The 115343-nt window shown below is 28.3% G+C and carries 102 protein-coding genes and 4 tRNA genes (2 of these 106 only partly in view); 41 read left to right on the forward strand and 65 right to left on the reverse strand.

Going from position 1 to position 115343, the window contains the following annotated elements:
* Positions 1-539, reverse strand: partial view of a hypothetical protein gene (locus CDSE_RS01645; RefSeq protein ID WP_235043915.1) — the 5' portion only. The gene continues 295 nt to the left of window position 1, outside the view; only the first 539 of its 834 coding nucleotides appear in the window; its start codon is at positions 537-539; the stop codon falls past the left edge of the window.
* 213 nt (positions 540-752) lie between these two features.
* Between CDSE_RS01645 and CDSE_RS01650 the strand changes: the two genes are divergently transcribed.
* From CDSE_RS01650 to purL, 4 genes are all read left to right on the forward strand, one after another.
* A complete protein-coding gene (locus tag CDSE_RS01650) occupies positions 753-2018 on the forward strand; it encodes a lipoprotein-releasing ABC transporter permease subunit (protein ID WP_041186210.1) in 1266 nt (421 codons plus the stop codon).
* Positions 2008-2694, forward strand: coding sequence for an ABC transporter ATP-binding protein (locus CDSE_RS01655; protein WP_015396274.1), 687 nt, complete (start codon positions 2008-2010; stop codon positions 2692-2694). The genes CDSE_RS01650 and CDSE_RS01655 overlap by 11 nt, the downstream gene beginning before the upstream one ends.
* A 132-nt stretch (positions 2695-2826) precedes the next feature.
* Positions 2827-3666, forward strand: a complete 840-nt coding sequence (locus tag CDSE_RS01660; RefSeq protein WP_015396275.1) for a PHP domain-containing protein — start codon at positions 2827-2829, stop codon at positions 3664-3666.
* 156 nt (positions 3667-3822) lie between these two features.
* Entirely contained in the window at positions 3823-7791 is a 3969-nt protein-coding gene (gene purL, locus CDSE_RS01665; RefSeq protein ID WP_015396276.1) for a phosphoribosylformylglycinamidine synthase, read from the forward strand.
* Positions 7792-7848: 57 nt separating this feature from the next.
* On the opposite strand, the gene CDSE_RS01670 is transcribed toward purL, so the two are convergent.
* Complete coding sequence (locus CDSE_RS01670) at positions 7849-8751, reverse strand: YicC family protein (RefSeq protein WP_015396277.1); 903 nt, start codon at positions 8749-8751, stop codon at positions 7849-7851.
* Between the two features lie 99 nt (positions 8752-8850).
* Here CDSE_RS01670 and rph point away from each other — a divergent pair, with 99 nt between their 5' ends.
* The 4 genes from rph to purF all read left to right on the forward strand — a co-directional run bounded on the left by rph (position 8851) and on the right by purF (position 13298).
* Positions 8851-9558: a ribonuclease PH gene (gene rph / locus CDSE_RS01675; protein ID WP_041186211.1), complete on the forward strand. Its 708-nt coding sequence runs from the start codon at positions 8851-8853 to the stop codon at positions 9556-9558.
* A gap of 30 nt (positions 9559-9588) precedes the next feature.
* Positions 9589-10878 carry a bifunctional tetrahydrofolate synthase/dihydrofolate synthase gene (gene folC / locus CDSE_RS01680; protein WP_015396279.1) on the forward strand — a complete coding sequence of 430 codons (1290 nt, stop codon included), beginning with the start codon at positions 9589-9591 and terminating at the stop codon, positions 10876-10878.
* A 450-nt stretch (positions 10879-11328) separates the two neighbouring features.
* The gene (locus CDSE_RS01685) at positions 11329-11820 is read left to right on the forward strand and encodes a CvpA family protein (RefSeq protein ID WP_015396280.1); all 492 of its coding nucleotides are present in this window, start codon (positions 11329-11331) and stop codon (positions 11818-11820) included.
* Positions 11821-11840: 20 nt separating this feature from the next.
* Positions 11841-13298, forward strand: coding sequence for an amidophosphoribosyltransferase (purF, locus tag CDSE_RS01690; protein WP_015396281.1), 1458 nt, complete (start codon positions 11841-11843; stop codon positions 13296-13298).
* Positions 13299-13373: 75 nt separating this feature from the next.
* Here purF and CDSE_RS01695 read toward each other — a convergent pair whose 3' ends face one another.
* The 3 genes from CDSE_RS01695 to map all read right to left on the reverse strand — a co-directional run bounded on the left by CDSE_RS01695 (position 13374) and on the right by map (position 15729).
* Positions 13374-13853 (reverse strand): disulfide bond formation protein B, encoded by a 480-nt coding sequence (locus CDSE_RS01695; protein ID WP_015396282.1) that lies wholly within the window; start codon positions 13851-13853, stop codon positions 13374-13376.
* Positions 13854-13923: 70 nt separating this feature from the next.
* Positions 13924-14592: a MarC family protein gene (locus CDSE_RS01700; RefSeq protein ID WP_015396283.1), complete on the reverse strand. Its 669-nt coding sequence runs from the start codon at positions 14590-14592 to the stop codon at positions 13924-13926.
* 333 nt (positions 14593-14925) lie between these two features.
* Complete coding sequence (gene map / locus CDSE_RS01705; RefSeq protein WP_015396284.1) at positions 14926-15729, reverse strand: type I methionyl aminopeptidase; 804 nt, start codon at positions 15727-15729, stop codon at positions 14926-14928.
* Between the two features lie 344 nt (positions 15730-16073).
* Here map and rpsB point away from each other — a divergent pair, with 344 nt between their 5' ends.
* The 13 genes from rpsB to rnhB all read left to right on the forward strand — a co-directional run bounded on the left by rpsB (position 16074) and on the right by rnhB (position 28347).
* A complete protein-coding gene (rpsB, locus tag CDSE_RS01710) occupies positions 16074-16811 on the forward strand; it encodes a 30S ribosomal protein S2 (protein WP_015396285.1) in 738 nt (245 codons plus the stop codon).
* A 38-nt stretch (positions 16812-16849) separates the two neighbouring features.
* Entirely contained in the window at positions 16850-17722 is an 873-nt protein-coding gene (gene tsf / locus CDSE_RS01715; protein WP_041186212.1) for a translation elongation factor Ts, read from the forward strand.
* 64 nt (positions 17723-17786) lie between these two features.
* Positions 17787-18503: a UMP kinase gene (pyrH, locus tag CDSE_RS01720; protein ID WP_015396287.1), complete on the forward strand. Its 717-nt coding sequence runs from the start codon at positions 17787-17789 to the stop codon at positions 18501-18503.
* A 12-nt stretch (positions 18504-18515) separates the two neighbouring features.
* Positions 18516-19076: a ribosome recycling factor gene (gene frr, locus CDSE_RS01725; protein ID WP_015396288.1), complete on the forward strand. Its 561-nt coding sequence runs from the start codon at positions 18516-18518 to the stop codon at positions 19074-19076.
* 39 nt (positions 19077-19115) lie between these two features.
* On the forward strand, positions 19116-19856 hold the full coding sequence (uppS, locus tag CDSE_RS01730; RefSeq protein WP_015396289.1) for a polyprenyl diphosphate synthase: 741 nt from the start codon (positions 19116-19118) through the stop codon (positions 19854-19856).
* Positions 19856-20698: a phosphatidate cytidylyltransferase gene (locus CDSE_RS01735; protein WP_015396290.1), complete on the forward strand. Its 843-nt coding sequence runs from the start codon at positions 19856-19858 to the stop codon at positions 20696-20698. The genes uppS and CDSE_RS01735 overlap by 1 nt, the downstream gene beginning before the upstream one ends.
* A gap of 528 nt (positions 20699-21226) precedes the next feature.
* Complete coding sequence (bamA, locus tag CDSE_RS01740; protein ID WP_015396291.1) at positions 21227-23554, forward strand: outer membrane protein assembly factor BamA; 2328 nt, start codon at positions 21227-21229, stop codon at positions 23552-23554.
* A gap of 44 nt (positions 23555-23598) precedes the next feature.
* Positions 23599-24129, forward strand: coding sequence for an OmpH/Skp family outer membrane protein (locus CDSE_RS01745; RefSeq protein ID WP_015396292.1), 531 nt, complete (start codon positions 23599-23601; stop codon positions 24127-24129).
* 10 nt (positions 24130-24139) lie between these two features.
* Positions 24140-25231, forward strand: coding sequence for a UDP-3-O-(3-hydroxymyristoyl)glucosamine N-acyltransferase (gene lpxD / locus CDSE_RS01750; protein WP_041186257.1), 1092 nt, complete (start codon positions 24140-24142; stop codon positions 25229-25231).
* A 61-nt stretch (positions 25232-25292) separates the two neighbouring features.
* Complete coding sequence (fabZ, locus tag CDSE_RS01755; RefSeq protein ID WP_015396294.1) at positions 25293-25745, forward strand: 3-hydroxyacyl-ACP dehydratase FabZ; 453 nt, start codon at positions 25293-25295, stop codon at positions 25743-25745.
* Positions 25746-26543, forward strand: a complete 798-nt coding sequence (lpxA, locus tag CDSE_RS01760) for an acyl-ACP--UDP-N-acetylglucosamine O-acyltransferase (RefSeq protein WP_015396295.1) — start codon at positions 25746-25748, stop codon at positions 26541-26543.
* Positions 26543-27733 carry a lipid-A-disaccharide synthase gene (gene lpxB, locus CDSE_RS01765; RefSeq protein ID WP_015396296.1) on the forward strand — a complete coding sequence of 397 codons (1191 nt, stop codon included), beginning with the start codon at positions 26543-26545 and terminating at the stop codon, positions 27731-27733. Before lpxA ends, lpxB begins: the two co-directional genes overlap by 1 nt.
* 32 nt (positions 27734-27765) lie before the next feature.
* Positions 27766-28347, forward strand: a complete 582-nt coding sequence (rnhB, locus tag CDSE_RS01770; RefSeq protein ID WP_015396297.1) for a ribonuclease HII — start codon at positions 27766-27768, stop codon at positions 28345-28347.
* Between the two features lie 53 nt (positions 28348-28400).
* On the opposite strand, the gene ppsR is transcribed toward rnhB, so the two are convergent.
* Positions 28401-29237, reverse strand: coding sequence for a posphoenolpyruvate synthetase regulatory kinase/phosphorylase PpsR (gene ppsR, locus CDSE_RS01775; RefSeq protein ID WP_015396298.1), 837 nt, complete (start codon positions 29235-29237; stop codon positions 28401-28403).
* Between the two features lie 166 nt (positions 29238-29403).
* On the opposite strand from ppsR, the gene ppsA reads away from it, so the two are divergent.
* A complete protein-coding gene (gene ppsA / locus CDSE_RS01780) occupies positions 29404-31767 on the forward strand; it encodes a phosphoenolpyruvate synthase (RefSeq protein WP_015396299.1) in 2364 nt (787 codons plus the stop codon).
* Positions 31768-31820: 53 nt separating this feature from the next.
* Here ppsA and smpB read toward each other — a convergent pair whose 3' ends face one another.
* Positions 31821-32279, reverse strand: coding sequence for an SsrA-binding protein SmpB (gene smpB, locus CDSE_RS01785; RefSeq protein ID WP_015396300.1), 459 nt, complete (start codon positions 32277-32279; stop codon positions 31821-31823).
* A gap of 248 nt (positions 32280-32527) precedes the next feature.
* Here smpB and CDSE_RS01790 point away from each other — a divergent pair, with 248 nt between their 5' ends.
* A complete protein-coding gene (locus CDSE_RS01790) occupies positions 32528-32824 on the forward strand; it encodes an RnfH family protein (RefSeq protein ID WP_015396301.1) in 297 nt (98 codons plus the stop codon).
* A 23-nt stretch (positions 32825-32847) separates the two neighbouring features.
* Positions 32848-33540 (forward strand): VIT1/CCC1 transporter family protein, encoded by a 693-nt coding sequence (locus CDSE_RS01795; RefSeq protein ID WP_015396302.1) that lies wholly within the window; start codon positions 32848-32850, stop codon positions 33538-33540.
* A gap of 13 nt (positions 33541-33553) precedes the next feature.
* Here the strand turns inward: CDSE_RS01795 and ygfZ are convergent, their stop codons facing one another.
* Positions 33554-34513 (reverse strand): CAF17-like 4Fe-4S cluster assembly/insertion protein YgfZ, encoded by a 960-nt coding sequence (gene ygfZ, locus CDSE_RS01800; RefSeq protein ID WP_015396303.1) that lies wholly within the window; start codon positions 34511-34513, stop codon positions 33554-33556.
* 70 nt (positions 34514-34583) lie between these two features.
* Between ygfZ and mltG the strand changes: the two genes are divergently transcribed.
* From mltG to CDSE_RS01820, 4 genes are read left to right on the forward strand one after another with little or no spacing between them, the layout of a single operon-like run.
* Entirely contained in the window at positions 34584-35579 is a 996-nt protein-coding gene (mltG, locus tag CDSE_RS01805) for an endolytic transglycosylase MltG (RefSeq protein WP_041186258.1), read from the forward strand.
* A complete protein-coding gene (gene tmk / locus CDSE_RS01810) occupies positions 35576-36205 on the forward strand; it encodes a dTMP kinase (protein ID WP_041186213.1) in 630 nt (209 codons plus the stop codon). Before mltG ends, tmk begins: the two co-directional genes overlap by 4 nt.
* Positions 36202-37218, forward strand: coding sequence for a DNA polymerase III subunit delta' (locus tag CDSE_RS01815; RefSeq protein WP_015396306.1), 1017 nt, complete (start codon positions 36202-36204; stop codon positions 37216-37218). Before tmk ends, CDSE_RS01815 begins: the two co-directional genes overlap by 4 nt.
* 11 nt (positions 37219-37229) lie before the next feature.
* The gene (locus CDSE_RS01820) at positions 37230-38018 is read left to right on the forward strand and encodes a TatD family hydrolase (protein ID WP_041186259.1); all 789 of its coding nucleotides are present in this window, start codon (positions 37230-37232) and stop codon (positions 38016-38018) included.
* Here the strand turns inward: CDSE_RS01820 and CDSE_RS01825 are convergent.
* The 6 genes from CDSE_RS01825 to CDSE_RS01850 all read right to left on the reverse strand — a co-directional run bounded on the left by CDSE_RS01825 (position 38015) and on the right by CDSE_RS01850 (position 44686).
* A complete protein-coding gene (locus tag CDSE_RS01825) occupies positions 38015-38794 on the reverse strand; it encodes a lipoate--protein ligase family protein (RefSeq protein WP_015396308.1) in 780 nt (259 codons plus the stop codon). The two genes, CDSE_RS01820 and CDSE_RS01825, sit on opposite strands and share 4 nt — an antisense overlap.
* A 2-nt stretch (positions 38795-38796) precedes the next feature.
* Complete coding sequence (gene lplB / locus CDSE_RS01830) at positions 38797-39075, reverse strand: lipoate-protein ligase small subunit (RefSeq protein ID WP_015396309.1); 279 nt, start codon at positions 39073-39075, stop codon at positions 38797-38799.
* 93 nt (positions 39076-39168) lie between these two features.
* Positions 39169-40758 carry a glutamine-hydrolyzing GMP synthase gene (gene guaA / locus CDSE_RS01835; protein ID WP_015396310.1) on the reverse strand — a complete coding sequence of 530 codons (1590 nt, stop codon included), beginning with the start codon at positions 40756-40758 and terminating at the stop codon, positions 39169-39171.
* 18 nt (positions 40759-40776) lie between these two features.
* The gene (gene guaB, locus CDSE_RS01840) at positions 40777-42237 is read right to left on the reverse strand and encodes an IMP dehydrogenase (protein ID WP_041186260.1); all 1461 of its coding nucleotides are present in this window, start codon (positions 42235-42237) and stop codon (positions 40777-40779) included.
* 150 nt (positions 42238-42387) lie between these two features.
* Entirely contained in the window at positions 42388-42600 is a 213-nt protein-coding gene (locus tag CDSE_RS01845) for a YbdD/YjiX family protein (protein WP_015396312.1), read from the reverse strand.
* Between the two features lie 22 nt (positions 42601-42622).
* A complete protein-coding gene (locus CDSE_RS01850; RefSeq protein WP_015396313.1) occupies positions 42623-44686 on the reverse strand; it encodes a carbon starvation CstA family protein in 2064 nt (687 codons plus the stop codon).
* A 514-nt stretch (positions 44687-45200) separates the two neighbouring features.
* Here CDSE_RS01850 and asd point away from each other — a divergent pair.
* Complete coding sequence (asd, locus tag CDSE_RS01855) at positions 45201-46076, forward strand: archaetidylserine decarboxylase (protein ID WP_015396314.1); 876 nt, start codon at positions 45201-45203, stop codon at positions 46074-46076.
* 26 nt (positions 46077-46102) lie between these two features.
* Positions 46103-47167, forward strand: coding sequence for an alcohol dehydrogenase (locus CDSE_RS01860; RefSeq protein ID WP_015396315.1), 1065 nt, complete (start codon positions 46103-46105; stop codon positions 47165-47167).
* Positions 47168-47179: 12 nt separating this feature from the next.
* Here CDSE_RS01860 and recG read toward each other — a convergent pair whose 3' ends face one another.
* The 5 genes from recG to rdgB form a co-directional block, all read right to left on the reverse strand.
* Positions 47180-49231: an ATP-dependent DNA helicase RecG gene (gene recG, locus CDSE_RS01865; RefSeq protein WP_015396316.1), complete on the reverse strand. Its 2052-nt coding sequence runs from the start codon at positions 49229-49231 to the stop codon at positions 47180-47182.
* An 87-nt stretch (positions 49232-49318) separates the two neighbouring features.
* The gene (locus tag CDSE_RS01870; protein ID WP_015396317.1) at positions 49319-49705 is read right to left on the reverse strand and encodes a Rid family detoxifying hydrolase; all 387 of its coding nucleotides are present in this window, start codon (positions 49703-49705) and stop codon (positions 49319-49321) included.
* A gap of 34 nt (positions 49706-49739) precedes the next feature.
* The gene (locus CDSE_RS01875) at positions 49740-50516 is read right to left on the reverse strand and encodes a ferredoxin--NADP reductase (RefSeq protein WP_015396318.1); all 777 of its coding nucleotides are present in this window, start codon (positions 50514-50516) and stop codon (positions 49740-49742) included.
* 39 nt (positions 50517-50555) lie between these two features.
* Positions 50556-51776: a radical SAM family heme chaperone HemW gene (gene hemW, locus CDSE_RS01880; protein ID WP_015396319.1), complete on the reverse strand. Its 1221-nt coding sequence runs from the start codon at positions 51774-51776 to the stop codon at positions 50556-50558.
* An 8-nt stretch (positions 51777-51784) separates the two neighbouring features.
* Entirely contained in the window at positions 51785-52408 is a 624-nt protein-coding gene (rdgB, locus tag CDSE_RS01885; protein ID WP_015396320.1) for an RdgB/HAM1 family non-canonical purine NTP pyrophosphatase, read from the reverse strand.
* 224 nt (positions 52409-52632) lie between these two features.
* Here rdgB and argF point away from each other — a divergent pair, with 224 nt between their 5' ends.
* Positions 52633-53568: an ornithine carbamoyltransferase gene (gene argF, locus CDSE_RS01890; protein WP_015396321.1), complete on the forward strand. Its 936-nt coding sequence runs from the start codon at positions 52633-52635 to the stop codon at positions 53566-53568.
* 72 nt (positions 53569-53640) lie between these two features.
* Here argF and CDSE_RS01895 read toward each other — a convergent pair.
* The 4 genes from CDSE_RS01895 to rnr form a co-directional block, all read right to left on the reverse strand.
* Positions 53641-53716 (reverse strand) — tRNA-Val (locus CDSE_RS01895).
* A 92-nt stretch (positions 53717-53808) separates the two neighbouring features.
* Positions 53809-54081: an HU family DNA-binding protein gene (locus CDSE_RS01900; RefSeq protein WP_015396322.1), complete on the reverse strand. Its 273-nt coding sequence runs from the start codon at positions 54079-54081 to the stop codon at positions 53809-53811.
* Between the two features lie 184 nt (positions 54082-54265).
* Complete coding sequence (gene rlmB / locus CDSE_RS01905) at positions 54266-55012, reverse strand: 23S rRNA (guanosine(2251)-2'-O)-methyltransferase RlmB (RefSeq protein WP_015396323.1); 747 nt, start codon at positions 55010-55012, stop codon at positions 54266-54268.
* 102 nt (positions 55013-55114) lie between these two features.
* A complete protein-coding gene (gene rnr / locus CDSE_RS01910) occupies positions 55115-57301 on the reverse strand; it encodes a ribonuclease R (protein ID WP_015396324.1) in 2187 nt (728 codons plus the stop codon).
* A gap of 99 nt (positions 57302-57400) precedes the next feature.
* Between rnr and CDSE_RS01915 the strand changes: the two genes are divergently transcribed.
* Both CDSE_RS01915 and CDSE_RS01920 read left to right on the forward strand, forming a co-directional pair.
* A tRNA-Leu gene (locus CDSE_RS01915) sits at positions 57401-57487 on the forward strand.
* Positions 57488-57616: 129 nt separating this feature from the next.
* Positions 57617-57693: transfer RNA gene (locus CDSE_RS01920), tRNA-Met, on the forward strand.
* A gap of 30 nt (positions 57694-57723) precedes the next feature.
* Here the strand turns inward: CDSE_RS01920 and purB are convergent.
* The 4 genes from purB to tldD form a co-directional block, all read right to left on the reverse strand.
* Positions 57724-59100 carry an adenylosuccinate lyase gene (gene purB / locus CDSE_RS01925; protein ID WP_015396325.1) on the reverse strand — a complete coding sequence of 459 codons (1377 nt, stop codon included), beginning with the start codon at positions 59098-59100 and terminating at the stop codon, positions 57724-57726.
* Between the two features lie 66 nt (positions 59101-59166).
* Positions 59167-60261, reverse strand: coding sequence for a tRNA 2-thiouridine(34) synthase MnmA (mnmA, locus tag CDSE_RS01930; protein WP_015396326.1), 1095 nt, complete (start codon positions 60259-60261; stop codon positions 59167-59169).
* A gap of 101 nt (positions 60262-60362) precedes the next feature.
* Positions 60363-61436, reverse strand: a complete 1074-nt coding sequence (locus tag CDSE_RS01935; RefSeq protein WP_015396327.1) for a 3-deoxy-7-phosphoheptulonate synthase — start codon at positions 61434-61436, stop codon at positions 60363-60365.
* A gap of 139 nt (positions 61437-61575) precedes the next feature.
* Positions 61576-63036, reverse strand: a complete 1461-nt coding sequence (gene tldD, locus CDSE_RS01940; RefSeq protein WP_015396328.1) for a metalloprotease TldD — start codon at positions 63034-63036, stop codon at positions 61576-61578.
* Positions 63037-63300: 264 nt separating this feature from the next.
* On the opposite strand from tldD, the gene pepN reads away from it, so the two are divergent.
* Together pepN and CDSE_RS01950 are read left to right on the forward strand one after the other, a co-directional pair.
* Positions 63301-66063: an aminopeptidase N gene (pepN, locus tag CDSE_RS01945; protein WP_015396329.1), complete on the forward strand. Its 2763-nt coding sequence runs from the start codon at positions 63301-63303 to the stop codon at positions 66061-66063.
* A 10-nt stretch (positions 66064-66073) separates the two neighbouring features.
* Positions 66074-67081, forward strand: coding sequence for a class 1 fructose-bisphosphatase (locus tag CDSE_RS01950; RefSeq protein ID WP_015396330.1), 1008 nt, complete (start codon positions 66074-66076; stop codon positions 67079-67081).
* 43 nt (positions 67082-67124) lie between these two features.
* Here CDSE_RS01950 and CDSE_RS01955 read toward each other — a convergent pair whose 3' ends face one another.
* Entirely contained in the window at positions 67125-68435 is a 1311-nt protein-coding gene (locus CDSE_RS01955; protein WP_015396331.1) for a homoserine dehydrogenase, read from the reverse strand.
* A 204-nt stretch (positions 68436-68639) separates the two neighbouring features.
* Between CDSE_RS01955 and CDSE_RS01960 the strand changes: the two genes are divergently transcribed.
* Genes CDSE_RS01960 through pdxA form a run of 3 tightly spaced genes read left to right on the forward strand, consistent with a single transcriptional unit; the run spans position 68640 to position 70539 of the window.
* Positions 68640-69038 carry an Mth938-like domain-containing protein gene (locus CDSE_RS01960; protein WP_015396332.1) on the forward strand — a complete coding sequence of 133 codons (399 nt, stop codon included), beginning with the start codon at positions 68640-68642 and terminating at the stop codon, positions 69036-69038.
* A gap of 14 nt (positions 69039-69052) precedes the next feature.
* Positions 69053-69526: a peroxiredoxin gene (locus tag CDSE_RS01965; RefSeq protein ID WP_015396333.1), complete on the forward strand. Its 474-nt coding sequence runs from the start codon at positions 69053-69055 to the stop codon at positions 69524-69526.
* Between the two features lie 5 nt (positions 69527-69531).
* On the forward strand, positions 69532-70539 hold the full coding sequence (gene pdxA / locus CDSE_RS01970; protein WP_015396334.1) for a 4-hydroxythreonine-4-phosphate dehydrogenase PdxA: 1008 nt from the start codon (positions 69532-69534) through the stop codon (positions 70537-70539).
* A gap of 2 nt (positions 70540-70541) precedes the next feature.
* Here the strand turns inward: pdxA and CDSE_RS01975 are convergent, their stop codons facing one another.
* From CDSE_RS01975 to ndk, 24 genes are all read right to left on the reverse strand, one after another.
* A complete protein-coding gene (locus CDSE_RS01975) occupies positions 70542-71912 on the reverse strand; it encodes a replicative DNA helicase (protein ID WP_015396335.1) in 1371 nt (456 codons plus the stop codon).
* Positions 71913-72119: 207 nt separating this feature from the next.
* Positions 72120-72572, reverse strand: a complete 453-nt coding sequence (rplI, locus tag CDSE_RS01980; RefSeq protein WP_015396336.1) for a 50S ribosomal protein L9 — start codon at positions 72570-72572, stop codon at positions 72120-72122.
* 14 nt (positions 72573-72586) lie between these two features.
* Positions 72587-72859 (reverse strand): 30S ribosomal protein S18, encoded by a 273-nt coding sequence (gene rpsR, locus CDSE_RS01985; protein WP_015396337.1) that lies wholly within the window; start codon positions 72857-72859, stop codon positions 72587-72589.
* Positions 72860-72928: 69 nt separating this feature from the next.
* Positions 72929-73225 (reverse strand): primosomal replication protein N, encoded by a 297-nt coding sequence (locus CDSE_RS01990; protein WP_015396338.1) that lies wholly within the window; start codon positions 73223-73225, stop codon positions 72929-72931.
* A 19-nt stretch (positions 73226-73244) separates the two neighbouring features.
* Positions 73245-73616: a 30S ribosomal protein S6 gene (rpsF, locus tag CDSE_RS01995; RefSeq protein WP_015396339.1), complete on the reverse strand. Its 372-nt coding sequence runs from the start codon at positions 73614-73616 to the stop codon at positions 73245-73247.
* Between the two features lie 150 nt (positions 73617-73766).
* Complete coding sequence (folE2, locus tag CDSE_RS02000; RefSeq protein ID WP_015396340.1) at positions 73767-74585, reverse strand: GTP cyclohydrolase FolE2; 819 nt, start codon at positions 74583-74585, stop codon at positions 73767-73769.
* Positions 74586-74652: 67 nt separating this feature from the next.
* A complete protein-coding gene (gene dxs / locus CDSE_RS02005) occupies positions 74653-76518 on the reverse strand; it encodes a 1-deoxy-D-xylulose-5-phosphate synthase (protein WP_015396341.1) in 1866 nt (621 codons plus the stop codon).
* 61 nt (positions 76519-76579) lie between these two features.
* A complete protein-coding gene (xseB, locus tag CDSE_RS02010; RefSeq protein WP_015396342.1) occupies positions 76580-76795 on the reverse strand; it encodes an exodeoxyribonuclease VII small subunit in 216 nt (71 codons plus the stop codon).
* A gap of 301 nt (positions 76796-77096) precedes the next feature.
* Positions 77097-77175 (reverse strand) — tRNA-Ile (locus CDSE_RS02015).
* 45 nt (positions 77176-77220) lie between these two features.
* Complete coding sequence (rpoD, locus tag CDSE_RS02020; RefSeq protein ID WP_015396343.1) at positions 77221-79467, reverse strand: RNA polymerase sigma factor RpoD; 2247 nt, start codon at positions 79465-79467, stop codon at positions 77221-77223.
* Positions 79468-79607: 140 nt separating this feature from the next.
* Complete coding sequence (gene dnaG, locus CDSE_RS02025; protein WP_015396344.1) at positions 79608-81434, reverse strand: DNA primase; 1827 nt, start codon at positions 81432-81434, stop codon at positions 79608-79610.
* Between the two features lie 12 nt (positions 81435-81446).
* On the reverse strand, positions 81447-81659 hold the full coding sequence (gene rpsU / locus CDSE_RS02030) for a 30S ribosomal protein S21 (RefSeq protein WP_015396345.1): 213 nt from the start codon (positions 81657-81659) through the stop codon (positions 81447-81449).
* 277 nt (positions 81660-81936) lie between these two features.
* Entirely contained in the window at positions 81937-83232 is a 1296-nt protein-coding gene (locus CDSE_RS02035; protein WP_015396346.1) for an adenylosuccinate synthase, read from the reverse strand.
* A gap of 78 nt (positions 83233-83310) precedes the next feature.
* On the reverse strand, positions 83311-84474 hold the full coding sequence (locus tag CDSE_RS02040; protein WP_015396347.1) for an ATP phosphoribosyltransferase regulatory subunit: 1164 nt from the start codon (positions 84472-84474) through the stop codon (positions 83311-83313).
* 44 nt (positions 84475-84518) lie between these two features.
* The gene (gene hflC, locus CDSE_RS02045) at positions 84519-85391 is read right to left on the reverse strand and encodes a protease modulator HflC (RefSeq protein WP_015396348.1); all 873 of its coding nucleotides are present in this window, start codon (positions 85389-85391) and stop codon (positions 84519-84521) included.
* Between the two features lie 17 nt (positions 85392-85408).
* Positions 85409-86683: an FtsH protease activity modulator HflK gene (gene hflK / locus CDSE_RS02050; protein WP_015396349.1), complete on the reverse strand. Its 1275-nt coding sequence runs from the start codon at positions 86681-86683 to the stop codon at positions 85409-85411.
* Positions 86661-87770 carry a GTPase HflX gene (hflX, locus tag CDSE_RS02055; RefSeq protein WP_015396350.1) on the reverse strand — a complete coding sequence of 370 codons (1110 nt, stop codon included), beginning with the start codon at positions 87768-87770 and terminating at the stop codon, positions 86661-86663. The genes hflK and hflX overlap by 23 nt, the downstream gene beginning before the upstream one ends.
* A gap of 82 nt (positions 87771-87852) precedes the next feature.
* Positions 87853-88089 carry an RNA chaperone Hfq gene (hfq, locus tag CDSE_RS02060; protein WP_015396351.1) on the reverse strand — a complete coding sequence of 79 codons (237 nt, stop codon included), beginning with the start codon at positions 88087-88089 and terminating at the stop codon, positions 87853-87855.
* 311 nt (positions 88090-88400) lie between these two features.
* Positions 88401-89735, reverse strand: a complete 1335-nt coding sequence (gene der / locus CDSE_RS02065; protein WP_015396352.1) for a ribosome biogenesis GTPase Der — start codon at positions 89733-89735, stop codon at positions 88401-88403.
* Positions 89736-89762: 27 nt separating this feature from the next.
* Positions 89763-90902, reverse strand: a complete 1140-nt coding sequence (locus CDSE_RS02070; RefSeq protein WP_015396353.1) for an outer membrane protein assembly factor BamB family protein — start codon at positions 90900-90902, stop codon at positions 89763-89765.
* A gap of 53 nt (positions 90903-90955) precedes the next feature.
* Entirely contained in the window at positions 90956-91501 is a 546-nt protein-coding gene (locus CDSE_RS02075) for a YfgM family protein (RefSeq protein ID WP_015396354.1), read from the reverse strand.
* Between the two features lie 15 nt (positions 91502-91516).
* Positions 91517-92815: a histidine--tRNA ligase gene (gene hisS, locus CDSE_RS02080; protein WP_015396355.1), complete on the reverse strand. Its 1299-nt coding sequence runs from the start codon at positions 92813-92815 to the stop codon at positions 91517-91519.
* A gap of 471 nt (positions 92816-93286) precedes the next feature.
* Positions 93287-94402, reverse strand: a complete 1116-nt coding sequence (gene rlmN, locus CDSE_RS02085) for a dual-specificity RNA methyltransferase RlmN (RefSeq protein ID WP_015396356.1) — start codon at positions 94400-94402, stop codon at positions 93287-93289.
* A gap of 24 nt (positions 94403-94426) precedes the next feature.
* Entirely contained in the window at positions 94427-94855 is a 429-nt protein-coding gene (gene ndk / locus CDSE_RS02090) for a nucleoside-diphosphate kinase (protein ID WP_015396357.1), read from the reverse strand.
* 269 nt (positions 94856-95124) lie between these two features.
* Here ndk and CDSE_RS02095 point away from each other — a divergent pair, with 269 nt between their 5' ends.
* Positions 95125-98010, forward strand: coding sequence for a valine--tRNA ligase (locus CDSE_RS02095; RefSeq protein ID WP_015396358.1), 2886 nt, complete (start codon positions 95125-95127; stop codon positions 98008-98010).
* Positions 98011-98051: 41 nt separating this feature from the next.
* Here the strand turns inward: CDSE_RS02095 and trmD are convergent, their stop codons facing one another.
* From trmD to CDSE_RS02130, 7 genes are all read right to left on the reverse strand, one after another.
* Positions 98052-98822, reverse strand: coding sequence for a tRNA (guanosine(37)-N1)-methyltransferase TrmD (gene trmD / locus CDSE_RS02100; RefSeq protein ID WP_015396359.1), 771 nt, complete (start codon positions 98820-98822; stop codon positions 98052-98054).
* On the reverse strand, positions 98822-99439 hold the full coding sequence (rimM, locus tag CDSE_RS02105) for a ribosome maturation factor RimM (RefSeq protein WP_015396360.1): 618 nt from the start codon (positions 99437-99439) through the stop codon (positions 98822-98824). The genes trmD and rimM overlap by 1 nt, the downstream gene beginning before the upstream one ends.
* Complete coding sequence (gene rpsP / locus CDSE_RS02110) at positions 99429-99686, reverse strand: 30S ribosomal protein S16 (RefSeq protein ID WP_015396361.1); 258 nt, start codon at positions 99684-99686, stop codon at positions 99429-99431. Before rpsP ends, rimM begins: the two co-directional genes overlap by 11 nt.
* Before the next feature lie 86 nt (positions 99687-99772).
* Entirely contained in the window at positions 99773-100033 is a 261-nt protein-coding gene (locus CDSE_RS02115; protein ID WP_015396362.1) for a sulfurtransferase TusA family protein, read from the reverse strand.
* Between the two features lie 8 nt (positions 100034-100041).
* Positions 100042-102672, reverse strand: a complete 2631-nt coding sequence (alaS, locus tag CDSE_RS02120; protein ID WP_015396363.1) for an alanine--tRNA ligase — start codon at positions 102670-102672, stop codon at positions 100042-100044.
* A 69-nt stretch (positions 102673-102741) separates the two neighbouring features.
* On the reverse strand, positions 102742-104004 hold the full coding sequence (locus CDSE_RS02125) for a D-amino acid dehydrogenase (protein ID WP_015396364.1): 1263 nt from the start codon (positions 104002-104004) through the stop codon (positions 102742-102744).
* A 65-nt stretch (positions 104005-104069) separates the two neighbouring features.
* Positions 104070-105095 carry a 2Fe-2S iron-sulfur cluster-binding protein gene (locus tag CDSE_RS02130; RefSeq protein WP_015396365.1) on the reverse strand — a complete coding sequence of 342 codons (1026 nt, stop codon included), beginning with the start codon at positions 105093-105095 and terminating at the stop codon, positions 104070-104072.
* A 646-nt stretch (positions 105096-105741) separates the two neighbouring features.
* On the opposite strand from CDSE_RS02130, the gene rho reads away from it, so the two are divergent.
* A complete protein-coding gene (gene rho / locus CDSE_RS02135; protein WP_015396366.1) occupies positions 105742-106998 on the forward strand; it encodes a transcription termination factor Rho in 1257 nt (418 codons plus the stop codon).
* A 43-nt stretch (positions 106999-107041) separates the two neighbouring features.
* Positions 107042-107746 carry an epoxyqueuosine reductase QueH gene (locus CDSE_RS02140; RefSeq protein ID WP_015396367.1) on the forward strand — a complete coding sequence of 235 codons (705 nt, stop codon included), beginning with the start codon at positions 107042-107044 and terminating at the stop codon, positions 107744-107746.
* Here CDSE_RS02140 and CDSE_RS02145 read toward each other — a convergent pair.
* The 6 genes in view from CDSE_RS02145 to infB are tightly spaced (at most 44 nt apart) and all read right to left on the reverse strand, a layout consistent with a single transcriptional unit that may run on beyond the window.
* Entirely contained in the window at positions 107694-108512 is an 819-nt protein-coding gene (locus tag CDSE_RS02145) for a ZIP family metal transporter (RefSeq protein WP_015396368.1), read from the reverse strand. The two genes, CDSE_RS02140 and CDSE_RS02145, sit on opposite strands and share 53 nt — an antisense overlap.
* Before the next feature lie 20 nt (positions 108513-108532).
* Positions 108533-111229, reverse strand: coding sequence for a DNA polymerase I (gene polA / locus CDSE_RS02150; RefSeq protein ID WP_041186215.1), 2697 nt, complete (start codon positions 111227-111229; stop codon positions 108533-108535).
* Positions 111230-111273: 44 nt separating this feature from the next.
* Entirely contained in the window at positions 111274-113088 is a 1815-nt protein-coding gene (gene typA, locus CDSE_RS02155) for a translational GTPase TypA (protein WP_015396370.1), read from the reverse strand.
* Positions 113085-113819: a tRNA pseudouridine(55) synthase TruB gene (truB, locus tag CDSE_RS02160; RefSeq protein WP_015396371.1), complete on the reverse strand. Its 735-nt coding sequence runs from the start codon at positions 113817-113819 to the stop codon at positions 113085-113087. Before truB ends, typA begins: the two co-directional genes overlap by 4 nt.
* Positions 113820-113857: 38 nt before the next feature.
* A complete protein-coding gene (rbfA, locus tag CDSE_RS02165) occupies positions 113858-114223 on the reverse strand; it encodes a 30S ribosome-binding factor RbfA (RefSeq protein ID WP_015396372.1) in 366 nt (121 codons plus the stop codon).
* Positions 114224-114241: 18 nt separating this feature from the next.
* Positions 114242-115343, reverse strand: the 3' end of a protein-coding gene (gene infB / locus CDSE_RS02170) for a translation initiation factor IF-2 (RefSeq protein ID WP_015396373.1). It continues 1745 nt past the right edge of the window; 1102 of the gene's 2847 nt are visible here — the last part of the coding sequence; the start codon falls outside the window, past its right edge — the gene reads right to left on this strand; its stop codon occupies positions 114242-114244.

A 115343-nucleotide genomic window follows, 5' to 3' on the forward strand; every position in this document is an offset into this window, starting at 1 on the left:
CATAAAAAATTTATAGGTGGCAAACCTTTAGTAATTCTATCTGTATTAATATTATGATTATTTAAAGTGATTCCTATTTCATTAAATAAATTCCTTATTTTCCTAGTTTCTAAGTCATATTTTAAGAAATTGTTTAATCCTTTTTCAAAAACAATAGAAGGACTGTAAGATTCAAATGATATATTTCTAGGTAAAAAAAGGCGCCATTTTTTAGGAGATATGAAATCAATATTAAGATTATAATTATTTATTGTTGGTTTTATACTGTTTAGTAGTAATAAACTTTCTTCTTTTTCTATATAAAAATTTTCTGGGTTTGTTAATTGCAAACCAGTTGAGTTAACTTCTACATTTAATAGTTCTAGTATCCATACTGGTTCCGAATCTTTATTCTTAGAATTTGAGCATAAAGGTCCTAAGGCTGCACTTAATAATTGATTATTTTGAGGTAAGAAACCACTATTTCTTATTTGCCAGGCTTCAAAAGGAGTGCAGCCGTATTCTAAAGATTTCTTATCAATAAAATTCACATGTGCCATTTGCAACCATTTATGGATGTAGCTAGTTTGTTTAATTATTAGTTCATGTATGTTGATTTTAAATTCTTTTGGTGGGATAAAGTTTGGAATAACAATAAACATTTTATTTGTATCAATATGTATTATACTAAATGAAATATTGTACAATTTTATATCTATTTAGGAAATTATTCATTTATATTATTGGTTGTCATCGTAAAAAGCGTATTAATGATGTTTTATGAATTTTGGTTGGCTATTAAATATAGTGGAATATTAAGTTTTAGAAATAGGAAGCGTGATAAGTTTCTTTCTTTTATTACTATAACTTCTGTCCTTGGAATTGCAATTGGAGTTGCATCTTTGATAGTTGTTCTCTCAGTTATGAATGGTTTCCAGAAAGAAGTTAGAAATAGAATGCTTGCAGTAGTTCCACATATCGAATTGTCGATTCCAGGTCTAGATTATAGTGATTTCCATAATGAATATCAAAAGTTTAGCGATTTTATATTACATGATGATAATATAAAAAGCTCAGTTCCATTCTTGAATTCCCAGGCTATGATTTTAAAAGAATCAAGATTAATAGGAGTACAGGTACAAGGTATTAATAGTAATTTTATTGATGCTTATTGTTTAGATAAGAGTTTATTATCTGGTGATTTTCATAACCTAAAAGATGGATGTTTTAATACTATTATAGGATCTGAATTATCAAAAATGATGGATATAAATGTTGGAGATACAATTTTTCTTGTAGTTCCTTGTTTCTCTAGTAATTTATCTGGATTTACTCCTCGTTTAAAAAAATTTAAAATAGAAGGAATATTTTCATCTGGATATTATGAATATGATTCTAATGTTGTATATATAAGTATTAATGATGCAAGTAAGTTATTTATAGATAATGCAAAAAATGGTATTCGTATTAGTTTGTATGATGTTAGTTTAGCTCCTATTACATCATCTTATCTAAAAAACAATTTGCCTTATTATTTTAATATAGAAGATTGGTCCAGTACTAATAAATTTTGGTTTGATGCAGTTCAAACAGAAAAACGAATGATGTTCTTGATCTTGAGTATTATTATAGCTGTTGCAACATTTAATTTATTTTCTTCTTTGGTCATGTTGGTTACTGAGAAAAAATATGAAATATCTATATTGAGGACATTTGGTGCTAGATCTATTAATATTTTAATGATTTTTCTATTGAATGGATTATTTATAGGTTTTATTGGAACTGTTGTTGGGGTATTGTTTGGGGTTGTTGTTTCAAACAATGTTGATCAAATAGTTTCTTTTATTGAGAATATATTCCAAATAAATTTATTACCTAGAGATGCTTACTTTATAGATAAATTACCACATGATATCAATTACACAGAAGTTTTAAAAATTTCTGTTATGTCTATATGTATGTCTTTAATTTCTACTATATATCCTACTATTAGAGCATTGAAATTTTCACCAGCACAAGTTTTAAATCATGTTAGATAATATAGTATTAAAAGCTGATAATATTTGTAAAACTTATATAGATGATAATAATAATTCTATTAATATTCTTAACGGGGTTAATCTTTGTATTAATAAATCTGAAATAGTAGTTGTTGTTGGTTCATCTGGTTCTGGTAAGAGTACTTTATTACATATATTAGGGTTATTAGATGTTCCGTCATCAGGATCTGTAATTATTCAAGGATTAAATACAGTAAATTTATCAGAAAAACAAAAAAGTATTTTACGTAATGTTAACCTAGGTTTTATATATCAGTTTCATCATTTATTGCCAGATTTGTCAGTATTAGATAATGTTTCTATGCCATTAATTATAAGAAGAAATTCATTTATACAGGCGCGTTATGAGGCTAAAATAATATTGGATTTAGTAGGGTTGTCAGATAAAGAAAATAGGATGCCTTATACTCTATCTGGAGGAGAGCGCCAAAGAGTAGCTATAGCACGTTCAATGGTAACTAAACCTGATTGTGTGTTGGCTGATGAACCTACAGGTAGTTTAGACAAGGTAAATGCATATAAAATGTTTGATTTATTTACACAATTAAGAAGCAATTTTGGTTCTAGTTTTCTTATAGCAACACATGATTCTGATCTAATTTCTATAGCAGATAGAAAGTTAATTTTAGAACATGGTACTTTGTTAGAATATTAAATTTTATAAAAGTAAATATAATTATTTTTTATTTAGATTGGTGATTGAGCAAGTAAAGAAAAGAAAAAATTAAATCGATAAAATAATCTTTTGTTTTTATTATTTATTTTTATAAATTTCCCGGTTAATGAATTGAGTTACTCCAACATTTTAATAGATTTACATTGTCATTCTAATATTTCTGATGGACTTTTGTCTCCTGAGGAATTAGCACATGAGGTATTTGAACGTCGAATAAAAATCTGGTCATTAACTGATCACGATACTACTGAAGGATTATTAAGGGCGGAGTCTGAGTCTAAAAATCTAAATTTATTTTTTATCAATGGTGTGGAAATTTCATCCACATGGAATGATAAAGTTATACATATACTAGGTTTAAATATTGATTATAAAAATACATTATTGCTTAATCTTTTGGAAAAAAATAGAAATTTAAGAGAAGAGAGAGCTTTTTTAATTAGTAAATATTTAGACAGTTTAGGTTTTGTTGGTTCAGTTGATTTTATTTTATCTCATTTAAAGGTATGTAATTTTATTGGAAGGATGAATTTTGCTAGATTTTTAGTTTTTAAGGGTTATTGTAAAAATATCAAACAAGCTTTTTCTAAATATTTATCTGATAAAAAAGTTGGAAATATAAATACTAAATATCCTTCTATAGATCAAGTGATATTTTCAATTAAATCTTCAGGTGGTAAGGCATTTATAGCCCATCCATTTAAGTATATGTTTACTAACAATGATCTTTATACATTGATGAATCAATTTTCTAAGTTGGGTGGGGACGGTATAGAATTTCCTTTGATGGCTAATAAACACAATTATAAATTAACTATGGATCTAATTACTAGATATAATTTTTTGATTTCGTATGGTTCAGATTTTCACTCACATAAAGATGATTTAATGACTTTAGAAAAATATTCTAGTATTCCCAATAATCTTAAAAAAGCATGGTGGGATAGCTGATGTTTTTTTGTAACTATTTCATTGTATGATTAAAAATATTTCTTAATTTTTATAAATCATGTTTATTAATTACGTGTTAGAATAAAAGAAATATTTATTGGTTTAATTACATTAAATAATATTATTTAATTTTATTTCCAAGGTAAGATTTATATCGTGCTAATAGTTCAAAATTTATCAGGTTCATCAGCCATTTCTGATTTTCGTCGTCAAAACTTATTATCTAAATTAAATCTTTTAGGAGTTGAAGTATCAAATATAAATGCTCACTATGAGCATTTTATTCTGACAAATGAACATTTGTCAGAAAGCAATAATAATTTATTATCAAAATTATTAGAGTATGGTTCTAAATATTCTATAGAAAGTTTAGATGGTTATAAATTAGAATTATTAGTTTTACCACGTTTAGGAACAGTTTCACCATGGTCTAGTAAAGCAACTGATATTGCTCATAATTGTGGTTTAAATTCTGTAAGGCGTATAGAAAGAGGAATTCGTTATATCTTCTCATTTAAAAATGATTTGTCTAGTATTTCTGATGAGGATTTAAAAATATTATTGGATTGTGTGCATGATAGAATGACAGAAACTGTTGTCGATTCTGATTTTAATTTTGAAGAATTGTTTTCCTATAGTATTAGGAATGCTATGAGTACAGTACCTCTTATGAAAGAGGGTCGTGTTTCTTTAGATAAAGCAAATAAAGACCTTGGATTGGCTTTGTCTGAAGATGAAATTGATTATTTGGAAAAATCATTTTGTGATTTAAAAAGAGATCCAACGGATGTTGAGCTTATAATGTTTGCTCAAGCTAATAGTGAGCATTGCAGACATAAGATTTTTAATGCAAAGTGGTCCATAGACAATAAAGAACAAGAAAAGACCTTGTTTGAAATGATTAAAGACACTCATAATAATCAACCAAAAGGGACTATTGTTGCTTATTCTGATAATTCTGCAATTATGGAAGGTAGAAATTTAAATAATTTTAGATCATCTTATTCATCTGCAGAAAACAAGTTTGTATATAGCAAGTCTCAAACTATGTTGCACAATATTATGAAGGTTGAAACTCATAATCATCCAACAGCTATTTCTCCATTTCAAGGATCTTCTACTGGAGCCGGTGGTGAAATAAGAGATGAAGGAGCAACTGGACGAGGATCTAAGCCTAAAGCTGGTCTTACTGGTTTTACTGTTTCTCATTTGAGATTTAATGATTTGATACAGCCATGGGAAGAAGATTTTTATAAAATTCCGAGTCGTATATCTAGCCCATTGTCTATAATGATAGATGCTCCTTTAGGAGGAGCATCTTTTAATAACGAATTTGGACGACCAAATATTCTTGGTTATTTTAGATCATTTGAGCAGACTATAGGCAATGTGCATTGGGGGTATCATAAACCAATTATGTTAGCAGGTGGATTGGGGATAATAGATGCAAATTTAACCCATAAGAAAAGCATTCCTGAAGGAGCTCTATTGTTGCAATTGGGAGGTCCTGGTTTTCGTATTGGTATGGGTGGTGGTGCAGCATCTAGTATTTCTATAGGTGCTAATATTGAGAAATTGGATTTTAATTCTGTTCAAAGAGCTAATCCTGAAATTGAGAGAAGAGCTCAGGAAGTTATTGATCGTTGTTGGCAACAAGGGGAAAATAATCCAATATTGTCAATTCATGATGTTGGTGCAGGGGGGTTGTCAAATGCTTTTCCAGAACTAATTAATGATTCTAGAATGGGTGGTGTATTTGATTTAAATAGAATACCAGTAGAAGAGAATGGTATGTCTCCTGCTGAAATTTGGACTAATGAGTCTCAAGAGAGGTACGTGTTAGCTATTCTGCCTGAAAATTTAGAAAAATTTGGCATTATAGCTGCTAGAGAACGTTGCCCTTATAGTATAATAGGGGTTGCGATTAATGATCGACATTTGTATTTATTAGAAGGAAATAGTCATTCTAGTATTGATAGTCTTTTAAATATAAAGAAAGATATTAAGCAAAATAATCCAATTGATTTGCCTTTGAATATTATTCTTGGTAAACCACCTCGTCTAATAAAAAATGTTAAACATTCCTTGTATAAAAGTGATTCTTTAAATATTCAGAATGTTGTTTTGGATGATGCTATATCTAGAGTATTGAGTCATCCTACTGTGGCTAATAAATCATTCTTGATTAATATAGGGGATCGTTCTGTTGGTGGATTAGTAGCTAGAGATCAAATGATTGGTCCTTGGCAAATTCCTGTTTCTGATTGTGCAGTTACATTGGGAAGCTATGATTGTTTTTCTGGTGAGGCAATTGCTATAGGGGAGCGTTCTCCTATAGCAATTGTTAATTCTTCTGCTTCTGTGCGTTTATCTATTTCTGAGTCATTAACTAATTTAGTTGCTGCTGATGTTAAAAATATAGATGATATAAAATTATCTGCAAATTGGATGGCTTCTTGTGGTGATGATGGACAAGATGCCAGTTTATATGATGCTGTATCATCCGCTAGTAATTTTTGTAAAAAAATAGGACTTTCCATACCTGTTGGTAAAGATTCTTTATCTATGAAAACTATAACTGATGATAATTTGCATGTTGTTTCACCAGTTTCATTAATTGTTTCTGCTTTTTCTCCTGTTACTGATGTTAGGAAAACTCTAACTCCTCAATTAAAGAAAGATTTTAATACTAAATTAATATATATAGATCTGGGTTTTGCTAAAAATCGTTTAGGTGGTTCTATTTTAGCTCAAGTTTATAATCAATTTGGTAATGAAGTTCCTGATATAGATGATCCTTTAAAGTTAAAAGACTTTTTTTATGCTATAAGATCTCTTGCTGATAAGAATATGATTCTAGCATATCATGATAGATCAGATGGAGGTTTGTTTACTACTATTGCTGAGATGTCTTTTGCTGGACATATTGGTGTTTCTATTAATCTAGATGATTTGATTACTTCTAACAGTGATGAAAGTATTCTTAGATTATTATTTTCTGAAGAATTAGGGGCTGTTATTCAGATTCCTAGTGACTTATATAATGATGTAATGAATTGTCTTTCAGATTTTAATATATCTTCTAATTCTTATTTGTTAGGTTCTATAAATAAAGATGATAGTTTTGATATAAATTACAAGAATAAGATTATATGGAAAAAAGATCGTTCAGATTTAGGTTTAAAATGGAGTGATGTCGGTTATAGAATTTCTTCTTTGAGAGATAATCCTGAGTGTTCTAAGGAAGAATTAGATTTATGGAATGACAAAGAAGATCCTGGATTAAATCCGTTTCTATCTTTTGATTTTATGAAAGATAGTGATGTTGTTGCACCATATATTAATAAAAAGATACGTCCTAAAGTAGCTATATTGAGAGAACAAGGATGTAATAGTCATGTTGAAATGGCTTGGGCTTTTGATCAGGTTGGATTTACAGCGATAGATGTTCATATGACTGATTTGCTAAATAAAAAAGTAGATCTTTCTGATATGAATGGGTTAGTTGCTGTTGGTGGTTTTAGTTATGGCGATGTTTTAGGGGCAGGTGAAGGTTGGGCTCGTAGTATTCTTTTTAATAATTTATTACGTGATCAATTTTCTTCTTTCTTTTCTAATAAAAATACTTTCTCTCTTGGGGTATGTAATGGATGTCAAATGATGACTGCTTTATCTTCTATTATTCCTGGAGCAGATCATTGGCCTAGATTTACTCGTAACAAATCAGAAAAATATGAATCTCGTTTGTCAATGGTAGAAATTTCTCCTTCGCCTTCTATTTTTTTTCAAGGAATGACTGGATCAAGAATTCCTATAGTAGTTGCTCATGGTGAAGGTTATGCTGATTTTTCTCAATTTGGAAATATAGATCTTGTTTGTACTGCAGCTCGTTTTGTAGATAATAGAGGTAATATTACAGAATCATATCCAATGAATCCTAATGGTAGTCCTTCTGGTATAACAGCTGTTACTACAGATGATGGTAGAGTTACAGTTATGATGCCTCATCCTGAAAGAGTATCGCGTAATATTATGTTTTCATGGGCTCCTTCTAGCTGGCTTGATCATAGTGATCATAGTCCTTGGATGTATTTTTTTAAAAATGCTAGAACTTGGCTTTCTTAATCAAATTATTAAATACTGATAGTATCAGACATAAAAATATTTCTGATACATCAGTATTTATTCTATGTTTTGGGATTGTTCTCTTATTTTTTCTATAATCAATTTTATATCTATAGCATAGTGTGATATTTTTATATTTGTTGATTTAGAACCTAATGTGTTTATTTCTCTACCCATCTCTTGGGTTAAGTATTCTATTTTTTTACCAATAATTGTTTCATTTTTTAAATGAGTAATATTGAGAATTTCTTGTAAATGTATTCTTAATCTATCTAATTCTTCTGAAATATCAGTTTTTAATGCATTTACAGAAGATTCTTTAAATATTCTTTCTTTTATTTCTATGCTACTTATAGTGGTTAATCCGTTAGGAAATAACTCATTAATATTATTTTCTATTTTTTTAGAAAGCTTTTCTTGGTATTTTGATACATCTTCATCAATATATAATTCTATTTTTTTTATTATGGTGCTTATATCCTCAACATATTTTTTTATGATTTTAGAAAGATGTGATCCTTCTCTGATTCTATCTTTTTGCAAGTTATTTATTGCTTCAATTATTGCTGAGTTTATGATGTTTTCATTTATTTCCATATTTTCATATAATAATTGATCTTTATTTTTATAAAAAATATTGATAATCTCTGAAGAGTTTGGTGGTGAGGTATTGGGTATATTTTGTTTGATGTAATTTAGATGATTATTAATTTTTTTTATGAATTTTTCAAAATCATTATCTAATTTATTTCTTTTGTGGCCTATTTTTACTTCTATTTTTCCTCTTAAAATATTTTCTGTAATAGAGCTTCTAATTTGTTTCTCAATATGGCTATATGTTTCTGGAATGTTTATTTTGATATCTAGAAATCTGCTATTTAAACTACGTATTTCTATGAATAATGTTTCGTTCTCATTAATTTTTATTTGTGAGCTCCCAAAACCTGTCATACTATGCATATCTGTAATCACTTTATATTATGTTTTTTAAAATATTTTAGTCTATTATAATTTTTTATTAGACTATATGGTGACTTTATTTATAGGATGGGTTTATATATGAGTATTGTTCGTCCTTGTGGAAGATCATTTGATGAGATTCGCCCTGTTAAGATAGATAGACATTTTACTAATAATTCACAAGGATCTGTTCTAATAAGTATAGGAAATACTATTGTTCTTTGTACTGCTAATATTGTAGAAGGAGTTCCTGATTTTATAAAAGGTCAAAGAAAAGGATGGTTAACAGCTGAATATAGTATGTTGCCTGGATCAACTAATTCTAGAGTTAGTAGAGAGTCAGTAGTAGGCAAACAGAATGCTAGAACTCAAGAGATACAAAGATTTATTGGTCGTAGTTTAAGATCAGCATTTGATTTGAGTTTTTTGGGAGATAATACTATTAGAATAGATTGTGATGTTTTGCAAGCTGATGGTGGAACAAGATGTATTAGTATAACTGGTGCTTATATTGCTGTTATTGAAGCAATTTCATGGTTTAATAAAAAATATACAATTATAAATAATCCTATTGTTGAAAATATAGCAGCTATTTCTGTTGGTATTGTTGATAATAATATTTTATTAGACATGAACTATGAAGAAGATTCAAATTGTGAAGTAGACATGAATATTGTTATGAGTAACAGTGGTAATTTTATTGAAATACAATCTTCCAGTGAGAAGAAAACATTTGATAAAAGAAAATTGGATTTAATGTTATCTCTTGCAGAGAAAGGTATCTTAGAATTAATCTCTTATTATTAAGATAAAATCAATTATTTATTGAGGTGTTTTGTGAAGCCTAATATTGTTTCTTCATTAGACTCTTGGTTAAGTTATTTAGAATCAATACATCCTAAGAGTATTGACTTGAGTTTAGATCGCATAAAAATTGTTGCTGATGCTATGAATATTAGTATCAAAGCTATTAAGTTTATTATAGGTGGCACTAATGGTAAAGGATCGACATGTGCATTCTTAGAGTCTTTTTTATTGGAATCTGGTTATGCTGTTGGTCTATATACTTCACCTCATATAGTTTTGTTTAATGAACGTATTCGAGTTAATGGTAATTCTGTTGAAGATGAAGAAATTGTAGAAAACTTGTCTTATGTAGATAAATGCCGTGGAAAAATATCATTGACATATTTTGAGTTTACAACGTTGGCTGCTTTAAATATTTTTTCTAAAAATAATTTAGATGTTCTAATACTAGAAATAGGTTTAGGAGGAAGATTAGATGCTGTAAATATAATTGATGCAGATTGTTCTATTGTCACTAATATTGGGATTGATCATATTGAATGGCTAGGTGATACAAGAGATTTTATTGCAAAAGAAAAAGCTTTTATATATAGAAGTAATAAGCCTGCTATATGTGGAGATTTCTCTCCACCAGATTCTTTGTTAAATCATGCTTCTGAAATAAATACTAATTTATATTTAATAAATAAAGACTTTCAATATGAAATTGATATAGCAAACAGGGAATGGTCATATTTTGGTATTAATTATATATTTAAAAAACTACCTTTTCCAAAGATTTTTGGAGATAATCAAATTATAAATGCTTCTGTTGCTTTGGCTGCTTTAGATTTGTTAAATTATTACTTACCTGTTCAATATAAAAATATTTGCAGTGGAATTGAAAAAACATTTGTTCCTGGTCGTTTCCAGATAATATCAACTAACCCATCAATAATTATTGATGTTGCTCATAATTCTCATGCAGCAAGCATTCTTTCAAAAAATTTGCAGGCTATGGGTAGTTTTTCTAAAACATATGCTGTTATAGGAATGCTTAAAGATAAAGATTTAATAGACGTAATTAAAAAAACATCAATAAATATAGATTATTGGTATTGTGCTAGCACATATGGTTCAAGAGGATTAAAAGCTTCAGATCTATCACATGTTATAAATAAAACTATTGATTCTAATGATGTAATTACATATGATTTTAGTAGTCCATATCAAGCCTTATGTGCTGTTTTAAGTAAAGCTAGTGAGCAAGATAGAATAATAGTATTTGGTTCATTCACAACTGTTGCTGATATTTATAATAATATTCATCATATTTTATGAGCAATGTGTTATTGTTAATAATTACATAATATGGTTTGTATAGTGTTTTTATAATAATTTTGAAACAAATGATTATATCAATATTATTATTTGTTTTTTTGTGTATAGCAAATGTGTTGTTATAAATGAAAATATTTTTATTTTTAAAACAATAAATTATATAAAACAATAAATAAGGTATGTCTTTTATTCTAGAGATGCTGTTTTTTTAGATATTAACAATCTGAATTGTTAGTAGAAAAGAAGGTTTTAAAAAGTGAAATAGTATATTTTATTAAAACAAATTAGTCGTTATTGAATATAGTTATAAATAGCATGTGATAAAGAAAATAAAAAAATGAAGATTATATTTAAATTATTTTTTACATATTCTTTAAATTCTTAAAAGAATGCAGATAAAACTAGTAACTATATATTTAATTTTTCTATAAAACTATTTAGTGTAAAACTGTGAATTTTCTTGATTATATTTTTTTGATTATATTATTTCTTTCTTCCTTAATAGGGTTTTTTCGTGGTTTTATAAAAGAGTTTTTGTCTTTATCTGCTTATTTGGTTTCATTTGTAGTTGCAGTTTTATTTGCTCCTATTTTTAGTTGTTATTTAAATAATCATATAGAATCTTTATTTATAAAAGATTCTATATCTTATATAAGCACCTTTATAGTTTCTTTAATTCTTTGTTCTTTAGTTAGTAGCATGTTATCTTATTTTATATGCCAAATTGGCATTGCTAATGTAGATAGATTTCTTGGAATGATATTTGGCTTATTACGAGGAATGTTTTTAATTGTATTAATAGTTTTGTTTTGTTGTTGTATTAATTTGTCTCAAGAAAATTGGTGGAATAATGGTATTTTTATAGATCCTATAATGATGTTCATTGAGGATATTAAATTATATATACCATATTCTTACAAATTAAAAGATTGGCTTCCTTAATTTATTCAGGAAAAATAATTATGTGTGGAATTGTTGGTGTTATTGGACGTAGTCAGGTTAATCAGCTTTTATATGATGGTCTTTTACTTTTACAACATAGAGGTCAAGATGCTGCAGGTATTGCAACAGCAAACAATGGTTTGTTTAACCTTCATAAATCACATGGTCTTGTAAGGGATGTTTTTAAAACTCAAAACATGCTTTCTTTGCCTGGATTCCAAGGAATAGGTCAAGTTCGTTATCCTACAGCTGGTTCTAATAATAGCGAACATGAAGCACAACCATTTTATGTTAATGCTCCATTTGGAATTATGTTTGCTCACAATGGTAATTTAACAAACTGGAAAGAATTGAGAGAAGCTTTATATAAAAAAGATCAGCGACATATAAATACAAATTCCGATTCAGAGGTGTTATTAAATGTATTTGCTCACGAATTACATTCTGTATCGAATGGTATTTCTTTAGATGAAAATGCAATTTTTAAAGCTGTGGCTAATTTACATAAACAAGTTCGTGGTGCATATGCTGTTGTATCATTAATAGCTGGTTATGGTTTGGTCGCTTTTCGTGATATATATGGAATCAGACCTTTATGTATAGGTCGTCAGGATACAGATAAAGGTGTGGAATGGATGATTGCATCTGAGTCTGTAGCATTAGAAGGTAATGGTTTCAAGTTTGTAAGAGATGTAGCTCCTGGTGAAGCTGTATTCATAGATTTAGATGGAAATTTTTTTAGTAAAGTTTGTTCTAATGAGAGTGTTTTAACTCCTTGTATATTTGAATATATTTATTTTGCTAGACCTGATTCTTTTATAGATGGAGTATCTGTATATGATACACGTTTACGTATGGGAGAATATTTGGCTAAGAAAATTTCTAAGGAAATTAGTTCTGGTGATATTGATGTGGTTATACCTATACCTGATTCTTCCAGACCGGCTGCTATGCAATTAGCAGATTCTTTAAATTTAAACTATAAAGAAGGTTTGATTAAGAATCGTTATGTTGGTAGAACATTTATCATGCCAGGACAAGCAGTGCGCAGAAAATCTGTAAGGCAAAAATTAAATGCTATTGGGTCGGAATTTAAAAATAAAAATGTATTACTGGTAGATGATTCTATTGTTAGAGGAACAACAAGTAAAGAAATTGTAGAAATGGCAAGATCTGTTGGGGCCAAGAAGGTTTATTTTGCATCTGCAGCTTCTCAAATTAGATATCAAAATGTATATGGTATAGACATGCCAACTCAAAATGAATTGGTAGCTTCTAATAGAAGTGATGAAGAGGTAAGAAGATTTATAGGAGCAGATCATTTAATTTATCAAGATATAGATGACATGAAACAAGCTGTTAGAGATATAAAACCATCATTATCTAATTTTGAAGCTTCTTGTTTTGACGGGATTTATATAACGGGAGATGTTAATCCTGAATATTTATCTAAATTAAGTAATAGTAGAGTTTCTTAAAAAATCTATATATAATAATATAACAAAATAACACAATCGATGATTGTTAAGTTATTTTGTTATATTAATTCTAATTTAGTTCTTTCTTAGAGCAATTGAAAATGAGATTATAGTTAAAACTACAAACAAAGATAAACTCCAAATAAAATACTCTATTCCAAGTAGAATAACTGGATCATCTGCGCAAGAGGAGTATATATTAAATAACCAAGGCATTGCTGAATCAAATCCTGTGTTACTAATGATCTTATCTGCAGGAGTAATAACACATGATAAATTTTCAGAATGGAGTGCATTCTGAAGTAATGCTGCTATGATTCCCATGATACTAAGGATTCCTACTATAACTGCTACTATTTTGGATATCATAGTGTTTTTTATAAAGTAAGCAAAGAATGAAATTATTCCTATAAAGAAGAATAGCAGTCTTTGTACAACGCACCATGCACATGGTTGCATATCAAAAATATGTTGGGATATTAAAGCTGCCCCTAAAGATATTATACATAGAGTTGATATGAAAAGAAAAAGTTTGTCACCTAAATACTGTTTCATAGTAGTCTTTGTTTAGTACATAGAGATATTGATTTCTTTATCTCTATGTAGTTTGTATTATTATAATCTTTTATAAGAATGTGTTTACCAATCCTTGCACGCCTGCCCAGCAAACTTGAACTCCTAGGCAAAGCATAATAAATGCAGACAATCTCATAAATACTGCTGTACCACTTTCACCTAATTTATTTAGCATTTGTGAAGCAAACTTCATACAAATATAAAGAGTAAACGTGGCTAATAATATAGCAGGAACAGCACCTGAAAATTTTAGTAATGCATTAGAAAAATTTTCATCTAAGATGGATACTCCAACAGTGATTGCTCCAGCAATTGCACCAGGACCAAAAGTTACTGGAAAGGTAAGAGGATAAAAAGATTTAGAATTCGCTTTTTCTAAAGACATTGAGTTGTCCTGTGATGAATCATTTGATTTTTCATCAGATGCTGTGACAAGATTCCAGGCGCTATACATAATCAAAACTCCACCACCTATTCTCACTATAGGTAGAGAGATTCCGAATAATGCTAATATAGCGTTTCCTATTATCATAGTTGATATTAACATTATAGAAACATTAATGGCTACTTTTTTTGCTAGCATAACTCTTATTTCTTGAGAAGCTCCTTCGGTCATAGATAGAAATATTGGCGCAATGGCAGGAGGGTTTAAAAATGGCAATAGTGTTGCCAATGTAAATAAAAAACTTTTTATTAATGGAAATGAGGTATCTAACATAATAATATTATAGAAAAATTAAAATAATTTGTTTTGTTTTATGTAATTAAATATACATAGTATAGATTAATTGCCTGTTTTATTTGGCTATATTTATATAATTTGAATAAGTATTCATAGATAATTAATCCCTGACTAAGCAGAGTATCGTTATCTTTTATATCATATAGATACTCCTAATGTTATGTGCACTATCACTATGTGAATAATGCAATTGTTATTCATATAACCTAAGAAATTCTACTCATATTATCGTTTTGATAATATATTCAACTATTTTAGTAAAGATAACACAATTAGAGTATTCAGGAAATTATTAAAAAAAACTTATTGTTAAATATTTTTTATAAAATTTGGAGTTGATTTCATTTTTGGTGATATTGTTAGAATTTCATAGCCTTCATTTGTTACACATATAGTATGTTCCCATTGAGCTGAGATGCTATGATCTTTTGTTACAACTGTCCATCCATCTCCAAGATGCTTAATTTCTTTTCTACCAGCATTTATCATAGGTTCTATAGTAATAAGCATTCCTGTTTTTAAGAAATCACCCGTATTAGGTTTTCCATAATGTAAGACTTGAGGATCCTCATGAAAATTTCTTCCTATTCCATGTCCACAGTATTCACGTACTACTGAAAATCCATTAGATTCAGCATGAGTTTGTATCGCATAACCTATATCACCTAATCTTGCCCCATTACGAACTTTTTGAATGCCTTTCCACATACATTCATAAGTGACTTCAGATAATCTAAAGGCTAATATGTTAGGTTCTCCTACATGATACATTCTACTTGTGTCACCATACCAACCATCTTTAACTATGGTTACATCTATATTAAGAGAATCTCCATTTTTTAGAATTTTATCATTAGGGATGCCATGACATACTTGATGATTTACTGAAGTACATATTGATCCTGTGAATGGCGGGTATCCTGGAGGAGCATATCCTATAGTAGCTGATTGTACTTTTAATTCTTCTGTTAAATAATCAAAACAAAGTTCATCTAGTTTCTTAGTAGTGATGCCTGGTACAATGTGAGGCTCTATGAAATCAAGAATTTTTGCTGCATCTTGACATGCTGCTCTCATTTTGTCTAAATCAATTGGATTAGTTACTATTCCCATGTGTAATTTTAATATTTTTCTTAGGTTTAAAGGATAAATTTTTATATGTAAAAATCTGTAAGATTAATTAATATACTGAAATATAATTGTTAATCTTACAGTATTATTAATATTTTTTAAAAATTAGCTTATAATTTTAAAGTTAAATTAATTATTAATTAAAACTATTTTTATTAAATTTAATATTTTTATTTAAATAATTATTAATTATGACGATTATCTACTCAATTTTTACTAATTTTTGTATATAATATTATCTTTGTAATAGCACAACATATTATCCAGGGTGTCATTTTTATGTGATGCTTATATGTTGTAAGAAACTAACCCTAGGAGATTTTTACATGTCTATCATGCGTGAAATGTTAGAAGCAGGTGTTCATTTTGGCCATCAAACTCGTTATTGGAATCCTAAGATGGCTTCTTATATCTTTGGTCGTCGTAATAAAATCCATATTATTAATTTAGAAAAAACGGTAGAAAAATATCTAGAAGCTGTGGATTTTATTAAGAATGCTTCCTCTTCTAATAAAAACATCTTGTTTGTAGGAACTAAAAGAGCTGCTCGTGAATTCATTGCTGATGCAGCGGTAAAATGTAATATGCCTTATGTAAATCATAGGTGGCTTGGTGGCATGTTAACTAACTTTAAAACTGTTAAAGCTTCTATAAAACGATTAAAAGACATGGAAAATCAGGTTGAGAGTGGTAACACTGATAAGATGACTAAAAAAGAGTCTCTTTTGTTTCATCGTGAGCTTGATAAACTAAATAGATCTATTGGTGGGATTAAAAATATTTCTGGATTGCCTGATATTTTATTTGTTGTCGATGTTGGTTACCATAAAATAGCAATATCTGAAGCTAAAGCTTTAGGAATAAAAGTTGTTGCTGTTGTTGATACTAATCACTCTCCTGATGGAGTTGATTATGTTATTCCTGGTAACGATGATTCAGCTAAAGCTATATCCTTTTACACAAATGGAATTGCCAATGCAGTACTAGAAGGTCGTCAAAAAAATTTAGATAATATTGTTAATGCTATAAAAAATGAACCTGAAGAGTTTGTAGAAGAAGCATAGGAATATATTTTTTTATTTAATTTGGAATGGAATATTTTATGTCTAATATTAGTGCTGCTTTAGTTAAGGAACTGAGGTTAAAAACAGATGCTCCTATGATGGAATGTAAGAAAGCTCTTCTTGAGTCAGAAGGTGATATTGTTAGGGCTGAGGAAATTTTAAGAGTACGTTTAGGTAGTAAAGCAAGCAAAGTATCTTCTCGTATTGCTGCAGATGGTTTGATTGGTTTGTATATTAATGATGATTCAAATGTAGGATCGTTAATAGAAGTTAATTGTGAGACAGATTTTGTAGCAAAAAATATTGATTTTATTGATTTTGTAAATAATTTAGCTAAGATTGTTGCTGTTAATAATCCTAAAGATATAGATTCTTTGTTGTCACTTCCTTATGATGATAAAACTGTTGAGTTATATAGAGCATTTTTAGTTGGTAAAATTGGAGAGAATATTTCAATACGTAGATTTAATAGAATCTCTTCGAATAATAAAGTAGCTGGTTATAACCATAATGGTAAGATTGGGGTTTTGGTAAATTTTGATGGAGATCTATCAGTAGGAAAAGATATAGCTATGCATATTACAGCCACAAGACCTAAGGCTATTAATGTGGAAGGTATTAATAAGAGTGATTTAGAATCAGAAAAACTAGTTGCATCTGAAAAGGCCGCTAATTCTGGAAAATCTAAAGAAATAATTGAAAAAATGGTAGAGGGCTCAATCAATAAATTTATAAAAGAGGTTACTTTATTATCTCAACCATTTATAAAGAATGATAAACAAACAGTTCAACAGATGTTGGAAGGAACAAAGTCATCTATTTACGATTTTATCTGCTATTCTGTAGGAGAAGGAATAGAGAAAAAGAATGTTGATTTTGCTGCAGAGGTAGCATCTATGAGAGCCAATTAATTTTAATTTGCTTTTATGGTATTAGGTTTATTGTTTTAACTTAGCAATTTGGAAATACACACATATGAACAATAAACCATACAAGAGAGTGTTGTTAAAGCTTTCTGGTGAGGCTTTAATGGGCAGTGATAATTTTGGTATTAATAGGACAACTTTATCTTATATAACTACGGAAATTGTTAAAGTATTTAATTTGGGTATTGAAATAGCTATAGTTATAGGTGGTGGTAATATATTTCGTGGTGTTGCTCCTGGGGCTCAGGGTATGGATAGAGCAACAGCTGATTATATGGGCATGATGGCTACTATCATGAATGCTCTTGCTTTACAAGATGCTTTAAAATGTATAGGTATTAATGCCAGAGTTCAATCTGCTTTGAATATAGACCAAGTTGTTGAGCCTTATATTAGACCAAAAGCTTTGCGTTACCTTGAAGAAGGAAAAATTGTCATATTTGCTGCTGGTACTGGTAATCCTTTTTTTACTACTGATACTGCTGCTGCTTTACGAGGCGCTGAAATGGGAGTTGAAATTGTATTGAAAGCAACTAAAGTAGATGGAATATATAATTCAGATCCCAAAAAAGACCCCTTAGCAGTTTTGTATTCTAGTATTTCTTTTGATGAAGTTATGCTTCGTAGAATTGAGGTTATGGATGCTACAGCTTTTGCATTATGTAGAGATCAAAAATTACCTATAAAAGTATTTTCCATATACAAAACTGATGCTTTTAGAAGAGTTGTAAATGGCGAAAATGAAGGAACTTTAGTACATATTTAAAAGGTGCCGTTTATGGTTATAGATAATATATATAATTCAGCTGAATTAAAAATGAGCAAGTCTGTCGAAGTATTAAAATTAAACTTAGCTAAGATTCGTACTGGACGTGCTCATACAGGAATACTTGATCATATAAAGATTGATTATTATGGAACTCCTTCTTTGATTAGTCAGGTTGCTAATGTTAGTTTAATAGATGCAAGAACTATTAGCGTAACTCCTTATGAAAAAAATATGTTGGGCCATATAGAAAAATCTATTAGAGAGTCAGACCTTGGTTTGAATCCTATACCTATGGGAGATACTATAAGAGTTCCTATGCCTGTTTTAACAGAAGAAAGACGCCGAGATCTTGTAAAGATTTCAAAAAGTGAAGGTGAGGAAACTAAAATAGCCGTACGTAATATACGTCGTGAATGTAATGATTTAGTCAAAAGGATGTTAAAAGAAAAAGAAATATCAGAAAATGAAGAAAGAAAGATACAAGATTCTATTCAAAAAGTTACTGATTCTAAAATCTCAGAAATAGATAAAATGATTTCTCATAAAGAGTCGGAAATAATGATTATATAAATATTGTTTCTGATTTAAACAATCAATTTAATGTGAATTATGTCAATTAACTTAGAACTGCCAAAACATATTGCTATTGTTATGGATGGTAATGGTCGTTGGGCTAGTAGTAAATTTTTACCAAGAAGTTCTGGTCATTTAAAAGGTCTTCGATCACTTATTAGTATAGTAAATAAGTGTAAAGATATTGGTGTTAGTTATTTGACATTATTTGCTTTTAGTTCTGAAAATTGGAAGAGACCAGCAGAAGAAGTTTCTAGTTTAATGAATTTGTTTGTTAATGTTTTAGAAAAAGAAATTAATTATTTAGTCACAGAAGGTATTTGTTTACATGTGATAGGTGATATAACAGCCTTTGATTCTTATCTTCAGAGCCTAATAAAGATAGCAGTGTCTAAAACATCTGCCAATAATAAATTACATCTTACTATTGCAGCTAATTATGGTGGTCGTTGGGATATATTACAAGCTGTTAGATCTATTTTAGATCAAAATAATTCTTCTATATTATCTAATTGTGATAATGATTATGATTTATTTGTTAGTTATCTCTCTATGTCATGGGCTCCTGATCCAGATCTTTTTATAAGAACTGGAGGAGAGAGTCGTCTATCTAATTTTTTGATATGGCAACTTGCATATTCTGAATTGTATTTTACTGATGTGTATTGGCCTGATTTTAACACAATAGAATTAGAGAAAGCAATTAAATGGTATAAAAGTAGAGAAAGAAGATTTGGTAAAACTAGTGAACAATTATTAGATGGGTGTAAAGGTTAATGTTTGAATTATTAAAACAGAGATTTATAACTGCCTTATTGCTATTACTTATATTATCTTTCTCTTTACTATCTGATAATAAAGGTAATTTTATTTTATTAATTACATTTCTTGTATCCATGGTTTTTTTAGAATGGACCAGAATGTCAATTTTTATGTTTGTTAATAATTTTATTTTGTATTTTATATCATTTATATTATTTTCTTGTTTGTTTATTTTTTCTAATAAAATACTTATGTATAGTGATGTATTTTATATATTGTTATTTACAGTTTGTGCTATATGGTTGTTAGTGGCTACTATTTCTATAATATATGCTCGTAGGTTTTGCTATATTGAAAAGATATTCTGGTCATTGTTTTCTATACCTGCATGTCTTTCTGTTTGGTTTTCTGTTGTGTTATTTTATGTTTTTTATGGAAGTTGGTTTTTATTATCTTTATTGATACCAGTATGGATTATAGATATATTGGGTTATTTTTCAGGTAAATTAATAGGTAAAGTTAAATTAGCTCCATTAGTTAGTCCAGGTAAAACCATAGAAGGATCTTTATTTGGATTATTTTTTGCATTCTTATGGTTTATATTAAGTGCTTATTTACCTGGAAGTTTTGCTTGTTTTATTTTAGAAAAATATTCTTTATTTGTGTCTTCGGTTCTGTTTTTTGTATTATGTTTCTCTTCTATAGTTGGAGATCTTTTTGAATCTTTATTAAAGCGCAATTATAGTTTAAAAGATTCTAGTAATTTTCTTCCTGGTCATGGTGGTTTTTTTGATAGATTAGATTCTATTATTCCTTTTTTACCTATTGCTATAATGATTTCTGGTGTAATAGGGTGAAAATATAAAATATTTCTATTTAGAAAAGTTCTTTTTATGATAAAAAAGATTGAATATAGATTTTTATATTATTGTTTATTTATAATTATTTATTAATCTTTCTTAATAAATATAGAATTTACTGGTTTTTAATTTGTTTTTTATAACATTCATTTTTATGATCTTTTGAAAATACTCTAATAATTATCTAACTCTTATTTATAAGATAATTATTTATATGTCATTCTTAAAATACATTTTTAATTATTATGTGAGTTATATTAAGACTATACTTATAGTATAGTTGTACTTATTAGTTTATTTTTGGGGTAATTTTTTATTAAGATTCTTAAGAACATATTTATATTAGATTTATGAAAATATTTCTTAGATTGATTTTATATCTGAAAATATAATGATTGTTATATTTTTCTTAAAAACAATTTTATGTATATATATGATATATCTATTTATATTTAATATTAATCTATTGTCCATAGTTTTATTTATATATGAGATGATTTCTTTTACTTAAAGAGTTTATTTGGAATGCTTTTTTATATAATTAATTTATTTAGAAAATTAAGAAGAATATTTTTTTTGTTTCTAATTAGTCTTTCAAGCTATAGTTATTCCTTCGAACCATTTGTATTAAAGAATATTATTATTAATGGAAATTTTTATACCCATCAAGATTATATAATTAAATTATTGCCAATTAAATTTGGTGATGTTTTTTATGAAAATAATATTAAAGAATCAATAAATAAGTTATACGAAACAGGTTGTTTTGCAGATATAAAGATTCTTGTAAGTAATGATGTAGTTAATATTAATCTCAAAGAAAATCCTATTATTAATTCTTTAGATATCATAGGAGTAAAATCATTTGACAGTAATTATTTCTTTAATTTATTTGATGAATATTCTTTGCTAACTGGAGAGTTTTTAAATAAATCAACTTTAGATAGAGTTGTTAGAGAAATCAAAAAACATTATTCAACAAAAGGTTTAAATAATGTTTATGTTGATTATCATATTAAAAATATATCTGATAATCTTGTTAAGATAGATTTTTTTGTAAAAGAACCTAAATGTTCTAAGATAAAATCTATAGAAATTATAGGAAATCAAAATTTTTCCAAAAAAGAAATACTTAATTTATTTCAATCTACATCATCTGGACCATTAACATGGTACACAAAAACTGATAATTTTATTCATGATAAGATTGATAATGATATTGATAACTTAAAAACATTTTATATGAATTTGGGTTATATGGATTTTTCTGTCTTGAGTAAGCAAATTAATTTTTCTAAAGATAATAGTTCTATATATGTATATATATTTATAAAAGAAGGTCAGAAGTATAAAGTTAATGATATTCAACTAATTGGCAATTTGAATGGTTTAGATAAAGAAATAAGAAATCTAATTAATATTAAAACTGGAGATACATTCTCATTAGATAAGTTAAATTCAATTTCTAGAAATATTAAAGAATTATTAGGAAATTATGGATATGCTTTTGCAGATGTTTCAATTCTTACAAAAAAAGAAAAGTTAGATTGTCTAACTAATATTATTTTTAAAGTAGATCTTGGAGTAAAAACTTATATAAACAAAGTTAGAATTATTGGTAATTCTCGAACTAGGGATATAGTTATAAGACGTGAGATGAAGCAATTAGAATCTTCTCTATATAATTATAAAGATATAAAATTATCCAAAGATCGTATAGAAAAATTAGGTTTTTTTGGTAATGTCGATTTTAAATTACAGCAATTTAGTAACTCGGAAGATTTAATAGATATAGATGTATCTATTATAGAAAAGCCAACAGGTATAGCAAATTTAAGTTTTGGTTATGGTTCTTCTGAAAAATCTATATTATCAGCAAGTATTAGTGAAGATAATATTTTTGGTAGTGGAACGGATTTATCATTGCAGTTGAATAAAAGTAAAGCTGGTAATAATATTGTCATTTCATATCATGATCCTTATTTTACTAAAAATGCTATTAGTAATGTATTATCTTCTTATTATAAATCTAATAATCCTGTAGATAACAATGGTAATTATAAATTAAGATCAATGGGTATAGGGGCTAATTTTGGTCTTCCTATTTCTGATATTAATAAGGTTTTCTTAGGTTCTTCATTTGAGAATAATAAAATAATTCTTTATAAAAAATCATCATCAATTTATCATAGATTTGTTAATGATTATGGTAATAGAACTAATGCTATAATATTTAATTCTGGATGGTCTCAAGATACTCGTGATTCTATATTGACACCAAGTTGTGGTATGTATACTAAGTTGTTATTTGATTTATCAACTTATAATTTGAGATATCTTAACTTTAGCGCTCAACATCAACATTATTTTAAAATTGATAATATTGTTTTGGCCTTAAATGGCATGTTTGACTATGGTTTTAGCTATAGCAATAAAAAATATCCAGCAATAAAGAATATTTATGCAGGAGGAATAGGAACAATTAGAGGTTATTATCCATCTTCTGTTGGTCCTAAAGATTTAAAAACTGGAGAGTATTTAGGTGGTTCTGTAAGAATGGTTGCTAATGCACAAATTTATTTTCCTTTTCCAGGCGGTAGTAGAGATAAATCTTTAAGATGTTTTATATTTAGTGATTTAGGAAAAGTTTTTTCTGATAAAAAAACAATAAAACATCATAATAAATCTTATAATAATTATGTTTATAATTGTGGGTGGCGTTCTTCAGTTGGTATTGGATTATCTTGGCAGTCACCTCTTGGTCTTATGAATATTTCTTACGGTATTCCCATAAATAACTCTAAGGAAGATAATATCCAAAAATTACAGTTTCAAATTGGGACTGGTTTTTAGCTAAATAACTATTTATTTTTTATTATTAACAGTATATATATATTATGTTCTACAATTTATTTTATTTAAAAGTTGCACAAATTAGATTTTATTTTTCTTGTTTTTTTGCAATCTTTTTATTATTTGCTCCTTTTAATGTTTACTCAAACATAAAAATTGGTTTTGTAAATACTGAGAGTATTTTAAAAGATTCTAATCCAGGTAAAAATGCTCAACTAAAAATTGAATTAGAATTCAAGAAACGTGAAGAAGAATTACGTTCTTTAGAATCAGAATTACGTTTAGGAATTAATCAACTTGAAAAAGATTCTTTAGTTTTATCAGAAAAAGATAAGATGAATAAACAAAGAGATTTAAGTAAGATAGATATTGATCTTCAACGTAAACGTCAGGCTTTTCAAGAGGATTTTAATAGACGAAGGAATGAAGAATTTTCTGCAGTTGTTTTATTGGCTAACGAATGTATAAAAAGAATAGCAGAACAAGATAATTACGATATTATTTTTGAAGATGCAGTAGCTGTTAGTCCTCGTATTGATATAACAGAAGAAATTATTAATATTTTGAATGGGTAAAACAGTTTTTATGCCTATTATTTTAGATGAACAAAACGCTGTATCTATTACTGAATTATTAAATTCTATTAAATCTGATGGTATCAATTGGTCTTTAAAGACTAATTGTAAACTGGATAATATTTTAATTAGAGGTATATCTAGCTTATCTTCAGCTTCTTTTTATGATGTTAGTTTTTTTATAAATAACAAGTATAGAAAGGATCTATTATCTAGTAATGCTGGTGTTGTTATAGTCCATGAGAATCTTTATACAGAACAAATAAACAGAGATTTAAAAAAAATTAAATGTTTTATTGTGTCTGACAATCCATATCTTTTGTATTCAAAAATTGCTACTTGGTTTGATAAAATTAAATCATCTGGTAATGATAATTTATCATATATAGATTCATCTTCACATATATCTCCTACTGCTGATATTGCAGAGGGAGTTAGAATAGGGCCTTTTTGTGTAATAGGTTCTAATGTAAAGATAGGTGAAGGTAGTATAATAGAAGCTTCTTCTATTATAAGTTCTGGATCTATTATAGGAAAGAATTGTAAATTATTTCCTAGAGTTACATTATATAAAGATGTTCTAATTGGTGATAATAATATTTTACATACAGGTGTTGTATTGGGTGCTGATGGGTTTGGATATGCCATAGACAAACGAAATAGTAATGTTTCATGGAGTAAAATTCCGCAATTAGGTAGTGTAATTATAGGAAATAATGTAGAGATAGGAGCTAATACTACAGTTGATAGAGGATCATTGGATAATACTCTTATAGAGAATGGTGTAAAAATAGATAATCAAGTGATGATAGGTCATAATGTTTCAATTGGTGAACATACAGCAATTGCAGCGTGTGTAGGTATAGCTGGTTCTACTTTTATTGGTAAAAGGTGCACTATAGGAGGTGCAGCTATGATATCTGGTCATTTACATATATCTGATGATGTGCATATATCTGGTGGTACAACTATTATATCTAATATTATTAAATCTGGTAAATATACTGGTATTTATCCTTTTTCTAGACATATAGAGTGGCAACGTAACGCTCCTGTTATATCTCATTTAGCTAATTTAAGAAGAAAAATAAAATTTTCATAATCCACTAAATAGTTATTATGTGTTTAGTGGATTGTGTTGTAATTTATAGGAGTTTTTATAGATGAATTTAAATATTAGAGAAATAATGAAACGTTTGCCTCATCGTTATCCTATCTTATTAGTTGATCGTGTTTTAGAAATGATACCAGGTAAGTCCATAGTGGCTATTAAAAATGTTTCTGTAAATGAACCTTTTTTTGAGGGTCACTTCCCTCATTTTCCTGTAATGCCAGGTGTTCTTATTATAGAGGCATTGGCTCAGGCTGCGGCAATTTTTTCTTTTGCTTTAAAGAATGATGATGTTGGTATTGATAATAATACTGCTTATTATTTAATTGGAGTAGATAATACTCGTTTTAGGAAACCTGTGATACCTGGAGATCAATTGCGGCTTGAGGTTTCTATCGATCGTTTAGGTAATTCAGTTTGCAAATATAAGGCTAAGGCTTTAGTTGACAATCAAATTGCAGCAGAGACAAATTTGATGTGTGCTATACGCAGTTTGGAAAACTAAATGCAAAAGAATATAAATATACATCCAACAGCTGTTGTTGATTTATCTGCACAAATTGATAGTTCAGTAATTATTGGTCCGTATAGTATAATAGGAAGTAATGTATCTATAGATTCTGGAACAGTAGTTGGTCCTCATTGTTGTATTGATGGCAATACTAAAATAGGTAAGGATAATGTGTTTTATAGATTTTGTTCTATCGGGTCTTTGCCTCAGGATAAGAAATATAATGGAGAAAAGACAGAATTAATTATAGGTTCTCGTAATACTATTAGAGAGTTTACAACATTTAATATAGGGACTATTCAAGGAGAATCCAAAACAATATTAGGTAATGATAATTGGATTATGGCCTATGTTCATATTGCTCATGATTGTAAAGTAGGTGATAACGTTATTTTAGCAAATGCTGTTCAGTTAGGAGGGCATGTTAAAGTTGGTGATTGGGCTATAATAGGTGGTCTCAGTGGGGTTCATCAATTTTCAAAAATAGGTAATCATACAATGATTGGTGGTAATAGTGCTATTAAACAAGATGTTCCGCCTTTTGTGTTATGTTCAGGTAATCCTTCTCGTCCAATAGGAATTAATATTGAAGGGTTAAAGCGTAGAGGGTTTTCAGCGAAAATAATTTCTGAAATTAAAACAGCATATAAAATTATTTATCGTAGAGGTTTATCTTTAAATGAGGCTCGTTCATATTTAATTTCTTATGAAAAAAAATCTAAAGAGAGTTCTGAGTGTATACAGTTGATTGTAGATTTTTTAGAAAACTCTGATCGTAGTATAGTAAGGTAATGACATTGCGTATTGGTATTGTTACAGGAGAACCATCTGGTGATTTACTAGCCAAACAAATAGTTTCAGGTTTAAATAACTATTTTGAAAATGCTATTTATGAAGGTATAGGAGGGATAGAACTAGCTAGTGTAGAATTTAATTCTTTATATCCTATGGATAGTTTGTCTGTTTTTGGTTATGTAGATGCTATTTTGGATTTTCCTAAAATATTTGGTATATATAGAAATATTCGAAAAAGATGGCTTATAGATAAACCTTCTATATTTTTAGGTATAGATTTGCCTGATTTTAATTTACGTTTAGAACGTGATCTTAAAAAAAATAATATACCTACAATTCATTTTGTAAGTCCATCTATATGGGCATGGAGATATGATAGATTAAGAATGATAAGGGAAGCTGTCTCTCATATGTTAGTTGTTTTTCCTTTTGAAAAAAAAATATATATGAGAGAAGGTATTCCAGCTACTTATGTTGGTCACCCATTAGCACAATCTATACCATTGAAATCTTCAAAAAAATTGGCTCGTGAATTTTTAGATATTGATCAAAATATACAATTAATTTCTATATTACCTGGAAGTAGATCATCTGAAATAAGAAACCTTGCACCTTTATTTCTACAAACTGCCCAGATTCTAAATAAAATTCACCCACAAATGTATTTTATAGTACCAATGGCAAATGAGTTAAGGCGTAAAGAGTTTGAAGAGATATTATCATATTATCCTGTGTCTAATCTTAAGTGTTTTAGTAGAAGAGATTTTCTTAATTATAAGAATCTTCAAAAACCTATTTCTTGGTATGCAATGGAAGCTAGTGATGCAGTTTTACTAGCTAGTGGAACAGCTACTTTAGAAGCTGCATTATTTAAGAAACCTATGGTGATTTCTTATGTTGTTTCTCCTTTAGTGAGGCACATTATGTCATGGCATTCAGGTCAAAAAGAGCCATATTTACCTTGGATAGGTCTTCCTAATATTTTATCTGGTTGTTTTGTGGTTCCTGAATTTCTTCAAGAAAAAGCAACTCCAAAATCACTAGCTGAGGCTTTATTAAATGTTTTAATAGATGAAGGTTATAAAGAATATATAGTTAAAACTTTTACAAAAATGCATTTAGAGTTAATGTTGGATACTCCGAAATTAGTTGCTGAAACTATTATAGATATTTTAGATAACGGTTAACAATTTTTAATTAATATATTATTTATAGTTTTATGAAAATAGTTTTAGATTATAATATTTGCACAGCTGGAGTTGATGAAGCAGGTAGGGGCTCATTGGCTGGTCCAGTTTATGCTGCAGCAGTAATATTAGATCATGAGAATCCAATTTATGGATTAGCTGATTCAAAAACACTAAGCAAAAAGAAAAGAGAGTCTTTGGCTCTCATTATTAAGGAGAAATCTCTTTCTTGGTCTGTAGCGAGTGCTAGCATCGAAGAAATAGATAATTTAAATATATTACAAGCTACTCTTTTGGCGATGCAAAGAGCAGTGACTGGTTTGAGAATTCAACCTGAAATGGCTTTAATAGATGGTAATATATCACCTTTATTAAGGTGTAAAACACAAACTATAATTAAAGGTGATAAATTCGTACCATCTATTTCTGCCGCATCTATTTTAGCTAAAACAGAAAGAGATAAAAAAATGGTGCAGTTAAGTACCGAATATCCACAATATTTATTTGATAAGAACAATGGATATTGTACTTCTGAACATTTAAAATTAATCGAACTTAATGGTCCATGTTTAGCACATAGAAGAAGTTTTGCTCCTATAAAATATATACTATGAATCATTCTCTTATTGCTAAATACTTCTAAGTAATCCTAAATATTTTTTATATTTTATGCTAATGTTCTAGATAAACCTATTTCCTGCAATACTGTGGTCGATATTTCTTCTATTGATTTAGTTGTAGTAGATAGCCATGATATACCTTCTCTTCTCATCATTTTTTCAGATGCCATAACTTCATAGCGACATTGTTCAATTGTTGCGTATTTACTATTAGGTCTTCTTTCATTTCTTACTTCTGATAGTCTTTCTGGATGTATTGATAATCCGAATAATTTATCTTTGTATGGTACTATAGTAGAAGGCAACATATTTCTTTCAAAATCATCTGGGGTTAATGGAAAATTAGCTGCTTTTATAGCATATTGCATGGCTAAATATAGACTAGTTGGTGTTTTACCACAACGAGAAATCCCAATTAATATTACATCAGCTTTATCTAATTGATTAACAAATTGACCATCATCATGAGCCAAACAAAAATTAATTGCATCTATACGGTTTCTATATTTTTCAGAGTCTGAAACCATATGAGACCTACCAATAGAGTTGTTAGATTTTTGTCCTATAGCTTTTTCAATATGATTTACAAATGTTCCAAATAAATCTAAAAATATACAGTTTGAGTTTTTTAGTAAAGTCATTATTTCTTGATTTACTAAGGTGCTAAATATTATAGGAGGATAACCTGTTTCAAGGGCATTTTTATTAATTATAATTACAGATTTTTGAGCCTTTTCTATAGAGTCTATGAAAGGTAAATGTATTTGTTGAAAATAAGCTTTATCAAATTGTGACAAGACAGCATTGCTAAATGTTTCAACTGTGATACCTGTGCCATCTGACACTAGATAAACTGTTCTTTCTATTTTGCTTGTATCATTCATTTATCTTCCTTTGTAGTAAAGTATTTAATTTTGTTTATTAATAATAAACTGTATAATCTTAAAAATATATTATTTAAATTTTTTGAGTAATTTGATGAATACATTAAGTGAATATGTATTGATCAAATTATTTTTTATTTTTATTTTTATTTTTGGGGTGATTATAATGCCTTACGTTGTACCTTTTGAAAAACTTCGTATGTCTGATGTTGACTCTGTTGGTGGTAAAAATTCTTCTCTTGGAGAAATGATTAGTCAGTTGTCAGATGCAGGAGTTAGAGTTCCAAGTGGTTTTGCTACAACAGCACAAGCATTTAAAGATTTTTTAAGTGAATCATTTCTTGATGAAAGAATTGCTAAAAGATTATCTACATTAGATGCAGATGATGTGCAAGAATTATCTACAGTAGGAGCAGAAATTCGTCAGTGGATTATGGATGCTTCTTTTTCTGAGAAATTTGAAAAAGAAATACGCAATGCATTTTCAGTTTTAGATAAAGATGGTAATGGATCATTTGCTGTTAGATCCTCAGCCACAGCAGAGGATTTACCTGATGCTTCTTTTGCTGGTCAACAAGAAACATTTTTGAATGTTACAGGTATCGATAATATTTTAAGCAAGATAAAATATGTTTTTGCTTCATTATATAACGATAGAGCTATATCTTACAGAGTTCATAAAGGTTATCATAATACAGAAGTTGCTTTATCTGCAGGTATTCAAAGAATGGTTAGATCAGATAAAGGTAGTGCTGGTGTTATGTTTACAATAGATACAGAATCTGGATTTCCTGATGTTGTTTTTATTACCTCATCTTATGGGTTAGGAGAAACAGTAGTTCAAGGAGCTGTTAATCCTGATGAATTCTATGTTTTCAAACCTACTCTTTCTAAAGGTTATGATGCAATTATAAGTCGTCGTATTGGTTCTAAACTTATAAAAATGGAATTTAATACAGAATTTAATTCTGATGAGTATGTTCGTACGGTTGATGTTCCACTTTCTGAACGTAATAAGTATTCATTAACTGATTCAGAAATTCTTGAATTGGCAAAATATGCTGTAATTATTGAGAAACATTATGCTCGTCCTATGGATATAGAATGGGGTAAAGATGGGGTTGATGGAAAAATTTACATATTGCAGGCTCGTCCTGAAACTGTTAAATCACAACAAAACACTAAAGACATTCAACAAAAATATAAATTAAAAGCAACTGGTAAAGTTCTTATAACAGGTAGATCTATAGGACAAAAGATTGGATCTGGACCAGTCAAAATTGTTTCCGATACATCTGAAATAGATAAAGTTCAAGCTGGTGATGTTTTAGTAACAGATATGACTGATCCTAATTGGGAACCTGTTATGAAAAAAGCTTCTGCTATTGTAACCAATAGAGGTGGACGTACTTGTCATGCTGCTATTATTGCTCGTGAATTAGGAATTCCTGCTGTTGTCGGTTGTGGAGAGGCTACTGAAATTCTTGTTGAAGGAAAGTATGTAACAGTTTCTTGCTCAGAAGGTGATGAAGGTAAAATTTATGATGGAGTTATAGAAACTGAAGTTGAAAATGTTCATAGCGGGGAAATGCCTAAAATAGATCTTAAAATAATGATGAATGTTGGTAATCCTCAACTTGCTTTTGATTTTTCGCAATTACCTAATTCAGGTGTTGGTTTAGCTCGTTTGGAATTTATCATCAATAATAATATTGGTGTACATCCTAAAGCAGTATTAGATTACCCTAATGTTGATTATAATTTAAAAAAGGCTGTTGAATCTGCTGCTCGTGGATATGCTAGTCCTCGTGCATTCTTTGTTGAAAAAATGTCAGAAGGTATATCTACTATAGCATCTGCTTTTTGGCCTAAACCAGTTATAGTTCGTTTGTCTGATTTTAAATCTAATGAATATAGAAAACTTATTGGTGGATCTAGATATGAACCTGAAGAAGAAAATCCAATGTTAGGTTTTAGAGGTGCTTCTAGGTATATATCTGATGATTTCAGAGAGTGTTTTAGAATGGAGTGTGAGGCATTCAAAAAAGCTCGTAATGAAATGGGTTTAACAAATATAGAAATAATGGTGCCATTTGTTAGAACTATTAATCAAGCTAGCAAGGTAATTGATTTGTTGGCTGAAAATGGATTAAAAAGAGGCGAGAACGGCCTTAGAATAATAATGATGTGTGAGGTTCCAAGTAATGCTATCCTAGCTAAGGAATTTTTGAAATATTTTGATGGTTTTTCTATTGGATCAAATGATATGACCCAACTTACGTTAGGTCTTGACAGAGATTCTGGCATGGAACTTTTAACTGCAGATTTTGATGAAAGAGATTTGGCTGTTAAATTTATGCTACAAAGAGCTATTAAGGCTTGTTTAGAAGAAGGTAAATATATTGGAATATGTGGTCAAGGACCTAGTGATCATCCTGATTTTGCAAAGTGGTTACATAAAGAAGGAATAGTATCTATTTCTTTAAATCCTGATACAGTAATAGATACCTGGCAGCGTTTAGCAAGTTAGTCTTATTTATATAGCATGCCAAATAATTGATATTATCGATTATTTTTGGCATGCTAATGTTTTTGTAGTTTATTGTCTTTTAAGTATCTTTCTTGTTCTTTTTTGTATTCTTTTTCTTTAGAATCATTACGTTTATCATATAATTTTTTTCCTTTTCCTAAAGCTATATCTATTTTTATTCGATTATTCTTAAAATGTAGATTAAGTGGTATAAGCGTATATCCTCTTTGTTCAACTTTACCTATAAGTTTTTTTATTTCATTATTATTAAGTAATAATTTTCTTGTTCTATAAACGTCAGGATTAACATGATTAGAAACTGTATTTAAAGGGCTTATATGCATTCCAATTATATAAACTTCTCCATTTTTTATAATAATATAACCTTCTTTTATATTAACTCTTTTATCTCTTATTGATTTAACTTCCCATCCTTGAAGAACAATACCAGCTTCGAATTTATCTTCTATAAAATAATCATGATAAGACTTCTTGTTTTCTATAATTTTCATACTATATTTTAATTTGTTAAGTGATGATAATATTATTATATATTGAATAAGTAGGTATTATCATATATATAATAAACCAATAACGTTTATTTTAAATCAACTTCTATTTAATTATGTTATTATAGTCAGTTGTTCGATTTAAAGATTAATGTTTGTTTGATTGATTGTTGATGAATTTTTAGATAATTTTATATAACTTAAATTATTTATTAAATAATAATATATTTTATAAGTATTTTAGAAATAGTATGAATCATATAATAGTTTCCATATGTTATGTTGATGAGTTTGGTCATTCATATAATGAATCTCTTAATATGTTAGAAAATGCAACTATATTAGATGCTCTAAATAAATCAACATTTATATTGAAGATAAAAAATTTTGAATATTTATCAAATAATATTGGTATTTTTGGAAAACTTAGTAGTTTTAATACTAAGTTACATAACCATGATAGGATTGAAGTATATCGAGAGTTATTACAAGATCCTAAACAATCTAGAATAAAAAGAATTACAAAGAAAAATAAAATTTATTTATAATTTATTATCAAGTGTTTTATATTATGCCAACAAAAGAACATCATAGAATTTTTAGATCTGGATGGTTGAGAGCTTCTGTATTAGGAGCTAATGATGGCATTATTTCTACAGCAAGTTTAATCACTGGCATAGCTTCAACACATTGTGATTATTACACTATTATTAGCACTGCTTTAGCTGGATTAATCGCTGGTTCTTTATCAATGGCTGTTGGAGAGTATGTTTCTGTGCAATCTCAAGTTGATATAGAGAATGCTGATTTGCAAATGGAGCAGTATTCTCTTAAGAAAAATCATGAAGAAGAATTAGAAGAATTAATACAGATCTATGTTGATCGTGGTTTATCTTATGATCTTGCTGCAAGTGTAGCTGAGCAATTAACTCTACATAATGCTCTAGATGCTCATGCTAGGGATGAATTGGGAATATCAATTCATAATCGCGCTCGTCCTTTTCAAGCTGCTGTTGCTTCTTCTATTTCTTTCTCTATTGGTTCTATTTTACCTATATTAATTTCTATTACAGCTCCAGAAGATATTCTAATTCCTTCTGTAATAATAGGTTCAGTTTGTTCTTTAGCTTCTTTAGGTGCTATTTCAGCATTAACTGGTGGAGCTAAAGTATGGCCTGCCATAAGAAGAATTGCTATTCTTGGAGGTATATCTATGGTATTTGCATCTATTACTGGAACATTTCTTGATATTTTTACTAAGTAAAATTGTTTGTTTATCAAGCAATTAAATTGATTTTAATATTATTTATATATATATCTTTATGGATTGTGTCATAATTTGTCTTTATTTCTAATAATAGAAATAATTTATTATTTATATATAGGTAATCTATCACTCTACCACATGGATTTTCTATATTAATATAAAATATATCTTTTCCTATGATTTCATTTGTAGATAAGTTATTTTTATCTATTAAATTTAAAGAACCTAATTTCATACGATATTTGATGGTTTTTCTATAATGCATTCTAGCAATGATTTCTTGTCCTGGGTAGCATCCTTTATTAAAACTTATTGCTCCAATCAAATCTAGATTCAAACTATGTGCTAAAAAAAGGTTGCTGTTTTGAATTCCTATAAAAGGAATTTGATTAATAAAATCAAAGTATTTCCAGATATCTCTAAATGAAAATTCGTTTGATTTAAAAATGTTCTTGTTGTTTTTAATGAACTCTAAATAGAAATATTCTTTTGGTATTAACCACCATCTTTTGTTTATAGACGAAGGAGCAACAATCCAAGTTCCTAATTTATTATTTGAAATTTGTAATCTTTCTTTAGGTAACTCTAGAGAATATTTTTTTTCTATATATGTTATATTTTCTTCTGATATGGTAATCCCTATTGGTTCTTTAGGATCAATATGAATTTTTACTTTTGATTTTAATTTAAATAGTTCTAATCTTTTTATGAATAGTTGAGCTATATCTTTTTTTATTAAACAATTTATATTTATTAGATTTTGTTTGTCGTTAAATTCTTTCCACAAAATATTTGTTGTTATGACTTTTCCATTATGCTGGCAATATCCTGATATGGTTGCGCTATCATTTGATAATGAAAATATATCTTGTGTAAATTGTCGATGTAAAAAAGACTCTGCGTCTATTCCTGATATATTTATTATTATAAATTCATCCAATTCTGTATAAAATGTAAGGTGTTGTTTCATATTTTATGATTTCTTATGTTTAAATATTATGGTTAAATTTTATCAAATAAAAAGAATGAATTTATTAGTTATGCAATTAATAAACATTCTAACAGTCATTTGGTATATTTTATTTATGTCATTTATAATTTGGACTAGAATACCAATTTCATTATTAGAAAATAAAAAAATTCAAATAGTTGTAGAATCTGGGAATTCAGTTAAATTTATAGTTAATTCAATAAATCAAAATGATTTTCATTTTAATGAAAGAAATTTCATTTGGATGACTTATTTATATAATAATGATCAGAAATTTAAAGCTGGTGATTATGAAATAAGTACTAATGATACTCCTTATTCATTAATGAATAAATTTATAAAAGGTGATTGTAATCATAGAAATCGTATTTTATTTATAGAAGGGTGGAATTTTATTCAATTTCGTCAGGCTTTAAAAAAAAACATTCATATTAAACAAACAATAGATAATGTAAGTGATTACGAATTGATGAGAATGTTAGATTCTGTCATATTAACTCCGGAAGGACTTTTTTATCCTGATACTTATTATATATCTCATGGTATTACAGATTTTGAGGTTTTAAAAATAGCTCATAATAAATTTAATGAGATTCTCTCAGAAGCATGGAATAATAGAAGTAAAGATATTGCAATAAAAACTCCATATGAGGCAATGATTGTAGCTTCTATAATAGAAAAAGAATCAAGTAACGAAGAAGATAGATTTACTATTAGTGGAGTTATAAATAATAGATTAAAAATTGGCATGCGTTTACAATCAGATCCAACAATTATATATGGCATGGGTAAATTATTTAAAGGTAAAATTAAGAATAGTGATTTAAAAAAAGATAATCCATGGAATACATACACAAGGAGTGGTTTACCTGCTACTCCTATTTGTTCTTTTAGTAAATCTTCTTTATATGCAGCATTGAATCCATATAAACATGATTATATTTATTATGTTGCTAGAGGGGATGGAAGTACTAGTTTTTCTAAGACATTAGAATCGCATAATAATAAGGTTAAAGAATTTTCATTGAAGAAAGGTAAAATGTGAAAAAATTGGGAAAGTTTATAACTCTAGAAGGAATAGATGGATCAGGTAAAAGTAGTAATGCATGCTGGTTAAGTAATATGCTAAATACTAAAGGAATTGACTCAGTAGTAACTAGAGAACCAGGAGGAACATTTTTAGGGGAGCAATTAAGAGAGCTAATAGTAAACATTAATATGGAAGTAGAAACAGAAACATTATTAATTTTTGCTGCTAGGTATGAACATTTTAAAGCAGTTATAGAACCATCCTTATTATCAGGTAAATGGGTGATATCAGATAGATTTATTGATGCTACTTATGCATATCAGGGATTTGGTAAAGGTTTAGATTTTAATAGAATTCAAGACTTACAGTTTTGGATTGATTTGAGGTTTAATCCAGATATTACATTTTTATTTGATATATCATTTGAAACAATGTTAAAAAGATTTTCTAAGGATAGAAAATTAGATAAATTTGAAAAAATGGTAAATTATTTTGATAAAATTAGGAATGGTTATTTAGAAATAGCTGATAAATCTAAAGATAGAATAAAGATTATAGAATCTGAAAATTCTATTGATATTGTACAAATGCAGATATTAGAACATATTAATAATTTATTAAATCAAACTTATGTATTATGATTAGTTGCTCATTTTTCCCATGGCAGTTTGATTTAGCTGCTCAATGGTTAAAGAACATTGATAGAATTCACCATGCATGGTTGATAAATGGTTTGAATGGAATAGGCAAATTTGAATTTTCAACATCATTTGCAGCTACTATTTTATGTGAAAATTTAACAAATAATTTTGCTTGTTGTCATTGTGTATCATGTAATTTAATAAAAAACAATAATCATCCTGATATAAAATTTTTATTGCCTGATGCATTATCTGGTTTGATTACAGAGGATTGCAATGATAATTCTATCCAATTATCAAACGAGATTCGTATCGATCAGATTAGAGATATAATTCCTTGGATAAATATTACTCCTTATCGTAACAATAAAAAGATTATTATTATATATAAAACTAATAATTTAAATATAGTTTCTTCTAATGCTTTATTAAAAATAATAGAAGAACCTCCACCTAATGTAATTATTATTATAGTGGCAGATTATTTAGAAGGTATTCTGCCTACAATTATATCTCGTTGTCAAAGAATTTATCTACCTATACCAAATAATAATATTTCTTTAGACTGGTTAAATAAGAATAATGTTAACAATTCAAAAGAATGGTTATCTTTTACTGGTGGAGCGCCAATAAATGCTTTTTATTATAGTAAAAAACGTGATAATCCCTGTCATATATGGATTAAGAATTTATTAGATATGCTATCAAATGATATAAAAGTTCCTATTTATTCAATATTAGAAGACAATTATGACACAATAATTATTCCTGAGCTTATAGAAATATTTCAAAAAATATTTTTTGATCTAATTATGATAATTTATGGCTTTTCTCCTAAATATTTTATAAATTTAGAAAATATTTTTAAAAAGTTAAGTTGTAGGACTAATAAAGAAATTTGTATAAATATTTTTATTTGGTTAAATAATAAAAGTTTATTGTCCAATTACAAATTAAATAAAAAAGTATTTGCAAATAATATTTTGCAAAAAACAATAGAATCTTTTAAATAAAAGGTATGGAAATGTTCATAGATTCACATTGTCATTTAAATTTACCAGAATTATCGGATAAAATTGAATCTATTCTGGAAAAAATGATTAATTCAAAAGTTTATTCTGCTCTTATTGCAGGTGTTAATAAAAAAGATTTTTCTGACTTGTTAAAACTAGTTTCTCAATATGATAACCTTTGGGGTTCTGTAGGCATGCATCCTGAATGCATAGATGAAGAAGAATATTCTATAGAAGATTTATGTTCATTAGCCAAGCATACTAAAATAGTAGCTATAGGTGAGACTGGTTTGGATTATTATAGATCTGCAACTCAAGATTTAGTAGATTTACAAAAAGAACGTTTTAGAAAACATATTATAGCTGCTAAATTATCTAAGGTTCCTTTGATAATACATACTCGTTCATCTGCATTAGAAACATTAAAAATCCTAAAAGAAGAAAGGGCTAATGAGGTAGGTGGGGTTATACACTGTTTTTCAGAAAATTGGAATATTGCTAAATTAGCAATGGATTTAAATTTTTTTATTTCTATGTCTGGTGTTGTTACTTTTAAAAATGCAAAAAATATTCAAGAGGTAGCTAAAAAAATACCATTAGATAAGTTATTGATAGAAACAGATTCTCCATACTTATCTCCTGAACCTTATAGAGGTAAAATTAATGACCCATCTAATGTAATTTATATTGCTAAAAAGATTGCTGAATTACGTGATATATCCGAAACAGAAGTAGCCGAATCATCAAGTAAAAATTTTTATTCTCTTTTTACAAAAGCCAATAAAAGAATGGTCAGTTAAGGGACTATATTAATCCAAGAATTTTGTTTGAATTTATCTTCAGATAGTTTTTTTGCTGCTTTGATAGTCTTACTATCTAACTCAACTCTTTCTAGAGAGCACATTTGAGAAAATTTTTCTATCATATTCTTTATAAAGTGCTCTCTGGAAAATCCAGTAGATATAAGGGCAGAATCATCTACTCTTTTATTGGCACTTTCTATTCCTTTATCAGAAATTTTTTCTTTTCCAATGCGCAATAATTCAAGCATTTTATTTTGATTTATAGAATAGGCAATTGTTACATGATGTAGTATTGAATTTGAAAATCTTGCCTGAGCAGCGCCTCCTATTTTTTTACCGTTTTCTGATTCGATATCATTTATTGGTTTATATCTAGCAGGAACTCCTAAGTCTATAAGAGCTTTAATAACCCAATCATCTAAAAACTTATAAGATTCTTGAAAACTCATATCATTTACTAAATTTATAGGAGCGCTAATAGAATAAGTTATAGTGTTTCCTGGCTCTATAAACATAGCTCCACCTCCAGTAATTCTTCTTACTATTTCTATATTATATTCTTTAGATTTTTCTTGATTTACTTCATTTTTTATTGATTGAAAACGACCTAATACTATAGCAGGTGATGCCCATTCCCATATTCTTAATGTGGGATGTCTCAAACCATCATTAACTTCTTTTGTGATTAACGCATCTAATGCCATATGTATATTAGGTGCTTGTGAGTAAGTATGAATTAATTGCCAATTATAATCTTTCCAAGTTTTTTTCATAATTATTCCAAAGCTTTTTTTATAGCTATAGCAATTGCCTCGCAAGAAAAACCTAAAAGTTTAGTATTTTTTGGTAAATTGCTTTCTATTTTTTCTTTAATGACTAATTCAGTAGATTTTATTGAAATACCTTCTAAAGAACTATTTATTATGTCTATAGTTTCTGGGGGTTCAAGAAAAAAGTCGCCGCTAATATATATATTATAAATCTGATTTTCAGAATTAATCTCAAAATCAGCTGCAACTAATTTACCTCCTGGTACTTTATATTCACCATGCATTTAGTATTTACCTATATATTAATTATGGGATGTTTATAAAGTATAATATATATTACTTTACATAATATATATTATACGCATAGAAAATTATACTTATTCCCACTCTATTGTAGCTGGAGGTTTATTTGATATATCATATACAACTCTATTAACACCAGGAATTTCATTTATAATTCTGGATGAAATTTTTGATAATAAATCATCTGGAATTTTTGACCAATTTGCTGTCATGAAATCTAAAGTATTTACAGCTCTTAAGACTATAACATATTCATAAGTGCGGTGATCTCCCATAACACCTACAGATTTTATAGGTAAAAATACAGCAAAAGCTTGAGAAACTGAATCATACCAACTTTTACCAGTTAATTGATTAAGATTGTTTCTTAATTCTTGTATGAAAATATTATCAGCACCTTGTAATATTTTTACAAATTCAGGTTTTACTTCACCTATTATTCTTACAGCTAATCCAGGACCAGGAAATGGATGTCGGAATATCATTTCAGGTGAAATTCCTAATTCTAAGCCAATTTTTCTAACTTCATCTTTAAATAAATATTTTAATGGCTCTAATAGCTTAAGATTCATTTTTTCTGGAAGTCCACCAACATTATGATGAGATTTTATAACCTTAGAAGATCCATTTTTAGCATTTGATGATTCTATAACATCTGGATATATCGTACCCTGAGCTAGCCATTTTATGTTACCAAGTTTATTTGCTTCTGATTGAAAAACGTTAATAAATTCAGCACCTATTATCTTCCTTTTTTCTTCAGGATCAATTATACCTGACAATTTTTGAAAGAATAAATCAGATGCATCTTTGTATATAATATTAATATGGTAAGAAGAAAACATTTTTTCTACTTGTTTTTTTTCGTTTAATCTCATACATCCATGATCAACAAAAACACATGTAAGTTTTTCTCCTATAGCTTTATGAATTAGAATGGCAGCTACAGAAGAATCAACTCCACCTGACAATCCAAGTATTACTTTATCATCTCCAACTTCAGATTTTATTCTTGATATTGTATTTTCTATATAATTTGGCATACTCCAGTTTGATTCACATTGGCAAATATTTTTTACAAACCTTTTGAGTATTTTGTTTCCTAATATTGTATGTGTTACTTCTGGATGAAATTGTAAACCATAAAGATTACGGTTGCTATCTTCCATTCCTGCAATTGGACAAGAATTTGTATAGGCTATTTTTTTAAAACCATCAGGTAATTTTGTAACAGTATCTCCATGACTCATCAATACTTTTAGAATATTTACATCATCGTTATTTTTAATAACTTGTATTCCATCTAATAGTTTACTAGGGCTTGAGATTATAAGTTCTACTTCTCCATATTCACGATTTGTTGATAAGCTAACTTGACCACCTAATTGATTTGCCATTAATTGCATTCCATAACAAATGCCTAAAACAGGAATACCAATTTCTAATATAAATTTCTTAAGTGTATCATGATCATTATTGTCTATTGACTCATGACTGCCAGAAAGAATTATACCTTTCAATCCAACATCAATCTTATTGTTAATAAATTCTTTATCAATATTATTGTGGATTACTTCTGCATAAACTCCTAATTCTCTTATTCTACGTGCAATAAGTTGAGTAAATTGAGACCCATAGTCGATAATTAAAATATGTTGGTTCATAAAATATGTTATAAAATATTAATCTGATCTGTAATTAGGTGCTTCTTTGGTGATATGTATATCATGAACATGAGACTCACGAACTCCTGCTGATGTAATTTCCACAAATTCAGATTTAGTTCGTAAATCATTTATAGTTTGGCAACCACAATAACCCATTGAAGAGCGTAATCCACCTATTAATTGATAGATAATAAAAATAGCACTTCCTTTATATGGAACTCTACCCTCTACTCCTTCTGGAACTAATTTATCTGCTGATGATTTGTTGTGACCTTGGAAATATCTATCAGCAGATCCTTTTTCCATGGCTGCTATACTTCCCATTCCTCTATAAGACTTATAAGTTCTGCCTTGAAATAAAATTTCTTCTCCTGGAGCCTCTGATGTTCCAGCAAACATACTACCCATCATACAAACATGGGCTCCAGCAGCTATGGCTTTTGCTACATCCCCTGAATAACGAATTCCACCATCTGCAATTAAAGACACATCAGTATCTTTTAAAGCTTTAGCGACATCTAATATAGCTGTTATTTGTGGAATTCCAACTCCAGCAATTATTCTAGTTGTACATATAGATCCAGGACCTATTCCTACTTTTACAGCATCAGCACCATATTTTACTAAATCTTTTGCAGCTGATGCTGTAGCTATATTTCCACCTATAACATCTATGCTATAGTTAGACTTAATCCATTTAATTCTTTCTAAAACACCTAGTGAATGTCCATGTGCTGTATCTACAACTATTACATCGGCTCCAGCATTTACAAGTTTTTCAACACGTTCCTCTGTGTCATGACTTATACCTACTGCAGCTCCAACACGAAGCTGTCCACGGGAATCTTTATTGGCAATAGGATGTTCGGTATTTTTTACTATATCTTTAACTGTAGCTAAACCACATAATTCAAAATTAGAATTAACTATTAGAACTCTTTCTAGTCGGTGTTTATGCATTAATTTTTGAGCTTCTACTAAAGTAGCACCTTCTTTCATTACAACAAGCCGATCTTTTGGAGTCATAATATTTTTTAAAGGTTGATCTAGATTTACCTCAAAACGAAGATCTCGATTTGTTACAATACCAACTACTTTATTGTTTTCTACAACAGGTAAACCAGATATACCAAATTTACGTTGTAAATTTATAGCTTCTAATACCTTCATATTTGGAGTTACTGTTATAGGATCTATAACTATACCAAACTCATGTCTTTTTACACGAGAAACTTCATTAGCTTGAGCATCTGGACTTAAATTTTTATGAATAAAACCTATTCCACCTTCTTGAGCTAGAGCTATAGCTAAACTAGACTCTGTAACAGTATCCATTGCTGCTGAGGCAATAGGTATATTTAGTTTAATGTTTCTTGTGAGTTTTGTTGTGAGAGACACGTTTTTAGGAAGAACTTCTGAATAAGAAGGTACTAATAGCACATCGTCAAATGTTAGAGCTTTTTTTAAAGTATGCATTATTGACATTTAGATAATTATATAAATTCTTGATTGTACGCCATTTACATGTTAATGGAAGATGATATTATCAGATAAGCAACAATTGAATAATATTTAAAAAAAAATAGCGCGATATATTACCGCGCTATTAGTTTTATGCGTGATTAATTAACAACACTTAATATTGCCATTAACTCCATATTTAGAATTTTGACATTCCTTAAAAAATTCCTCATAAGTAAGTGGAGTTTTATTTGGATGATTAGTATTCATATGTTTAACATATTGATCATAATCTTGTATTCCAACCATTAATCTAAGTGTTTGGCCTAAATACTTGCCAGCAATAGAAGTTTTTTTAGCTATCAAATTAAATAACATTTTGTTTTCTCATGCAAATTGGTTAAATAGTATTTAAATCTGATTCTATACAAGTTGGTTTTTCGCTTTTTCTTGCTAAGAAAATGGAACGTACTCCAAATATCGCTATGCCTATAACAACTGACATAAATAAAACACATAGACTTGCATTTATATAATCATTTTTTATAACCATTTGCATTTCATTTATAGATCCTGCTGGTGATAGAATTATTCCATTCTCAATAGAATCTTTATATTTGTGAGCATGTGCTATAAATCCAATATTAGGATTAGAATCAAATAATTTATGAATAGAAGCTGCAAATGTACATATTAATAACCAAATAGTAGGTATTATTGTTACCCATGCATATTTGTCTCTCTTCATTTTAAATAAAACTACTGTACTTAATATAAGAGCTATAGCAGCTAACATTTGGTTTGCCATACCAAATAATGGCCACAATGTATTTATACCACCTAATGGATCGACTACTCCTTGGTATAAAAAATATCCCCATGCAGCAACACACATACTAGTAGCTATGATGCTTGCTAATATAGAGTCTGTGCGTTTAAATGATGGTATAAATGCTCCTAATAAATCTTGCAACATAAATCTACCAGCTCTAGTTCCAGCATCTACAGCTGTTAAAATAAATAAGGCTTCAAATAGTATAGCAAAATGGTACCAAAATCCCATCATTGATGGTCCACCAATAACTTGATGGAAAATATAAGCCATACAAACAGCAAGTGTAGGTGCTCCTCCTACTCGAGAAATAATACTACTCTCTCCTACATCTTTTGCTACTTGTATTAAATCATCAGGAGTAATGGCGAATCCCCAACTTGAAACGACGCTAGCAACTTCTTCTGGTGTTGTTCCAATTATAGCAGCAGGACTATTCATTGCATAATATATGCCAGGATCTATTATACTTGCAGCTATTAATGCCATGATAGCCACAAAAGATTCCATTAACATACTACCGTAGCCGATATATCTAGTTTGAAGTTCATTTTCTATTAATTTTGGAGTTGTTCCAGAAGCAATAAGAGCATGAAAACCTGATACAGCACCACAAGCGATAGTGATAAACAAGAACGGAAATAGTTTACCAGACCATACTGGTCCAGTTCCGTCTGTAAATTGGAAAACCATTGAAGGCATTTTCATAACAGGAGCTACTATTACTATACCTATAGCCAAACCTATTATTGTTCCTATTTTTAAAAATGTTGATAGGTAATCTCGAGGTGCTAATAAAAGCCAGACAGGTAGTACTGAAGCTATAAAGCCATAACCTATTAAAATCCAGGTTAATTGTTTCCCATCTAAATCAAATAAATACATTAACAGCTCATTATTAACAGCTTCTTTGCCAAAAACTATGGCAGCCATTAGTAATATGAATCCTATAATGGAAATTTCACCAATTCTTCCTGGTCTAATATATCTTAAATATACTCCCATAAAAAGCGCTATTGGCACTGTTGATGCTACTGTAAATGTTCCCCAAGGAGAATGGGTTAATGCCTTAACTACAATGAGAGCAAGAACTGCCAATATAATTACCATTATAATGAAAGTTCCAAACAATGCTAATAAACCAGGGGCTGTTCCTAATTCTGATTTTATTATATCTCCTAAGGATCTTCCATCTCTTCTTGTTGAAATAAATAGAACAACAAAATCTTGTACTGCTCCAACGAAAACAACACCTGCTAAGATCCAAAGCATACCAGGCAAGTAACCAATTTGCGCTGCTAATACTGGACCAACTAGAGGCCCTGCTCCAGCTATAGCTGCAAAATGATGTCCAAATAAAACATGTTTGTTCGTTGGAACGTAATCTATTCCATCATTATATTTCCAAGCTGGAGTAATACGTTCAGAGTTTAATTGAAAAACTTTATTAGCGATAAATCTACTGTAATAACGATATGCTATAAGATATACACAAACAGAAGCTACTAAAATCCATAAAGCATTTATGCTTTCTCCACGATTTAGAGCAATAAACCCAAGAGCAAAAGCTCCTATAATTGATAGAATTATCCATATTAGGTGCTGATGACAGCTCCTAGTACCACTTTGCATAATAATTGACTCCTGTCGCATGATATGATTCTTACGAGGCCAGACTCTGAGAATAATAATTTTTCTCAGGTGGGTGTTTTTTAGAATTTAGAAAAAAGCAAATTTCCAAGCTTTTAGCCATATTTGCTGAATTTAGTTATATATTTCACATGTCAATTTATGATTGATTACTTTTAATAACTATAATTTTATTACATGATATTAGTTTTATTTTACAAGATTTTAATATTTAACGCACCTCTCCTCCTAAAACTTATAGTAAATAACCAGCAATTATATGGTACTGTAGTTTCGATTGCACGAATTTTTTAAGATTTAATTCTTATCATGAACTTTAAAAAAATCTGATATCTTTTTAAGGGTATTATCAAGATACTTACAGTGGATAAGTAGAGTTTCAATTATCTAAAACTTATTAATTAGATATATTTTAATTGTGGTTTTTTTGTAATTTTAATATATCTAATATATTATCAAAATAATATCAAAATCGATAATATTTGAAATATATATCATGAATAGTATTAAAAATAAATTATTATTAGTAGCGCAGTATCTATTGCCTCATCATTTCATTTCTAAAATATTTTGGTGCTTTGCAAATTGTCGTATTTTATGGTTTAAGAATTTTTTAATACGTTATTTTATAAAAAAATACAACATAGACTTAAAGGAATATAAATTCCAGAACTATTATGAGTATATTAGTTTTAATGACTTTTTTACTCGACCTTTAAGTAATGTTCACTATAGATTAAATGAACAACAATATAAAGAAAATATATTAATATCTCCTGCTGATGGATTAATTAATGAGTATGGTTATATAAGTAATGGCACTCTAATTCAAGCCAAAAGCCATATTTATAGTGTTTATAATCTTTTAGGTAATAATTTAGAAGATTCTAATAAATTCAATAAAGGTAGTTTTATTAATATATATTTATCTCCTAGAAATTATCATCGTGTTCATATGCCATTAGATGGTTTGTTAGAAAAAATCATACATATACCTGGTAAATTATTTTCTGTTAATCCATTTATAGCAAAGAAAATTCCAAATTTATATGCTCGTAACGAGAGAGTAGTTTGTTTATTTGAAACTATCAGTGGATCAATGGCTGTAATTTTAGTTGGATCAATGATTGTTTCTTCTATTGAAACTGTTTGGACTGGCATGATAAATTCTAATGTTCCTATTTCCAATATTCATACTTTTAATATCAATACGATAAAGCATCCTCTTTTTTTAAAGAAAGGGGAAGAATTAGGTAAATTTAGGATAGGATCTACAGTAATAGTTTTATTTTCTAATAATAAAATAGATTGGGATAATGTTCTTGACTCAAGAAAAGATGTCTTTTTTGGGCAAAAAATTGCTATGTTTTAAAAACAAAGATTGTGAGCTTTTATTTTATGAAATGTTATTGTCTTAATAAATTTTTAACTCCTCTTAAAAAACAGGAAATAGATACTCCTACTCCTTCTGGTGAAGAAGTATTATTAAAAATCAAGGCTTCAGGAATATGTCATAGTGATATTCATTTCTGGGAAGGATATTATGATATTGGAGAAGATAAGAAACTTGAACTAAAAGATAGGGGGATAAAACTGCCTATGATACTTGGGCATGAAATTGTTGGAACAATTGTTTTAAAAGGATCAGATGTTATAGATTTGGAAATAGGAGATAATTGTATAGTATATCCATGGATAGGTTGTGGAAACTGTGAGAGTTGTAATATTTCTCAAGAAAATTACTGTGTTAATCCAAGATATTTAGGTATTCAAAGATCTGGTGGATTTGCTGAGTATGTGTTAGTTCCTAGTTATAAATATTTAATAGATATTAAAAATAATAATCCTGTTACAACAGCTCAATATGCTTGTTCTGGTTTAACAACATATTCTGCGATCAAAAAAATTGATCAATCTATTTATACTAAGAAACCAATTGTTATTTTTGGAGCTGGTGGACTTGGATTAACAGCTATATCTATTCTTAAAGCTTTGAATTCTTTTGGAGTGTTAGTTGTAGAAAAAGATGAAAGTAAAAGGAAAGCAGCTTTAAAAGCAGGAGCTTTAGATGTGTTTGATTTATTTGATGAAAATTTAGAAAGTAAATTATTAGAATATAATAATGGTAATAAATATAAAGCAGTTATAGATCTTATTGGGAACAATTTAACTAGCAGAATTTCTTTTAATGTTCTTGATAAGTTCTCTACGTTAGTAATAGTTGGTATGTTTGGAGGATTATCAAGTTGGCCTATAGCCTTGATTCCTATGAAAGCTATAAAAATTATTGGAAGTTATGTAGGTAATTTAAATGAATTTTATGAATTAATGGATTTGGTAATTAAGAATAAAATAACGCCAACACCTGTTCAAGCATATCATTTTGATAGAATAAATGAAGCCATGGATGATTTAAGAACAGGAAATGTTATTGGTAGAGCAGTTTTAGTTCATGATTCTTAAAGAGGCATCTAATTAAATATCTAACATTACACTACTTATTCTTTTCCATCTTTTGATATGTGTGTCTATATACTCAGGGTTATCTTTTTTTATCATATAGGCTGCTTCTTTTGCTTGTTCATATATATCTTTATCTTGTTCAATATCTGAGAATCTTAATATATTTACTCCTGATTGTTTAGTCCCTAAAAAATCTCCAGGACCTCTAATTTGTAGATCATATTTAGCAATTTTAAAACCATCTAATGTCTCAAACATTGCCTTTAATCTTTTTTTAGCTATATAAGATAATGGATTTTGATAAAGTAGAACACATATAGATTGAATATCACCTCTTCCTACTCTACCTCTTAATTGGTGTAATTGAGCTAAACCAAATCTTTCTGAATGTTCAATAATAATCATAGAAGCTTTTGGAACATCTACTCCTACTTCTATTACAGTAGTAGATACTAATAAATCTATAATTCCATTTCTAAAATCTTTCATTATTTCAATTTTGATACTATTAGATAAATTACTATGTATTAGTCCAATATTTAAATCTGGAAACTTTCCTTTAATGTAGTCAAATGTATTAACAGCATTTTGCAAATCAATTTTCTTGCTTTCATCTATTAAAGGACAAACCCAATATGCTTGTGAGCCATTTCTAACAGAATTTGCTATATACATTAAAAGTTCTTCTCTTCTATCATAAGATATTAGTTTTGTTATTATTGGTTTTCTATTGTTAGGCATTTGATTTATTATGGAGATATCCATATCAGCTAAATATGTCATAGCAAGTGTTCTTGGTATAGGGGTAGCGCTCATAGATAATAAATGAGGATATATTTCCTTTCCATCATCAATTAATATTCCTTTATTATATAAAGCAAATCTTTGCTCTACTCCAAACCTATGTTGTTCATCTATTATTGATAATCCTAAATTTTTAAAATGTATATGATCTTGTATTAGAGATTGTGTTCCTATTATGAATTGTATATTGCCATTTAAAACATTATCTTTAATAATTCTTTTTTCTTTTACTGATTTAGCACTTGTTATAACTTCCAGTCTAATATCTAAATTTTTAAACCATTTTTTTATGTTACTGAAATGTTGTTCAGATAAAATTTCCGTTGGTGTCATAAGTGCAACTTGTTTATTACAGGATATTGTTTGAATAGCAGCTATAACGGCTACTATTGTTTTACCACTCCCAACATCTCCTTGTAATAATCTGTTCATAGGAAAATCTTGAGACAAGTCTTTTGATATTTCATTTGATGTCTTTTTTTGAGCTTCTGTTAATTGAAAACCTAAAGATTTTAAGAAAACATCAATTCTTCTTGAATAATTAGTATTCTTATGTAATGGATGAGCTTTTTTTTCTATTCTATTTTGACGGATTAGTTCTATAGATAATTGATGAGCTAATAATTCATCAAATTTTATTCTAATCCACGCAGGATGTTTTTTTTCAATTAACAAATCTAGAGAAGAATTTGGCGGGGGATTATGTAGAAATCTAATAGATTCATCAAATTTCATTAGGGAATACTTTCTTGTTATATAGTTTGGGACTGTTTCTTCAATTTCCTCTAGTAGTATGTTAGATATTAATTTTCTAATTTTTGTTTGACTTAAACCCTTTACAGAAGAATATATAGGGGTTAAATTTTTAGGCAGATTAATTTTACAATTATATATTTTGGGATGTATCATCTCCAAATTTAATTTCCATTTTCCTACTTCTCCACCTACTCTTATTTTACTGCCTATAGATAATTCTTTCATTAGAGAATAAAAAAAATTAATCCATCTAAGCTCTAAAAATCCAGTGTTATCATTAATTGTAACAACAAGATATTTCTTGTTGAATTTTGAATCTAATACTTTTACATCAGTAACTAAACCTTCAACAACAATATATTTAGATAATTGTATGTTTGCTATTTTTGTTATGAAAGTTTCATTATTATATCTTAATGGTATATGAAGAAGAAAATCATCCTTTTCATTTAATCCCAATTTTAATAAATTATTATTAAAAGATTTCTCAGATTTTTTTTCCATATATAATTAAAAACCTAATTAGTATTTTTTGAAAACATATTAAAATTTATATGAGATTATTTTCTGAGAAATCATTTTATTTAGCATTTACAATGAAAGTATTGCCTCTGCTTCAAATTCAGCACCTTTAGGAAGATTAAGAACTCCAACTGTTGATCTTGCAGGAAATGGTTCTGGAAATATTTCAGACATTATTTGATTAACTATATCAAATTTACTTAAATCTGTCAGATACAGGTTAAGTTTCACTACATTCTCCAAGGAAGCATTTGATTCTTTTATCACGGCTTTCATGTTGTTAAATGCTTGACGTACTTGTAATTCAAAATTGTTTTGTACTAAAACACCAGTTTTGGGATCCAGTCCTATTTGACCTGATAGAAAAACAGTTCTTTTAGATTCACATGAGACTGCTTGAGAATATGGTCCTACAGCTTTGGGTGCGTCATTAGTATGAATTATTTTCTTACTCATTTTGAGTCTCTTAATTTAGTTAGGGTTAGAATTATTAATTTTCTACAAAAGCTTTTTCTATAACATAATCACCAGGTTTATTAATTCCATTAGATATTTTAAAACCAATTTTATTAAGAATATTGCTTATATCTATTAAAGCTTGAGAGTTGCCACAAATCATAACACGATCATTATCAGGATTTAACTTTGGCATTCTAATTTTAAGAAAAAAATTATCAAACATCAATAAATCAGTAATTCTTTTATTATTTTCAAAAAGCTCTTGAGTAACAGTAGGATAATATATTAATTTTTCTGCAATCAAACTGTCTAATATTTCATGTTGGTTAAAATGATTTTCTATATCGTCTTTATAAGCCAGATCACTCTTATTACGTACGCTATGTACTAAGATGACTTTCTCGAATCTTTCATATGTAGATAAATCTTTTATTATGCTTATAAAAGGTGCTAATCCAGTACCAGTAGCAAGTAAATATAAATTTTTTCCATGTTTAAGATTATTAATAGTGAGAGTTCCTACAGATTTATTACTAACTAATATTTCATCACCTACTTTTAGATTTTTTAAATGTGATGTTAATTTACCATTTGGTATTTTAATACTAAAGAATTCTAAATAATCATCATAATTAGCACTTACTATACTATAAGCTCTCATAATTATATTGTTTTTTATATTAAGTCCTATCATAACAAAATGACCATTTTCAAATCTAAAAGATTTATTTCTTGTTGTTTGAAATGAAAATAATTTATCATTCCAGTGATGGATTTTTATAACTATTTCTTTATTCAAGTTCACCATAATTTTTTTATATTCCTAATTTGCAATATAACTTATTTTTTATAAAAAAATTTCTTGTAAATCATTTAAGAATCTCCACCCTAGTGGAGTAGCTCTGAAATAATTTTCGTCAACTTCTAGTAATTTTTTTTCATAGGCAATTTGAACTTTTTTGTTGATACTATTGATAGGCATTCCTGTTCGTTGTTCAAAAAAAGATTTCTTAATTCCTTTCTTTAGTCTTAATGCATTTAACATAAATTCAAATGCTATATCTTTAGCTTGAACAAATTCCGACCCATCTATATCTTTTTTGTTTTCTATGGTGTTCTTAATCCATAAATCAGGGTTGTATATTCTTTTTTTTCTTAATATATAATTTTTAAATGATAATTTACTATGTGCTCCAGGGCCTATTCCTAAATAATCACCAAAATTCCAATAATTTAAATTATGAATTGATTGAAAATTATTTTTAGCATAAGCTGATACTTCGTATCGAAGAATATTTTTTATTTTCAACTCCTCTTCTATAAGATCTTGCATTTGTGCACTTAGATCTTCGTCAGGTAGATCATTAGGAGTATGTTTATCAAAGAAAGTATTTTTTTCTATTGTAAGATTATATAATGATAAATGATTTATATTTAGATTTATACTTTTTCTTACATCGTTTAAACAATCATCAATATTTTGCCCAGGTAATGCAAACATTATATCTATATTAATATTGTTTATTAAAGATTGAGTTATATCAATAGTTCTAAAGGTTTCATAGCTATTGTGTATTCTTCCTAATCTTTTTAATTTATTATCATCAAAACTTTGTGCTCCTATAGATATTCTATTAATTCCACTTGCAATATAATCCTTTATCTTATAAGAATCTAATGTACCAGGATTTATTTCAATAGTTATTTCCACTAAAGGATTTAAGTTCAAGTGTGTTCTAAGCATCTCAATAATCTTATCTATAGATTCTGACTTTAAAATACTAGGAGTTCCTCCACCTATATATACGGAAATAATTGTTCTTCCCCATATCAAATGTAAAGATTTCTTTAGCTCAATGCTTAAAGCTTTTATATACTCTTCTTCAGGAAAATTGTTGTTTCTTATAGCGTGGGAGTTGAAATCACAATAAGGACATTTTTTTACACACCAAGGAACATGTATATATAAAGATAATGGTGGTGGTTCTTTTATATTAATATTGCTTGAAATAGGTATTATATTTTTATCAATATTCTTTTCTAAAAAGATAGGTATTATTTTATTCATTTAAAAAGCTAATTATTTATTAAGTTCAACTCTTGAATCAATTTCTTGCTTGCTATAGATCTATGACTAATATTATTTTTCTCATTTATAGAAATAGATGCCATAGTTTTACCTATTGAAGGTAAGAAAAAATGAGGATCATACCCAAATCCATTGGTTCCGAATGGCTCATCTACAATAGTCCCTTTGCAAATTCCATAAGTCATTATAGGAACATAATCATTGGGATTTCTTATTAAAACAATATTACTTATATAATAAGCATTTCTATTTTTAATACCTTCTAAATTTTTTATTAATAATTTATTATTATCTATATCATTACTTGATCTATTATTAGATGCATATCTAGCTGAAAAAATACCAGGTTTATTCTGTAGTGATTCAACACATAATCCAGAATCTTCTGCTAAAGCTGGTAAACCTGTTAATCTACTAACGTGACGAGCTTTATTTAGAGCATTTTCAAAAAATGTATTATTATTTTCTTCATTATAATTTATACCAAACTCACTCTGAAGATATAATACTATATTTAATTCTTTAAATAATTCAGAGAACTCTTTTAATTTGTTTCTATTAGTAGAGGCTATAACTATTTCTTTTATTTGTTTATAAGAGTAATTTTTCATTAGTATATCTTGTTAAAAAATTTGTTAAGTTATTAATTTGAGTTATATCATTATGTTTTAATAAGTTTTTAATATATTAGGCTTTCTTTATTAAAATTTTTTTGTTAAGTATAATGGATCTGTATCTATTATTTAGCAACATTGGTAAATAAAATAAAAGATATTTATCTTAAGTAATTTAACATTGTTTTTTATATTAAGTTAATTAAAGGAGAAGTATAAAGATGGTTAACTCTTCTAAAAATAAAAAAATACGTCATTTCCTAGAGATTAAAGATTTTAATAAAGATGAAATTCTTTATATTTTTGAACGATCTAAATTTATTAAAGAAAAGTTTAAGAAATATGAAGCTCATATGCCTTTACATGATCGTACTCTAGCTATGATTTTTGAAAAAGCAAGTACTAGAACTAGGGTGTCTTTTGAAGCAGGGATATATCAAATGGGGGGATATGCAATTAACTTAACCTCTAATGATTCTCAATTAGGAAGATCTGAGCCAATAGAAGATACAGCGAGGGTTATATCAAGAATGGTTGATATAGTCATGATAAGAACTTTTGAACAAGAAAGAGTCAGAAAATTTGCAGAGTATTCAAGAGTTCCTGTTATTAATGGATTAACCAATGAATTCCATCCATGTCAGATATTAGCAGATATTTTTACTTTTATAGAACATAGAGGATCTATAGAAAATAAAAAAGTTGCTTGGATAGGTGATGCTAATAACATGTCTTATACTTGGTTACAAGCTGCAGAAATTTTAGGGTTTACTCTACATATTTCAGCTCCAAATGGTTACAAATTGGATGAAAAACTTATAAAGAATTCTTCTTCAGATATATTAAAACAATTTGATGATCCTAATGAAGCGTGTAAGAATGTTGATCTTGTAACAACAGATGTATGGACTAGCATGGGTTATGAGGCTGAGAATTCTAAAAGGAAAGCAGCTTTTGAAAACTGGTGTGTTGATGCAAAAATGATGTCATCTGCAAATGACGATGCTTTATTTATGCATTGTTTACCAGCTCATCGTGGGGAAGAAGTTACAAATGAAGTAATAGAAGGACCCAAAAGTGTAGTATGGGATGAGGCTGAGAATAGATTGCACGTTCAGAAGGCTTTAATGGAATTTTTATTATTAGGCAAACTGTAAAATTTAGTTTTAATGACAATAAAAAATCGGCTTATTACCTATCTTTAGATAATAAGCCGATTTCATTTGTATTGGTGGGTGCTACAGGGTTCGAACCTGTGACCTACGCCTTGTAAGGGCGCCGCTCTACCAACTGAGCTAAGCACCCTCTATATTATAGAGAGCAGATATAAACAAAAATTTATTTACTATATACTACACTTTTATTTTAGAAAATCAAATTAAAATGTTTAAATGTTGTTAATTAACTGCTTCTTTTAAATTTTTCCCTGGTCTAAACTTAGGAACTCTAGTTTTTTTGATTTTTATAACCTCTCCAGTACGAGGATTTCTTCCATTACGAGCTGCTCTAGTAGATACCATAAATGATCCAAATCCTACTAATGTCACAGATTCACCTTTTTTCATAGTTTCTGTTATTGCATTTACTAAGGCATCAATAGCACGATTTGCTGCTGCTTTGGAAATATCAGCATTGCTAGCAATATGCTCAATAAGTTCAGTTTTATTCATTTAAATAACCTCTAAAAATTTTTTCTTAAGACACCTACTTATAGGATGACAAAATATACACTCAAAAATATTTTTTGCAAAAAACAATAAATTTAGTAATGTATATTATGGCATTGTTATTACAAATGATGTCAATTTTTATAAAAATAAAAATGTTGTTTTAAATAAAATTTATATAATTATATTATTTGCCACTAGTTCTCTGACGTACACTTTCGTATAAACAAATAGCACTTGCTACTCCAACATTTAAACTTTCTACTACACCTAACATGGGGATATGTACAAGATAATCACAAGATTCTCTAGTAAGTCTACGCATTCCATCTCCTTCAGATCCCATTACCCACCCTGTTGATTTAGTAGAGTCTACGCTATAAATACTATTATCAACTTTTTCATCTGTACCTATTAAACATACCCCCATATCTTTTAAGTTCCTTAAAGTTCTAGCAAGATTAGTTACCATAACATAAGGAGTTATATCAGCAGCTCCGCATGATACTTTATAAACAACATCGTTAATACTAGCAGATCTATTGCGAGGTGCAATTACAGCATGAACTCCTGCTGCATTTGCAGTTCTTAAACAAGCCCCTAGATTATGGGGGTCTGTTACACCATCTAATATTAATAATAAGTATGGTTCATTAGCAGAATCTAATATTTCTTCTAAGTCATTAGATAATTTAATTTCATCGCATATAGCAACAACACCTTGATGTCGTATATTACCAGTTAAACTATTTAATCTATCAATCCCAACAGGATAAACTTTAGCTATACCAGAACTATTAATTTTTTCCAATAAATAGTTAATCCTTTTATCCTTACGTTTGGAATCAATATATACTGTTCTAACTGATTCAGGATACTTATTTAATCTAATTAAAATAGAATGAAATCCTGCTATAACCTTTGTAGAAGACATTATAAATATTCTCTATTAATTATCAAATGGATATAATAAAGTCACCTTATAACAAAAGCAAACCAAATTTTAATTTTTTATCGAAATAAATAAATAAGTTATCTATAAATTGTTTAGACCCAAAACTACTTGTCCTTTTTCTGGGTATATATTTTTTATAAAAACTTCAATTTTATTGCCAATATTGTACGAAATATTATAATCCTTATTATAAAAATAATTTTTATTCTTATAGTATTTAAAGTTTATTTTTTCTAATTCTGATATATGAATCATACCGTCTATATGTACATTGTCTAGTGTTACAAAAATTCCAAAATTTAAAATATTTGTTATTACACCATGAAAAGATTTACCTACATATTTTTTTAAAAAACTATGTAGTAGCCAATTATTGCCATATCTTGATACTTCGTCTGCTCTACGTTCATACTCAGACATTTTTGCTCCAAGTTTTATATAGCATTTACTATCTACATTTTCTATATCTGTATTCTTATTTAGAATCGATTTTATTATCCTATGATTTAATAAATCTGGATATCTTCTAATTGGAGAAGTAAAATGAGTGTATGATTCATAAGACAAACCAAAGTGACCTATGTTATCAGGGTTATATGACGCAGTTTGCATAGCTTGTAAGCAACCTATTTGTATAACATTGAAATTTTCATGATCTTTTATATTGTTTAAAAAATTATTAATATCTTTAGATATAGAGAAATTATACTGATTTATTTGTAAATTTTGAGACTTTAAAAAACTTTCTAGATTTTTTAAGCTTTTATCAGAAGGTTTTGGATGTATTCTATATAAAAAACAGCCTTTGTTTTTACTTATAAATTTAGCAGCACAGTTATTAGCTGCCAACATAAATTCTTCTACAATTTTATGAGAGTAACTTCTTTCTTTTTTTATGATTTCTTTAATAGAGTTATTTTCGTTACATATAATTTTAGTTTCTGGAAATTCAAATTCTATAGCTCCTCTTTTTTTTCTAGACTCCAATAGAATTTTACAAGCTTCATTTAAATTCCTTATATTTTCTTTTACTTGAATGGGTAAATTTACATCATAATTAAGTAATGTATTATTCACTTCTTCATAGGTGGTCCTAGCCTTTGATCTAATTATTGCTTTATAAAATTTATAATTCTCAATATTTGTTTCTTTTTTTTCTAAATTCGTTTTAGTTACTAATAGTTCACAAACTATAACTAATCTTTTTTTATTTGGTAATAAAGAACAGATATTGTTTGAAATATTTTCTGGTAACATGGGTATAACATGATTAGCAAAATATATACTAGTACCTCTTTTAACAGCTTCTTTATCTAGTTCACTATTGGGTTTAATATAATGTGATACATCTGCTATAGCCACAAATATTTTCCATGTTTCATTATTGTGGGAATTATTATCTGAGGTACAGTATAAGGCATCATCAAAATCACGAGCATCTTCATCATCTATCGTAATAAAAGGCATATCGCATAAATCTACCCTTTCATTATTATCATAATTACTTATAGTTTCTGTGAATTGATTAGATTCTTTTAAAACTTCCTTTGAAAAATGATCTTGGATATTATATTTTTTTGTAGCAATTTTAAAACCCATTTGGGGGTCATTAATATCACCTAACACTTCTTCAATAATACCCTCAGGTAATGAATATTTTGTTGGTTGTTTATTGATACTAACAATTACTATTTGTCCTTCTTCTAAACAATTGTCATTTATAATGATATTACTAATATATTTGGGTTCAATAGGCATCAAGAAATTTTTATTATCTATTTTCGTTATTTTGCCTATTATTTTCTCAGATTTGTGCTTTATAATTTCTACTATTTTACCTTCTATATATTGCTCTTTTTCTTTCTTTATGTTTCTAATTTTTTTAACAAAAACAACATCTCCATTAAACACTTTTCTCATTTCTTTTTTATTAAGAAAAATATTTAAATTATCTTCATTCGCTAAAAAACCACTTCCATCTTTTTTATAATTTACTATGCCTTTTATAAAATTATTATTCTCAGATAAGAGAATATTATGATTATTATCGAAATATATTTGTCCATCTTTATACATCATAAAAAGTCGTTTCTTTAGTTTTTCTATAGAAGTATCTTTTTTTATAGATAATGCATTTATTAAATCTACTTCTTTTAATTTTTCTTTATTGCTTCTTAACAAAGAAAGAATTTCTTCTCTTGAAGGAATATTTTTATCAAACCAATCTGGAATTAGATTGTTATTATTGTTTTTTTTTGATTTTGCCAATGTGATTTTTTCCGTATATAATTTTACAGTTGTATATTTATGAACAATTGTTCATGTTTATATAATACAATCATATGATGTAAATATTCAACATATTAAGCCCAGGTGGCGGAATTGGTAGACGCGCATGGTTCAGGTCCATGTGCCTTTATAGGTTTGGAGGTTCAAATCCTCTTCTGGGCACCATTATATAAAATTATTATTTTGTTTTAATAAATAAAAAAGTTTATTCATATAGTAAAAATAGATATTGCTTTTAAATATGTTTTTGTTATAGACTATACGAAGTATAGTTGTTTTTTTTATTATTTCAAAGGCGCATTAGCTCAGTCGGTTAGAGCGACGGAATCATAATCCGCAGGTCCCCTGTTCGAGTCAGGGATGCGCCACCATTTATTTCAATGGCGGCTTGTCTGATTTTTTTATTTGGTTGATATATCTAGATTTTTAGCTAATAATTTTGAAATTCCCAAATAATTTCTTGGTTCTAATAACAAAAGAGAATTTTTAACTTCTTGAGGTAAATCTAAAGTTTTTATAAATTCTCTAAGAGTTTCTTTGGTAATTCCTTTTCCTCTAGTAAGAGATTTAAGTTGCTCATATGGTTTTGGTAATCCATAACGTCTCATTATAGTTTGGATAGGTTCAGCTAATATTTCCCAACAATTGTCTATATCATAATTTACTGTGGTAGTATTAACCTCCAATTTGTTTAAACCTCGTATACATGACTTCCATGCTACTAAACAATAACCTAACGCAATTCCAATGTTTCTTAGAACAGTAGAATCAGTTAAATCCCTTTGCCATCTAGATATTGGTAATTTATCAGACATATGTCTTAACAAAGAATTAGCTACTCCAAGGTTACCTTCTGAGTTTTCGAAATCAATTGGATTGACTTTATGAGGCATTGTTGAAGAGCCAACCTCACCTTCTTTTAAAGTTTGTTTAAAATAGCCTAAAGAAATGTATCCCCATATATCTCTATCTAAGTCAATAAGAATATTATTTACTCTACAAATAGAATCAAATAATTGAGATATCCAATCATGAGGTTCTATTTGAGTAGTATGTGTATTTTGCACTAAACCTAATTTATTTAAAACATTCCTACTTAAATCTTGCCAATCTATGTTAGGGTATGATGCTATATGAGCATTATAGTTGCCAGTAGCACCATTTAATTTAGCTAATGGCAAAACTGAAGCAATTTGCTCAATACCTCTTTTAAGTCTAATAACTACATTAGCAAACTCTTTGCCAATTGTAGTAGGACTGGCTGGTTGACCATGAGTGCGAGCCAACATGGGATAATCAGAATATAATTGTGCTAAATTTTCTAGTTTATTTGTTAATGTATGTAATAGAGGTAATAATATATCTTTTCTTGTTCTTGAAAGCATTAATGCATGTGATGTATTATTGATATCCTCAGAAGTGCAAGCAAAATGAATAAATTCAGATATTTTTTCTTTTTCTGTAAGAAATGATATTTTTTCTTTAAGCCAATATTCTACAGCTTTGACATCATGGTTAGTAATCTTTTCAATTTCTTTGATTTGTTTTGCATCTTCTAATGAAAAGTTTTTTACTAAATCATATAGTTTCTTACGTTCCATATCTGAGAATGGTTGTATTTCAGATATGCTAGAATCAGTAAGGGCAATTAACCATGATACTTCTACTTCTACTCTATGAGCCATAAAGGCTGACTCAGAAAGATAAAATCTCAACTCATCCACAGATGATGAATATCTTCCATCTAGTGGAGATAATGCATTTAATTGATCTAACATTTTTATTAATCCACAAGAATTTTACTGTACAAATAGTTTATAAAAAAGAATATTAATTAATTCTATTTAACAAATAATCCCACCTCCTAAGCACACATCATTATCATATATTACTACAGACTGTCCTTCTGTTATAGCCCATTGATTTTCTAAGAATGAAACAATTAGTTTATTTTGATTGGTTTTTATAGTACAACTTGAATCTTGTTGTCTATATCTTGATTTTGCTGAAAATAAGTAATTATCTAATTTTTGAGGTTCACATCCTTCTATCCAATGTATATCTTCAGCTTCTAATAATTTTGACTGTAAAAGAGAACTATCTCGACCTTGTGATACATAAATAATATTATTATATAAATCTTTTTTTACAACATACCAGGCGTTATCGGAAACAGATAGGTTTTTTACTCCTCCTATTCCCAAACCTTTTCTTTGTCCTATTGTATAAAATGATATTCCATTATGCTCACCTATTTGTTTGCCATCTAGTGTTAAAATAGGACCTCTTTTAAATGGTATATATTTATTTAAAAAAGTTGTAAAAGATTTTTCTCCTATAAAACATATACCTGTTGAATCTTTCTTATAAGCATTAGGTAATCCTATTTTTTTTGCTAAAGCTCTTACATCTTTTTTATGTAGATTGCCTATTGGAAAAAGAGAACGAGAAAGTTGTTCTTGATTTAATCTATATAAAAAATAACTTTGATCCTTATTAAGATCAATAGCCTTTAATAATTGATATTTGTTTTCATTCTTCTTAATTCTTGCATAATGACCAGTTGCTATTTTTTTCGCACCTATTTTCAAAGAGTGATCCAGAAATGCTTTAAATTTTATTTCCGAATTACATAAAATATCAGGGTTGGGGGTTCTTCCTAAAGAATATTCTTTAAGGAAAATAGAAAATACTTTTTCTTTATAATCTTCTGAGAAGTTTACATACTCAAAATCTATGCCAATTAAATCAGCAACACTAGTTGCATCCAGCAAATCATTTTTTATAGAGCAAGAACTAGATTCATCATTTTCCCAATTTTGCATAAATAAACCAACTACCTTATAACCTTCTTCTTTTAATATCCAGGCAGCTACAGAAGAATCAACTCCTCCTGACATTCCAATAACAACCAACTCTTTAGATAATTTTTTAATCATTGTTCATCATTTTTTATATTTACTTAAAATAATAAAGACATTCTAGCAAATCGTTAGAATGTCTTTTAAATATAATTTAATAGTTAAATAGTTAATAAAATCTAATCATGTGTATGTGATAGAATTTGACGACGCACACGAACAGCTTCTGCTAAATTATTAAGAACTTTAACAGTAGTATTCCAATCTATACAACCATCAGTAATGCTTTTACCATACACTAAATCTTTACCAGGAATAAAATCTTGTCGTCCATATTCTAAATTGCTTTCTATCATTACTCCAAATATTCTTGACTCACCTTCTTTAAGTTGATTGCAAATATTATCTACAACTAAAGGTTGATTTTCTGGTTTTTTGTCACTATTAGAATGACTAGCATCTATCATTAATTTGGGTGATAAAGCAGCCTTGCCCATTTCTTCACTGGCATTCTGTACACTTAATTTATCATAATTAGGTTTTTTACCACCTCTTAAAATCATATGGCAATTCTCATTTCCTTCTGTGGAAACTATTGCAGAATGACCGCCCTTTGTTACAGATAAGAAATGATGTGGTTGAGAAGCTGTTTTGATTGCATCAATGGCTATCTTAACATTACCATCTGTTCCATTTTTAAATCCTACTGGGCATGACAATCCTGAAGCTAATTCACGATGAACTTGACTTTCTGTAGTTCTCGCTCCTATAGCTCCCCATGAAACTAAATCAGCAATATATTGGGGAGTAATCATATCAAGAAATTCACATCCAGCTGGTAACCCATGAGAATTTATGTTCAACAACAATTCTCTTGCAATTCTTATACCTTTATTTATATTAAAACTAGCATCTAAGTCAGGATCATTTATAAGACCTTTCCATCCTACAGTTGTGCGAGGTTTTTCAAAATAAACTCTCATAACTATTTCAAGATCATTTTTAAGTTCTTCTCTTAATCCATTTAAAAGTTTAGCATATTCTTTAGCGGCTTTTACATCATGAATAGAACATGGACCTACAACTATTACTAATCTATCATCAATACCGTATAGTATTTTATGAATAGCATTTCGTGCATTATGCACTACTGTTGAAATTTCACGAGTGCATTCCAGTTCTCTCATAACATGAGCAGGTGGATTTAATTCCTTAATTTCTCGTATGCGAAGATCATCTGTATTGTATGACACTGTACGACCTCATAGAATGATTATCTAATTTTGATAATTAGATATATTGTGCTTGATTATAAAAAAACAATTGTTTGAAAAGAGCATGTTTCATGCAAGATAATAAGCAAAATCAATGCTTTTTGCAAATTAAATAATTCTAATTAGTAGTTCCACCTACTGTAAGTTTATCTATTTTTATAGTTGGCATACCAACTCCTACAGGTACACTTTGTCCATCTTTACCACACATACCAACACCAGAATCAAGTTTAGAGTCATTTCCAATCATAGAAACTTGTTTCATAACCTCAGGGCCGTTACCTATTAATGTAGCACCCTTTATTGGAGTGGTAATTTTACCTTTTTCTATTAAATAGGCTTCAGAAGTAGAAAAAACAAATTTTCCACTGGTTATATCTACTTGACCACCAGCAAAATTAACAGCATATATCCCATTACTTACAGAGGAAACTATTTCTTCAGGAGTTGAAGATCCTGATACCATATATGTGTTTGTCATCCTAGGTAAAGGTATATGAGCAAATGATTCACGTCTACCATTACCAGTTATGTTAGAATTCATCAATTTTGCATTCATGATATCTTGCATATATCCACATAAAATACCATCTTCAATAAGAATATTGCTCTTTGTTTCATTACCTTCATCATCTATATTTAATGAACCTCTTTTATAAGGAATAGAGCCGTTATCTATAACTGTAACTCCCTTATTAGCAACCCTTTCTCCTATCTTTCCAGAAAAAACACTGGACCCTTTACGATTAAAATCACCTTCTAAACCATGACCAACAGCTTCATGCAATAGAATTCCAGGCCAACCATTTCCTAAAACTACGATCATTTCCCCTGCTGGGGCAGGTATTGCTTCTAAATTATTGATTGATTCTTTAACTGCATGATCAACATATGACGAAAGTATTTCATCAGAAAAAAAAGAAAAATCTGTTCTGCCACCACCCCCAGAATGTCCAATTTCCCTACGACCATTTTTTTCAGATATTACAGTTATAGAGATTCTTACCAATGGTCTTATATCAGCAACTATTTTACCATCACTTGCTGCTACGATAATTACTTCATATTCTGCTGCCAAACTTGCCATTACTTGTGAAACTAATGGATTACAACCTTTGGCCATTTTTTCTATTTTTTCTAATAAATTAACCTTATCGTTAGCAGATAAAGAATTTATAAAATTTGAATTGTTATATAAATTATTATTAATGACTGACGGTACGTATACTTTTTTATAACTAGAAGAATTTGAGTTCCCAATACTACGAACTATTTGTGATGATTTTAAAATAGAATCTAAAGATATTGAATCAGAATATGAAAAAGCAGTTTTTTCTCCACTAATAGATCTTATTCCTACCCCATGATTTATAGAAAAATTACCTGTTTTTACAATACCTTCTTCTAAACTCCAACTTTCTCTAAGTGCATATTGAAAGTATAAGTCAGCATAATCAATTTTATTGGAAAATATAATTCCTATGGCTTTATTTATGGTATTTTCATCAATACCAAAAGGATCTAAAAGAATATTTTTAGCAATGTGAAAATTATTATTTTTAGAGTTATTTATATTCATATATATGTAGATTAATGGACTGGATAAATATTTTTTATTATTTAATAATATCTAAAGTAATTAAATTCATTTTAAATGTTTATACTAACATTATTAGAATTAATAATTCTTATTAAATATAGAATAAAATAATTTGTAATCATTTTAAATGATTCAATCAAAATTCTCATAATAAATATTTTAAACTATTTTTAATAAAGACTTTTAATAAAATATGTATTAGAAATAGATTTTGAGCAATTTGTTTAACCAAAAAAGTAAATCATGCTAGAAATAGAAAACATAAAACATCCTAAAACTATATACCGTAGTGATTATAAAGAATATCCATTTAATATAAAAAAAATAGATTTGCAAATAGATCTTGATATAGATTGCACTGTAGTAACAAATATAATGCAAATTGAACGTAAAAATTCATTCAAAAAAGAAAGAAATATAATTTTTAATATTGACTCAAAAGAAGTTGATTTAGTTCAAATAGAGATAGATGGTAAAAAATTATGCGAGGAAGATTATATATTAAATAATAATTTATTGTTAATGAAAAACATACCTGATGTTTTTAATCTACAAATTACAACGAAATGCTTTCCTTCTAAAAATTCTAGCATGATGGGTTTATATATATCAAATAATAATTTTTTTACTCAGTGTGAACCTGAAGGATTTAGAAAAATAACATGCTTCCCAGATAGACCAGATGTGATGTCTAAATACACTGTAACATTAAGATCTGATAAAAAATATTCCACTCTCTTATCTAATGGCAATTTAATTAAAAAAAATATTTTAGATGATGGAAGACACGAATTTATTTGGGATGATCCCTTTCCTAAACCAAGCTATTTGTTTGCGTTAGTTGGAGGTAATTTTTCATGTAGAGAAAAAAATATTAAAACTAATAAAGGAAGAGATGTAAAACTACAAATATACTGTGATCATGAATTTGATTCTAAAACAGAATGGGCAATGTATTCTTTAATAAAAGCAATAGAATGGGATGAAAAAAAATATAATTTAGAGTTAGATTTAGATAGATTTATGATAGTGGCAGTTAAAGATTTTAATATGGGCGCTATGGAAAATAAAGGTTTAAATATTTTTAACATAGCTTATGTTATCGCTGATCAATATAGTTCTACTGATTCAGATTATGAAAATGTAATGGCAGTTATAGGACATGAATATTTTCATAATTGGACAGGTAATAGAGTTACATGTAGAGATTGGTTCCAATTAAGTTTAAAAGAAGGATTAACTGTTTTTCGAGAACAAGAATTCTGTAGTGATATTATTTCTGAATTAGCATCAACAAATAAAATAAAAACAAGTGTAAAAGCACTTAAACGTATAGATGATGTAATAGCATTAAGAACATACCAATTTCCTGAAGACTCTAGTTCTAATGCTCATCCTATTCGACCAAATAGTTATCAAGAAATAAGTAATTTTTATACGACAACTATTTATGAGAAAGGAGCTGAGATAATTAGAATGCAGCATACTTTACTTGGAGAAAAAAACTTTCTTGCAGGAATGAGTAAATATTTTGAGCTTTATGATGGTAAAGCAGTTACTTGTGATGATTTTGTTAATGTAATGGAATCTATTTATATAGAAAAGAACATTAATAATGAATGCAAAGATTTCACTGTATTTAAGAACTGGTATGAACAAGCAGGAACACCTATTGTAAATGTTACTTTAGATTATGATAAGAAAAATGAATTATGTATAATAACTCTTAGTCAAAAATGTGATTTTGTTGGAATAGAAAAAAATACTAAGAATTTTTTTAAAGAAAAGAAAATATTTCATATTCCTTTTGCTATTGGTTTATTAGATGAAAATGGTGAAAGTATTGATTTAATTTGCAACGAGAAAAATATTATCAATACAAATAATTCTTCTAACACCATGATTCTAGAGCTATATAAAGAAAGTCAAAGTTGGACATTTAAGAATATAAAAAATATCCCTATTCCTTCTTTATTAAGAAATTTTTCTTCTCCTGTAAAAGTAGAGTATCAATACTCAAATAAAGAACTATATATACTGTCTAACAAAGACACAGATTATTTTGCTAGATGGGAAGCTATACAAGAATTAAGTACTCGTCAAATAATTTCAAAATTATATCCAAATAAAGAATTAAGTTCTGAAATTGAAGAAAATTTAATTACTATCTTTAAAAATATTTTGCTAGATAATGATATTGATTCATCTTATTGCGCTAAATTATTAACTATTCCTGATGAAAAAATAATATTTGGTCGTGTAGAAAAAATTGATCCAATTGAAATATATAAAGCTCGCAGATCATTGCTAACTAATATTGGCAAGAAGCTATCGCAATATTTTTATAATAAACTAGATAAACTAGAAAATCTCATATCTTCTAATTCCAAGATGTATGATCCTATAATTAGTAACAATCGTTTTTTAAAGAATTTAATTATTAAATATTTAATATCTGCTAATGCTACTGTTATTGAAGATAAAGTAGAGAAAGATTTTTATAATTCTAATAATATGACAGATAGCCTCTCTCTGCTTTCAGATTTATTAAATTTTGGAAATAATTTAAAAGCAAAAAAAGCACTTTCTTATTTTTATGACAAGTGGAAATCTAATCCTTTAGTAATAGATAAATGGTTTGCATTACAAGCCTCTTCAGAAAGAACTACCATTAATGAAATAAAAGAATTAATGAACCATCAAGATTTTACAATCATAAATCCTAATAGAGCAAGATCTTTAATTTTTCAATTTTGTTTTAGAAATTATTTAGGAATGCACAATCTTAATGGTCTAGGATATCAATTCTGGGCAGAACAAGTTATTGCTATAGATGCTATAAATCCAGAAATAGCAGCAAGATTATCAAGAGCATTAGATAATTGGAATTTATTTATTCCAGAAATAAAAGATAAAATGTATGAGGCTCTTATAAAAGTTTATAAACATCAAAATCTATCAAAAAATACCTTTGAAATAATATCAAAAAATTTAAATATTCTATAAGGAGAAATATTTGGGTAGCACTAATTTAAATAACTTTTTAAATGAGAAGTATGTTTCTTGTCAATTAGATAAAGAATTATTTTATTTAATAGAAATAGTTGCTGATTCTTGTAAAAAAATTAGTAATATTATTAGAAATGAAAAAAATAAAGATTTATTTGGAGACTCTAATAGTTTTAATATTCAAGGGGAGCAACAGAAAAAATTAGATGTAATAGCTAATGAAATTCTTATAAAAGATACTCAATCTAGTGGGTATATAGCAGGAATAGCTTCAGAAGAATTAGATGATATTTATAAAATACCAGAAATTTATAAAAAAGGGAAATATATATTATTATTTGATCCTTTAGATGGATCTTCAAATATAGATGTTAATATATCTATTGGAACAATTTTTTCTATATTGGAAATTCCAGATAAATTTACCATAAATAATATTAAAGAAATAGATTATTTACAACCTGGCATCAACCAAATAGCAGCTGGTTATGTGTTATATGGACCAAAAACTAATCTTAATATATCATTTGGACAAGGTGTATCTTCTTTTTTTTTGGATGCTTATAATTCTTGGATACTATCTGAAGAAAAAATTACTATTCCAGAAAACACTAATGAATTCTCTGTTAATATTTCAAATATGAGGTTTTGGGAATCTCCTATAAAAAAATATATATCAGATTGTTTATCTGGTTTAGATGGTCCTTTAGCTAAAAATTATAATATGCGTTGGGTTGGATCAATGGTTGCTGACGTGCATAGAATTTTAAAAAAAGGAGGTATTTTTCTATATCCCAATGATTTTCGTTTAACAGGTAAAACTGGAAAATTAAGATTAATGTACGAAGTAAATCCAATGAGTTTTTTGATAGAACAAGCTGGTGGATTATCAATAGATTGTGAAAATAACTCTATTTTAGAAATAAAACCAACAAAACTACATCAAAGAATAGGAGTAATTCTAGGCTCAAGAAAAGAAGTTAATATAGTTAAAAAATATATTAATGAACTTTAGTTAGTTACAGTGTAGATAATATTATCTACACTGTAACTAACTGTTAATTTATATTTTCTATTCTAAGTTTAGTAACTTTTGATTGAACTACAGGTAAAGATTCTATCTGTTTAATAGCTTGATTTATATTTCGTTCTATAGATTCATGTGTTATAAAAATAATATTTGCTTCATTTTTATTATCTATACATGTTTCTTGTATCATTGACCCTATAGAAATATTAGAAATAGCAAGTATTTTAGAAATATCTGCTAATACCCCTGGTTGATCTTGAACTCTTAATCTTAAATAATAAGAAGTTGATATTAACTCAATAGGCAGAATACGTGCATCTGATAAAGAATCAGCTTGAAATGCCAAATGAGGAACTCTACTTCCAGGATCAGCAGTTTGCAATCTAGTTACATCTACTAAATCAGCTATTACTGCTGAAGCAGTTGGTTCTCCTCCTGCTCCCTGTCCATAATATAAAGTTGGGCCAACTGCATCACCTCTAACAAATACAGCATTCATTACTCCCTCTACATTTGATAATAAACAACTAGATGGTATTAATGCAGGATGTACTCTTAATTCTATTCCATCTGGTCTATATTTTGTTATAGCTAATAATTTGATACGATATCCTAGTTTTTCAGCATGAACAATATCTTCTGATGATAACTGAGAAATTCCTTCTATATGGGCACTATCAAATTGAACAGGAATACCAAAAGATAAAGATGCTAATAATGTAAGCTTATGAGCAGCATCTACACCTTCCACATCAAAAGTTGGATCTGATTCAGCATATCCTAATTTTTGGGCTTGTTGTAATACTTCTTTAAATGGTAAATTAGTAGAACGCATTTCAGATAATATGAAATTAGTTGTTCCATTTATTATACCAGCTATAAATTTTATACGATTGGCTGTCAATCCTTCTCTAATCGCTTTTATAATTGGAATACCACCTGCTACAGCAGCTTCAAATGCAACCATTACTCCTTTGGATGATGCTTTTGCAAAAATTTCATTGCCATGCTTAGCTAACATAGCTTTGTTTGCTGTAACTACATGTTTACCATTTTCAATGGCTTCTTTAACCAAATCTAATGCAATAGTATCACCGCCTATTAACTCAACAATTATATCAATATTAGGATCTCTTACTAAATCAAATGCATTCTGAACTACTTCTGCTTTTCCATTTACTAAAGATCGAGCGCTATCCACATTAAGAGTTGCAATTTTAGAAATTTCTATTTTTCTACCAGCACGTCTTTCAATTTCTTTCGCATTTCTATTTAAAACAGTCCATGTACCACTACCAACAACACCCATGCCAAGTAGGCCAACTTTTATAGAATCCATTTATATCTCTACCATTATTTAAAATATACAACAATTCATAAACATAGTTTATGATAACATGCTCATATTCATATATATACTTAATCAGATCAATTTCATACATATTTTTACAAAAAATTATCTTGATATATAAATGACAGTCAATATTTTAATTATAATAATTATTAGTAAAAATACTTCGTGTATATCTTGGAGATCAATATATTGAAGCTGTATCTAGAGAACTCTAATTATATAAATACTATAGATTCATATGGCAATAGTTTTATAGAAATCAATAAAAAAATATATGAGAAACCTATATATTTCACTGTAAATAGTGAAGTAAAAGAATGGATTGTTGATGATATTACTAATATATCTACTAAAGATATATCTTTCTTAATTAAGAATAGATTATTAGATTTAGATTTGAATTATAATTTATTCCTAATAGGAACGGGAAATAAATATAAAAATATAGATATGAAAATATTCATTCCATTATTTAATAAAGGTATTGGAGTAGAAATTATGAATACTAGATCTGCAATTTATACTTATAATATGATTACTATACAAAATAGAAATATTATATTTGCTGCATCTCCTATAACAAACTGAATATCATAAATCATATGAGTAATTTTATTATAAAACAAGCTCCAATTTTTACAGCTAAAACCACACAAGGACTGATTAATATAGAAAATTATTTTTATATTAAAAATATAGTGTTATTTTTTTATCCTAAAGATAATACTCCTGGATGTACTAAAGAAAATATAGACTTTAAAAATTTATATAATGACTTTACTAATAATAATACTGAAATATTAGGAATTTCTAGAGACACTATAAAATCACATGAAAATTTTAAATGTAAATATGATTTACCTTATAATCTTATATCTGATGATGATGAAAAAATTTGTAAATTATACGATGTTCTTAAGAAAAAAAACATTTTTGGTAAAAGTTTTTATGGCATAGAAAGAAGTACCTTTTTAATAGATATGAAAGCAAATATTATTCAAGAGTGGCGACGCGTAAAAGTTGAAAATCATGCTCAAGAAGTATTAAATTTTATACATAATCTTAATAGCAAATAAAATATATGAAATTACCCATTATTGGTATAACAATGGGGGATCCTTTTGGTGTTGGCCCTGAAATTATTATAAAATCTTTTCTAAATGGATTCTCTACTCCCACCGTAATTTATGGTGATATTTATATTCTAAATAAAGCTGCTGAACTAATTAATAAAAAAATAGATATTGTTTCTATACAATCTAGTGATTTAAAAACAAATAATGATTTGTTTATTTCTAATAGAAAGTTATATGTTATAGAGAGTTATAGGATAAATCAAAAGCAATTTACTCCAAGTAAGACTAGTAGTATTGGAGGGTTTGCTTCATATCAATATATTATAAATGCGGTACAAGATGCTTTATCAAACAAAATAAATGCTATAGTAACAGCCCCTATAAACAAAGAATCTTTTAGCAAGGCAGGGATAAATTTTCCTGGTCATACAGAGTTATTAGCAAATTTAACTAATACTAGTGATTTTGGAATGATGATGTTGAATGATTCATTAAAAATAATTCTAGTTACAATTCATTTGCCATTATCAAAAGTTAGCGAATTTATTAATATTAAGAATGAATTAAAATATATCAAAATGGCTAACGATGTTTGTGTTAATCTTGGAATAAGAAATCCCATTATTGGAGTTGCAGGGTTAAATCCTCATGCTGGTGAAAATGGTAAATTTGGTAATGAAGAAATTGATAGTATAATTCCTGCAATTAACGAAGCTCGTGATAATGGAATTAATGTATCTGGTCCATGGCCTGGTGATACTATATTTATGAAGGCAAGAAATGGAGATTTTGATATAGTAGTAGCTCAATATCATGACCAAGGATTGATACCTATAAAGTATTTGGGTATAGATAATGGTGTTAATGTAACAATTGGTTTGCCGATTATAAGAACAAGTGTAGATCATGGTACAGCTTTTGATATAGCTTGGAAAAACGGCATAGCTGATAATCAATCTTTGTTATCAGCTATTAGTGTAGCTATTGATCTTTCAAAAAAACAAAAATCATAAATCTAATTAGAACTGGTAGTATTAGCAAAATTTAGAAATCTTGTTGTTGGACCTTGGAATGTTAATCTTATAGTACCTATTGGACCGTTTCTTTGTTTGCCAATTATAATTTCTGCTATTCCCTTATCTTGTGAATCTGGATTGTAAATTTCATCTCTATATATAAATAGAATTAAATCAGCATCTTGTTCTATTGCTCCAGATTCTCTTAAATCACTCATTACAGGTCTTTTATTTTGCCTTTGTTCTAAACTACGATTTAATTGCGACAATGCAATCAAAGGACAATTTAATTCTTTAGCTAAACTTTTTAAAGAACGGCTTATTTCAGAAATTTCAGTGGCTCTATTTTCTTCCCCACTACCAGACATTAATTGCATATAATCTATTATAACCAAACCAAGTTGACCACATTGGCGTGATAACCTACGAGTTTTAGCTCTTACTTCCATTACATTTAAAGCTGGAGTTTCATCAATGTATAATTGAGCATCTTGCATTACCTGTATAGCATTCGTTATCTTTGGCCAGTCTTCTTCTGTTAATTTTCCAGTACGAATTCTATGTTGGTCTATAATACCTATAGAACCTAACATTCTCATTGCCAATTGAGTTGCACTCATTTCCATAGAGAAGATGGCAACAGGCAAACCATGTTCTATAGAAACAAACTCTCCTATATTCATAGAAAATGCTGTTTTCCCCATTGATGGTCTTCCAGCTACAACGATTAAGTCTCCAGGTTGCAAGCCTGACGTCATTTTATCTAAATCTATAAATCCAGTTGGAACTCCTGTTACATCTGAATCACTATCTCGACTATAAAGTTCGTCTATTCTTTCTACTACCTGCGCTAAAAGCGGTTGTATTTCTTGAAAACCAACAAAATTAGATAATCTATCTTGAGCAATTTTAAATACTTTAGCTTCTGCCTCGTCTAATATTTGTCTAGCTTCTTTGCCTTTGGTATTGAGTGCATCTTCTGATATTTCATCTGCTATTGAAACTAATTTTCTTAATACTGAACGTTCTCGTACTATTTCTGCGTATCTACGTATATTAGCAGCAGAAGGAGTATTATGAGCTAATGCATTTAAGTATTCCAATCCTCCAACATTCTCTGATTTTCCAGAACTTACTAAAGAATCATTAACAGTAATTACATCAGCAGGACGATCTAAACTAATTAAACTCTCTATATGATTCCATATTATTTTATGTTCACTTTTATAAAAATCTTCTGCTTTTATAACATCAGATATTCTATCCCAAGTTGAATTGTCTATAAGCAAACCACCTAAAACAGACTGTTCTGCTTCCACAGAATTTGGAGGAACACGTAAGTAATCTAATTTTTTAGATTCATCTTTCATAATTATTAAACTTATTCAAATAATAACAAAATTCCAAAAATTGTATTTGTTATTTATGCAATAATAGATCAGTAGAGATTGTTAATAAAAACAAAAAAAGATTAAATAATTTATTGCAAAAATCCAATATATAGGATTTTAATAATTATATAGGATTTTAATAATTACCAGAATTGGATTGGAAACCCATTCTGGTAATTAGAGTTGCTAGGAATCCTGTTTGGAAACCACCAAAGTTATTTCAACACTAACATCTGGATGCAATCTTATATTTGCAACAAATTCACCAATAGTTTTTATATGATCTACTGATAGAATTATTTGAGATTTATTAATATCAAAGCCTAATTTCTTTAAATGTTCAGATACATCAATACTGCTAACTGAACCGAAAAGCCTACCATCAACGCTTGTTTTTTGAGGAATTAATAACTTCAAACCAGATAATTTATTGCTAATGTTGGTAGCATTATTAAATTTTTCTAATTGTATTTTTTCTAATTCAATTCTTTTATTTTCAAATTCTTGAATAGCTTTCTTAGTAGCACGACGTGCTATTTTTTTAGGAATTAGAAAATTTCTTGCATACCCATCTTTTACTCGTACTATATCACCTAGATTACCTAGTGTCGAAATTTTCTCTAATAAAATGATTTCCATATTAACTCACACAATTATTTATGATTATCTGTATAAGGCAACAAAGCTAAGAAACGTGCTCTTTTAATAGCTATTCCTAATTGACGCTGATATATTGCTTTTGTTCCTGTAAGACGAGCAGGTATTATCTTACCATTTTCTTGTATGAAATCTTTTAATGTATCTACGTCTTTGTAATCTATTTCTTCTACATTGGCAACTGTAAATCTGCAAAATTTGCGACGTTTAAACAAAGGATTTTGTTGTACAAATTTACGTTTTTCCTTAGGTTTTCCATAAAACGACATTTTTATACCTTTAAATTTGGCTATAAATTAAAAACTCAAAGTTAAATTCTTATAAGAAATACTCTTATATTAATCACTAAGATTTATTATTCTTTGTAAATGAAATCTTAACGACATAGAGTTTCTATACTTTAATGCGATGAAACCACTAACACAAAATTCTTTATCATTAGGGATTTTATTTATAACATTAGTCAAATCACCTACAACAATAGAATTAATCAATAAATTTACATCTCTCTCAATACCAGCTTCTATCACTTTAGAAAAACTCTTCAAGGTTATTTCTAATATCGGAACACCAGCATGATTATATCTTATAGTATTTCTACTTATAATCATCGCACTAAGGTTAAGAACATTCATTATTATAGTTGATTAACTATTATTCTGATTGATCAATATCTTCATCCAATAAACTATTGGCTTCTTCTTTTTTTACAGATTTCATCATAATAGAAAGATCTGTAACAGGTTTTTTCTTTTTAATCAATAAATGTCTCAAAATAGCATCATTATAACGAAATGAGTTTTCTAACTCATCAAGAATATCTTGAGAACATTCAATATTCATACAAATATAATGTGCCTTTGCTAATTTCTGAATTGGGTATGCTAATTGACGTCTACCCCAATCTTCTGTACGGTGAACTAATCCCTTACCATCTGTAACAAGAGAACTATATCTTTCTATCATAGATTGTATTTGTTCACTCTGATCAGGATGAACTATAAACACAATTTCATAATTTTTCATAACAATAAAACTCCTTGTGGTTGTTTAGAAAATACAGTTTAATGTATTCAATCAAAACAGCCAGATATAAATCTGGCAAGTATATAAAATTTAAATATTTTAATTATACTAATTAAAATATTTAGTTAAAATTTATCATTCTTACGGATATTATACACTTTTTTCAATCACTGCATAAGCAGAATGATTATGTATAGATTCAAAATTTTCAGCTTCTATTTTATATTTAGAAATATTAATTAAATTTTTATCTATGCGAGAAGCTAAATCTCGAATTAAGTCTTCTACAAATTTAGGATGATCGTAAGCATACTCTGTAACATATTTCTCATCCGGTCTTTTTAGTAAAGACCATAGTTCACAAGAAGACTCTTCTTCGGCAAATCTAATAAATTTAGAAATGCTAATATCTGAAATTTCTTTAAAAATAATAGATAATGTTATATTAGATCTTTGATTATGAGCACCATAAGTAGAAATGGCCTTAGAACAAGGACATAAGCTAGTTACTGGAATTTGCAAGATTAATTCAAACTCATCTTTTGATTCCTTGTTAACACGTACTATAAATTCTACTTGATAATTCATTAAACTTTTTACTTTAGAAACTGGTGCTGTTTTTTCCATAAAAAAAGGGAAAGATAAGGAAATATCACCACTATTAGATTGTAATAAATCTAACATTTCCAAAGCCATTTGATGTAGTAATTCCGGAGTTAAAATTTTTAAACGATATTGTTCCAATAATGTTATGAATCTAGACATATGAGTACCTTTATCCTTTTCGGATAAAGAAACGGTCATTGTCCAATTAGCTGTAGTATTTTGAGTTTTAGAATCTAAATCTGAAATAATAGCAGGCAAGCAAAGATTACGAATACCGACGCGTTTGATAGGAATATGTCTTTTATCACTTAAACTTTGTATATCAGGTATTGTAGAATCTGGATTTAAAGTATTAATAGTCATTTATTAAAATCAATCTAATTAGTTTTAGAAATAAAGTGGTATATTTTCAGAATTTATTATTATAGAATCAAACATATAAATTTTTAAAGGTAGATATTATTGACGATTCTATTCCTTCAGGATCTAATCCTATTTCATGGTTTAATTGTTTCAAATCTCCTTGATCAATAAATCTATCTGGTATACCTAATTGAAGAACAGGAATTTGGAAATTATTTTTATTTAAAACTTCTAGAACAGCAGAACCAGCACCTCCTAATATAGCATTATCCTCTAAAGTAACAATAGCATTATGATTTTTAGCTAAACTTATAATTAAATTTTCATCTAATGGTTTTACGAATCTCATATCAGCCACAGTAAAATCTTTTTTATTAGCAACAATCATGGCATTATTAACTAAAGTACCAAATCCAAGAATAACTATATTCTTACCTAACCTACGAACTATACCATAACCTATTTTTACAGTGTCAAGTTTTATAGAAACATTAACACCAATCACTTCTCCTCTAGGATATCTCACTGCAGAAGGACCTTTATATTTATAACATGTAGTTAATAATAAACGTTGCTCATTTTCGTCAGATGGAGTGGCAATAATTAGATTTGGAATACATCTCAAAAAAGAAATATCATAATTGCCAGAATGTGTAGCTCCATCAGCACCTACTAAACCAGAACGATCTATAGCAAAAGTTACATCTAAATTTTGAATAGCAACATCATGTATTAATTGGTCATAAGCTCTTTGTAAAAAAGTAGAGTAAATTGCAACTACTGGTTTTAAATCATCACAAGCCATTCCAGCTGCAAATGTAACAGCGTGTTGTTCAGAAATACCAACATCAAAATATCTATCAGGGAAAAACTCTCCAAAATCTACTAATCCACTACCTTCTCTCATAGCTGGTGTAACTCCAATTAGATTAGAGTCCTCATTAGCCATATCACATATCCAACAACCAAAAATTTGAGAAAATGTTTTTTTTAATTCTTTTTTGTTAGCACTAATAATTCCAGTTTGCAAATTAAATTTGCCAAGACCATGATAGAGAATTGGATCTTTTTCTGCCAAATCATAACCCTTGCCTTTTTTTGTAACAATATGTAAAAAATTTAAACCATAATTTGATTTTAGATTCTGGAAATAACTTACTAATAAATTTATATCATGTCCATCAATTGGACCAGAATAATTAAATCCAAATTCTTCAAAGAATGTTTTTGAAACAACAGAATTTTTAATACTAAATTCATTGTCATTATTTATTTTTATATCTTGGTTAGTATGCAAAAATTCTTTTTTAACTTTATTATCCACTGCAGCATAAAAACGACCTTGCATTAAATAAGTAAAATAACGATTAAGAGCTCCAACTGGAGGTGATATAGACATATGATTATCATTTAAAATGACTAAAAGATTAATATCATCCATAACACCTGCATTATTTAAAGCCTCAAAAGCCATTCCGGACGATATTGCACCATCACCAATAACAGCTATATGTTTTCTATCTAAATTCCCTTTTTTTCTAGCAGCGCAAGCCATTCCTAATGCAGCTGATATAGAAGTAGAAGAATGAGCAGTACCAAAAGAATCATACAATGACTCTGATCTTTTAGGAAAACCTGAAATTCCATGTCTTTGTCTAATTGTAAACATTCTATCTTTACGTCCAGTTAATATTTTATGTGGATATGATTGATGACCAACATCCCATATAAGAACATCATCAGGAGTATTAAAGACATAATGTAATGCTATTGTTAGTTCAATAACCCCCAAACTAGAAGATAAATGCCCACCAGTATTAGAAACTAGATTTAGAACCTCCATACGTAACTCATTTGCTACTTTCTTAAGAAGATCAGAAGGCAATTCTCTTAAATCTGATGGTAAATTGATATTATCTAATAATTTAGGCATAACAAATATTATTTCTCGTCTAGAAAAGAAATAGATAAATATATTAATATTTCATAACAAATTATAATTCTTCTATTTTATCGCTATCTACTGGTTTTAATAATTCTTCTTCTAAAATTTTTATAGTTTGCTCTGCTTTAGAAATATGATTCTGACAAAATTTCACTAATTCTACTCCTCTACTATAAAGTAAAAGTGATTTTTCTAAACTAGTATTATCTTCTTCCATACTTACAACTAAAGATTCTAATTCAGATAAAGCGTTCTCAAAATTCATCTTGTTTCCTATAAAACTATAAATTCATCAATAAGTTATTATTAAATAACATATACAATCAATTATATACACTATTTTGTATCTGTTTAAATAAAAAACTAATGATTAAGAATCAAAAATTAAAATGCATTTTTAACACAAGATCAAAAATAAAAAGATTAAACTATAAGATTTATTATATCTCTAAGTATAGAGATATAATATACATTCTTATTTGGCTAGCATAGTTAAATATTTTATAAAAACTCAATCAATATATTTAAACTACGAGAAGAATAAATTTAAGAAACACCAAAAATCATGGTGGGCCCCCCGAGAGTCGAACTCGGCACCAACGGATTATGAGTCCGCTGCTCTAACCAGGCATGAGCTAGAGGCCCAATTCTTTATTGTAAAAGAATTTATTTTTTTTTGCAACAAAAAAATTAATTATCTAAAAAACTTTTTAATTTATCAGCTCTACTAGGATGTCTTAATTTTCTCAAAGCCTTAGCTTCAATTTGCCTAATACGTTCTCTAGTAACATCAAATTGTCGCCCAACCTCTTCTAATGTTTGATCTGTATTCATTTCTATACCAAATCTCATTCTTAAAACTTTAGCTTCTCTTGGTGTTAAAGAATCAAGAACTTCTTTGACTATATCTCTCATTGATCCGTGTAAAGCAGAATCTGAAGGAGCCAATGTAGTTGTATCTTCTATAAAATCTCCCAAATGAGAATCATCATCATCACCTATTTGGGTTTCCATAGATATGGGCTCTTTAGCAATTTTTAATATTTTTCTAATTTTATCTTCAGGAATATCCATTTGTTTAGATAAAACTGAAGGGTCTGGTTCCATACCTGTTTCTTGTAGAATTTGACGACTAATACGATTCATCTTGTTTATAGTTTCAATCATATGAACAGGTATACGAATTGTTCTTGCTTGATCAGCAATAGACCTAGTAATTGCCTGCCTAATCCACCACGTAGCATATGTAGAAAATTTATATCCCCTACGATATTCAAATTTATCTACAGCTTTCATTAAACCTATATTCCCCTCTTGAATTAAATCAAGAAATTGCAAACCTCTATTTGTATATTTTTTTGCGATAGATATTACTAAACGTAAATTAGCTTCTGTCATTTCTTTTTTTGCTTTACGCGCTTTACTTTCTCCACTTGTCATTTGTTTGTTGATTTCTTTGAAATCTTTAATTGGCAATATAATTTTTTCCTGAATTTCTAATAATTTTTTTTGAACACTTTGTATCATTAAAGAAAAAGGTTCTAATAATTTAAAATATTTACTATTTATTACAGGATCTTCGATTAACCAATTCAAATTGCTTTCTTTACCAACAAAAAAAGAAATAAAGTCCTCTCTAGGCATACCTGCTTTTTCAACACAAATATCTAAAATATTCCTTTCTATAATTCTAATTTCTTTCATATGAGATCTAATAGAATCAGCTAATTTTTCTACCATCTTAGCATTGAATCTAACACCCATAAGTTCTTTTTGTATAGAATCTTTTGCCTCTAAATAATCTTTTGAACAATACCCGTGGTTATAATATGCAAATTTCATTTGCTCTAATAATTTACTAACCTCTGAAAACTTCTGTAAACTTTTAGTTTTTAAATTCTCTAGCTGTTTACTAGACATAACTCCTGTTGTATCTTCATCAAATTCCTCTTCTTCAATAAAACCTATACCAGCATATTCTTCACCATCATCAGGATCTATTAAACCATCTACAACTTCATCTATTTGTATTTGACCAGAACTAACACGATCTATATCTAATAAAATCTCATTTAAAGTAGTAGGACAAGCAGAAATAGAAGCAATCATTAAACTCAAACCTTCTTCTATTCTTTTTGCTATCTCTATTTCCCCTTCTCTTGTTAACAATTCTACAGTACCCATTTCTCTCATATACATACGAACAGGGTCTGTTGTTCTACCAAAATCAGAATCCACAGTAGTCAAAGCAACTTCAGTTTCATCCTCAACATCATCATCATTTGAAATTATAGGAGCAGTTTCACTCATTAATAAGGTATCTACATCTGGTGCTTGTTCATACACAGATATACCCATATCATTAAAAGTACTAACTATGGTATCTACAACTTCATCATCAAATAAATCATCTGGTAAAGTATCATTTATTTCACTAAAAGTTAAGTAACCTTTTTCTTTCCCTAATTTAATAAGATTCTTAAGATTATTACGTCGAGACTCATATTCTTCTTGTGATATAGGCCCCTTGGAAATTAAATCTTTAGCATCATTTTTACTTTTTCTACCACGCTTATTAATGGTTTTACTATAAGCTGCTACATCATTGCTATCAATATCTGATGAATCATCATCAAAAACCTCATCATTAGAACTATCTTCGATATCATTGTCTTGTATTATATTAAGGCTTTTTTTTGACAAAAGATTTGACTTTATATTGATAAATACATTTTCATCTAGTTGAGAAAATATGTTTTCAGAACTATCAGATAATGCTTTAATTTTTATATGATCTTTTTTATAATTTTTAGATTTAGATGATTCTTTATTTTGTGTTAATAACTTAGCATCTTTTTCTTGTAAATCATTAATTTTCTTTTTTTTTAAACTGGTTTTTGAAACTTCTTTGTTTTCACCAGTAATCTTAGTTACCATATCTCTTCCGTGGAATTAAAATTTATTAATAAATAATTAAAAAAGTCACAAACCTCAGTAAAAAGCTTGACAGTAAAACTGTTAATTATAAAAAGAAAAGAATTCGAATAATTTTACCAAAAAATATTGATTAACATGGATTAATTTTTAGTTAAAATGATTTTTTTAATAGAAATTATTTTCTTAGACAAATCTTTATATTTATTTATTTCTTGTTCTGAAGTTAAACCATTCTCCACAAGTAAATCAATATCTTTTTTTAAAGAATTATACTCAATTAATAACAAAGAGTCTTCCCATTCTTTTATTGGGTCAGGTAAAGAATTTTTAACATAATTATCATTAAATGAATGAATTATATTATATAATTCGGAATCTTTAGACACTATTTGTTTTAAAGAATTTAAATTTCTAGCATTACTACTTTGAACAAGTAAAATTAAATCTCTAACCAGTTTTAAATCTGGATGTTTATCTATAATTTCTAATTGCTGGTTACCTACCATGCTATCAATTGATTCTAAATTAGACATTAATAAATTTAGCAAATGAGTTGCCAGAGAAGGAAGAAATTGGAGTATATTGCTTCTTTTCTTATTATATTTAAGATAATTCGTCTTATAATAACCATCTGAATTTTTTAAACCATAATTATTATTTGAATTATCTATATTTGAAGTATTATTATCAGATAATCTAATTAAATCTTTATCAGTCATATTTAACAAACCAGCTATTTCTTTTTCCATTTGAATGCGCAATAGATTATTGGATATCAATTTTAATAAAGAATTTGCTTCATTCCAATAAGAAATTCTTCCTTCAACCTCTGAAATTAGATGTTTTTTAGACAGCTCATTAATAAAAAATTTAGATAAAGGAATAGAATTATTTATTTTTTCTTTAAAAGCATCCACACCTTTACTGGATATATAAGAATCAGGGTCATATGCATCATCTAAAATAAGAAATCTTATTTCAGAAGTATCTTTCAACTCATTCAAGCAGGTTGTTAAAGCTCTCCAAGCAGCCACATAACCTGCTTTATCTCCATCAAAACTAAAAATTATTTTATTTGTTATAGATAATAGACTCTTAATATGATCAGAAGTTACAGATGTACCAAGAGTAGCTACTACATTAGTTATACCACTTTTAAAAAGGCTAATAACATCCATGTATCCTTCAACTACTATTACATATCCATATTTTCTTATACTATTTTTAGCTTCCCATAAACCATACAACTCTCTTCTTTTTGAAAATAAAATTGTTTCTGGAGAATTTAAATATTTTGGGGATTTATTATCATCAATAGTTCTAGCACCAAAACCAACTATTTTTCCATAAAAATTTCTTATAGGAAACATAATTCGTTCTCTGAATCTATCATATCTACGACCATTTTCAGCGTCTACAACAAGACCTATCTCTACTAGTAGATTATCATCATTGTAATTACTAAAACATTTTGATAAAAAATTATTATCTTTTCCTGACCAACCGATACCAAAAATATTTATATAATTGCTATTAAGACCTCTTTTCTTTAAGTAGCTGACAGCTTGCAAATTTTTAAATAGATAACCATTATAAAATTTTTGAGCCTGACTCATAATCTTAAAACAAAGGTCTTCTTTCTTTTGTTTATGAAGAAACACAGTATCTTTGTTTTCACTCACAGGAATAGTCATTCCTGCATATAATGCAAGTTTATCTACGGCTTCCTTAAAACTAAGACCTAGATGATTCATCACAAAAGTAATAGCATCCCCATGAGAGCCACAACCGAAACAGTGATAAATTTTTTTCGATGAACTAACAGTGAAAGAAGGGCTATTCTCAGAATGAAATGGGCATAGTCCTACTAAATTAGCTCCAGATTTTTTTAAAGAAACATAATGCCCAATTACAACAGATATATCTAATTTAAGCAATAATTCTTGTATAAAATATTTTGGAATCAAGAAAAATATCTATCAATACATACGTGGAGGTAACTGTTGACTACGTATACGTTTATAGTGACGCTTTACTGCAGCAGCTAATTTACGTTTTCTTTCTGCAGTAGGTTTTTCATAAAACTCTCTAGCACGTAATTCTGTAAGCAATCCAGTTTTTTCAACTGTTCGTTTAAAACGACGCATTGCAGATTCAAATGGTTCATTTTCTTTAAGTTTAACAATAGGCATAATTAATTTTCAATAAAAAATGTTTTTATAAAAAAACCCAGACTAATTATAAAAATAATATAAATATATTAAATATTTACATAAGATTTGTAAAATATAAAACAATAAGATTTAAGATGTGTATTGTATCTTAAATTAATGATAAAAATCAATAATAAAAATATCTATAAAGGCATCAAAACTTATTGAACACAAGAATAGATAAGAAATTCAGAGAAAGAATAAAAAATAAATAATATTCTTTCTCGAAAAACATGTTAAAGAACAAGTTTTTTACTCACATTCCAACTGGATTGCGTAAAACAATAGTTTCATTACGATCTGGACCTGTTGATACTAAATCAATTGGAACACCACAAATCTCTGCTATTCTAACCAAATAATGCCTAGCTTCAACTGGCAGCTGATCAAATTCTTTTATTCCAAATGTAGATGAATTCCAGCCAGACATTTCTTCAAAAACAGGTTCTAATTTTGAAACAATATCAGAACCATAAGGAAGAACATCAAAAAATTCATTACCCAATCTATATCCGACACATATTTTTAAATTTTCTAATCCATCTAGAACATCAAGTTTAGTTATACAAAGACCAGAAATACCATTTATTCTTACAGATCTCTTAAGAGCTGCTCCATCAAACCAACCACAACGCCTTGGTCTACCTGTAACTGAACCAAATTCTTTTCCTACAGTAGCTATATGCAAACCTAAATCGTCTTTCAATTCAGTTGGAAATGGTCCTGATCCAACACGAGTAGTATAAGCTTTAGTAATTCCTAAAACATAATTAATTGATTGTATACCAACACCAGAACCAGAAGAAGCTGATCCTGCTATACAATTACTACTGGTAACATAAGGATATGTTCCATGGTCAACATCCAATAAAGCTCCTTGAGCTCCTTCAAATAATAACTTACCACCAGATTGTTGTAGTAGATATAAACTATTAGAAACATCCTTAACCATAGGACGTAATACTTCTGACATTTTTAAGTATGTATCCAATATTTCATGAAAATCTAAAACATCTGAATGAAAAAAATTTTTTAAGATAAAATTATGATATTCTAAAGACTCAGATAATTTTTCAGAAAAAATATTCTTATTAAAAATATCCTGAAGTCTTATAGCCCTACGAGCAACTTTATCTTCATAAGCAGGTCCTATACCTCTTCCAGTTGTCCCTATCTTTTCATTGCCCTTAAGTTTCTCTCTAGCTTGGTCTATAGCTACATGATATGGTAATATCAAAGGACAAATTTCAGAAATTTGTAAACGTGAGCGAACATCTATACCTACAGATTCCAATTCGGATATTTCTTTTAATAAGTTTTCAGGAGATAAAACTACTCCATTGCCAATAAAACATGTAACATGAGGGCGCATAATTCCTGATGGAATTAACCTAAGAACAGTTTTGATCCCATTTATCCATAGGGTATGACCAGCATTATGACCACCTTGAAATCTAACTACTCCGTCAATAGACTCAGTCAGCCAATCTACAATTTTTCCCTTGCCTTCATCACCCCATTGAGTGCCAATTATTACTATATTTTTACTCATATTATATATTCAAAAAAAATATAAAGAATATTAACTAATTTAACTGAGAGAATATTCTAAAGAAAAGTATAAACAAGTTTATAAATCATCCACTTGCCATACATCATTAAATAAAACAAGCTTACGATCAAACACAAACTCATCTTGACTTGGGTAACTTCCAGGTAATATTTGAATTACTATATTACCATCCTGGCGTAAACTCCTTATGATTTTCAATAATTTCTCATCACGACCCCAAGGAGCTAATATAGCACTTGGTTTCTTAACAGGTAACAGGCCAGCTGCCAATTTACGTAAATCTAAACTAAATCCCGTTGCTGGTCTTGCTCGACCAAAAGCAATTCCAACATTATCATAACGCCCTCCACTTACCAATGTATCACGCCAACCTTCAGCATATAAAGAAAAAGTAACTCCGGAATGATAACCATAACCCCAAACATCTGCCAAATCAATACTTAACTCAACTTCAGATGGTAAAGTATGAATTAAAGTTTCTAATTCATCTAAAGATCCTATAATACCGGGAATTGACGGTAAAGATCTTCTAGCTAATGATAGTACATCATATGTATCTCCATACAAAGAAGAAACTAATTGCAATGAATTTAATGTATCACTTCTTATGTTTTTTATTTTATCTGCTAATCCTGCTAATCCAGAAACATCTTTTTCTCTTATTAAAGAAATAATTAAATCAATATTTACAGAAGCTGCATAATCAGAATTAATAATACTACGAACTACTCCAGGATGACACAGATCAAGTTTAATTCCTTTTACACCAGCTGTTTTAAGTGTATCTAATGATAATTGTATTATTTCATAGTCAGCCTCAACTCCGGGATGACCATATATTTCAGCCCCAATTTGTAATTGTTCTCTACTAGATAAAGCGTCATTAGGATAAGCATTAAAAACATTGCCACAATAACATAATCTAGTTACACCATCTCTATTCAACAAGTGAGCATCTATCCTACTAATTTGAGGGGTCATATCTGCTCTAACACCTAATGTCCTACCCGACAATTGATCTATAAGTTTGCAAGTTCGAAGATTCAAATCACTACCTGTACTAGATAATAAAGAATCTATGTATTCTACTATTGGAGGACAAACAATTTCAAAACCATAAGTTTTATATAGATCTATTAACTTATGACGCAATTCTTCTATGCGCCTAGCCTCTAATGGAAGAACATCAGCAAGATTTTCTGGCAATAACCAATTACCCATATGACATATCCTCAAAATAAAAAATGATTATCTAAAACTTAAAGCTATTTAACATTAGAACATTTCATAAACTGAAAAAAATCCGAAGTTGGATCTACTATTAATGTATCATTTTTAGTAGCAAATGATTTTTTATAAGCCTCTAAACTTTTATAGAATTTATAAAAATTATGATTTTTTCCAAAAGATGATGCATAAATAGCACTTGCCTCAGCATCACCTTCACCCATAATAATTTGAGCACGAGTATTAGCTTTAGCAAGTATTTCCTCTCGAGATCTATCAGCTTCAGCTCTAATTTTCTCACTTTCTGCAGCACCTATAGATCTTAATTCATTTGCAACTCTAGTTCTTTCTGCTTCCATTCTTCTATATACAGATTTAGAAATTTCTGGGGCAAATTCTATTCTACGCAATCTTACATCTACTATTTCAACACCTAAAGGTTTAGCTCTGGAAGCAACATTATTGAGAATTTCAGTCATAATTTTACCTCTTTCTACTGAAACTACCTCTTTTACAGTTCTAATATTTACAGAAGCATTTAAAGCATCTCTAATTTGCGCTTGCAATCTTTCTTTAGCTGCTCTTTCATTACCTCCAAAAGTAATATAAAAAAGTTTAGGATTAGCAATTCTCCATTTTACAAAAGAATCAATCGATAAATTTTTCTTTTCAGAAGTCTGAATGCGTTCAGCATCTTTAGATTCTATAGTTAAAATTCTTTTATCAAGAAATTCTACATTTTGAAAAGGAGCTGGTAATTTAAAGTAAAGACCTGGTGTACTAATCTCTCTACTAATTTCACCAAGAGAAAAAACTAATGCATGGCTACGCTCATTTATTACAAATAATGTAGAACTTGCAAAAAAGCATATAATTAAAAAACCACACAATATTGAAAATACACGTTGCATATAAATATCTTTATAAATTAATACGATGAACGATCACGTCTTATTTTTTTTTCTACAGAATTACTACTAGAAGAATCATTGTTATTAACAATCACATCCTTCTCATCATCCTTTGATGATTCAGAATTATAAAAATTATTATAATCAAATGAATGATCTCCAGAAAGAATTGAGTTGTTATCTTTATTGTTTTTAGTCTCAAGAGGTAATAATAAAATATTATTATTTTTTACATCAATCATCAACTTATTAGATTTAGAAAATATACTTTCCATAGTTTCCAAATAAATTCTACTTCTTGTTATTTCTGGAGCATTTTCATACTCACGCAAAACACTAGAAAAACGAGCTGCATTACCTCTAGCCTCACCTATAGTTTTTGCTTTATATCCTTCTGCTTGTTCTATTGCTCTAGAAGCTTGACCACTGGCTAATGGTATAACTTGATTAGCATAAGCATAACCTTCATTAATTTTTCTTTCTCTATCTTGACCAGCTTTTACAGCATCATCAAAAGCTGCCTGAACTTGCTCTGGTGGTTGTACATTTTGTATAGCAACAGCTGTTATTTGAATTCCTGTATTATAATTATCTAGTATACTTTGCATCAATTTTTGAACTTCTAATGTTACTAAAGTCCTACCTTCATACAAAACAAAATCCATGGTTTTTTTTCCAACAATTTCACGCATAGCAGTCTCAGCTGATTGTCTTACAGAATCGTCAGGGTCACGAGTTTTAAACAAGTAATTAGTTGCTCCATTTTCACTCAATCGATATTGAACGACAAACTGCATATCAACTATATTTTCATCAGTTGTCAACATTAGAGATTCAGATAAAATCTTATTTTGAGAACTGCCTCTAAAACCAACTTCAAATGTACGTAAATTAGATAAATTAACTAATTCATGATGTTCTATAGGATAAGGAAGTCTCCATCTAAAGCCTGCCTGAGCTGTTCTATTATATTTTCCAAATCTAGTGATAACAGAAACCTGTCCTTCTTTAACTATAAAAAAACTACTTATTATCCATAAAAACAAACAAAATATAATAAAAGACCACAATAATAAACCAGTGTTTCTATTATTAAATTCAGGAAAACCACTTCTAGGATGTTTTTTTTCTTTTATTCCAAAAAAACTATATATTTTTTTAGTGAAATCATTCCAAATATCATCTAAATCTGGAGGATTGTTATTCATGTCTTTATTAGAATCAGAATGATCATTATTTTTACCACGTCCCCAATTAGAATGATCTAAACTAAATATTTTTAAAATTCTCAACGTTTTGCCTCACTGTATTACTAATTTTAGCTATTGCATTACGCAAATAATCTATCCCTGCATTCTTTGCAGCACTTAAAAACACACTACTAATTAAACCATCTGAATCATATTCTACCCTAGGTTGAAGATTAGACAAATCAATTTTGTTATAAACCATAATAGTAGGAATATTAGAAGCACCTATTTCCTTAATGACACTATTAACATTAGCAATTTGTTCATGATAGTTTTCATTAAAAACATCTACAACATGTAATAACAAATCAGCAGACGATGCTTCATAGAGAGTTGCATGAAACGAATCAATTAAACTATGGGGTAAATCACGTATAAAACCAACAGTATCAGAAAGAACAATATTTTTATTAATACTATTATTTATCCAAATATTACGAGACGTTGTATCTAATGTTGCAAATAATTGATCTGCAACATAAGTATTTTCTTTAGCCAAAATATTAAATAATGTAGATTTTCCAGAATTAGTATAACCAACTAAAGAAACAGAAAAAGCTCTGTTCTTTTCACGTAAACTTCTTTGCGAATCACGTCTAAGTCTTAATTTTTTAATACGGTCTTTTAAAATTTTAACCTTGTCATTTATAATACGTCGATCCATTTCCAATTGGGATTCCCCTGGACCTCGCATACCAATACCACCTCGTTGTCTTTCTAAATGAGTCCACATTCTAGTTAAGCGTGTTGATAGATATTCCAATTGAGCTAACTCAACTTGAAGTTTACCTTCATGACTTTTTGCTCTAAGCGCAAAAATATCTAATATCAAAGAAATTCTATCAACTACTCTTACTTTCCATATAGATTCTAGATTTCTTTGCTGAGATGGTGATAATGGTTGATCAAACAAAACTACTTCTATTGAATTATTTGTTAATAAAATAGTAGATATTTCTTCAACTTTACCTTTCCCAATAAAATATTTTTTATCTGGCTTGTCTCTCTTAACAACAATATATTCAGAAACAACAGCTCCAGCTGATTCAGCTAACATAAAAAATTCTTTCAAGTTTTCATTAAAAAAAATATTATTATTTAAGTTAACCCCAATTATCAAAGATTTCATAAAAAATTTAAACAGAAAAATATAAACTCATCTAAATTAGCAAGATAGGACTTGTAATTATAGACACATGTGAAATAAAAAATTATTCTGTGTCAAAATCTTCCTGAAAACTTACTGCCCTAGATGGAACAACAGTAGAAATAGCATGTTTATACACCATTTGAGTAACTGTATTTCTTAACAAAACAACATATTGATCAAATGCCTCTATTTGACCTTGCAACTTAATTCCATTAACCAAATAAATTGATACAGGAACATGATCCTTACGTAATTTGTTTAAGAATGGATCCTGAAGAGTTTGCCCTTTATTATTCATTATCTATATTCCATATGTTTGTTATAAATATTATCTATTACATGAAAAATTTAGTATTTTACAATCACCAAAAGCAAAAATAATTACAAAGAAACACAATAAATACACGTCCAGCAATTATATAAAAGACCAATGCAATTTTTATATAACAATAAGATTATTAAAAATAACTATCTGTAATACCTATATAATACACTATCAAATAATAAGTAATACTTCTTATTGAACTAATATTCACAAGATTATTTTAGATTTACATAAAATATGTTGCGAATATACACACCAATATAAAAAATCAAAAAAATACAAAATCAAACATAAGGATTATTAGATGATTTAAAATCAATTCTTAAAGGAGTACCAGTTAAAGAAAACTCTTTTCTAAAGAAAGACTCCAAGAATCTAACATAAGACTTAGGTATTAAATCAAGAGAGTTACCATGAATAACAATCACAGGTGGATTCTGACCTCCTTGATGAGCATAACGCATTTTAGGTCTTAATATATTCTTTTTTGGTGGAGGTTGTTTTTCTACTGCTAATTTTAACAATCTATTAATTTTAGGAGTTGATAAATTAGCAAAAGTTGATTCATAAGCTTCATTTATAGAATCAAATAGAGATCGAATATTATATTTTTTGATAGCTGAAATCATATGCATTCTTGCAAAAGATAAAAAATGCATTTTTCTTTGAAAAGTTCTTTCTATATTTTTCATTTCTTCTGGTTTTACTGAATCACATTTATTAATTGCAATTACAATTGCCTTACCTGACTCTAGTATAAAACCTGCAATATGAGCATCTTGCTCAGAAATATCACTACAAGCATCAAGAACTAACAATACAACATTACTAGACTCTATTGATTGCAATGTTTTTACAACTGAAAATTTTTCAACATAATCAAAAACCTTACTTTTCTTTCTTATTCCTGCTGTGTCTACTAATACATAATTCCTGTCTTTAATTGAAAAATCTACATCTATAGAATCCTTAGTTGTTCCCGGCATATCAAAAGCAATTAATCTTTCTTCTCCAATAATAGAATTAATAAGAGTTGATTTACCAACATTAGGTTTCCCTACTATAGCTAACCTAATATTATTATTTGATGGTGGATCAATATCTAAATCGTTTTCTGTTGGAAAATCTGATAAAGCAGATTCAAAAAGATTATATATACCATCACCATGAGAAGATGAGATTAAATATGGTTTACCTAATCCCATCTTATAAAAATCACTATCAAATTTTTCTAAAGACATGCCTTCAGATTTATTAATTGCCATAAATATACGTTTATTAGCAATTTTACGTAACATTTTAGCAATTTCATAATCTTGATTACATATACCAGAACGAGCATCTAGTAAAAATATTATAACATCAGACTCTAAAATAGCTTGATTAGTTTGAGATGCAATCTTGGCAGAAAAAACATCTTTAGAATTTGGCTCAAGGCCTCCTGTATCAATAACAATAAATTTATGAAACGCTATATTAGCTTCGCCATAGTGTCTATCACGCGTCAATCCTGGAAAATCAGCTACTATAGCGTTCCTTGTTTTTGTTAAACGATTAAACAATGTAGATTTACCTACGTTCGTTCTTCCAACTAAAGAAATTACTGGTTTATAAGACACGATAAAAAAATTAAAAAATATTAAACATCAAAAATTTATAAAAGTTAACCTACCATCCATAGTATGCAATAAAACACCATTGCAAGTTGGAATAATAGGAGATAGCATTAATCTATTAACTTTTACTCTGGTAAAAATAGAAACATCATTGTTAGGAGTAACATATAAAAAACCATCATGGTCAGCAAAAATAATATAATTATCTTTCAATAAAGGAATTGTCTTGTCTACTAATCTTTTTTTAGATACAGATTTAGACCAAATAACATCACCATTATTTGCATCTAATTTTAATAAGTTACCCAATTCATCAAAAGAGTAAATATAACCATCATAAATACTAATACCATTTGAAGATAAAGTTTTTTTGCTCCATAATTCTTCTGTTTGATTTTTTTCATTAAAACAAGTTACATACCCATTGTCACTTAAAAAGTATATATTTTTCTTGTAACTTAAAAGAGGACCTATAACAGGAAACAAATCATTATAATCAATACAACTCAAGTTTTTTGAAATTGTTTTTTCCCATTCTAATGCTCCATTATAAATATTTATAGATACTATTTTGTTATTGGAAAAACTAGTAACAACATAACTATCTTTAATTAACATAGGAGAGTAAACATATGAAGCTATAAAATTAAAAGGATCATTAAAAGACCAAATTTTTTCACCTGTATTTACATCAAAAGCATTTATAGAAGAGTTTCCACACTTTACTAAAATAATATTTTCATAAATAATTGGTTGATTATAAACATTTCCGATCACATTAGAGGTCCACTTATGAGATCCCTCATTATCAAAAGCTAAGATTCTACCATGATCTGTTATTACTATAACTATAGAATTACTAGCAACAATAGCAGATAATGACGAACAATCTATATTTTTTTTCCAAACTATCTCTCCTGTGGATAATTCTAATTTAACTAGAACACCATCACAAGAAGCAGTATAAATAAACTCATCAACTACGCATGGGATCAAACCAATATTAAATTTTTTACCTATTTTTTTGCTCCACAGTTTCTTAATAGAAAGATTATTACTCAATGAAGCCTCAAGGCTATTATTAGCAAAAGAAACAAAAGACAAGAACAAGCAAAAAATTATAAATAGAACATGATTCTTTCTATATAAACACGATGAATTTTTTTTCATAAATATATTATTTACAAGAATTTATCTTAAACTGAATCATATCAAATACAGGATCATCCTTTTCCATATGATTTAGAGATAATTCCCAAAAAATCTTTTGCTTTCTGAAATTTATTTTCCATAAACATAATATCTCCAATACGGTCATTAAACAAACTATCAAATGAATTTGATGGAGTCACCAAATATTCAAGTGCTTTATCATATTCTTCATTATCTATAAATAAGTTAGATAATCTAAGAATAGCAATTGATTTAAAAATTTTATGGTTATTGTTATTAATCAACCAAACCAATTCCTTCTTTGCTCCTTCTAAATCACTTTGTTCATATAAATAATTAGCAACCATTAAAGAAGACATTGCTGCATAAGAAGTATTAGAATAATCTTGTTTAATTTTTGAGTTTAATTCATTAATTTTAATTTTATCGACAATATTGCTATTAATAGTTTTCTCTAATGTTTCAAATATTTCTATACATTCATAATTATTAGATATTTTTGACAAAAAAAATATCTTATAAACACAAAGAAAGGTTAATAAAACAATCAATGAAAATATAAACTTACTTTTCCTAAAATTTATAAATTTATTCATTTAAAAATTCCTAAATCACTTCAACCTATTCTTTAAAAAAGCAACTAACTGCTCTAAAAGAACTATTTCTTGCGCTACATTTATTCTATTGTCAAGCTGCAAGAATTTAACACTAGCAGAATTACTTTTCAATTCATTCTCCCCAAAAACAATTGCAACCTTAGATTTAACTGAATTTGCCATTTTGAATTGACGTTTTAGAGAATCATTCAAACCACAATGAACTATCACATTATAACCTTCCTTACGTAAGTTTTCTGCCACATGAAAAGATAAACTCTGTGCTGTTAGTCCTTGATGAGTTATATAAATATCACATTCAGATAAGCATCCAGAATTACCATAAGATTTCCAAAGTTCTATGAGTCTTTCGAATCCTATAGCAAATCCAGCTGAAGGAACTAATTTTCCACCAAGTAAACTTATTAAACTATCATAACGACCTCCGCCGCACACAGTTCCTTGAGCTCCAAGCTTATCTGTTATCCATTCAAAAACTGTCAAGTTATAATAATCTAGACCTCTAACTAAATGATTATTTATACAATATTTAATTTCCATTTTATCTAAGAAAGAACATAATTGTTTAAAATGAATCAATGATTCACTCGATAAAAAATCAAACAAAACAGGAGCATTTCTCAAAATCAGTTTTGTATTTGGATTTTTGGTATCCAGAATTCTAAGTGGATTTGATAATAAGCGTTTCTGACTATTCTCATCTAAATGATCTATATTATTTTTTAAGTAATCCACTAAAGATTTTTTATAATTCAATCTATCTTCATATGATCCTAAACAATTAATTTCTAATTTAATATCTTGAATTCCTAAAATTTCCCAAAGCTTAGACAACATTATTATCAACTCTGCATCTAAATCTGGCCCTTGAAATCCCATTGCTTCAACATCAATCTGATGAAATTGCCTATATCTACCAAGCTGAGGACGCTCATGTCTAAAAACAGGTCCAATAGAATACAACCTACGAGGACGATCATATAAAAAGTTATGCTCTATTGATGATCTAACTATTCCTGCTGTAATTTCAGGTCTCATAGTTAAAGAATCATTATTATAACTATCACAAAAAGAATACATCTCTTTTTCTACTATATCAGTTACCTCTCCTATTCCACGTTTAAACAACCTAGTTTGTTCTAAAATAGGAACTCGTATATTCATATAACCATAACTATGTAACCAGGATATAATTTTTGACTCTAAGAGCTCCCAATCAGAACTATTCTTAGGAAGAAGATCGTTCATTCCTCGTATTGCTAATATTTTTTGACTGGTTTTGCTACTTGTCATATTTATGTCTTTAAGAAAGTTAATTAAAATTTGTTTAATTTTAAAAATATTAATAGCGATAATCTACAATATTCTTATTTATTATAAATAGATCTATGAATTATTTATCCAATTAATTATTCCTTAACTTAGATAAATTCCTACTAAACACAAATATTATTATCTACATGATTGCAATAGATCATACACAAACTTATATATAACAATAAATTATGTTTTATATAAAAACAAAAACTTACAATAACAATTATTAAATTAATTAAACCCTAAATTAAGGACCTATCAAATTAACTAATTTATTTCATTTTAATAAAACTATTTATATGTAAATTTAAGAATCATTATCTGTAATTTTCTATTTATATGCATAAATAGCATGTTATTGATAAAAAAGAATTTTACTAATTATCATTTATGTAGATTAATAATTATTTATTAAGCAGATAAAAATTATGAATTTAATAAATAAAACTATAAATTTAAATCATTATGGAATTTAATCTTGGTAATATTATCCACATTACCTGCCAATTGACCACAAGCCGCTAATATATCATCACCCCTTGTTTTTCTAATTGTTGTGATAATTCCTGAATCATTCAAAATTTTAGCAAAAGATAAGATTCTATTAAGACTTGACCTTTTTAAATTAGAGCTAGGGAAAGAATTAAATGGTATTAGATTCACTTTACATTTCAAAACACTAATTAATTCTATTAATTCTACTGCATGATCATCATTATCATTTATATTTTCCAACATGCAGTATTCGAATGTAACAAAATCTCTAGGTGCTCTAGACACATAGTTTTTACATGATTTTATAAGCTCTTCAAGAGGATATTTCTTGTTTATAGGCATTAGTTTATTTCTTAAAGAATTATTTGGAGCATGTAAAGAAACAGCTAAAGATACCGGACAATCTTGAGCCATCTTGTCAATCATAGGAACAATACCAGAAGTTGATAAAGTTATTCTTCTTCGAGATAAAGAATAAGCATTATCATCCATCATTAAACGTAAAGCCGGAATTACTTGACCGTAATTTAATAAAGGCTCACCCATTCCCATCATTACCACATTAGTTATTTTGGATGCAGCAAGACTGTCATCTTGAATGTTATTTTTAGGAAATTTATCATTAATACTCTTCTGAGCCCACCATAACTGGGAAATAATTTCATTGGTGGTTAAGTTACGATTAAAACCTTGTTGTCCTGTATAACAAAAACTGCAATTAACAGCACAACCTGCTTGACTTGATATACAAAGAGTATATCTATCAATATCAGGTATAAGAACCGTTTCTATAGCATTGCCATTACCAACATCAAATAACCATTTCATTGTTCCATCTGATGAAATATTTTGTGTTTTAAGGCTCATAGGCTCTATTTTCGCTGTTTCTTTTAAAAAATTACGCAATTTGACTGGCAAATTTGTCATCTGATCAAAAGAATCAACATGATATTTATAAATCCAAGATTTTATCTGAGCAACACGATATTTACTATAACTATCACACTTATCTAACAAAATAGATAAAGATGAATCATCTAAACCTAATAAGTTTGTAATATTATTCATAAGAATACTAATATCAATAATCTATTATCTACAGCTATAAATATTAGCCTCTGAAAAGAAGAAAGCAATTTCTTTTCTTGCATTTTCATCGGAATCAGATCCATGAACAGCATTAGCATCTATATTATCAGCAAAGTCTGCTCTAATAGTTCCTTTCTGAGCTTTTTTAGGGTCGGTATCACCCATTATACTACGATTCATTTGAATAGCATTTTCACCTTCTAATACTTGGATAAAAACTGGACCTGAAATCATAAAATTTACCAAATCATTAAAAAAAGGACGACTCTTATGTATACTGTAAAAAGACTCAGCCTCAGAACGAGATAAAAGTTGTAAACGAGCAGCTACTACTGATAATCCTTTTTCTTCAAAACGACTAATAATTTTACCAATAATATTTTTAGAAACTGCATCTGGTTTTATAATAGACAGCGTACGTTGTATTGTCATTTTTAATCCTTGAAATTTTTAAAATCTAATTTTATATTTCCAATATACTAGATATATAATATAGCGTATTAATTTAAATTAAATAATCATAATTTAATATATTGAAATAATATCATTTACGATTTTGTGTAAATATTGGTAATATTGAAAACTTAAATAAGAACACATATAAATAAAAATAAATGAAATAATTTTCATTTAGAAAATATTTAAAAATATTTAATTGAATTACATTTTCAGTAGAAATAAGAGTATCGGAATTACACCTAATGATCAAGTCAGAATCACAAAAAAACATGCAGAATACATTTAATCAGAATAATTTCCCAAAAAGTTTTGAACCATCAGATATAGAAAACAAATGGTATAAAGAGTGGAGTGAAAAAGGGTATTTTAAAACTCAAGAACAACCAGACACACAAAAAAGAGAAAGCTACTCGATACAATTCCCTCCTCCAAATGTAACTGGAACACTACACATGGGTCATGCTTTCAACCAAACTATAATGGATTGTTTGATTAGATACAATAGAATGCTAGGAAAAGATATAGTATTTATTCCAGGAACAGATCATGCTGGTATAGCAACTCAAATAGTTGTCGAGAGACAGCTAGAAAACAAAAATTTATCTCGAGAGCTAATAGGAAAAGAAAAGTTCATAAAAGAAGTATGGGAATGGAAAAAGAAATCAGGAAATGTAATTACTGATCAAATAAAACGTCTCGGTATTTCTGCAAATTGGGAACGTGAATATTTTACTATGGATGAAGGTATGTCTATAGGAGTAATAGAAACTTTTATAACTCTTTATAATCAAGGATTAATTTATAGAGGGAAAAGACTTGTTAATTGGGACCCCAAACTTCTTACAGCTGTATCAGATTTAGAAGTTGAAATGGAAGAAATAGATGGTTATATGTGGTATATTCAATACCCTATTGTAGAAGACTTAGGTGATATAAAAAATATTACAATAGCCACCACACGTCCAGAAACAATATTTGCTGATAACGCACTATGCGTTCATCCACTTGATAAAAGATATAATCACTTAGTTGGAAAATATGTTTATGTACCTTTAACTAACAGAAAAATACCTATTATATCAGATGATTTTGTAGATATGGAGTTTGGAACGGGATGTGTAAAAATAACATCTGCTCACGATTTTAATGATTATCAATGCGCTTTAAGAAATAATTTGCCAACAATTTCTATATTTACTAAAGAGGCTCATCTAAATAGTAATGTTCCAGAAAAATATCAAGGACTAGAAAGGTATGAAGCACGTAAAATTGTTGTAGAAGATCTTAAAAATATAAATCTTTTACTAAAAATAGAAAATCACAAAACAACACAGCCTAAAGGCGATAGAAGCGGAGTGGTATTAGAACCCATGCTAACAGATCAATGGTTTCTAGCCACAACAAAAATAGCACCTAATAATAGTATTAATCCTGGAAAAAGTATTTCAGAAGTAGCTTTGGAAGTAGTAGAAAATAATCAAATAAAATTTTATCCAGAACATTGGAAAAATACTTATAAACAATGGCTTATAAACATACAAGATTGGTGTATATCTAGACAATTATGGTGGGGTCATCAAATACCTGCATGGTATTCTGACACTGGAGAAATATTTGTAGCTCATAATGAAGAAGAAGCTTATAAAAATGCTAAATTATCTGGATATGAAGGTTTCTTAAGAAGAGACGATGATGTTTTAGATACATGGTTTTCTTCAGCATTAATACCTTTTACTACCATGGGATGGCCTGAGAATACATCAGACTTACAAAAATATCTACCATCTAGTGTAATAATTACAGGATTTGACATAATTTTCTTTTGGATAGCTAGAATGGTAATGCTTACTAAGCATATAACAGGTAAAATCCCTTTCAGAAATATTTATATACACGGATTAATAAGAGATTCTGAAGGTAAAAAAATGAGTAAATCCAAAGGAAACACTTTGGATCCTATAGATTTAATAGATGGCATAACTTTAGAAAATTTGATAAAAAAAAGAACATTTGGATTAATAAATCCTAAACAAGCTAATACTATAGAAAAAAATACAAAAAAAGAATTTCCTAATGGCATAAAAGGATTTGGTACTGATGCACTTAGATTTACTATGGCATCTTATGCCACCTTGGGTAGAGATATAAATTTTGATATCAAACGTTGCGAAGGATATAGAAACTTTTGCAATAAAATTTGGAATGCAACAAGATTTGTATTGTTAAATATTGAAGATATAGATATTAATTTATCTATTGATACAGTTGAAAATCAAAATCTGTCATTTGCTGATAAATGGATAATTTCTAGTTTGCAAAATGTAATTATAGATGTTAATAATGCCTACGATGAATATCGTTTTGATAATATTGCTAATCTAATATATAAATTTATATGGGATGAGTTTTGTGATTGGTATTTAGAAATAGCAAAAGTTCAAATGCAAAATACATTTACAAAAGATGAACAAAATGCCACAAAAATAACACTATTAAATGTTTTAGGAAATATCTTAAAATTATTACATCCAATAATGCCTTATATTACAGAAGAATTGTGGCAAAAGGTATCTGTGTATTTTAGAGATGATAGTCAAGAAAATTTAAGTAGTATTGTAATGCAATCATATCCAAAAGCAGATAAATCTAAAATAGATGTAAATATAGAAAAAGAATTCTTAGAGTTGAAATCTCAAATTGATGCTGTCAGAGCTCTTAGAGGTGCTATGAATTTATCACCGGCAGAAAAAGTTCCTCTTTTAGCTAAAGGCAATATAGAAAAACTAAAACGTAATTCTCCATATATCATACATTTTGCAAAATTAAGTACTATTGAAATAGTAGAAAAGCTTCCATTAATTGAATCTCCTGTGCAAATAATAGGTGATACTTACCTGATGTTAAATATAAAAGTTGATTTAAATAAAGAATTATTAAGACTAGAGAAAGAACATGCAAAAATATTAAATGAAATAACAAAAAGTAATATAAAGCTTAATAATAAAGAATTTAAACAAAATGCTCCAAAAGAAATAGTTGCAAAAGAAATAAATAGATTAGAGATTTTTCAATTAAATATTAATAATATTAATGAACAAATTGAAAAATTAAGAAAAATGATAATTTAAATATAGATTTAAGAGTTGTATTTATAATATTTATATTTTAATTAATGAGCATCTGGTATTATAGAAGATATTAGATGCTCATCGTCTTGAGACAAACACCCATCTTTGATAGCCTGTTTAATTAAGTCTGGTCTACGTTTGCACGTTATTTCTAATGATTGTTCTCTCTTCCATTTATCTATATTAGCATGATTACCACTTAACAACACTTTTGGAACAGTATCACCACAATAATTCTCTGGACGAGTATAACTATATGGCTCTAATAAACCAGAGAACTCATCACTAAAAGATTCATTTGTAGCCGATTTATTATTATTAAGAGTACCAGGTAAAAGTCTAACAATAGAATCTATTACTGCTAATGCTGCTATTTCTCCTCCTGAAATTATAAAATCACCTATCGACATTTCTAACGTTACACACCGATCAATAAACCTTTTATCTACTCCTTCATAGCGACCACAAACTAAAATAAACCCATCTGATTTAGCTAGTTTTACAGCCAAATTCTGTGTAAATAATTTCCCTACTGGGGTTAGTAATATGACTGGTGCTTTAGATAAATTACTTAACTTACGTTCTTCATGGATATGATTTACTGTATTCTCAAGAGGCTCAACCTTCATAAGCATACCTGGGCCACCACCATAAGGCCTATCATCTATATTTTTTCTTTTGTCTGAAGTAAAATTTCTAGGATTCCAAGTATATAAATCCCATATTTTATTCTTATAAGATCTACCGACCACACCAATATTATTAGCAGAATCAAAAAACTCAGGAAATAATGTTATTATATCTAAACGCATTAATACTCAATTAACCAACTACTTAAAATAATACGATCTATTAAATCAACCTTATTAATATAGTGTTTAACAAAAGGCACGAGAATTTCTTTTTTATTCAAAGATGATCCTGTATTATGATTTTTTATAATTTTTAGTATTGAATGAGCCCCATTATCAAAAACATCTGATACTTCACCAATAAAAATTGAAGAACCATCTTCTAATTCACCATAAAATTTACAGCCTATTAAATCTACCCAATAATACTCATCATTTTCTATTTTTGGAAAAAGAGACTTTGATATGTATATGCGATTTCCACGAAACATTTCAGCTTCTTCACGATTTACTACCCCAGAAATTTTAGAAAGAATATAATCATTATAAATCCTAGAACTAAGAATTTTATAATTAATAAAATTAGATTGACATACACAGTGATAAGACTGACACTTGCATGGAAGTACCCACCAATCATAAACAGACAATAAAGAAGATTTATCCTTAGAATAAGGATAAATCTTTAATAACCCTTTAATACCGTATGATGATACTACTCTACCTAACTCTATTAAATCATCAGGAAATAAGACAATAGAAATTGTAAACTCCGTATGGTACCAATTAAACAGCAATTTGTTTGCTTGAATATTCTTTAACTAATCTAGTTACTACTGGAGATAGAAGAGCTCCATTATCTTGCCAATATTTAACCCTATCTAAAGCAATTCTGATTTGATCTACATTTGAACCACTAACAGGATTATAAAAACCTAAACGTTCTATAAATCTACCATCTCTACGATTTCGAGAATCTGCTACTACTAAATTATAAAATGGTCTTCTTTTTGACCCACCACGTGCTAAACGAATAACTACCATAATAATTTTGATTCCTAATTAATTAAATAACTATAAATATAGTAAAAAACTCTAACATTAATTTAACAATAATTCCAAAGAGCAATTTAACGTTTTTTTATTAAATGTTCAACAACTTCTAAATTATCAATAATATATTGATTCTGAGAAATAATAACATTATCAGTCTGTTTAGAAAAAATTCTAAAATCATTAGAAGCATTAATATCTGTTGTTATTATACGTAAAATTTGGCCACTCTGCATCTGAGATAGTGCCTTTTTTGCTCTTAATATAGGCAAAGGACATTTAAGTCCTTTTGCATCAACATAAACATCAAATTTTATACTATCATTAGCAAAATTCATAATAAAAATTAAATCCTTTCTGCTACCCATCTTTTAGTAGATTCAAAACCACTAAATATTAAATCAAATTCACTTGTACTACCAGTAGCTAAGTTTGATCTTCCTCCACCCTTACCTTTAACATTTGATGTTAAAAATTTCATTATTTCATTAGCTTTAATACTGTTAACCAAATCATCAGATACTCCACAAACTAAATTAATATTTCCATTAGGTAAGTTTGTAGCTAATAAAACAATAACTGATTTAAACTTAACTTTCAATAAATCTATAATAGTTAATAAAATATTCTGATCAAGATCTTTAAAAACATAAGAAATAATTTTTCTGTCTTTAATTACTAAATGATCCTTAGAAGAAAGATAATCAACTAAACTAATAGATAACTTTTTACGCAAAGAATCATTTTCTTTTTCAATATCTTTTATCATGCTATTTTTCTGAACAATTTTAGATAAAACATCATCTGTAGTAGAATTAAAAAGATCATTTATTTTAGATAAAACTACAGTTTGTTTATTAGAAAAATCTACTGACCTCAATGCAGTACATGCTTCCAATCTTCTAACACCAGATGATACACTGCTTTCAGAAATAATTTTAAAAAAACCGATATCTCCAGTCTTTTTTACATGAGTTCCACCACATAACTCTAAAGATTGACCTATTGAGACTACTCTAACCATATCAGAATACTTCTCGTCAAACAAAGCCATGGCACCACTCTTAATAGCTTTATCATATTCTAATAATGTCGTGCTAACATCAATATTTTTTATCACACAAGAATTTACTAAATTCTCTATATTGGCAATCAATTCAAGAGAAATAGGAAAATCACTTGTAAAATCAAAACGAATCTTATTATGATCAACCAAAGAACCTCTTTGCATAACATGAGATCCTAATGTTTCCCTAAGAGCAAAATGCAATAAATGTGTAGCTGAATGATTTCGAGAAATATTTAAACGTCTTTCCACATCAAGATAAGAAGAAACATTATCACCCACAGATAACATTCCTGTTCTCAAAATACCACAATGAACAGAAAGATTTATTCCTCCCATAAAAGTATTTTCTACAGAAAAAACAGAATTCTTGTTTTTTATAAATCCAGTATCACCAACCTGCCCACCAGATTCTGCATAAAAAGGTGTTTTATCTATTATAATATAAACTTCTTTATCATATTGATTAATTGAATTAACAGAAACCCCATCAATATAAATAGCTAATATTTTAGAATTATCAGTTTGAAAATGATCATAACCAACAAAGATAGAATTCAATCCATTATAGTTTAAACTCTGACTATGTAATTTAAACTTACCTGATAATCTGGCTTTTACTCTTTGAGACTCCATTTCTCTATCAAAAGATTCTAGATCAACACTAATACCTTTTTCTCTACATACATCAGCAGTAAGATCTATAGGAAACCCATAAGTATCATATAAATTGAATGTTGTAATTCCATCCAATTTATTACCTGAATCAATTTTAGATATACTAGCATTCAATATTTTCATACCTTTAGCTAATGTCTCACCAAAACGATCTTCTTCTTGTAAAATGATTTTTGTTATTAATTCTGATTGTTTTATAAGATCTGGATATGCACTACCCATTTCTAAAATTAGATCAGGAACTATTTTGTATAAAAAAGGACCAGAATGTCCTAATTTGTATGAATGCCTTAATGCTCTTCTAATTATGCGCCTTAAAACATAACCTCTACCTTCATTACTTGGCAAAACTCCATCGATAATCAAAAACGAACAAGCCCTTACATGATCTGCTATAACTTTTAGAGAGTTATCATTGATATTATTAATACCTATTTTATTAGCTATTGCTAATATTAGATTCTTAAAAGTATCTGTCTCATAATTTGAATGAACATGCTGTATAACAGCAGCAATTCTTTCTAGACCCATACCAGTATCTATACAAGGTGTAGATAAACGAGACATATTACCTTCTTGATCCATATAGAATTGCATAAATACCAGATTCCATATTTCTATATATCTATCACCATCTAAAGAGCCTACCCCAGGAGGATCTCCCTTAAAACTTGGACCATGATCATAATAAATTTCTGAACAAGGACCACATGGTCCAACATCAGCCATTTGCCAGAAATTATCAGATGAAAATCTTGCTCCTTTATTGTCTCCAATTCTAGAAATTAAATCACATGGGACACCGATTTCCTTATTCCAAATATCATATGCTTCATCATCATCTTGATATACAGTTATAAATAGTTTATTTTCTGGTAATTTATAAACCTTTGTTAAAAGTTCCCAAGCATAATGAATAGCCTCACGTTTAAAATAATCACCAAAACTAAAATTCCCTAGCATTTCAAAAAACGTATGATGTCTAGCTGTATAACCAACATTTTCTAAGTCATTATGTTTTCCACCTGCCCTAAAACAACGTTGTACAGTTGTTATCTTTTTATGTTCTGCTTTTTCTTTCCCAATAAAAATATCTTTAAATTGGACCATACCTGAATTTGTAAATAATAATGTTGGATCATTATTAGGAATCAAAGAAGAAGAAGGAAGAATCTTATGACCTTTTGATTCAAAGAATTGTAAAAAATTAGATCTTATTTCTGATGTTTTCATTAAAAAGCCAAAGAATATTTATGATGAATTATTTATTAATAACAAAAGCAATCTGAATAATAGCTGATACTATATTCCTAAAAATGGAAAATCAATTTCAGGTTTTTTATCATTTATAATATCAGATAAAGCTTTACCTGAACCTAATCCCATAGTCCATCCTAAAGGACCATGACCTACGTTAACATATAAGTTGTTAATTTTTGTTCTACCTATAATAGGAACATTTGAAGGAGTAGCAGGTCTTAATCCTGACCAATAAGAAACGTTATCAAAATCTAGAGCTTCAGGAAAAATATATTGAGCCATTTTAAAAATAAAATTACAGTCAACAGTACTAAGACTTCTAGAAAAACCAGTAAAACCTATTGATCCTGCAATACGCAATCTATTGCCAAAACGAGAAATGACAATCTTGTTTTCATTATCAATTAAGCTAACATAAGGTGCTTTTTTTTCATTTTTCACTAAAAAAGTTGCAGAACAACCTTTCGCAGGATAAAGATTTAAATTTACTCCTACAGATTTTAATATGTTATTACTATAACTACCAAGAGTAGAAACAAAATAGTCAGCATGTATAACATCGTAATAACCGTTAGAATCTATAATCTCAACACCAGTAATCTTTTTATTGTTATAAATAAGTTTATTAATATTACAATTATAATAAAATTTAACACCCTCTTCTTCACATTTTTTTGACAATGATTGTGTAAACATACGTGCATCACCACTTTCATCGTCTTTTGTAAAATAACCACCACATATACTGTCCCTGATAGTATATAAAGATGGTTCTAAATTAAGAACTTCATCAGTAGATAACAAATCCCTATTCACACCCATGGATTTCATAATATCTGCCACTTTACTAGCATAATTAAGTTCATTTGAATCTGTATAATAACTTAATATACCTTTTTCAAGTAAATCATATTCTATATTTAAACTTTTACGTGTTTCTTTAATTAATCCCCTACTATATTTTGCCAAATTTACCATATGACGCATATTCATAAGAAAATTTTTCTGTCTACATTCATTAAAAAAACATAAAAACCATTTCCACTGATTTATATCAGTAGTAAAACTAAAATGCATAGGACTATTCTTATTAAAAAACCATCCTATATATTGAGATAAGTTATGAAAATTTGCCCATGGTTCAGCATAAGAAACTGATATTTGACCTCCATTAGCAAAACTTGTATCTAGTGCAGCCTTAGAAAATCTATCAATAACTATTATTTCTTCTGCTATCTTCGATTTGACCAACCACCAAGCGCTAGATATACCTTGTATACCACTACCTAAAACAACAATTTTCATGTCAAACAAACTCCTAAAACATTAAATATAATAATGAAACAATGACATAACAATTATCGTTTATTTTAACTCTGAAGGTCAGACTCAGAAATAAACTCATCTGAATAAAACTCTTTTTTCGGCAAATTAGATCTTAAAACAAAATCTCTACTAGCCTTCTTTATCATATTACTAGACCCACAAGCATAAACTTGGAACGAAGATAAATCTTTGAAATCTTCCATAACGGCTTCATAAACATTACCAATTCTTCCAAACCAAATATTTCTAAATGAATCATCATAAACAACTGGTACATATTTAAAATTTGAACTAATTAATTCCCATGATTTAACTAATTGATTCATATATAAATCAACAGGTTTATTTACCCCCCAATAAAAATATATTGGTCTATTAATATTTTTATAAATTATTTCTTCCATCATTGATTTAATAGGAGCAAAGCCAGTACCAGTTGCTAAAAATATCACTGGTTTTTCTCCATTAACTTGAAAATCACAAGTTCCCAAAGGACCTTCCAAATACAATATTTCTTTTTCCTTTAAACATTTCCCTTCCATGCCAAATACATAATCAGTAAACAATCCTCCAGGCAGATGTCGAATATGGAATTCTACAAAACCATCCCTAGATGGTGAATTAGCTATAGAATAACTTCGTTTTTTACCATTTTTCATTATAAAATCAAAATATTGTCCGGCTATAAATGTAGATTCTTTATTTGAATATAATTTCATCTTTATTACAGCTATATCTATACATATTTTTTCTATTGATATAACTTTAGATGTTACTCTAGACAAATTTCTTTCTTGATAATCATATTGAATAAACATATCTGAAAGTGGATATGTTTTACAAGTAAGTATATATCCATCAGATTTTTCTGTTTCACTTAAAGCATTAATAGAATATTCTTGCATATCATATGATCCTACAATAACTTTGCATTTGCATTTAGAACATCTACCATTATTACAACTATGAGGCAATGAAATTTGATTATTCTTAGCAGCCTCTAAAATAGACTTCCCTTCTTCTACTAAAACATAATCTTTAGAATTATTTATAAAAACATGAAATGCCATATTATAAAATCACTATTAAATTAGAAATAATTATCCAATAAATACACTTTAAGAAATAACCATAAAAGAAAATCTTCAATATAATATGCTATATAAACAAATTAACTTTATAATTAATAACGATAATGTTTTATTATATATATTCTTTATAAATTCCATAAACTATATAGCAATTAATAAATAAAAATATGTACATATATAATATTAAATTGTAGAAAACCCACAGACATAAAATGTATTATATTAATTTATCTTATTCTATTAAGATAAATATCTCTACATAGAAATATAAAAATTGCTAATAAATTATTATTTATCAATAAATTTTTAGGTTTTTCATTTTTTAAAAAAATATATATATCGTATAATTACTACAAAATTATTACTGTTAATGATTGACTATAATGAAAATACTGATAGAATCACTTAGATATTGAAAATCTCAAAACATGTTGAGTTATTAATTTTTATAGATTGGTTTTTAGTAAAAAATATAAAGTTAGTAACAATAATATTCTCATTAAATAAATCTCGAACTATTTTTATCTATTGTTTTTTATTTATTTGTTTTGTTTGAAAAAATCATTCAAAACTATTTTATAAAAAACTATAAATATAGAGTTCAATATTCAAAATCATAGTAAAAATGCATCTAAATGAACTAAAGACAATGCATGTATCTCAATTACTAGAAATTGCTTCTAATTTAGAGATAGATAATGCTAACCGACTACGCAAACAAGAATTAATGTTTGCGATAATGAAGAAACGCGCTAAACAAGGAGAACAAATCTTTGGTGATGGAGTACTAGAAGTATTACCAGATGGATTTGGGTTTCTAAGATCACCAGAAACATCTTATTTAGCTAGTACAGATGATATATACATATCACCATCTCAAATCAGAAGAATGAATCTACATACAGGCGATTCTATAGAAGGTGAAGTAAGAACACCTAAAGAGGGAGAAAGATACTTTGCTCTAGTTAAAGTAGAAAAAGTTAATGGAGTTTCACCTGAAGTTGTTAAACATAGAATAATGTTTGAAAATCTTACTCCACTTCATCCATGTAAGCATATTACATTAGAGCGAGAAATTAAAGGAGAAGAAAATCTTACTGGACGTATTTTAGATGTTTTTTCTCCAATTGGCAAAGGTCAACGTGGATTAATAGTAGCAAGCCCTAAATCTGGTAAAACTGTAATGATGCAACATATAGCACATGCTATTGCAGCAAATATGCCTGATGCAACATTAATAGTTTTATTAGTAGATGAAAGACCTGAAGAAGTTACTGAGATGCAAAGAACGGTAAAAGGAGAAGTAGTTGCATCTACATTTGATGAACCTGCTACTAGACATGTTCAAGTTGCTGAAATGGTTATAGAAAAAGCCAAAAGATTAGTAGAAATGAAAAAAGATGTAGTAATACTATTAGATTCTATTACTAGATTAGCAAGAGCCTACAACACAGTTATTCCATCTTCAGGAAAGGTTTTAACTGGAGGAGTTGATGCAAATGCTTTACACAGACCAAAAAGGTTCTTTGGAGCTGCTAGAAATATAGAAGAAGGAGGTTCTTTAACTATTTTAGGAACAGCCTTAATAGATACTGGCAGCAGAATGGATGAAGTAATTTATGAAGAATTTAAAGGTACCGGCAATGCCGAGATTCATTTAGAAAGAAGGATGGCAGAGAAAAGAGTATATCCTGCAATTAATCTTAATAAATCTGGAACAAGAAGAGAAGAATTGCTAATTAAGCAAGAATTATTACAAAAAGTATGGGTGTTAAGAAAATTTATTCATGATATGGATGATATAGAAGCAATAGAATTCATCATAGACAAAATGCGTTCTACAAAAACCAATTCTGATTTTTTTGAAATGATGAAAAAATAATATCTAAAATTACACATAAATACTTATTATATTTTTTGAGAAAATGCTAACAAATACTATAGAAAGACCAATAATAAAATTACCATACGGATCGAATAAAGTTCTATTACACTCTTGTTGTGCTCCATGTTCGTGCGAAGTTATAGAAACAATGATTGATTCCAAAATAAACTTTTCTATATTCTTTTATAATCCTAATATTCATCCTGAAAAAGAATATCAAATAAGGAAACAAGAAAATATTAGATTTGCCAATAAACATAATATTTATTTTATAGATGCTGATTATGATACAGAGAACTGGTTCTCAAAAATAAAAGGATTAGAAAACTCTCCTGAAAGAGGTGAACGTTGTACAATTTGTTTTGATATGCGCCTAGAACGTACAGCTTTATATGCATATGAGAATGGTTTTGATACTATATCTACGTCACTTGGTATTTCTAGATGGAAAGATATAAATCAGATAAACAAATCAGGCGTTCTTGCAGCCTCAAGATATAATAATATCATTTATTGGGATTATAATTGGAGAAAACGAGGAGGATCTCAAAGAATGATATCGATAAGTAAAATTGAAAATTTCTATCAACAAGAGTACTGCGGTTGCGTATACTCTCTAAGAGACACAAACAAGGCTAGGAAAGAACGTGGTTTCGGTAGGATTAAAATAGGAGAGAAATTCTATAAAAACCTCAATATTGAATCTCTTGATAATCATGAGATTTGCAATGATAATGATGACTAATATTTGTTAGATTGTATATAATAAATATACCCATAAATATAAACAACAACTGAATTAAATGTTTATTGAAGGTTTTCTTATATTCATGCATTTGAGGTATAAGATCAGCAATAGCTATATATATAAAGCTACTTGCAGCTATTACTAATGCAAATGGTGTTAATTGTTGAACTGATTGTAGTATAAAATACCCTATTAATCCACCAATAGATGAAAACAAGCTAGAAATTAAGATCATCATTAATGATGTTGACCTATTTAATCCAGAATTTCTTAAAACAACAAAATCACATAACTTATGAGGAATTTCATGAACAGCAATAGATAAAGACGTTAAAACCCCAAGTAAAGGATAAGTCAAGAAAGCTGCTGAAATAAGTATGCCATCTGAAAAATTATGTAAAGAACTACCTATCAAAATAATAATTCCACCAGATCCTGCTTCCGATTTATCATGACCATGACTATGACCATGGCCGTCTCCTTCATAATGATGATTATGACGTAATAGCGATACTTTCTCTAAAATCACAAAACATATTATTGAAATCAACATTACTTTAAAAATAATATCTGCATTATTATCTAAATGTTCATAGGCTTCTGGTAGTAAATGCAAAAAAGATACAGATAAAAAAATCCCAACAGATAAACTAATCATATTATGCATATATCTAGAAAAAACGCTATAAGTTAACCAATTAGCTATACACACAGCAATCAAACCACTAGATAAAGTAGAAACTAAAATATAAAAAATTATCATATAAAAAACACAAAAAAATATTAGTGAGCCTCTGACCAATTATTACCAACACCTATATCAACAACTAATGGAATGTTAAGATCAATAACATTACACATCAGATTAGATATATTATCTATAATGATAGTTAATTCTACTTGAGGGACCTCTAAAATCAACTCATCATGAACTTGCATAACGATTTTAGATTTTAAATTTTTAAAATTTAACCATTCTTGAACTGAAACCATAGCCTTTTTTATTAAATCAGCTGCTGTCCCTTGTATAGGAGCATTTATAGCCAATCTATCTATAGCTTGTTTATTAAAAGATTTTTTAGAAGCTGTTGGTAAATATAGCCTTCTACCAAATATAGTTTCTACATAACCTAATTCTCTTACATTCGACTTAACAGAATTAATATAATTTAATACACCAGGATAACGTGCAAAATATTTATTTATATAATTTTGTGCTGATAAATTATCAATATTAAGATTAGAAGCAAGACCAAAAACTCCCATTCCGTAGATTAATCCAAAATTAATCATTTTTGCTGTTCTACGTTGATCGTCACTTATAATGTCTATAGGAAGTCCAAATATTTCAGATGCAGTAGATAGGTGAACATCAATCCCATTCTTAAAAGAAGTTTGTAAATTATCATCTTGTGAAAAATGAGCCATAATTCTAAGTTCTATTTGAGAGTAATCGGCAGAGACAAATAAACAATCTCTCTCAGGAATAAAAGCTTTCCTAATTAACCTACCAATTTCAGTACGAACAGGAATGTTTTGAAGATTAGGATCAAAAGAAGATAATCTACCAGTAATAACACCTACTTGAGAGTAAGTAGTATGTACTCTATTAGTTTTAGGATCAACCATTCTTGGTAATTTATCAGTGTAAGTTGATTTTAATTTAGAAAGCGCACGATAATCTAGAACCAATTTAGGTAATTTATATTTTTGAGAAAGTTTGCTAAGCACTGACTCATCTGTAGAAGGCAATCCACTACTAGTTTTTCTAATAATAGGTAAATTCATTAATTTAAATAAAACATCCCCTAGTTGTTTAGGGGAATTAATATTAAATTCAGTTTCTGCTAATATGTATATTTCTCTTTCTAACTCCAAAATCTTTCCTTCTAAGAAGGAACTTTGATTTTCTAAATCAGATTTATCTATTTTTACACCATTAGCTTCTATAAGCTTTAAATTCCTAGAAATAACTTTTTCTAAATCATAAATGTATTCTAAATTTATTTCTTTTGCTAACAATGGACGCAATAAAAAATGTAACTTTTTAATAAAATTTATTCTTTGGGAAAAATATTTACTTATAATTTCATTAGAAATAGATTCAATATTTTTTGTTTTCTGACCTCTTCCAAAAACATCATCATGAGATAGATAATCACAACACAAAAATTTATCTACTAATTTATATAAATCTAGATTATTATGCGAGTCTAATACATAAGCCTCCAACATAACATCGTCTTTGATACCATTTAAATCTATATTTAAAATACTGAAAACATGTAAACTTGTTTTAGCATCATATAAAATTTTAAACTTATTATTATTTTCTAACCATGGTTTTAATATTGATAAAATTTCAACTCTTGTAATAGAATTCAATTCCAAATTATAAAATGGTATATAGTAAGTAATATCATCAATTAGAAAAGATAATGCCATTAAACGAATTGAACTCAAAAAAATAGATTTTATAATATAAGTGTCTATAATAGTTAACTCAGATTTCTCTAGTTTCATAAAAAAATCTTTGAAACTATTTGCATTATTAACAAGACAAAAATTCAAACATAAGTTAAGTTCTTTATCTACCATCTTAGTTTGAGGCTTTATATCTATTTTATTTAAATCATTTAACCATGAAGAAAATCCTAAATTTAAATATAAATCTTTTAAAAGATTTATATTTAAAGGTTTTCTGCTGAAATCTTCTATTTTTTCAAAATAAGAAGACAGTATACAATCACACTTTATTGTTAATAATTCTTTTGTAATTGTAAAATTAGGAATAAACTTTATTAAATTTGCACCAACAATACCCTTTATTTTATCTGCGGATAAAATAATATTATCTATATTTCCAAATTCGTTTAATAGTTTAATAGCTGTCTTAGGACCAATTTTAGGAACACCTGGTATATTGTCTACAGAATCTCCTACCAACATTAAGTAATCAACAATCAATGCTGGGTTTACTCCAAATTTTTTCAAAACCCCAGCATTATCTAAAATCTCACCATTCATTGTATTAATGATTCTTATTTTAGAATTAACTAACTGAGCTAAATCTTTATCTCCAGTAGATATAATAACTTGCAAATTATCTAGTTTCGAAGCAGTTTTTGCAATTGTTCCTATAACATCATCTGCTTCAACACCATTAACAGACAAAACAAACAATCCTAAAGCATTAATAATTTGATGAATTTTATCTATCTGGAATACTAATTCTTCAGGCATTGATGGACGATTAGATTTATAATCGCTACTTATGTCATTTCTAAAAGTCTTACCTGGAGCATCAAAAACACAAACAAAGTATTTAGGATCATATTCCATTATAAGCTTTCTTAACATGCTTATTACACCATATATAGCCCCAGTAGGCTCACCTTTTGAATTACGAAGATCTGGTAAGGCATAAAAAGCACGATACAAATAACTAGAGCCATCTACTAATAATAATGATTCATCCATCATTTAGCTTAAAAAGATTAATTGTTTATAATTCAAAGATGCATCTAAATATTTCTATTTCTTCTTCTTTCATGTTCTTGCAAATATCTTTTTCTCAAACGAATAGCTTTAGGAGTTATTTCAACCAACTCATCATCTTCTATAAACTCTATCGCATACTCTAATGTTAATTGGATTGGAGGAACTAATCTTATTGCCTCATCTGTTCCTGATGCTCTTATGTTTGTTAATTGTTTTTCTCTAACAGGATTAATGACTAAATCATTATCACGACTATGAATTCCTATAATCATTCCCTCATATAATGATTCTCCTGGTTTGATAAACATTCTTCCACGCTCTTGCAATTTCCATAAAGCATAAGCAACTGCTTCACCAGAACATTGACTAATTAGAACACCATTACGTCTATTATGTAATGATCCTTCATAGAAAGGGTAATAATCACGAAAAACATGACTCATTAAACCTGTTCCACGTGTAAGTGTCATAAAATCATTCTGAAAACCTATCAAAGAACGAGCTGGTATTATATATTCAAGTCTTATTCTGCCTTGACCATCAGGAATCATGTTCTGAAGATCGCCCTTGCGTCGACCAACTTCTTCCATAATAGGACCCTGATAATTATCCTCTACATATAATGTTAAATCTTCATATGGTTCATGTTTTACACCATCTATATCCTTATACACTACACGTGGCCTAGACACAGACAATTCATAACCCTCACGACGCATAGTTTCAAGTAGAATCGTTAAATGCAATTCGCCTCTGCCTGAAACTTCAAAAACTGTATCATCATCAGTTTCTTTAACTCTAAGAGCGACATTAGATTTTAACTCTAAATTTAATCTATCACGTATTTGTCTACTAGTTACAAACTTTCCTTCTTTTCCTGCCAAAGGAGAAGTATTAACCATAAAATTCATCGTTAATGTAGGTTCGTCTATATGCAAAACAGGTAAAGATTGAATATTCAATTGGTCAGTTACTGTAATTCCAATTTCCAAATCCTCTATTCCATTAATTAGAACTATATCACCAGCTTCTGCTTTATCAACAGGAATTCTATCAAGACCTGAAAATTTTAGTAATTGATTAATACGTGTCTTTATGACTTTATCAGAATCTCCCATTTTTAATGCAACATCCATAGATGGATAGACAACGCCCCTATGAATTTTACCAATACCTATTTTTCCTACGTAAGAATTATAGTCTAAAGAAGCAATTTGCATTTGAAATGATCCTTCATGATCCTTATTATGATTAGGAACATATTCTAATATAGCATCAAACAAACTATCCATATTACCAGAACGTACAGTAGGATCATTGCCTGAATATCCTGACAATCCAGAAGCATATATAACTGGAAAATCTAATTGTTCTTCAGTAGCACCAAGTCTATCAAATAACTCAAAAACTTCATTAACAACAAATTCAGGTCTAGCAGCAGGTTTATCAATTTTGTTAACTACAACTATAGGTTTTAAACCTAAGCTAAGAGCTTTTCGTGTTACAAAAACTGTTTGCGGCATAGGTCCTTCAACAGAATCCACTAAAAGTAGTACGCCTTCAACCATAGATAACACACGCTCAACCTCACCACCAAAATCAGCATGCCCAGGAGTATCTATAATATTTATATGAACATCATTATATTCCACAGCACAATTCTTAGATAAAATAGTTATGCCTCTTTCTTTTTCAAGAATATTAGAATCCATAACTCTCTTTGTTACTGATTGATTATTTCTAAAAACACCTGACTGTCTTAACAACTGATCTACCAAAGTGGTTTTTCCATGATCAACATGAGCTATTATGGCAATATTGCGCAAAGCCCTAGTCATATAGAATCCTTATTTTTAATATGATTTAAAAAAATATTGTCAAGCACAGCATCAACTGGTTTGTCCATTGACCCTAAAACATCTAATGTATATGCTTGATTTACAAAAAGTGGCCCTACAGAAATCCTTCTAAGTTGCACCAAATGTGCAAAACTTTTTAATGCTCTACCAATATCTTCAGCTAAAGTTCTAATATAGGTGCCTTTACTACAAAAAACTTCAATACCCGCACAATCACCTCTTATATATAGCAATTTTATGCTATATATATTAATTTTTCTTGCTTCTCTATTTATATTAATTCCATCGCGTGCATACTTATACAAAGGCACACCATTATGCTTTAAAGCTGAATACATTGGAGGAACTTGATAAATTTCACCAACAAAAGAATTTAACACCTCTATCAAATCATCTTCAACAATTGGTATTTGTTTCTCAGATTTAAACACTATATTACCAGTTAAATCGCCAGTATCTGTTTCTTCTCCAAATTTTATTGTTGCTATATATGATTTAGGAAATTCCATAAAAATAGAAGAACTTTTTGTACTTTTACCAATACAGCATACTAGCAAACCAGTTGCAAAAGGATCAAGTGTACCAGCATGTCCTGCTTTAGAGGCTTTAATTAAATGTCTAACTTTTTGTAATGCAGCATTACTAGACAATCCCAATGGTTTATCCAACAATAGTAAACCATCAATATCGCTAAAAACTTTTTTAGGCATACTCGAAATAAAATTTTAGGAAACAAATATAACTATAGTTATATAGAAGAATCATTAGCTTTTTCTATTAATTTTAATAAATTATTTGCTTTCTCTATGTGTTTATCATATAAAAAATGTAAGGTTGGAACTGTATGTATTTTTAATAATTTATAAAGACAAGAATATAACCAACCAGACTTATTATTGAGAAATAATTCTACAGTATCAGGATCAGCGCCAAAAACTGTGAAATAAACTTTAGCATGGGCATAATCAACTGAAAGATTAACTTTAGAAATAGTTAGAATGCCAATATTTTCTATAGAAAAACTCTGGGTAATTATTCTAGATAGATCCTTCTGAATCTGTCTAGAAATACGAATATTTCTTGCAGAAACTTCTCCCTTAGTATTAATTTTCATAAATAACTCTAATTATATTTATAACGTTCTAGCTATCTCTTTAATTTCAAAAACTTCTAACTGATCTTTAGAGGATATATCTGGATTACCTTTAAGTGTAACACCACAATCAAATCCAGATTTTACTTCTTTAACATCATCCTTAAATCTACGTAATGAATCTATTTGGCCTGTCCATATAACAACATTATTTCTAAGCAGTCTGACTTTGGAATCTTTTTTTACTATTCCTTCCAAAACCATACAACCAGCGACACTACCTATTTTAGAAATACTATAAACTTCGCGAATTTCTAAAAGACCAATTATTTCTTCTTTCTTTTCTGGCGATAATAATCCAGACATTGCTAATTTTACATCATTAATAGCATCATAAATTATATTATAATAACGAAGATTTACATTATTAGAATCTGAATTCTTTTTAGCGCTAGCATCTGCTCTAACGTTAAACCCTATTACAAAAGCATTAGATGCTATTGCTAAATTAATATCATTATCAGATATGCCACCAACAGCAGCATGTATAATATTAACTTTAACTTCATTTGTAGAAAGTTTTATTAATGAACTTGAAAGCGCTTCTTGTGAACCTTGAACATCAGCTTTTATTATAACTGATAAAGACTGCAAATCAGAAGAATCTGACATATTCTCAAACATAGATTCAAGTGTTGTAGCTTGTTTACGAGATAATTTAGAATCTCTAAATTTACCTTGTCTAAACAAAGCAATTTCTCGTGCTTTTCTTTCATCATTAAGAACAACTACAGTATCCCCAGCAGCAGGAACCTCTGTTAAACCTTGTATTTCAACAGGTATAGATGGACCAGCATTTTGTATAGGCATACCCTTCTCATCTAACATTGCTCTTATTCGTCCATAAGTAGCACCCACAAGAACAATATCACCTTTATTCAAAGTTCCACTTTGAACTAATATAGTAGATATAGGACCTCGTCCTTTATCAAGACTAGCCTCAATTACTATACCTTTTGCATTACAGTTTACAGGCGATTTTAACTCTAAAATTTCTGCTTGTAATAATATATTCTCTAACAAATTATCAATTCCAACACCTGTTTTAGATGAAACTGGTATAAAAGGAACATCACCTCCA

The organism is Candidatus Kinetoplastibacterium desouzaii TCC079E (genome assembly GCF_000340795.1).
Lineage (GTDB): Bacteria > Pseudomonadota > Gammaproteobacteria > Burkholderiales > Burkholderiaceae_B > Kinetoplastidibacterium > Kinetoplastidibacterium desouzai.

Bases quoted from the DNA above. Each gene is read 5' to 3' on its own strand.
- argF (WP_015396321.1), top strand. From the start codon at position 52,633: ATGGTTAACTCTTCTAAAAATAAAAAAATACGTCATTTCCTAGAGATT.
- CDSE_RS01975 (WP_015396335.1), bottom strand. From the start codon at position 71,912: ATGAAAGATGAATCTAAAAAATTAGATTACTTACGTGTTCCTCCAAAT.
- CDSE_RS01825 (WP_015396308.1), bottom strand. From the start codon at position 38,794: ATGAAAAAAACTTGGAAAGATTATAATTGGCAATTAATTCATACTTAC.
- ppsA (WP_015396299.1), top strand. From the start codon at position 29,404: ATGCCTTACGTTGTACCTTTTGAAAAACTTCGTATGTCTGATGTTGAC.
- CDSE_RS01695 (WP_015396282.1), bottom strand. From the start codon at position 13,853: ATGAAACAGTATTTAGGTGACAAACTTTTTCTTTTCATATCAACTCTA.
- bamA (WP_015396291.1), top strand. From the start codon at position 21,227: ATGCTTTTTTATATAATTAATTTATTTAGAAAATTAAGAAGAATATTT.
- hfq (WP_015396351.1), bottom strand. From the start codon at position 88,089: ATGAATAATAAAGGGCAAACTCTTCAGGATCCATTCTTAAACAAATTA.
- typA (WP_015396370.1), bottom strand. From the start codon at position 113,088: ATGACTAGGGCTTTGCGCAATATTGCCATAATAGCTCATGTTGATCAT.
- xseB (WP_015396342.1), bottom strand. From the start codon at position 76,795: ATGAATTTTGAGAACGCTTTATCTGAATTAGAATCTTTAGTTGTAAGT.
- CDSE_RS01875 (WP_015396318.1), bottom strand. From the start codon at position 50,516: ATGGTGAACTTGAATAAAGAAATAGTTATAAAAATCCATCACTGGAAT.
- ygfZ (WP_015396303.1), bottom strand. From the start codon at position 34,513: ATGAAACAACACCTTACATTTTATACAGAATTGGATGAATTTATAATA.
- rdgB (WP_015396320.1), bottom strand. From the start codon at position 52,408: ATGAAAAATTACTCTTATAAACAAATAAAAGAAATAGTTATAGCCTCT.
- purB (WP_015396325.1), bottom strand. From the start codon at position 59,100: ATGTTAGATCAATTAAATGCATTATCTCCACTAGATGGAAGATATTCA.
- CDSE_RS02075 (WP_015396354.1), bottom strand. From the start codon at position 91,501: ATGAATAAATTTATAAATTTTAGGAAAAGTAAGTTTATATTTTCATTG.
- rlmN (WP_015396356.1), bottom strand. From the start codon at position 94,402: ATGAATAATATTACAAACTTATTAGGTTTAGATGATTCATCTTTATCT.
- rplI (WP_015396336.1), bottom strand. From the start codon at position 72,572: ATGGAAATCATTTTATTAGAGAAAATTTCGACACTAGGTAATCTAGGT.
- CDSE_RS01815 (WP_015396306.1), top strand. From the start codon at position 36,202: ATGATTAGTTGCTCATTTTTCCCATGGCAGTTTGATTTAGCTGCTCAA.
- CDSE_RS02095 (WP_015396358.1), top strand. From the start codon at position 95,125: ATGATCAAGTCAGAATCACAAAAAAACATGCAGAATACATTTAATCAG.
- CDSE_RS02115 (WP_015396362.1), bottom strand. From the start codon at position 100,033: ATGAATTTTGCTAATGATAGTATAAAATTTGATGTTTATGTTGATGCA.
- rpoD (WP_015396343.1), bottom strand. From the start codon at position 79,467: ATGGTAACTAAGATTACTGGTGAAAACAAAGAAGTTTCAAAAACCAGT.
- CDSE_RS01820 (WP_041186259.1), top strand. From the start codon at position 37,230: ATGTTCATAGATTCACATTGTCATTTAAATTTACCAGAATTATCGGAT.
- guaA (WP_015396310.1), bottom strand. From the start codon at position 40,758: ATGAACCAACATATTTTAATTATCGACTATGGGTCTCAATTTACTCAA.
- hemW (WP_015396319.1), bottom strand. From the start codon at position 51,776: ATGAATAAAATAATACCTATCTTTTTAGAAAAGAATATTGATAAAAAT.
- CDSE_RS01790 (WP_015396301.1), top strand. From the start codon at position 32,528: ATGAATCATATAATAGTTTCCATATGTTATGTTGATGAGTTTGGTCAT.
- polA (WP_041186215.1), bottom strand. From the start codon at position 111,229: ATGGATGAATCATTATTATTAGTAGATGGCTCTAGTTATTTGTATCGT.
- fabZ (WP_015396294.1), top strand. From the start codon at position 25,293: ATGAATTTAAATATTAGAGAAATAATGAAACGTTTGCCTCATCGTTAT.
- rnhB (WP_015396297.1), top strand. From the start codon at position 27,766: ATGAAAATAGTTTTAGATTATAATATTTGCACAGCTGGAGTTGATGAA.
- tldD (WP_015396328.1), bottom strand. From the start codon at position 63,036: ATGAATATAAATAACTCTAAAAATAATAATTTTCACATTGCTAAAAAT.
- CDSE_RS02140 (WP_015396367.1), top strand. From the start codon at position 107,042: ATGCTAACAAATACTATAGAAAGACCAATAATAAAATTACCATACGGA.
- CDSE_RS01655 (WP_015396274.1), top strand. From the start codon at position 2,008: ATGTTAGATAATATAGTATTAAAAGCTGATAATATTTGTAAAACTTAT.
- CDSE_RS01860 (WP_015396315.1), top strand. From the start codon at position 46,103: ATGAAATGTTATTGTCTTAATAAATTTTTAACTCCTCTTAAAAAACAG.
- uppS (WP_015396289.1), top strand. From the start codon at position 19,116: ATGTCAATTAACTTAGAACTGCCAAAACATATTGCTATTGTTATGGAT.
- recG (WP_015396316.1), bottom strand. From the start codon at position 49,231: ATGGAAAAAAAATCTGAGAAATCTTTTAATAATAATTTATTAAAATTG.
- mnmA (WP_015396326.1), bottom strand. From the start codon at position 60,261: ATGATTAAAAAATTATCTAAAGAGTTGGTTGTTATTGGAATGTCAGGA.
- CDSE_RS01870 (WP_015396317.1), bottom strand. From the start codon at position 49,705: ATGAGTAAGAAAATAATTCATACTAATGACGCACCCAAAGCTGTAGGA.
- CDSE_RS01955 (WP_015396331.1), bottom strand. From the start codon at position 68,435: ATGGATTCTATAAAAGTTGGCCTACTTGGCATGGGTGTTGTTGGTAGT.
- rpsF (WP_015396339.1), bottom strand. From the start codon at position 73,616: ATGAAAAATTATGAAATTGTGTTTATAGTTCATCCTGATCAGAGTGAA.
- CDSE_RS01650 (WP_041186210.1), top strand. From the start codon at position 753: ATGTTTTATGAATTTTGGTTGGCTATTAAATATAGTGGAATATTAAGT.
- lpxA (WP_015396295.1), top strand. From the start codon at position 25,746: ATGCAAAAGAATATAAATATACATCCAACAGCTGTTGTTGATTTATCT.
- lpxD (WP_041186257.1), top strand. From the start codon at position 24,140: ATGCCTATTATTTTAGATGAACAAAACGCTGTATCTATTACTGAATTA.
- CDSE_RS01850 (WP_015396313.1), bottom strand. From the start codon at position 44,686: ATGCAAAGTGGTACTAGGAGCTGTCATCAGCACCTAATATGGATAATT.
- hisS (WP_015396355.1), bottom strand. From the start codon at position 92,815: ATGACAAGTAGCAAAACCAGTCAAAAAATATTAGCAATACGAGGAATG.
- folE2 (WP_015396340.1), bottom strand. From the start codon at position 74,585: ATGACTATTAATACTTTAAATCCAGATTCTACAATACCTGATATACAA.
- truB (WP_015396371.1), bottom strand. From the start codon at position 113,819: ATGCCTAAAAAAGTTTTTAGCGATATTGATGGTTTACTATTGTTGGAT.
- CDSE_RS02035 (WP_015396346.1), bottom strand. From the start codon at position 83,232: ATGAGTAAAAATATAGTAATAATTGGCACTCAATGGGGTGATGAAGGC.
- CDSE_RS02125 (WP_015396364.1), bottom strand. From the start codon at position 104,004: ATGAAAATTGTTGTTTTAGGTAGTGGTATACAAGGTATATCTAGCGCT.
- rlmB (WP_015396323.1), bottom strand. From the start codon at position 55,012: ATGTCTTCTACAAAGGTTATAGCAGGATTTCATTCTATTTTAATTAGA.
- rpsP (WP_015396361.1), bottom strand. From the start codon at position 99,686: ATGGTAGTTATTCGTTTAGCACGTGGTGGGTCAAAAAGAAGACCATTT.
- CDSE_RS01900 (WP_015396322.1), bottom strand. From the start codon at position 54,081: ATGAATAAAACTGAACTTATTGAGCATATTGCTAGCAATGCTGATATT.
- CDSE_RS01990 (WP_015396338.1), bottom strand. From the start codon at position 73,225: ATGAATGTTCTTAACCTTAGTGCGATGATTATAAGTAGAAATACTATA.
- hflX (WP_015396350.1), bottom strand. From the start codon at position 87,770: ATGAAATCTTTGATAATTGGGGTTAACTTAAATAATAATATTTTTTTT.
- ndk (WP_015396357.1), bottom strand. From the start codon at position 94,855: ATGACAATACAACGTACGCTGTCTATTATAAAACCAGATGCAGTTTCT.
- frr (WP_015396288.1), top strand. From the start codon at position 18,516: ATGGTTATAGATAATATATATAATTCAGCTGAATTAAAAATGAGCAAG.
- CDSE_RS01795 (WP_015396302.1), top strand. From the start codon at position 32,848: ATGCCAACAAAAGAACATCATAGAATTTTTAGATCTGGATGGTTGAGA.
- CDSE_RS01965 (WP_015396333.1), top strand. From the start codon at position 69,053: ATGAGTAATTTTATTATAAAACAAGCTCCAATTTTTACAGCTAAAACC.
- trmD (WP_015396359.1), bottom strand. From the start codon at position 98,822: ATGCGTTTAGATATAATAACATTATTTCCTGAGTTTTTTGATTCTGCT.
- map (WP_015396284.1), bottom strand. From the start codon at position 15,729: ATGGGAATAGTAACTAATCCAATTGATTTAGACAAAATGAGAGCAGCA.
- rho (WP_015396366.1), top strand. From the start codon at position 105,742: ATGCATCTAAATGAACTAAAGACAATGCATGTATCTCAATTACTAGAA.
- hflC (WP_015396348.1), bottom strand. From the start codon at position 85,391: ATGCAACGTGTATTTTCAATATTGTGTGGTTTTTTAATTATATGCTTT.
- tsf (WP_041186212.1), top strand. From the start codon at position 16,850: ATGTCTAATATTAGTGCTGCTTTAGTTAAGGAACTGAGGTTAAAAACA.
- CDSE_RS02145 (WP_015396368.1), bottom strand. From the start codon at position 108,512: ATGATAATTTTTTATATTTTAGTTTCTACTTTATCTAGTGGTTTGATT.
- CDSE_RS01670 (WP_015396277.1), bottom strand. From the start codon at position 8,751: ATGCATAGTATGACAGGTTTTGGGAGCTCACAAATAAAAATTAATGAG.
- CDSE_RS02070 (WP_015396353.1), bottom strand. From the start codon at position 90,902: ATGAAAAAAAATTCATCGTGTTTATATAGAAAGAATCATGTTCTATTT.
- rpsB (WP_015396285.1), top strand. From the start codon at position 16,074: ATGTCTATCATGCGTGAAATGTTAGAAGCAGGTGTTCATTTTGGCCAT.
- CDSE_RS01745 (WP_015396292.1), top strand. From the start codon at position 23,599: ATGTTCTACAATTTATTTTATTTAAAAGTTGCACAAATTAGATTTTAT.
- CDSE_RS02130 (WP_015396365.1), bottom strand. From the start codon at position 105,095: ATGGCATTTCATGTTTTTATAAATAATTCTAAAGATTATGTTTTAGTA.
- ppsR (WP_015396298.1), bottom strand. From the start codon at position 29,237: ATGAATGATACAAGCAAAATAGAAAGAACAGTTTATCTAGTGTCAGAT.
- CDSE_RS01700 (WP_015396283.1), bottom strand. From the start codon at position 14,592: ATGTTAGATACCTCATTTCCATTAATAAAAAGTTTTTTATTTACATTG.
- guaB (WP_041186260.1), bottom strand. From the start codon at position 42,237: ATGCATACTTTAAAAAAAGCTCTAACATTTGACGATGTGCTATTAGTA.
- smpB (WP_015396300.1), bottom strand. From the start codon at position 32,279: ATGAAAATTATAGAAAACAAGAAGTCTTATCATGATTATTTTATAGAA.
- CDSE_RS01845 (WP_015396312.1), bottom strand. From the start codon at position 42,600: ATGTTATTTAATTTGATAGCTAAAAAAACTTCTATTGCTGGCAAGTAT.
- rbfA (WP_015396372.1), bottom strand. From the start codon at position 114,223: ATGAAAATTAATACTAAGGGAGAAGTTTCTGCAAGAAATATTCGTATT.
- rph (WP_041186211.1), top strand. From the start codon at position 8,851: ATGAGTATTGTTCGTCCTTGTGGAAGATCATTTGATGAGATTCGCCCT.
- pyrH (WP_015396287.1), top strand. From the start codon at position 17,787: ATGAACAATAAACCATACAAGAGAGTGTTGTTAAAGCTTTCTGGTGAG.
- lplB (WP_015396309.1), bottom strand. From the start codon at position 39,075: ATGCATGGTGAATATAAAGTACCAGGAGGTAAATTAGTTGCAGCTGAT.
- CDSE_RS01735 (WP_015396290.1), top strand. From the start codon at position 19,856: ATGTTTGAATTATTAAAACAGAGATTTATAACTGCCTTATTGCTATTA.
- rpsR (WP_015396337.1), bottom strand. From the start codon at position 72,859: ATGTCGTTTTATGGAAAACCTAAGGAAAAACGTAAATTTGTACAACAA.
- CDSE_RS02040 (WP_015396347.1), bottom strand. From the start codon at position 84,474: ATGGGTAATTGGTTATTGCCAGAAAATCTTGCTGATGTTCTTCCATTA.
- purF (WP_015396281.1), top strand. From the start codon at position 11,841: ATGTGTGGAATTGTTGGTGTTATTGGACGTAGTCAGGTTAATCAGCTT.
- lpxB (WP_015396296.1), top strand. From the start codon at position 26,543: ATGACATTGCGTATTGGTATTGTTACAGGAGAACCATCTGGTGATTTA.
- asd (WP_015396314.1), top strand. From the start codon at position 45,201: ATGAATAGTATTAAAAATAAATTATTATTAGTAGCGCAGTATCTATTG.
- alaS (WP_015396363.1), bottom strand. From the start codon at position 102,672: ATGAAAACATCAGAAATAAGATCTAATTTTTTACAATTCTTTGAATCA.
- mltG (WP_041186258.1), top strand. From the start codon at position 34,584: ATGCAATTAATAAACATTCTAACAGTCATTTGGTATATTTTATTTATG.
- pdxA (WP_015396334.1), top strand. From the start codon at position 69,532: ATGAAATTACCCATTATTGGTATAACAATGGGGGATCCTTTTGGTGTT.
- dxs (WP_015396341.1), bottom strand. From the start codon at position 76,518: ATGCCTAAATTATTAGATAATATCAATTTACCATCAGATTTAAGAGAA.
- rpsU (WP_015396345.1), bottom strand. From the start codon at position 81,659: ATGCCTATTGTTAAACTTAAAGAAAATGAACCATTTGAATCTGCAATG.
- pepN (WP_015396329.1), top strand. From the start codon at position 63,301: ATGCTAGAAATAGAAAACATAAAACATCCTAAAACTATATACCGTAGT.